General features: G+C 58.1%; 96 protein-coding genes and 8 pseudogenes. 50 read left to right on the top strand and 54 right to left on the bottom strand.

From position 1 onward, the window contains the following. The first annotated feature begins 1,395 nt into the window (after positions 1-1,395). The 5 genes and pseudogenes from ACQUQF_RS22550 to ACQUQF_RS22530 all read left to right on the top strand — a co-directional run bounded on the left by ACQUQF_RS22550 (position 1,396) and on the right by ACQUQF_RS22530 (position 4,047). Positions 1,396-1,834 (top strand): annotated as a pseudogene (locus ACQUQF_RS22550) (hypothetical protein). A 431-nt stretch (positions 1,835-2,265) separates the two neighbouring features. After that, positions 2,266-2,778, top strand: coding sequence for a winged helix-turn-helix domain-containing protein (locus ACQUQF_RS22545; RefSeq protein WP_435181505.1), 513 nt, complete (start codon positions 2,266-2,268; stop codon positions 2,776-2,778). Then, positions 2,775-3,227 (top strand): hypothetical protein, encoded by a 453-nt coding sequence (locus tag ACQUQF_RS22540; RefSeq protein ID WP_435181504.1) that lies wholly within the window; start codon positions 2,775-2,777, stop codon positions 3,225-3,227. Before ACQUQF_RS22545 ends, ACQUQF_RS22540 begins: the two co-directional genes overlap by 4 nt. Before the next feature lie 193 nt (positions 3,228-3,420). Further along, positions 3,421-3,744, top strand: a pseudogene (locus tag ACQUQF_RS22535) (SWIM zinc finger family protein); the annotation flags it as partial. Continuing rightward, entirely contained in the window at positions 3,742-4,047 is a 306-nt protein-coding gene (locus ACQUQF_RS22530; protein ID WP_435181518.1) for a MarR family transcriptional regulator, read from the top strand. The pseudogene ACQUQF_RS22535 and the gene ACQUQF_RS22530, both read left to right, overlap by 3 nt. A gap of 507 nt (positions 4,048-4,554) precedes the next feature. Here ACQUQF_RS22530 and ACQUQF_RS22525 read toward each other — a convergent pair. After that, positions 4,555-4,791, bottom strand: a complete 237-nt coding sequence (locus ACQUQF_RS22525) for a hypothetical protein (RefSeq protein WP_435181503.1) — start codon at positions 4,789-4,791, stop codon at positions 4,555-4,557. A gap of 116 nt (positions 4,792-4,907) precedes the next feature. On the opposite strand from ACQUQF_RS22525, the gene ACQUQF_RS22520 reads away from it, so the two are divergent. Then, positions 4,908-5,267, top strand: a complete 360-nt coding sequence (locus tag ACQUQF_RS22520) for a MarR family transcriptional regulator (RefSeq protein WP_435181502.1) — start codon at positions 4,908-4,910, stop codon at positions 5,265-5,267. After that, positions 5,264-5,605, top strand: a complete 342-nt coding sequence (locus tag ACQUQF_RS22515) for a type II toxin-antitoxin system PemK/MazF family toxin (RefSeq protein ID WP_435181501.1) — start codon at positions 5,264-5,266, stop codon at positions 5,603-5,605. Before ACQUQF_RS22520 ends, ACQUQF_RS22515 begins: the two co-directional genes overlap by 4 nt. Positions 5,606-6,452: 847 nt before the next feature. On the opposite strand, the gene ACQUQF_RS22510 is transcribed toward ACQUQF_RS22515, so the two are convergent. The 4 genes and pseudogenes from ACQUQF_RS22510 to ACQUQF_RS22495 all read right to left on the bottom strand — a co-directional run bounded on the left by ACQUQF_RS22510 (position 6,453) and on the right by ACQUQF_RS22495 (position 8,093). Then, positions 6,453-6,773 carry a winged-helix domain-containing protein gene (locus ACQUQF_RS22510; RefSeq protein ID WP_435181500.1) on the bottom strand — a complete coding sequence of 107 codons (321 nt, stop codon included), beginning with the start codon at positions 6,771-6,773 and terminating at the stop codon, positions 6,453-6,455. Between the two features lie 365 nt (positions 6,774-7,138). Further along, positions 7,139-7,231, bottom strand: a complete 93-nt coding sequence (locus ACQUQF_RS22505; RefSeq protein ID WP_435181517.1) for a helix-turn-helix domain-containing protein — start codon at positions 7,229-7,231, stop codon at positions 7,139-7,141. 194 nt (positions 7,232-7,425) lie between these two features. Then, positions 7,426-7,833: pseudogene (locus ACQUQF_RS22500) on the bottom strand (bacterio-opsin activator domain-containing protein); the annotation flags it as partial. Positions 7,834-7,946: 113 nt separating this feature from the next. Then, positions 7,947-8,093, bottom strand: a complete 147-nt coding sequence (locus tag ACQUQF_RS22495) for a DUF7563 family protein (RefSeq protein WP_435181498.1) — start codon at positions 8,091-8,093, stop codon at positions 7,947-7,949. 717 nt (positions 8,094-8,810) lie between these two features. Here ACQUQF_RS22495 and ACQUQF_RS22490 point away from each other — a divergent pair. The 6 genes and pseudogenes from ACQUQF_RS22490 to ACQUQF_RS22465 all read left to right on the top strand — a co-directional run bounded on the left by ACQUQF_RS22490 (position 8,811) and on the right by ACQUQF_RS22465 (position 14,621). Further along, positions 8,811-9,077: a hypothetical protein gene (locus ACQUQF_RS22490; RefSeq protein ID WP_435181496.1), complete on the top strand. Its 267-nt coding sequence runs from the start codon at positions 8,811-8,813 to the stop codon at positions 9,075-9,077. Between the two features lie 294 nt (positions 9,078-9,371). Further along, positions 9,372-9,818 carry a hypothetical protein gene (locus tag ACQUQF_RS22485; RefSeq protein WP_435181494.1) on the top strand — a complete coding sequence of 149 codons (447 nt, stop codon included), beginning with the start codon at positions 9,372-9,374 and terminating at the stop codon, positions 9,816-9,818. Between the two features lies 1 nt (position 9,819). Then, positions 9,820-10,788, top strand: coding sequence for an alpha/beta fold hydrolase (locus ACQUQF_RS22480; RefSeq protein WP_435181493.1), 969 nt, complete (start codon positions 9,820-9,822; stop codon positions 10,786-10,788). A 336-nt stretch (positions 10,789-11,124) separates the two neighbouring features. Further along, entirely contained in the window at positions 11,125-12,150 is a 1,026-nt protein-coding gene (gene cobT / locus ACQUQF_RS22475; protein ID WP_435181491.1) for a nicotinate-nucleotide--dimethylbenzimidazole phosphoribosyltransferase, read from the top strand. Between the two features lie 238 nt (positions 12,151-12,388). After that, a pseudogene (gene thiC / locus ACQUQF_RS22470) lies at positions 12,389-13,832 on the top strand (phosphomethylpyrimidine synthase ThiC). Positions 13,833-14,180: 348 nt separating this feature from the next. Then, on the top strand, positions 14,181-14,621 hold the full coding sequence (locus ACQUQF_RS22465) for an ester cyclase (protein ID WP_435181490.1): 441 nt from the start codon (positions 14,181-14,183) through the stop codon (positions 14,619-14,621). Positions 14,622-14,681: 60 nt separating this feature from the next. On the opposite strand, the gene ACQUQF_RS22460 is transcribed toward ACQUQF_RS22465, so the two are convergent. The 5 genes from ACQUQF_RS22460 to ACQUQF_RS22440 all read right to left on the bottom strand — a co-directional run bounded on the left by ACQUQF_RS22460 (position 14,682) and on the right by ACQUQF_RS22440 (position 18,559). Next, positions 14,682-15,422, bottom strand: a complete 741-nt coding sequence (locus ACQUQF_RS22460) for a DUF7345 domain-containing protein (protein WP_435181489.1) — start codon at positions 15,420-15,422, stop codon at positions 14,682-14,684. Between the two features lie 6 nt (positions 15,423-15,428). Then, on the bottom strand, positions 15,429-16,307 hold the full coding sequence (locus tag ACQUQF_RS22455; protein WP_435181488.1) for a DUF7096 domain-containing protein: 879 nt from the start codon (positions 16,305-16,307) through the stop codon (positions 15,429-15,431). A 154-nt stretch (positions 16,308-16,461) separates the two neighbouring features. Continuing rightward, positions 16,462-17,709 carry a helix-turn-helix transcriptional regulator gene (locus ACQUQF_RS22450; protein ID WP_435181486.1) on the bottom strand — a complete coding sequence of 416 codons (1,248 nt, stop codon included), beginning with the start codon at positions 17,707-17,709 and terminating at the stop codon, positions 16,462-16,464. Positions 17,710-17,926: 217 nt separating this feature from the next. Next, complete coding sequence (locus ACQUQF_RS22445; RefSeq protein WP_435181484.1) at positions 17,927-18,082, bottom strand: DUF7563 family protein; 156 nt, start codon at positions 18,080-18,082, stop codon at positions 17,927-17,929. Between the two features lie 192 nt (positions 18,083-18,274). Continuing rightward, the gene (locus ACQUQF_RS22440; protein WP_435181482.1) at positions 18,275-18,559 is read right to left on the bottom strand and encodes a HalOD1 output domain-containing protein; all 285 of its coding nucleotides are present in this window, start codon (positions 18,557-18,559) and stop codon (positions 18,275-18,277) included. Between the two features lie 299 nt (positions 18,560-18,858). Between ACQUQF_RS22440 and ACQUQF_RS22435 the strand changes: the two genes are divergently transcribed. Together ACQUQF_RS22435 and ACQUQF_RS22430 are read left to right on the top strand one after the other, a co-directional pair. After that, positions 18,859-19,788: a transcription initiation factor IIB gene (locus tag ACQUQF_RS22435; RefSeq protein ID WP_435181480.1), complete on the top strand. Its 930-nt coding sequence runs from the start codon at positions 18,859-18,861 to the stop codon at positions 19,786-19,788. Positions 19,789-19,915: 127 nt separating this feature from the next. Beyond that, positions 19,916-20,158, top strand: coding sequence for an antitoxin VapB family protein (locus ACQUQF_RS22430; RefSeq protein ID WP_435181478.1), 243 nt, complete (start codon positions 19,916-19,918; stop codon positions 20,156-20,158). Positions 20,159-20,758: 600 nt separating this feature from the next. Here ACQUQF_RS22430 and ACQUQF_RS22425 read toward each other — a convergent pair. From ACQUQF_RS22425 to ACQUQF_RS22410, 4 genes are all read right to left on the bottom strand, one after another. After that, on the bottom strand, positions 20,759-21,019 hold the full coding sequence (locus ACQUQF_RS22425; protein WP_435181477.1) for a HalOD1 output domain-containing protein: 261 nt from the start codon (positions 21,017-21,019) through the stop codon (positions 20,759-20,761). Then, complete coding sequence (locus tag ACQUQF_RS22420) at positions 21,006-21,401, bottom strand: DUF7344 domain-containing protein (protein WP_435181475.1); 396 nt, start codon at positions 21,399-21,401, stop codon at positions 21,006-21,008. Before ACQUQF_RS22420 ends, ACQUQF_RS22425 begins: the two co-directional genes overlap by 14 nt. A gap of 404 nt (positions 21,402-21,805) precedes the next feature. Continuing rightward, positions 21,806-22,138 (bottom strand): HalOD1 output domain-containing protein, encoded by a 333-nt coding sequence (locus ACQUQF_RS22415; protein WP_435181474.1) that lies wholly within the window; start codon positions 22,136-22,138, stop codon positions 21,806-21,808. A gap of 90 nt (positions 22,139-22,228) precedes the next feature. Continuing rightward, on the bottom strand, positions 22,229-22,876 hold the full coding sequence (locus ACQUQF_RS22410) for a helix-turn-helix domain-containing protein (RefSeq protein ID WP_435181472.1): 648 nt from the start codon (positions 22,874-22,876) through the stop codon (positions 22,229-22,231). Between the two features lie 1,961 nt (positions 22,877-24,837). On the opposite strand from ACQUQF_RS22410, the gene ACQUQF_RS22405 reads away from it, so the two are divergent. Continuing rightward, the gene (locus ACQUQF_RS22405; RefSeq protein ID WP_435181470.1) at positions 24,838-26,094 is read left to right on the top strand and encodes a hypothetical protein; all 1,257 of its coding nucleotides are present in this window, start codon (positions 24,838-24,840) and stop codon (positions 26,092-26,094) included. Positions 26,095-26,520: 426 nt separating this feature from the next. Here the strand turns inward: ACQUQF_RS22405 and ACQUQF_RS22400 are convergent, their stop codons facing one another. Together ACQUQF_RS22400 and ACQUQF_RS22395 are read right to left on the bottom strand one after the other, a co-directional pair. Further along, positions 26,521-26,967 carry a type II toxin-antitoxin system VapC family toxin gene (locus ACQUQF_RS22400; RefSeq protein ID WP_435181468.1) on the bottom strand — a complete coding sequence of 149 codons (447 nt, stop codon included), beginning with the start codon at positions 26,965-26,967 and terminating at the stop codon, positions 26,521-26,523. Beyond that, positions 26,967-27,332 (bottom strand): ArsR family transcriptional regulator, encoded by a 366-nt coding sequence (locus ACQUQF_RS22395; protein WP_435181466.1) that lies wholly within the window; start codon positions 27,330-27,332, stop codon positions 26,967-26,969. Before ACQUQF_RS22395 ends, ACQUQF_RS22400 begins: the two co-directional genes overlap by 1 nt. 1,082 nt (positions 27,333-28,414) lie before the next feature. Here ACQUQF_RS22395 and ACQUQF_RS22390 point away from each other — a divergent pair. The 9 genes from ACQUQF_RS22390 to ACQUQF_RS22350 all read left to right on the top strand — a co-directional run bounded on the left by ACQUQF_RS22390 (position 28,415) and on the right by ACQUQF_RS22350 (position 35,364). After that, entirely contained in the window at positions 28,415-28,987 is a 573-nt protein-coding gene (locus tag ACQUQF_RS22390; RefSeq protein ID WP_435181465.1) for a hypothetical protein, read from the top strand. A 231-nt stretch (positions 28,988-29,218) separates the two neighbouring features. Beyond that, positions 29,219-29,623 (top strand): hypothetical protein, encoded by a 405-nt coding sequence (locus tag ACQUQF_RS22385; protein ID WP_435181463.1) that lies wholly within the window; start codon positions 29,219-29,221, stop codon positions 29,621-29,623. Between the two features lie 222 nt (positions 29,624-29,845). Beyond that, on the top strand, positions 29,846-30,331 hold the full coding sequence (locus ACQUQF_RS22380) for a hypothetical protein (protein ID WP_435181461.1): 486 nt from the start codon (positions 29,846-29,848) through the stop codon (positions 30,329-30,331). Between the two features lie 158 nt (positions 30,332-30,489). Further along, positions 30,490-30,753 (top strand): type II toxin-antitoxin system HicB family antitoxin, encoded by a 264-nt coding sequence (locus ACQUQF_RS22375; protein ID WP_435181459.1) that lies wholly within the window; start codon positions 30,490-30,492, stop codon positions 30,751-30,753. A 9-nt stretch (positions 30,754-30,762) separates the two neighbouring features. Next, positions 30,763-31,011 carry a type II toxin-antitoxin system HicA family toxin gene (locus tag ACQUQF_RS22370; RefSeq protein WP_435181457.1) on the top strand — a complete coding sequence of 83 codons (249 nt, stop codon included), beginning with the start codon at positions 30,763-30,765 and terminating at the stop codon, positions 31,009-31,011. A 1,026-nt stretch (positions 31,012-32,037) separates the two neighbouring features. After that, entirely contained in the window at positions 32,038-32,982 is a 945-nt protein-coding gene (locus ACQUQF_RS22365; protein ID WP_435181455.1) for a replication factor A, read from the top strand. After that, positions 32,979-33,638: an RPA family protein gene (locus ACQUQF_RS22360; protein WP_435181454.1), complete on the top strand. Its 660-nt coding sequence runs from the start codon at positions 32,979-32,981 to the stop codon at positions 33,636-33,638. The genes ACQUQF_RS22365 and ACQUQF_RS22360 overlap by 4 nt, the downstream gene beginning before the upstream one ends. A gap of 74 nt (positions 33,639-33,712) precedes the next feature. Next, positions 33,713-34,168 (top strand): hypothetical protein, encoded by a 456-nt coding sequence (locus ACQUQF_RS22355; RefSeq protein WP_435181452.1) that lies wholly within the window; start codon positions 33,713-33,715, stop codon positions 34,166-34,168. A 632-nt stretch (positions 34,169-34,800) separates the two neighbouring features. After that, positions 34,801-35,364, top strand: a complete 564-nt coding sequence (locus tag ACQUQF_RS22350) for a magnesium transporter (RefSeq protein WP_435181450.1) — start codon at positions 34,801-34,803, stop codon at positions 35,362-35,364. A 13-nt stretch (positions 35,365-35,377) separates the two neighbouring features. Here ACQUQF_RS22350 and ACQUQF_RS22345 read toward each other — a convergent pair whose 3' ends face one another. Continuing rightward, the gene (locus ACQUQF_RS22345; RefSeq protein ID WP_435181448.1) at positions 35,378-35,947 is read right to left on the bottom strand and encodes a magnesium transporter; all 570 of its coding nucleotides are present in this window, start codon (positions 35,945-35,947) and stop codon (positions 35,378-35,380) included. 203 nt (positions 35,948-36,150) lie between these two features. On the opposite strand from ACQUQF_RS22345, the gene ACQUQF_RS22340 reads away from it, so the two are divergent. Next, positions 36,151-36,978 (top strand): DUF2391 family protein, encoded by an 828-nt coding sequence (locus ACQUQF_RS22340; RefSeq protein ID WP_435181447.1) that lies wholly within the window; start codon positions 36,151-36,153, stop codon positions 36,976-36,978. 1,291 nt (positions 36,979-38,269) lie between these two features. Here ACQUQF_RS22340 and ACQUQF_RS22335 read toward each other — a convergent pair. Next, a complete protein-coding gene (locus tag ACQUQF_RS22335) occupies positions 38,270-39,514 on the bottom strand; it encodes a cation:proton antiporter (protein WP_435181446.1) in 1,245 nt (414 codons plus the stop codon). A 217-nt stretch (positions 39,515-39,731) separates the two neighbouring features. On the opposite strand from ACQUQF_RS22335, the gene ACQUQF_RS22330 reads away from it, so the two are divergent. Continuing rightward, entirely contained in the window at positions 39,732-40,850 is a 1,119-nt protein-coding gene (locus tag ACQUQF_RS22330) for a copper transporter (protein ID WP_435181445.1), read from the top strand. Positions 40,851-41,419: 569 nt separating this feature from the next. Beyond that, positions 41,420-41,806: pseudogene (locus tag ACQUQF_RS22325) on the top strand (zinc ribbon domain-containing protein); the annotation flags it as partial. A gap of 358 nt (positions 41,807-42,164) precedes the next feature. Here ACQUQF_RS22325 and ACQUQF_RS22320 read toward each other — a convergent pair. The 3 genes from ACQUQF_RS22320 to ACQUQF_RS22310 all read right to left on the bottom strand — a co-directional run bounded on the left by ACQUQF_RS22320 (position 42,165) and on the right by ACQUQF_RS22310 (position 43,087). Continuing rightward, the gene (locus ACQUQF_RS22320; RefSeq protein ID WP_435181444.1) at positions 42,165-42,485 is read right to left on the bottom strand and encodes a hypothetical protein; all 321 of its coding nucleotides are present in this window, start codon (positions 42,483-42,485) and stop codon (positions 42,165-42,167) included. A 102-nt stretch (positions 42,486-42,587) separates the two neighbouring features. Continuing rightward, the gene (locus ACQUQF_RS22315) at positions 42,588-42,878 is read right to left on the bottom strand and encodes a DUF5615 family PIN-like protein (RefSeq protein ID WP_435181516.1); all 291 of its coding nucleotides are present in this window, start codon (positions 42,876-42,878) and stop codon (positions 42,588-42,590) included. A 29-nt stretch (positions 42,879-42,907) separates the two neighbouring features. Continuing rightward, positions 42,908-43,087 (bottom strand): DUF433 domain-containing protein, encoded by a 180-nt coding sequence (locus tag ACQUQF_RS22310; protein WP_435181515.1) that lies wholly within the window; start codon positions 43,085-43,087, stop codon positions 42,908-42,910. A gap of 434 nt (positions 43,088-43,521) precedes the next feature. Here ACQUQF_RS22310 and ACQUQF_RS22305 point away from each other — a divergent pair, with 434 nt between their 5' ends. From ACQUQF_RS22305 to ACQUQF_RS22285, 5 genes and pseudogenes are all read left to right on the top strand, one after another. Continuing rightward, positions 43,522-46,056, top strand: a complete 2,535-nt coding sequence (locus ACQUQF_RS22305) for a DNA cytosine methyltransferase (protein ID WP_435181443.1) — start codon at positions 43,522-43,524, stop codon at positions 46,054-46,056. A 12-nt stretch (positions 46,057-46,068) separates the two neighbouring features. Then, positions 46,069-46,293, top strand: a pseudogene (locus ACQUQF_RS22300) (DNA cytosine methyltransferase); the annotation flags it as partial. An 80-nt stretch (positions 46,294-46,373) separates the two neighbouring features. After that, positions 46,374-46,907 carry a DUF7342 family protein gene (locus tag ACQUQF_RS22295; protein ID WP_435181442.1) on the top strand — a complete coding sequence of 178 codons (534 nt, stop codon included), beginning with the start codon at positions 46,374-46,376 and terminating at the stop codon, positions 46,905-46,907. 9 nt (positions 46,908-46,916) lie between these two features. After that, positions 46,917-47,351 carry a hypothetical protein gene (locus tag ACQUQF_RS22290; RefSeq protein ID WP_435181441.1) on the top strand — a complete coding sequence of 145 codons (435 nt, stop codon included), beginning with the start codon at positions 46,917-46,919 and terminating at the stop codon, positions 47,349-47,351. A gap of 230 nt (positions 47,352-47,581) precedes the next feature. Continuing rightward, positions 47,582-48,607: a Cdc6/Cdc18 family protein gene (locus tag ACQUQF_RS22285; RefSeq protein ID WP_435181440.1), complete on the top strand. Its 1,026-nt coding sequence runs from the start codon at positions 47,582-47,584 to the stop codon at positions 48,605-48,607. 75 nt (positions 48,608-48,682) lie between these two features. Here ACQUQF_RS22285 and ACQUQF_RS22280 read toward each other — a convergent pair whose 3' ends face one another. After that, positions 48,683-49,873: a hypothetical protein gene (locus ACQUQF_RS22280; protein ID WP_435181439.1), complete on the bottom strand. Its 1,191-nt coding sequence runs from the start codon at positions 49,871-49,873 to the stop codon at positions 48,683-48,685. Between the two features lie 231 nt (positions 49,874-50,104). Between ACQUQF_RS22280 and ACQUQF_RS22275 the strand changes: the two genes are divergently transcribed. Then, positions 50,105-50,797, top strand: a complete 693-nt coding sequence (locus ACQUQF_RS22275) for an SOS response-associated peptidase (RefSeq protein WP_435181438.1) — start codon at positions 50,105-50,107, stop codon at positions 50,795-50,797. 39 nt (positions 50,798-50,836) lie between these two features. Here ACQUQF_RS22275 and ACQUQF_RS22270 read toward each other — a convergent pair whose 3' ends face one another. After that, the gene (locus tag ACQUQF_RS22270; RefSeq protein ID WP_435181437.1) at positions 50,837-51,025 is read right to left on the bottom strand and encodes a hypothetical protein; all 189 of its coding nucleotides are present in this window, start codon (positions 51,023-51,025) and stop codon (positions 50,837-50,839) included. 741 nt (positions 51,026-51,766) lie between these two features. On the opposite strand from ACQUQF_RS22270, the gene ACQUQF_RS22265 reads away from it, so the two are divergent. From ACQUQF_RS22265 to ACQUQF_RS22245, 5 genes are all read left to right on the top strand, one after another. Next, a complete protein-coding gene (locus ACQUQF_RS22265; protein WP_435181436.1) occupies positions 51,767-52,480 on the top strand; it encodes a hypothetical protein in 714 nt (237 codons plus the stop codon). Next, positions 52,467-52,757 (top strand): hypothetical protein, encoded by a 291-nt coding sequence (locus ACQUQF_RS22260; RefSeq protein WP_435181435.1) that lies wholly within the window; start codon positions 52,467-52,469, stop codon positions 52,755-52,757. Before ACQUQF_RS22265 ends, ACQUQF_RS22260 begins: the two co-directional genes overlap by 14 nt. Positions 52,758-52,764: 7 nt before the next feature. After that, positions 52,765-54,873: a type B DNA-directed DNA polymerase gene (locus ACQUQF_RS22255; protein WP_435181434.1), complete on the top strand. Its 2,109-nt coding sequence runs from the start codon at positions 52,765-52,767 to the stop codon at positions 54,871-54,873. Positions 54,874-55,073: 200 nt separating this feature from the next. Next, the gene (locus ACQUQF_RS22250) at positions 55,074-55,352 is read left to right on the top strand and encodes a HalOD1 output domain-containing protein (protein WP_435181433.1); all 279 of its coding nucleotides are present in this window, start codon (positions 55,074-55,076) and stop codon (positions 55,350-55,352) included. A gap of 227 nt (positions 55,353-55,579) precedes the next feature. Continuing rightward, positions 55,580-55,918, top strand: coding sequence for a DUF7344 domain-containing protein (locus ACQUQF_RS22245; RefSeq protein WP_435181432.1), 339 nt, complete (start codon positions 55,580-55,582; stop codon positions 55,916-55,918). A 47-nt stretch (positions 55,919-55,965) separates the two neighbouring features. On the opposite strand, the gene ACQUQF_RS22240 is transcribed toward ACQUQF_RS22245, so the two are convergent. The 5 genes from ACQUQF_RS22240 to ACQUQF_RS22220 all read right to left on the bottom strand — a co-directional run bounded on the left by ACQUQF_RS22240 (position 55,966) and on the right by ACQUQF_RS22220 (position 60,766). Beyond that, a complete protein-coding gene (locus ACQUQF_RS22240) occupies positions 55,966-56,184 on the bottom strand; it encodes a hypothetical protein (RefSeq protein ID WP_435181514.1) in 219 nt (72 codons plus the stop codon). A gap of 197 nt (positions 56,185-56,381) precedes the next feature. Then, complete coding sequence (locus tag ACQUQF_RS22235) at positions 56,382-57,434, bottom strand: dipeptide epimerase (RefSeq protein ID WP_435181431.1); 1,053 nt, start codon at positions 57,432-57,434, stop codon at positions 56,382-56,384. Next, entirely contained in the window at positions 57,431-58,519 is a 1,089-nt protein-coding gene (locus ACQUQF_RS22230; RefSeq protein ID WP_435181513.1) for a DUF1611 domain-containing protein, read from the bottom strand. Before ACQUQF_RS22230 ends, ACQUQF_RS22235 begins: the two co-directional genes overlap by 4 nt. 191 nt (positions 58,520-58,710) lie before the next feature. Then, on the bottom strand, positions 58,711-59,943 hold the full coding sequence (locus tag ACQUQF_RS22225) for a YkvI family membrane protein (protein WP_435181429.1): 1,233 nt from the start codon (positions 59,941-59,943) through the stop codon (positions 58,711-58,713). Positions 59,944-60,040: 97 nt separating this feature from the next. Next, positions 60,041-60,766 (bottom strand): helix-turn-helix domain-containing protein, encoded by a 726-nt coding sequence (locus tag ACQUQF_RS22220; RefSeq protein WP_435181427.1) that lies wholly within the window; start codon positions 60,764-60,766, stop codon positions 60,041-60,043. Positions 60,767-60,919: 153 nt separating this feature from the next. Here ACQUQF_RS22220 and ACQUQF_RS22215 point away from each other — a divergent pair. Both ACQUQF_RS22215 and ACQUQF_RS22210 read left to right on the top strand, forming a co-directional pair. Beyond that, a pseudogene (locus tag ACQUQF_RS22215) lies at positions 60,920-61,498 on the top strand (transposase); the annotation flags it as partial. After that, the gene (locus ACQUQF_RS22210) at positions 61,498-62,685 is read left to right on the top strand and encodes an FAD-dependent oxidoreductase (RefSeq protein WP_435181426.1); all 1,188 of its coding nucleotides are present in this window, start codon (positions 61,498-61,500) and stop codon (positions 62,683-62,685) included. The pseudogene ACQUQF_RS22215 and the gene ACQUQF_RS22210, both read left to right, overlap by 1 nt. A 463-nt stretch (positions 62,686-63,148) precedes the next feature. On the opposite strand, the gene ACQUQF_RS22205 is transcribed toward ACQUQF_RS22210, so the two are convergent. Further along, a complete protein-coding gene (locus ACQUQF_RS22205) occupies positions 63,149-63,394 on the bottom strand; it encodes a hypothetical protein (protein WP_435181424.1) in 246 nt (81 codons plus the stop codon). 1,075 nt (positions 63,395-64,469) lie between these two features. On the opposite strand from ACQUQF_RS22205, the gene ACQUQF_RS22200 reads away from it, so the two are divergent. After that, positions 64,470-65,999 (top strand): hypothetical protein, encoded by a 1,530-nt coding sequence (locus tag ACQUQF_RS22200; RefSeq protein ID WP_435181422.1) that lies wholly within the window; start codon positions 64,470-64,472, stop codon positions 65,997-65,999. Between the two features lie 379 nt (positions 66,000-66,378). Here the strand turns inward: ACQUQF_RS22200 and ACQUQF_RS22195 are convergent, their stop codons facing one another. The 3 genes from ACQUQF_RS22195 to ACQUQF_RS22185 all read right to left on the bottom strand — a co-directional run bounded on the left by ACQUQF_RS22195 (position 66,379) and on the right by ACQUQF_RS22185 (position 68,795). Next, entirely contained in the window at positions 66,379-66,636 is a 258-nt protein-coding gene (locus ACQUQF_RS22195; protein ID WP_435181420.1) for a HalOD1 output domain-containing protein, read from the bottom strand. A 450-nt stretch (positions 66,637-67,086) separates the two neighbouring features. Next, entirely contained in the window at positions 67,087-67,404 is a 318-nt protein-coding gene (locus tag ACQUQF_RS22190; protein ID WP_435181419.1) for a DUF7344 domain-containing protein, read from the bottom strand. Between the two features lie 263 nt (positions 67,405-67,667). Next, positions 67,668-68,795 (bottom strand): ATP-binding protein, encoded by a 1,128-nt coding sequence (locus ACQUQF_RS22185; RefSeq protein WP_435181418.1) that lies wholly within the window; start codon positions 68,793-68,795, stop codon positions 67,668-67,670. Between the two features lie 139 nt (positions 68,796-68,934). Between ACQUQF_RS22185 and ACQUQF_RS22180 the strand changes: the two genes are divergently transcribed. Further along, a complete protein-coding gene (locus tag ACQUQF_RS22180) occupies positions 68,935-69,366 on the top strand; it encodes a hypothetical protein (protein WP_435181417.1) in 432 nt (143 codons plus the stop codon). A gap of 1,362 nt (positions 69,367-70,728) precedes the next feature. Beyond that, positions 70,729-71,385, top strand: coding sequence for an MEDS domain-containing protein (locus ACQUQF_RS22175; RefSeq protein ID WP_435181415.1), 657 nt, complete (start codon positions 70,729-70,731; stop codon positions 71,383-71,385). Positions 71,386-71,565: 180 nt separating this feature from the next. Here the strand turns inward: ACQUQF_RS22175 and ACQUQF_RS22170 are convergent, their stop codons facing one another. Genes ACQUQF_RS22170 through ACQUQF_RS22160 form a run of 3 tightly spaced genes read right to left on the bottom strand, consistent with a single transcriptional unit; the run spans position 71,566 to position 73,843 of the window. After that, positions 71,566-72,081, bottom strand: coding sequence for a winged helix-turn-helix transcriptional regulator (locus tag ACQUQF_RS22170; RefSeq protein ID WP_435181413.1), 516 nt, complete (start codon positions 72,079-72,081; stop codon positions 71,566-71,568). Next, positions 72,074-72,415: a DUF7471 family protein gene (locus ACQUQF_RS22165; protein ID WP_435181412.1), complete on the bottom strand. Its 342-nt coding sequence runs from the start codon at positions 72,413-72,415 to the stop codon at positions 72,074-72,076. Before ACQUQF_RS22165 ends, ACQUQF_RS22170 begins: the two co-directional genes overlap by 8 nt. 48 nt (positions 72,416-72,463) lie before the next feature. Next, a complete protein-coding gene (locus tag ACQUQF_RS22160; RefSeq protein WP_435181411.1) occupies positions 72,464-73,843 on the bottom strand; it encodes a hypothetical protein in 1,380 nt (459 codons plus the stop codon). A gap of 101 nt (positions 73,844-73,944) precedes the next feature. Here ACQUQF_RS22160 and ACQUQF_RS22155 point away from each other — a divergent pair, with 101 nt between their 5' ends. Then, positions 73,945-75,198, top strand: a complete 1,254-nt coding sequence (locus ACQUQF_RS22155) for a PQQ-binding-like beta-propeller repeat protein (protein ID WP_435181409.1) — start codon at positions 73,945-73,947, stop codon at positions 75,196-75,198. 58 nt (positions 75,199-75,256) lie between these two features. Here the strand turns inward: ACQUQF_RS22155 and ACQUQF_RS22150 are convergent, their stop codons facing one another. From ACQUQF_RS22150 to ACQUQF_RS22115, 8 genes are all read right to left on the bottom strand, one after another. After that, complete coding sequence (locus tag ACQUQF_RS22150; RefSeq protein WP_435181407.1) at positions 75,257-76,318, bottom strand: hypothetical protein; 1,062 nt, start codon at positions 76,316-76,318, stop codon at positions 75,257-75,259. 417 nt (positions 76,319-76,735) lie between these two features. Further along, entirely contained in the window at positions 76,736-77,971 is a 1,236-nt protein-coding gene (locus tag ACQUQF_RS22145; protein WP_435181405.1) for a PQQ-binding-like beta-propeller repeat protein, read from the bottom strand. 132 nt (positions 77,972-78,103) lie between these two features. Then, positions 78,104-79,165: an iron transporter gene (locus ACQUQF_RS22140; protein ID WP_435181404.1), complete on the bottom strand. Its 1,062-nt coding sequence runs from the start codon at positions 79,163-79,165 to the stop codon at positions 78,104-78,106. A gap of 192 nt (positions 79,166-79,357) precedes the next feature. Further along, positions 79,358-79,993, bottom strand: a complete 636-nt coding sequence (locus tag ACQUQF_RS22135) for a hypothetical protein (RefSeq protein ID WP_435181402.1) — start codon at positions 79,991-79,993, stop codon at positions 79,358-79,360. Positions 79,994-80,133: 140 nt separating this feature from the next. Next, positions 80,134-81,477 (bottom strand): LVIVD repeat-containing protein, encoded by a 1,344-nt coding sequence (locus ACQUQF_RS22130; protein ID WP_435181400.1) that lies wholly within the window; start codon positions 81,475-81,477, stop codon positions 80,134-80,136. Between the two features lie 154 nt (positions 81,478-81,631). Beyond that, positions 81,632-81,763, bottom strand: coding sequence for a hypothetical protein (locus ACQUQF_RS22125; protein WP_435181398.1), 132 nt, complete (start codon positions 81,761-81,763; stop codon positions 81,632-81,634). Between the two features lie 82 nt (positions 81,764-81,845). Beyond that, complete coding sequence (locus ACQUQF_RS22120) at positions 81,846-82,232, bottom strand: DUF7471 family protein (protein ID WP_435181397.1); 387 nt, start codon at positions 82,230-82,232, stop codon at positions 81,846-81,848. 329 nt (positions 82,233-82,561) lie between these two features. Continuing rightward, positions 82,562-83,059, bottom strand: coding sequence for a cupredoxin domain-containing protein (locus ACQUQF_RS22115; RefSeq protein ID WP_435181396.1), 498 nt, complete (start codon positions 83,057-83,059; stop codon positions 82,562-82,564). Between the two features lie 328 nt (positions 83,060-83,387). On the opposite strand from ACQUQF_RS22115, the gene ACQUQF_RS22110 reads away from it, so the two are divergent. Beyond that, a complete protein-coding gene (locus ACQUQF_RS22110) occupies positions 83,388-84,044 on the top strand; it encodes a twin-arginine translocation signal domain-containing protein (RefSeq protein WP_435181395.1) in 657 nt (218 codons plus the stop codon). Here the strand turns inward: ACQUQF_RS22110 and ACQUQF_RS22105 are convergent. Then, complete coding sequence (locus ACQUQF_RS22105) at positions 84,017-84,730, bottom strand: cupredoxin domain-containing protein (protein WP_435181394.1); 714 nt, start codon at positions 84,728-84,730, stop codon at positions 84,017-84,019. The genes ACQUQF_RS22110 and ACQUQF_RS22105 overlap by 28 nt on opposite strands. Before the next feature lie 1,139 nt (positions 84,731-85,869). Here ACQUQF_RS22105 and ACQUQF_RS22100 point away from each other — a divergent pair. Further along, positions 85,870-87,096 (top strand): CaiB/BaiF CoA transferase family protein, encoded by a 1,227-nt coding sequence (locus ACQUQF_RS22100; RefSeq protein WP_435181392.1) that lies wholly within the window; start codon positions 85,870-85,872, stop codon positions 87,094-87,096. 49 nt (positions 87,097-87,145) lie between these two features. On the opposite strand, the gene ACQUQF_RS22095 is transcribed toward ACQUQF_RS22100, so the two are convergent. From ACQUQF_RS22095 to ACQUQF_RS22085, 3 genes are read right to left on the bottom strand one after another with little or no spacing between them, the layout of a single operon-like run. Further along, the gene (locus tag ACQUQF_RS22095) at positions 87,146-87,901 is read right to left on the bottom strand and encodes a CoA-transferase (protein ID WP_435181391.1); all 756 of its coding nucleotides are present in this window, start codon (positions 87,899-87,901) and stop codon (positions 87,146-87,148) included. Continuing rightward, a complete protein-coding gene (locus ACQUQF_RS22090; protein WP_435181390.1) occupies positions 87,898-88,776 on the bottom strand; it encodes a CoA transferase subunit A in 879 nt (292 codons plus the stop codon). Before ACQUQF_RS22090 ends, ACQUQF_RS22095 begins: the two co-directional genes overlap by 4 nt. Continuing rightward, on the bottom strand, positions 88,776-89,438 hold the full coding sequence (locus tag ACQUQF_RS22085; RefSeq protein ID WP_435181389.1) for a hypothetical protein: 663 nt from the start codon (positions 89,436-89,438) through the stop codon (positions 88,776-88,778). The genes ACQUQF_RS22090 and ACQUQF_RS22085 overlap by 1 nt, the downstream gene beginning before the upstream one ends. Positions 89,439-90,740: 1,302 nt before the next feature. On the opposite strand from ACQUQF_RS22085, the gene ACQUQF_RS22080 reads away from it, so the two are divergent. Beyond that, positions 90,741-91,205, top strand: a complete 465-nt coding sequence (locus ACQUQF_RS22080) for a hypothetical protein (RefSeq protein ID WP_435181388.1) — start codon at positions 90,741-90,743, stop codon at positions 91,203-91,205. 1,647 nt (positions 91,206-92,852) lie between these two features. Here ACQUQF_RS22080 and ACQUQF_RS22075 read toward each other — a convergent pair. Together ACQUQF_RS22075 and ACQUQF_RS22070 are read right to left on the bottom strand one after the other, a co-directional pair. After that, positions 92,853-93,116: a hypothetical protein gene (locus ACQUQF_RS22075; protein WP_435181387.1), complete on the bottom strand. Its 264-nt coding sequence runs from the start codon at positions 93,114-93,116 to the stop codon at positions 92,853-92,855. Positions 93,117-93,969: 853 nt separating this feature from the next. After that, positions 93,970-94,692, bottom strand: coding sequence for a DUF7282 domain-containing protein (locus ACQUQF_RS22070; protein ID WP_435181385.1), 723 nt, complete (start codon positions 94,690-94,692; stop codon positions 93,970-93,972). A 623-nt stretch (positions 94,693-95,315) separates the two neighbouring features. Between ACQUQF_RS22070 and ACQUQF_RS22065 the strand changes: the two genes are divergently transcribed. Then, positions 95,316-95,456: a hypothetical protein gene (locus ACQUQF_RS22065; protein WP_435181384.1), complete on the top strand. Its 141-nt coding sequence runs from the start codon at positions 95,316-95,318 to the stop codon at positions 95,454-95,456. 66 nt (positions 95,457-95,522) lie between these two features. On the opposite strand, the gene ACQUQF_RS22060 is transcribed toward ACQUQF_RS22065, so the two are convergent. The 5 genes and pseudogenes from ACQUQF_RS22060 to ACQUQF_RS22040 form a co-directional block, all read right to left on the bottom strand. Continuing rightward, positions 95,523-96,308 (bottom strand): SDR family NAD(P)-dependent oxidoreductase, encoded by a 786-nt coding sequence (locus ACQUQF_RS22060; protein WP_435181383.1) that lies wholly within the window; start codon positions 96,306-96,308, stop codon positions 95,523-95,525. 266 nt (positions 96,309-96,574) lie between these two features. Then, a pseudogene (locus ACQUQF_RS22055) lies at positions 96,575-97,151 on the bottom strand (PdxA family dehydrogenase); the annotation flags it as partial. A 316-nt stretch (positions 97,152-97,467) separates the two neighbouring features. Then, positions 97,468-98,703: an MFS transporter gene (locus tag ACQUQF_RS22050; protein WP_435181512.1), complete on the bottom strand. Its 1,236-nt coding sequence runs from the start codon at positions 98,701-98,703 to the stop codon at positions 97,468-97,470. A gap of 126 nt (positions 98,704-98,829) precedes the next feature. Beyond that, entirely contained in the window at positions 98,830-99,816 is a 987-nt protein-coding gene (locus ACQUQF_RS22045; protein ID WP_435181382.1) for an alpha/beta fold hydrolase, read from the bottom strand. A 227-nt stretch (positions 99,817-100,043) separates the two neighbouring features. Continuing rightward, entirely contained in the window at positions 100,044-101,387 is a 1,344-nt protein-coding gene (locus ACQUQF_RS22040) for an NAD(P)H-dependent oxidoreductase (RefSeq protein ID WP_435181381.1), read from the bottom strand. A 500-nt stretch (positions 101,388-101,887) separates the two neighbouring features. Here ACQUQF_RS22040 and ACQUQF_RS22035 point away from each other — a divergent pair, with 500 nt between their 5' ends. Then, complete coding sequence (locus tag ACQUQF_RS22035; RefSeq protein ID WP_435181380.1) at positions 101,888-102,868, top strand: 3-hydroxyacyl-CoA dehydrogenase family protein; 981 nt, start codon at positions 101,888-101,890, stop codon at positions 102,866-102,868. Positions 102,869-103,207 lie beyond the last annotated feature (339 nt).

The following is a 103,207-nucleotide window of genomic DNA, read 5'->3' as shown; positions in this document are numbered from 1 at the left end:
AGACGGTGTTCCCGGAGGTCAGTTGGATGAGCGAAGCGTGGAAGAACAGCGAGCGCGTCGAGCGGCGGCCGGTCGAATAGCCGGAACGAGGGCTCTTTTTTTGGTGTGGAGTACCGCCCTTGGGCACCTCCTCCCGCCCACCTCCACGTTCCGGGCGGCCCACGGGCCGCCGGGCTTTCGCCACCGCACCCGCTTCGCTTCGCTCGCTCCGCGACAGCACGGCACCTGGGAGTGGCGTCGACGAGCGCCCGCCGGCTCCTATCGGCCAGCTGGTCGCGACCGCGCCTGGGAGTTGTGTCACCGAGCGCCCGCTTCGCTCGCTTGGCGGTCGCGCCCATCGCGCCGCCGGGGCAGTCACCTCGACCGTCGTCGCCGATGCGCCATGGCGTCGGCGTCGGTCGACGGACCGTTCCTCTTCTCTCCGGACCACATCGATTGCCATCCCGGAACCGGGTCGTTCGGAAGTAAAACTTGCCCTCTCCTCCCTCCGGTCGTCGAGGCTCCCTCCCTGCGGTCGGTCGCCGCCCTTCGGGCGGTCAAGTAATACAACCGAACGACCCGAGACCGGGAGATATGGCAATCGAGTGGACCTACGAACCAGAGGACGGTTGCGACGAACACTCCGCCTCGCCTGTGAGCGCATCGGGCTCGACTCCCTGCGAGGTTGACTGCCTGGCGTGCGGCGCGTCGGGGATCGCGACCTGAGCTCGCTCGGCTCTCTTTTTCTATGGAGCGCACCGTCTCCGCACCGCGACCGCCCTCGGGCACCTCCTCCCGCCCGCCTCCACGTTCCGGGCGGCCCACGGGCCGCCGGGCTTTCGCCACTCCAGCGCACCGAACCAGGCCAGCTTCGGGCCGGAGTCGTCCTGGAGGTTCAGAGTAGCGGGAGTGCCCGAGGGTGTTGGGGGGCTGGGCGTGCCCTGTGTTTATTGTCCGCGGTTCGCTGTTCGGTGACGTAAACGGCCTCTCGGTCGCTCTTTCCGAGTCACTCGGCGATGGTGCGCCGTATCTCCGAGAGCGGGCGGTCCTCCGTTCGCGTGCCCACGCCCGTGCCTCCGGCAGCTCGGGCTTCTGTTTTCGATTCGATCTCGGTCGCGGCTCATACGTCGGCCTCGATGATACGACCGCCCGGCCCGCTGCCGAAAATCTGCCCGACGGGGCTCTTCCGCAAATTGAGTCCGTTATTTCGCCTTGCATATCGCGATTTTCGTCCAAAGAAAGAGGCGATATGCAATGTGCGAAGACCACCGCCTCTCTCAGGCCGAGGGGCCATCACAGGGGTAGTGGAATCACGGAAGTATTAGATTTATAGCGTAATTTGAGTGGGTACGTTTCGGTGGTGTCTGTCGCCCTCGCGTAGGGGTGGTGTGGCCCATGAAGTGCCCCCGATAGACGATGGTTTCGAAACGACGCAGCGAAACACGGACAGCGCATCACGCAGGAACTACCCCCGACGGTGCGGCGCCGTGGGCGGACCTTGAGGGACGGTCCTGTCCGACCGGGATCAAACGTCGGTCGTCGCGCTCGTGGAGTGTGCGCTCGTCGAGCTCCCGCACAAGGCCGTGAGCGGTGTTTTCGTCTCCCGGCAGGTCGGGCGGTTGACGCAGATGCAGTACGGCACCGGCGACGACGTCGGCAAGCAGCTCCAAAAGCGACACTTTGACGACCGGCTGTGCTGGCACGAGACCACCGTCCCTCGACGAACCGTTCGAGACGAACTCATTACCCAACTCACGCGGTCGCCCTCGACGCTGGCAGAATGTGCAGGTGAGGGAGCAGCCAGCGAGCCAGACACCTTCGTGTGAAGCCAGTTGGAGAGCCCCAGACGCCATAGCGGCTAGACTTAACCAACATTCTCGACCAGTCCCGCCACGGTGTTGGTTAACGCTAGGGCTGGATCCACTCCCTCGCCCCCACTCACCGCCCTCCCCCTTAAGTGAGTGAATCCTGGCGGCCAGTCGGCTCGAATGGCCGTCTCGACAGGTTTTATCTAACTGCTACCCGTCGAGAGCGAGTATGGTTGTCGTCGAAGAGGTCACCAAACTGAGCGAGCACTGCACCCAAACCTCATCCGAGGCGTTGCGAAGAGGGCTGATGGGTGACGCAAAGTGCCGTTGCCGAGTTCAGGGACGTCCCGCCCATCACGGTTCGGACGCATCACGAGACGGTAGAGGAGCAGGTAGCCTGACAACGTTCGCCTACAAGCACTGTCGTTAGATATTTTTCCCAGGAAATTATTTGTTCCTTGAGCGCGTAGCACCCAGTATGACCGAGACGTGGGATGACGTCAACGAGCAGGTCAAGGCAGACTGGAAAGACGACACCACGCCGTTCGAGCGAGTGTACGAAATCGTCGAACAGACCCACGACGGGCAGTCGGCTGCCGAGATTGCCGACCGTGCCCTCGTGAGCGAGCCGACGGCACGTCGACACTGCAAGACGCTCGTGAACACGGGCTTTGCCGAGACGGAACAGGATGGCCAAACAACGCTGTACAAGCGAAACAGTGACCGGGTCTTGATGTCCCGGATCCGCGAGCTGCGTGAGGAAGTCAATCGGCCGGAGTTGCTCGACAGTATCAAGGAGATGAAAGCCGAGATCCGGCGCTACGAGGACCGCTACGATGTGGTGTCACCTGAAGAACTCGCCCAGCAGCTCGACGCCGGCAAGACGGAGGGCTGGGACGACCTTACCGCGTGGCGAACGACGCGGCAGAATCTCGCCGTCGCCCAAGCAGCACTCGCGTACGATGAGGCCAGCCACCAGCTCGCTGTATGAGCAACGACGACCGTGCCGGCGAGTTCGGGCCGATCTATCTCCCGGCGCTTCAGCGGATTCGTGACCTCTGGCTCGAACTCGAGCCGCTCGTCGACGCAACGGCGTACGATGACGTCGTCGCCCCCACTGAACTGCAGATCAGTCTCAGCGATGGGCTCGGCGACGCCGAGAGCGCTCGGCTCGATATCCAATGGAGCGAATTCGGGATGTACTCGTTTCACTATGTCGATAGCGACGACGTCAACTGGCGCTTCGACCGGCACCCGAACACACACTCTCCCGAGGTTCATTTCCACCCTCCGCCCGAGGCCGCGACAACGGACGCCGAACCGTCGTGTATCGACGTGACCGAGGTCTCACTCGTAACTCGTGCCGTCCATGCAATGTGGCGAGCAGCGTACGAAGATGACGACGTCGACCAGCTGAATAGTGCGTCAAACCCGCCGTGAGGATGACTACTGCGTGAGTCTGGAAGAGATCTCCACTTTGAGATACGTCAATATCCCGGTGCGCCCGTAGTGGTGTTGGTACGGTACTGCGACAGTATTGTGGGTTCTCGCAGAGCGAGAGCGTTCCGATTCGGAGCGAAAGCGAGAGCGACGTATCGGTTTTCCCGCTTGCGCTGGAAGACTATCCATGCACATGGACATAACCGAGAACGCGGTTCGGGAAATCTGCACGGATGCAGTCTTCGACCGCGGCGAACGATACCGTGCTGAGGGCTGTATCCGCAAGATTCACCGCGTCGACACCACCGTAACTGCGGTCGTGAGCGGCAGCCGTCAGTACGATGTCCGTGTTGACCTCGCTACCGACGGGTTTGCTCCGAGGTGCGACTGTCCGTATGACGGGCCAGGAACGTGCAAGCACGTCGTCGCCGTGTTGCTTCGATGTGTTGACGACCCACCTCCAGACGAAGACTATCGACTTGACGCCGCACTCGATGGCGCCGACGGCGACAAAATTGAGGAACGGAATGACACCGAGCAGATCGTACTGTGCCTCGACGAGCATGACGACCGAGCATGGAAGGCGGCAATGATCGCCGAACGACTCGGGTTGGAGACGGACGCTGTGAGCGCGATCCTCTCGCGATTGAAGGAACGCGGGGTGGTCCGGCACAAGCGCCCGTACTGGGCAATCACGGACGACAAGGAACGACTCCAATCGGCCTACCGGCTCCACCGCCACCACAAAACAGCAGACGAACAGTACGGTGAGGAGCGTCTTGAGGACCTCCAGACCGACGAGATGGAAGAGGTACAGTGACTGCGTTCGAAGAACTAAAACGTGGCAAGCAGGCCGATGCCGCCCTCGCAGCGGTGGCTACCCAGTATCTACACGCAGAGCGGGGAGCGCGGCTGGTTTAGCAATCAGTATCCGCTCGAAGACGGCTACTCTCGCAATGGTCTGTCACGAGGTTTACTGAGGGTCTCCTATCCGCTCTGCCATGGGGAGGTGCTTGCTTGGGTCATCGACGACATTGAGAACCACTCCGAGTAAGAATTGGCCCCGTAGTGAGCGAAGCCACGGCGCCGGTATCAAGACGATGTCCTTGAGGAGAGAACCGATGGAGTCGACGACAACTTCGAAAGCCCCTCGCCGCGGGCGCGGTCGCTCAGCGTGATATCGGCGCAACCCACCCGCCGATAGGGCCACGCTGAGGCGACCAAGCGATGCGCGCCGCGACGAGCCTCTTTCAGTCCCACCCGGCTAGTTAGACGGTCCAAGCCATTCGCCCGAGGGTAGGTCTCCTCAGCCGAGGAACGTCAGCTCTCACCAATCTCGTGGTGGAATCCGCAACTCTTCGTTGACCTCGTATAAATACCCCTTCAGGAGCAGTTGCTCGATATGCGCTCGCGCGTCGGGACGTTCGACGCCCTGTTTCAAGAGATGTGCGACAGCGTCTTCTCGTGTAAGACTTTCTTTCTCCTCGTCCGCATCAATATACTGCTCGAGGTAGTTGAGCGCGGCTTTCTCACCGGATTCAATCGGCGTCCGCGAACTCTCCATTACGTGTAGATTGGGTGTCCCCGAATTAGTTGGTTGGGGTGGATACCGGGAGATTATTGGTACGGTGCTAGAAATACGTCGATACATCTAATACAACCTACGACATACAAATACACATGCCCATCGACATCGACACCTTCGAATCATCACCATCGGATCGACTCCAGAACTCGGGGGAGACAAACGCTGACCGCGTCATGCGGTTCCTCGCTGCACACCCTGACAAGGCATTCACGCAGAGCGAAATCCGCGATGCGACCGACGTCAAAGCCGGGAGCATTAGCGTCGTCCTCTCGCGGCTCGAGGATCGTGGACTCGTTCGCCACAAAGGCAACTACTGGGCTCTCGGCGAGGAGGACAACGTTGCAGCCTACACTAGTATGCTCGAAAGTACCCGGGCTGCCAACGACCGCTTCGGTGAAGAGGACATGGACGAGTGGTTGGAACACGCCGTCGACGACGAGGATACTGAATGAGCTATCAGCGAGGAGATGTCGTCTGGGGTCCGGACCCCTTCAAATCAGGTGAGAATCCACGGCCGTGGCTGATTCTGAACAACGACAGCCATCCGTTCGGTGACGAGGAGTACATGACGGTCACGTTGACGACAACACCCCATGACGAGGGAATTCCGATCGACGAGTCTGACTGGGTTGAGGGCGGCATGCCCCGGGAAAGTTACGCGTCACCGTGGGCTGTTGCATCGCCGAAGCACACCGCGATTGTCCGACGGCAGGGCCGACTTGAGGAATCCTTCGTCCAGACTGTCGTCGACGCTCTACAAACCTATCTCGAATCACCGACACAGGAATGACTGATTCCGCGGCTGTGTGCAATAACAGGAAACGACTATAATAATCTTGGACAGATGTTGGTTGCGGCCAACGAGGACGAGCACAGGCTCACACAGGAGTCGGTCGCAGAGGCAGCAAACGTTTCACGGGCGACCGTCCGAACTCATCGCGACACGCTGGACGAACTCGAACCTGCTTGAACTCGACACAACGTTTTCATAAGAGGTCGAGGTAGAAGCCCGCGACTTCAGTCGTTGGTGACTAACTTGGCAGCTACTGAGATATTCAGTGGAGCCAAATAGAACCATAAAGATTCTACCATACAATCCGACGACTGTGTTTCCTCGAAATCTATCGAAAGCCCTGACTGGACTCACGGTCACTCGCCGACATATCGGCGCAACGTACGCGCATAGGCCGGTGGGCGCTCTTGGCAGTTTTGCCTCCCCCGGATAGAGTAAGCGGAGGCTTTGTTGAAATATTCAGAGTTTGATAGAACTGCCGCGTTGAATACAGCGCCTTAATTAAGTAAACTGCCGAACCAGCTACGGGCTACAGACTGGGAAAAGAAACCGTACTACCAACTACTACTAGAACACGGAAATACGAGAACTACTGATAAACTGTGTCCCGTGTATCAATCTCTAGCACTCTGAGCTCGTCCTGATTTTTTATCCAATCAATTATCGCTCGACGCTTCCCCATCCGAAGCGAATACTCGGGTCGCCCTTTCAATGACTTTAGATGCCGACCGGGATTCGCTCCTGCTTCTTCCAGTTTCGACCGAATCCGATTTTCGATATCATCAGGAAGTGATTGCAACTTCTTCTTGACGTCAGGGTGCAACAGAACCGTCGCCATAGGTCACTACAGCTCTGTCCACTCATCCGTATCTTTACGACTATCAACAATTTCGGCAGTCGCCTCAGTTAGCTCAGGAGCGACCTCAGCCCACCATCCGACTGCCCTAGCACCGAATTTCTTCCGGCTTACTAAGTCCTTTTCAGCCATCTGATTAAGACGATTCCGCGTCCCTTCACGAGTTATCTGTTTTCCAAATCGACGCAGTCCCTCAGCAACTTCAGAGGCAGTAAGAACGGGATCATCCTCGTAATCAAACACCTTGAGAATATCCTGTTCAGTCACGGTTTCCTCGTACCGCCCTGCATCATCACGTCCCTGGCTCATATTTGAGTACTAGGTGGCCGAACCGCCATAACCGTTTGGTTCGTGCAAAACGGCCTATTCTTCCTAAACAAGAGTTGGTGGCTCGGTTCTTTATTCAGAGTTATCGGTGTAGCCGTCGTCCAATATTGAGTGTGTATTAGTCTCTTTAGGTACTGAACACATGTCTAGAGGGGGAGTCTTATTTACGGATTGTCGGTGTGGATATTAGTCCTTTACTGCTGACAAGATACGATTCGGACGATGGCTACGGAAGCCACGTTTACGGTTCCGTCTGACCAGTTCCTCTTATAAATCGTGTTTGAACAATTCTGTTCGCCCCTCAAACCGACAGGTGCTGCGAGCGTTTCCGTACTCAGCGCGTGGCGCTACACGGTAAAGAGCAACGCTAGGAGTTTCTGTTGGGCGATGCGAAGATGTTGAGTGAACGTGGGTGCGGAGATATCGAGTTCCTCGGCCAGCTCCTCCGCTGACTTTTCGCGGGGCCACTTGAAATACCCGCCAAAAAGGCCGCCATCAGCACTTGATACTGCCGGCAGGTCAACGCCTCTTTCAACACACTCTGGAAGTCACTGTGATTAAAGACAGGTATCTCGTGGTCTTTCTGGCGGCGTGCCACCACCTCCATGGCAGGATGAGCGGTACAGACGTGGTCAATCACCGCCGAGGCATCGTACTGAGCGGGAACGTCCGCCACAATGGTGGCCACGCCATCGGTACTCGTCAATTCCCGCGGGATGGCGCCGGCGTCAGTCAGTGTCACCACGAAAAACTGCTTTTCATTCGTGATGCGGATCTCGTACAGTGCGTCGTCAGTCCCTTCACTCAACAGCGTTGCCTCGAGATTGGCGCACTCGTCGGCCATCGCCAAAATCTCCTCCGGTGGGACGCCTGCAATCCGGTAGAAGACGATGTACCCGCCGTCGCCTTGGGGGAGGAGATGTTCAAGTTCGGCCGTACAGTCGAGTTGTTCAGAGACGTTGACGACGGGGTAGTCTGGATTCGTATTCTCGAATTCGACTTCAACCACGCCGTCAGACTGACCGTTTCCTGTCGCTCCCATCCTTATCCTCACAACTTACCCTAACAATTTAGGCGCTTTGAACGGCGACCGTCTCGACTTTAGTGCGTCTTGTGTTCATACGCCAGTCTGAGCTGAGTACCACACCAGCCGATTCAGGTCCGTTTCTCACGAACGTCCGATCCACTCCGGGTTTTATCCTCACAGTTAGGACAGGCCCGTGGCTGGTCAACCTCAATCGGCGTGAATTCACGGACATATTGCTGAGTCACAAACGACTCGAAATTCTGTCGGGTCGGCATATGACAGACTGCCACCAACCGCACGCGTAGATCTTCTGAAATCGGGCCATCTCGTTCAGATACCCGCTATGGTTGTCCAACACCGACATGCGACACATACTAATCCACGCACAAATGGTGAGTAGAGTGGTGGCTGGTATGTGAGGTATTGCGACCTACTGATAGTCATCGACGGATGACCGTGAACGCCGCCTCGTAGCGCGATTGCCTTGACATAGAGGCTCAACATGCTGGCGCTGTCGGCACCAAGATACACGGCGTCCGTGGTGCCGGAGTCGCCCGTCGATGCTTACGTGATAGTCGCTGACGATGGTGTCCTTGCGCCTACTTGGAGGTTGAGGCCACGATGGATGGTATCCTCGAGAGAATACACGTCGGTATTCACGCCGTGAATTTTGTTGTGAATGCTGCTCACTGTGACTGCACTCTCCCGTCTGGACCATTTTAACTTTGACGCCCGTCTCAGCCAGTTTTAGGGTCTTTCAGCGTTCACTGAGGTACTACAACGTCGATGTGTAGGGCGTGACCACCTGACCACGCACCAGGCCTATTGTTGAGTGGTGTTCCAACAGTCCAAACCGTTGCAGCAGTGCCGTATGTACTTGTTGACGCCTCGAACGGTTCGGAACGGCCGCGCAGCCTATTCGTACAGAACAGCAACATCCAATGGATTCCGTGAGTTGAGGCGGCATCACACACACTACGGATGTGCAATCCATGACCGATTCAGTATCCATATCCAAGAATGGCCGTGAGGTCCGGGTCGAAGTAACTGAACGACCGTACAAGCAGTATATGGATGCCCCTGTTGTCGAAGTGACGAGATGGCATTCGCTTACTAACAGTCAAACCCTTGTATTCGTGGAGACTGATGTCGCCCACCAGCAACTTGAATCAGCAGGTACACTCCTCGGGACTTTGCCGACAGACGTCGTGGAAGCCCTTGCAGAACACGGGTACGACGTTGTGAGTGACTGCGCTTGATAATTGCTGTCGGTCAGTATTCGGGGTAGGGATTTTATAGAAAATGCGAGACGAAACCCACTGCTTAGGGTGGGTAGCTCATGCTGTCTGCAATTGTTGCTGTCTGTAAGTGAATTCCAGTACAGACGCCAGCATATATACTTTTTGATTGAATTAAAATAAGAGATGCAGAGCAAAAGAATATATGGGATTATTTCGTCATTTTTGTTCTCTCTATGGTGTTGTGCAACTGATGAATAATCTTTTATTATCATCCATGGTAGTGTGATGCCCCCACACGGGGGAGAACTACCAATGAGTGAAACAGACTCCAGTCCCTCAGAATTTGCCAGTCACGACTGGTGGGACCACTACCAAGAGACGGTGAACACCGACGAGGAAATGCAGGTGCGCGGTCACGATAAGTTCAACGAGAACTTCTACGTCGAAATCGGCGACGACCGGTTCCTGATCAAGATGGACGGTGGCAAAGTTGACGACGTGGTGGCCAACCCTGGCATGAACGAAGAATGGTCATTTGGCGTGGAAGGCGACCGCACTGCCTGGGAAGAATTCGTCCAAGAAACACCTCCTGCCTTCAACCACGAAATTATCGCTTCGCACTATCGATCGGCCGTGCAGAACGAGGACGGTCATCTCCAACTGACCGGCAACAACAAAAAGATCTTCCAGAATCTACGCGCGTTCCAGCGCGCACTCGACCTGATGCGCAAAACCAACAACAACGGAGGTGGCCTCTAACATGAGTACAACCGACAACGACCAAATCGAACCGATTTCGGGTAAGTACGTTCACACGGAGATCGACGGGGTCGATCACCGCATCTACTTCGAAGAAAACGGTCCTGAAAACGGGATTCCCCTGCTCTGTCAACACACCGCTGGCTGTAACAACCAGGAATGGCGTCACGTTCTCACCGATGACGACATCACCGAAGACTTCCGGGTCATCGCGTACGATCTTCCGTTCCACGGTAAGTCGGTCCCGCCGAAGGGCGAAGACTGGTGGGAAGAAGACTACACGCTGAATGCAGACCAATTTACTGAGACGATTGTCAGTATTGCGGATGCACTCGACCTCGAGGACCCCGTGTACATGGGGTCGAGCATGGGCGGCAACATCACGCTAGAACTCGCTGACTGGTATCCCGAACGGTTCCAAGCACTCATCGGACTTGAATGTGGAGCATACAGTCCGGGCTTCTACATCGACTGGCTGGATCACCCCCAAGTGAATACGACTGAAGTCAACGCCTACTCGTGTTGGGGACTGATGGCAAAACAGAGTCCCGAAGAAGCACGCCGCGAGACGATGTACCTGTACGAACAAGGTGCCACCGGTGTGTTCAAGGGTGATCTCTACTATTACTCGGTCGATCACGACTACCGCGACAAGCTCGACCAGGTCAACGCCGAAGAATGCCCGCTGTACGTGGTTAACGGCGAGTACGACTACCTGACCACGCCCGAAGACGGTCGCGAGACGGCTGCGGGTGTCGGTGAGGGCGCAACGGCTGTTGAGATGGCCGAAATCGGCCACTTCCCGATGAGTGAGAACCCGGAGCTGTTCAACGCGTATCTCAAGGAGATTCTGGCGGATATACAGCAGGAGCGAGATGAGGATCTCCCGGATGTCCTGACGCCTGAAGACGTGGGCGTGGACCTGCAGGCTGCGACTGCGCAAGCGGCGGACACGCCTGACGACACGTAACTAACGCCGTTTCTTTTTGTGCAAATCCCGTCTTTCGCGACAGATCCCGTCCTCAGTGGAAGGAACTCGCACCACGGCTATCCAACAATTTGCCAAAATATCGCGTGTGTAATTAGGGATGGGTGGTAGAGGAGGACTCCCGATTCCGTCCAGTCAGCTAACTGGACGACCAACCTATGTCTACTCGTTCCCTGCCATCCGGGGAGACAGTTCTCAACGCAAAGATCGCTGAGAGTGACCTAACCAGTGGACGCATCTACGCCCTTCACAAGTAAGATTGTACAATAACAAGTATAGGTGGAAACTCTTACTTCCTGGCTGTGTACAGAGGAGAGCATGAATGTGAATATCCCGCCGATAGACGGGAGCGCAAGAGACGAAGCCGAAACACATCAGCAACACTTGACAAAGCCACCGGGAAGCCTTGGTCGCTTGGAGAATCTCTCGGTTAGAATTGCCGGTATAACTGGTGACCCACAACCAGCACTTGACTCAGCGGTTGTGGTGACGATGGCAGGCGATCATGGGGTTGTCACAGAGGGTGTAAGTGCTTTCCCTCAAGAGGTAACCCAGCAGATGATCGAGAATTTCGCGGCGGGTGGTGCTGGAGTGAATGTACTAGCCCGTACCATGGATCTCGAGAATCTTATCGTCGATGTCGGCACTGCGACAGACATCAATATAGAGGGGGTCATAGATGCAAAAGTTGGCTACGGAACTGCCAACATTGCGGAGGAACCCGCCATGACCCGCAAGGAGGCTGTTACTGCGATTGAGGCGGGTCGTGAAGTGGTAGCGGTGCATGCTTTCAACGCGGATATTCTCGGACTTGGGGATATGGGAATCGGGAACACAACACCGAGTGCAGCAGTAACAACTACATTCACTAGCGAATCCATTAGAGACATCACCGGACGAGGGACGGGGATTGATGATGACAGCTACGAGCAAAAGATTGCTGTCATCAAGAAGGCGTTGAATCTGCACAACCCGAACCCAGTCGATCCAATCGACGTCCTCGCCACAGTCGGTGGATACGAAATTGGTGGACTTGCAGGCGTCGTTCTTGAGGGTGCATCCCGGCGTATTCCAATCGTTGTTGATGGGTTCATCACGGGAGCAGCTGCCCTTGTTGCTGTCGAAATTGAGCCAGGAGTTGCCGAGTACCTTCTTCCGTCACACTCTTCGGTCGAGTCGGGCCACGCCATACAACTCGATGCACTCGGATTAGATCCCTTGTTTGACTTTGAGATGCGCCTTGGTGAGGGAACTGGAGCGGCAATCGGTATTTCGGTCGCTCGCGGTGCTTGCAGTACTCACAGAGAAATGGCGACATTCGAAGAAGCTGGCGTCTCGAAGTAATTGACCTCTATACAGGACGAACTCATAATAGGGTAGGTATCGGCATAGTCTCCGTTACTGGCCTCAGTATCTTTTTGGAATTACCGTCTGTGCCATACCATTAATTTTCTAGGTCCTAATAATTAACTTGTGAGAGGGATAGATTGATGGAAAAGCATTGAGTGGGCTACTGACATGCAACAGGCGGACTATACGGGTACCCAACCGCTATATGACCGGTAGTAAAACTGGGTTATCGATGGCAGAAACGCAGCTCCAACGAGCCAAAGCTGGAGAGATCACACCTGTAATGAAGCGCGTCGCCGAGCGTGAAAACCGCGACCCAGAGTTCATCCGAAACCAAGTTGCAGACGTACAGGCAGTTATTCCCGCTCATTCGTACATGGGTCACTTGATCCGATGATTATCGGCCGGGAATTCGCCACCAAGGTCAACGCCAACATCGGGAATAGCGACACAACCAGTATCTGGAGGGCGAACTCGAGAAACTCCATACTGGGGTTCACTACGGTGTGGATACAGTGATGGACCTTTCGACGGGTGACAACCTCGACACCATTCGGGAAGCGAATATCGAACACTCACCCATTCCAATTGGCACCGTTCCGATTTACGAGGCTGTCAAGCGCGCTGAAAGTCCAGAAGACATTACGCACGACCTCCTCCTTGACATCATCGAGAAGCAAACCACACAGGGTGTCGACTACATGACGATCCATGCCGGGGTCCTCATGGAACATCTACCACTCATCGACGGGCGCAAAACAGGCATCGTCTCCCGGGGTGGCTCAATCCTAGCCCAATGGATCGAGGAAAATGGGATGCAAAACCCACTCTATGCGAAATTTGACGAGATTTGTGAGATTTTCGCAGAACATGACGTAACGGTCTCACTTGGTGACGGCCTCCGGCCGGGCAGTTTAGCCGATGCGAGCGACGACGCCCAGTTTGCTGAACTCGCGACGCTTGGTGAACTCACCCAGACGGCATGGGATCACGGCGTGCAGGTTATGGTCGAAGGCCCCGGCCATGTTCCACTGGATGACATCGCCATCAACGTCGAACGGCAATAGAAGGTGTGGGATGGGGCACCATTCTACGTCCTCGGGCCACTCGTCACCGACGTAGCACCGGGCTACGACCATATTACGAGCGCAATCGGGGCAACTGAGGCTGCACGTGCAGGGGCAGCGATGCTCTGTCACGTGACGCCCAAAGAACACCTCGGACTTCCCGAAGAAGACGATGTCCGGGACGGCCTCGCCGCCTATCGGATTGCAACCCATGCTGCTGATGTTGCGACTGAGCAATCTGGTGCACGTGACTGGGACGTTGCATTGTCGGAAGCATGCTATGCGTTCGACTGGCAACGCCAGTTTGATCTGGCACCTGACCCCGAACGGGCACAGGCGTATCATGACCAGACGTTGCCGGGCGACAACTACAAGGACGCCCGCTTTTGCTTGATGTGCGGGGCAGAGTTCTGTTTGATGCGCATCGACCAAGACGCGCGTGATGCCGATGGGGAGATGACAGCCATCGACGACGACACGGATTTAGATCACTGGGCTGCGGCCGAGGTCAATCGCCCACCGGTTGGCACCCACGATACCAGTCGTGTGCCTGAAGAAATCGAGATTAACGGCGTCACATTCACGCCAGAATCACACGCAGACGACTGAGTTAACGCGCGACTCTGCGAATGCAGGATTTAGTTGACAGCGCGGACACTCAGCCGAATTCGTAGCACGTCCAATCGTCGGTGTGTGGCCTCAAAGCCACCACATCGTGGACATAGACTTGCTATGGAAGTTGACGACCTTCGCCAGATTGTATTCGCCCAAAACAGTGTGAACAGCAGGATGCCACGCTGTAGTGGACTATCTTGGCAAGCGCTCCTCGAATACCTTACACGACTGACTGATGCAATCTTGGTGTCTGTGATCCGTCTGGCTTGTTCCCGAAGAACCGTGTCATTGGTTCCCAAACCACTATGTCAACGGGGAGCGTACCCAGACTGGGAGTTCACCATGGCCTCTGACACTCAAACCCAAGAGACCGTGCAGCGGTTTTACGAAGCGACCGGCGAGACGTTCACAAATCTCCTCCACGAGGTTCTCATTGACGACGTTGTACTGCATGACCCCCACTTGGAGGACATTCAGGGACATGATCGCGTCGAACACTACTACGCGTCATTCCACAACGCGTTCCCCAACATCACGTTTACCGTTGATGATATGTTCATGGCGGATGATCTGATTGCTGTCCGGTGGACGGCTGAAGGGACGCACGAGGCGGCCTTCTGGGGGATTGACTCGACTGGCAATGAAATGCATCTATCAGGAATTGATATTGTCCAAGTTACGGATGGCCAGATCAGCGAAGTCTGGACGGTGTACGACTCGGCAACCCTCCTTCAACAACTTGGCATCGAACTACCAGTTACCCCTCTGAATGGGGACGCATAGTCAGCCGTGTCTCTGTCCGAGTTCGCTTTAACTTGATGAATTAGGGGGTGGAGAGCCCTTCTACTGCTGCCGCAGGGCCAGGAGCCCGGCCGCAGTCAACGATACCATCGCTATCGCGATCCCAAATCCGGGAACCTCACTTATTGCGCTCGACGCTTGCTTGTCCGTTTCGCGTTGGCCTGCTTGCTCTTCTGTCGACTGACTAGTCGTTGCCTCCTCGGAGGCGGAACTGAACACGACTTCGAATCCATCTAAACTCGTTCCTTGCTTCCACGTAAGCTGTCCGTCAGAGGTGGTTCCCGGTTCAGGACTTGCACCCGTCCGTTCGTATCCATCAGGTGCGATGAGCGTCACCTTCCGATCAGCCGTGAATCCGCTCGCGAACGGTTCGGTCACGACGATTCTATCGCCGTCTACGGCCGCTAATCCGTGCCAAGTAACTTGGAGTCTCACGACGCCTGTCTTGCCGTCCTCCGAGACGTACACCTTCACAGTCGCGTTGTCCACGCTCATTGCGCGACCGGTCGTGTTCTCTGCTCTGTCGGCAACGCTCGCCATCCGGTCGCGGAATCTATCACGGACCTGTTTCTGGGCGTCGCTGTCGTTCTCCAGCGTTTTGAAGGCGTCTCGTTCGTTTTCGGAGGTCAGGTCATACGTCAATGTCAGTGTCACTTCGGCGTCGCCATCTTCGGCTACCGAAACTACCAACGACGGCTCGGCCTCCGTTCCCGCAGCGGCGGGCGTGGCGCTCACGGCGACTACTATAACTGCGACGATAGCACGTACGAATGTCTCGTGCATTGGTGCTTACTGACTGGATCCACCAGTATCTCGCCCGCTGCCGGCCGCGTCGGAACCACTATTGTTTGACCCGGATCCGTCAGTGGTCTCGTCTCCACTGGTCGTCGTTTCATCACCAGTGGTTGTTTGGTTACCACCGGGAGTCGACGTCTCATTGCCAGTCGTTTGGTTTCCACTGGAAGCCGACGCGTTCCCTTTGTGCTGAGTCTGGGAGTCGCCGCGTTTGTTCCGGCCGCGGTCGTCGGGGCGGTGGTCTTCTGCAATCTCACGCCCGACGTCTGGACCCGCGATAGAGCGGGCAATTTCCGCGACTTCCGGTCCGGTGAGATTCGCGGCGTCCGACCGCAGCGTCTGAATCGCGGTAACGTTGATACCCTTTTCCGCGAGCACATCCTCGGGAAGGGTACCAGACGCGTTGGCCGTTGCGTTCGCCAGTCGTTTGGCCGTCTCAGTTTCGGCAGCGAGCTCCGCTATCTCCGCACGGTACTCAGCGTCGGAGATACTACCGTTCTGATGGGCTGCTTGGAGCTGCTGTCTGCGTTCGCGGAGATCCGAGACTTTCTGGCGGAGGTCAGCGACCGTTTCGTTGACGACCGCAGCCTTCGACTCGTTCGAGTTTGCGCGTGCAATCTTCAGTCCGAACCCACGTTGCGCGATTTCACCGTCCAGCTCCGACTGCTGGACGCCAATCACGCCCATGAACTGGCCGCCAGGCGTCACGTTAGTGCTGGCGTTCGTAGACGCGTTTGCGGGATCCGCCGCGTCGGCAACGGGGTTCGAATTCACTTGCGTGTCGGGACTCTGGGTCGCTGCCCCAGTGAAGGGGACCATCGCGACCGCGCTGATGACCAGCACGATCGCCATCGTAGTTGCTGTTCTGCGCATCTCGTTCGCTCATTGAGCCCAGGAGGGTATATATACTAACGTCGCTGACGCCGAATTACACCGATTTACACCATCTCTCAGCGAACTCCAAGGCGTTCACGTCCGGCGATTTTCAAACAACTCGTTCTCAAACGGTGTTGAACGGTAGAAACACTTAAGTCCCACCCTCATCGGGCAGCGTAACCACGTTCTCGCGGCCCAGACGGAACACCTCTACCTTCTCGTCGTCTTTGAGACGGTTGACGACGCGACTCGCTTTCGCTCCGGTCCAATCCAACTCCTCCACGATCGTCTGTTGTTTCACGCGTCCACCGCGCTCCTCGAGGAGGGTGAGGACGCGTTCCTCGTTGCTCATGAGTTCGTCTGCGGGGTCCGCAGTCGTGTTGGGTTCCTCGTTCGTTATGGGAGTCTCTGGAACTGTCGCTTTCCCGCGTCCACGAACGGCGAAGACAGCACCCCCGAGAACGAATACCAGTAGGAGCACCCCCGCTATGAATGGCATTGGGAGTCCGGTCCCGTTGGACTCTCTTCCGCTTGCAGTCGTTGTCTCACCGGTGGTCGACGGCGAGGATTGTGACGTCGTTACCTCCGTGGGAGAGAGGACAAGATTCGGTTCGCCCGAGCCGAAGTCGAGCGGTCCCGTCCAGACGATTGTCCGTTCGCGCGTCTCACTTGGGTCCGGCGACGCCGTCGTTGACGTATATCCAGACGGCCAGGATATGAGAAGAGTCGTTTCACTGTCCAAGAACAGTCCTGCCAACGCATCGCCGGCTCTGATTGAGCTCTCGGTCGTCTCGGCGAACCCGTCCCACTGGAACGTATAGACGATGATACCGTATTCCTGTGGGAGTTGCCGCCGGTCGGTGGTAACGGTGAAGCGCCGAGCAGTCATTTCTCTGCCAGTTGTATTTTCGGCGGTCCGTACCGTGTTTCGCATCCGCGTCGCAAACCGCTCGCGGTACGTTGATTCGTTCGCTTTGATATCCGCCTCTAACTGCTTGAACGCGTCCGTAACGTTCTCGTCGTCCAGCTGAACCCGATACTCAACACGCCAGTTTGCCGTTCCGTTTTCCTGTAGATTTACCCGTAAGAGGACGTCATCGACATCAATATCGGGATGCAAGTCCGAGCTGGCAGATTCCGGCGTTTCCGACGCGCTCGCGGTGGTGAGTGCGGGTATCCCGAGAGAGGCGAGAACGAGACAGACAACGAGGAGCTTTGTCCGCAAAGTCATCGAAGGGCTGGTTTTTACCCCGGGTAGAAAATCCTTTTCAAAGGGCTCGTGGGAAATTTCGGCCGCTGGTGGGATGTTTGTGTTTCCCTCCCTCTCCATGGAATCGCGCTGAGACCGATCCTTGAACGCCGTAGAAATTGAGTCTGCAAAGTTCGAACAGAGGGTCATCCCACATAGAACTCACCTCGTCGGAAGCAGTGATATCGGGATGTTACCCAGTTATGTCTCCGACTAACCGAAACCAGCGAGTCAGTGACTACACCTTTTTGGCGCTTTCACCGTAACACTCCGACACTATGTCAATCCGATTGATAGATATATAGGTTTAGTTTTTACGACACGGACCTAAGTCGTCGTACCGATATCAAGTCCGGTAAAGTTGAGTTCAGTTTCGAGGAGATCGTGTTTCACGAACATCCGCACCATCTCGGATTCTGTCTGGACAATTCGGACAGACTCGCGGTTGTTCCACATCGGTCGGTGTAAAGACGCGAACATATTGTCGGGTAACAAATGAATCACAGTTCTGGCAGGTCGGCATACCGGAGACAGCCAACTAAGGCATCATATTTCTTCCGGCAGATGGAGATAACAGTGGTGAACGCTATCAGGAGTTAGTGACAGAGGTTCGTTATTCGAAACCCTCCATGTAACCGTCGCTCAACGTAGAGTGTATACTCAGTGTCTTTACCCGACATGAGCTAAAGGCTGCACCAAAGCCAAGGTCCTGATTTCAGTCCGCAGTCATCGGCTGGTCTTCAACCTGCTGGGTGGTGGTTATAGCGTCGCTATTGACCGTTATCTCGTAGTCTAAATACGTGAACGTTACTTCTCCAAAATCCCGACCATGGAACAGATTGTTGAGGGCCTCTGGATTAATCGCCTCATGTAGTGGTGGTAGGGTTTCGGGCTCACGGCCGTCTACCTTTGAGACACATTCAAGGACTGTGAGACTGAGTGGTCTCTCTCCGTCAATTGGACACCGGCACGTCTCGCGATACTCTCTCCCACAACTCATACCAATACCGTATGGAGCAAACGGACATAAATCTCGACTAATTTTTGCATGTTAGAGGGTATCACTATACCAATTTAGCCACGATTTAACAGGATAGATCACCGGATAGTAAGCGATAGATCCTCCCCCTGTTTTACAAATCTTCTAGTAACTGATTCGGTTAGGATCTCACTAGATTTTCCTATATGCTGTTTAAATAAAGCCCTTCAAAACGGTCCGTGAAGAACTGAGTTTTATTTGCCCCTTCCTGGGTGAGGGGTCTTCAGAAAGCGCGGAACGCGCGGCCCTTCGTGAGTACAATGGCAGGTAGTGAAATCTACGAAACGTCGTTCGACGAAGACGCACAGACGATCCCTGGATCAAGCCCGTGCCCCGAGTGTAATGGTCGAGTCAGGACAAATGAGATTGAAACCGTCTGTAAGAACTGCGGGCTCATTATCGACGAACAGCGAATCGATCACGGCCCGGAGTGGTCCATGTACGATGATGGCGGGCGAAAACGCACCGGAGCGCCCCTCACTGTCGCACGACACGATAGAGGGCTGTCGACCAGGATCGGTCGCGGGACCGACGCGAATGGGAAGCAACTCTCCGGGCGGAAGCGTCTCCAACTCGGTCGATTGCGACGGGAGCATTCCCGCGGACGGTTCCAGTCGAAAGCCGACCGGAACCTCGCTCACGGCCTCGGTGAGATTCGTCGAATCAGTAGTTCGCTCAGTCTGGCCAAGACGGTCCGGAACCAGGCGTGCCAGCTCTTTCGGACTGCCCAGAACGAGGACCTTCTGAAGGGACGCTCGATCGAAGCGATGGCCGGGGCAAGTGTTTATGCAGCCTGTCGGTGCGACGGCTATTCTCGAACTCTCGAGGATATCGCAAAGGTAGCACGCGTCGAGCAATCACGAGTATCGACGTCATACAAAACGCTCAACACGGAACTCGGGCTCCCGACGCAACCGGTAACACCGAGCGAGTTCATCCCACGGGTAGCGTCGGAACTCGGCGTTTCTAATCAGATTCGCTTTCGGGCGCAGCAGCTGGCGGAGAAGGCGGAATCAGTGGGAGTCACGACGGGGGTGCGTCCATCGGGTTTCGCTGCAGCCTGTCTCTATAAAACGGCCAACAAGGACGATCACAGGCTCACACAGGAGACGGTCGCAGACGCAGCAAACGTTTCACGGGCGACCGTCCGAACTCATCGCGACACGCTGGACGAACTCGACCCTGTTTGAACTCAGCACCACGTTTCCATAAGAGGTCGAGGTGGAAGCCCGCGACTTCAGTCGTTGGCAACGTTTAGCCACCGATAGCTGTCCACCCTGATCCATTACATAACTGCATACACCACTGTGTATTGAAATGGCGACGAAAACGATCTCTCTCGATGAGGAAGCCTACGAACGCCTCAAGGCTCACAAGCGTGAAGGGGAATCATTCTCGGAGGTCGTCAAGCGGATAGTGGGCGAACGTTCGTGGACAGAGGTGGCTGGCATTCTCTCTGACGAAGAAGCCGAGCAGCTCGAAGGGATTATTGAGGAGGGACGGGAACGCTCCCATGATTGCCGGGAGCGCCTTGATTCGGAATTGCGGAGCGACGAATGATCGAGGATACGTCATTCATCATCGACATCCTGCAGGATGACCCTGACGCTCTCACGTATCTTGACCTCATTGAGAAGGAAACCACCCCGAAAAAGTCGCTTCAATCACCGTCCTCGAACTCTACGAGGCTGTCCCGCAGTTAGACGCTCCCGAGGAACGCAAGCAGAAGATACTCGATGTACTCGATACTCGGCACACTATCGCTGCCGACGATACGGTGATGCGGAAAGCGGGGAAAATCTCGGGTGAACTCATCTCTCGGGGTGAAGAGATCGATAGAGAGGACTGTATCATCGGAGCGACTGCGTTACTCAACGACGAGCCGGTCGTCACTCGCAACAGTGACCACTTCGATCGAATCGAGGGTCTTGACGTCGAAACCTATTGATTGAGTTTATCGACGCTGCTCGTCGAATCGTCGTTGACGGTCTTGTACGATACCCCTCTGTTGAATATAGAGCGTGCACTACTCAATACAGAGAAGGACGATAATAGATCAGTAAGAGGACATCAACAAACTGTCTAAATAAGTGGAGACAATACGGGAACCGGCGGTCAGCCTGACTGGACTTATTCGTTTAGACCAGAGTTTTCCCACATTCAACGGTCGGTCCACTCCCTGGTCGATACCTCTGAGAATTGCAAGGTGCCATCTACGAAGATTTGACCGTCGTGGGTCAGAGTAATCTGATGGTCAGAATATTGGAACGTAAATCGCCATTCGCCTCTCTTCTGCTCATATAATTTGTTTAGTATTCCCGGGTCAATGTACTCGTAAAGGGAATCGAGGTCCGTTGTGTCCACCCCATCCACAGCGGCCACCGCTTCAACAATACTGGTGACGATTTCAGACTGGCTCATCGTCTACCATTTCCTGAATAATCTTACAGTTGGCGACCAAGGACTCGGGAATCTCGTCCGCTGACTCTAACACGTTCTCGATGATGAATGCCGGTTCCGCGAAGTTGGGGCCACGTTGGACACAGCAGTTCTCGCGGTCCCAGCGAACGTACCCCCCTTCAGCCAGCTTGGGGAGGTGGTGATGGCGTAATTCAATCACCAATGTCTCGGAGTCCATCGATTGGTTGGGAGACTCTGCAGCCTCTGGTAACGGGAGCCGTCGCTCTTGTGGTACATCCAGTAGCGACTTAATAATCTCTCGCCGCGGCTCGGCGGAGATCGCGTCGAACAACTGATCCCACCGTTCGGCCCATTCCCAGTCGTCAGTTGGGCTGATAGACATACATGCACTACAGTGCCAGTCTTACTTCAGCGTTGAGTTTGCCACATCCTCAGCCAATCCAGTACACCGGCTCAATGAACCGTTCTATCTATTAGAGCAGCAACAGCTCACGTTGGCTGTGATGAAGTTGTTAGGCCGACTCTGCCTCGATCTGCCAATACACGTACTTTTCCAGTAATGGTGTGAGATTATCGTATCCGCACTCTGGACAGTCCAGCCCCGCGGTTTCCTCAACCCCGATTGGCAGGACGTAACCACAATCATTGTAACAAGAGACCTTCTCGTATCGGTCACGCAGTTCGGCTTGTATGGCCAAGGGATGGTTGTCTTGAAAGTGGGATTTGGCCTCTGTTTTTAGCGGTTCAACCGCCTCTGCCTCAACTGTTCTATGACAGAAATCACAGTCAATCCGATACATTATCCACTGGAGAGTTCTCTGATATTATCACACTGCCGTCACTCGAAACCCGGATGTGGTTACCTGCGTACTTGAACGCCACAACGCCGTCCGTTAGCCGTGAGTGGCCGTTTACATCCGACGAAAAGAGAGTGTTCAGTGCATCAGTTTCGATTATTGAGTACAGCGGTGCTAATCCGGTTTGATCAGATTGTGTGACAGAGCAGACACCCCGGACAACAGCTTCCGTCACTGATTCATCCTCTTGAATGTAATATGTCGATTTTTTACCCTCCTGTACATCGATTTGCGACCTGTCCTCTGAGTTTGAAGCAGTCATCTCAACCGTGTCCGCCCTGTTGTAGGGGCGGAGTTCGGTTGGACACTCAACCTGCTTATGCTGGTCATTTAAAAAGGGGCGTTAGATTCACTATCGGTGGACTAACGTCTCCTTGATGAGGTTCTTGTATCCCCGCCGAAGGCGGTCAGTAAACGATTGGCGTGCAATACCGAGTTCTTCAGATAGCGCCGCGAGATTCGTCTCTGGGGGCGATTCATAATACCCGTTGTTGTACGCGACCAGTAAGGCTTCACGTTGTTCTGGGGTAAGACTGTACTGTCCCCCTCCGTTTTTGTGCTCCCCAACAGAGTGCAGGCGACTTAGCTCAATTCCAATATCGTGTTCCGCACAGTACTGTTGGAACGCCGCAATCTTGTCCGTGTCCTCAGCTCGGAACTCGAAGACCCATTCCTCCTGCGTGCCCGTCGCAGACAACAACGTGAGCTCTGTCTCAACGATACCGGTAAGAACTCTCTCCACGTCCGGATTCCAGTCGGCACGAAACAACCCTTGCATTCCGAGATCATCGACTAAGGTAATCGATGTGAGCGCGCCTTGTGCCTCCAGGGTTTCCTGTACTTGTTCAACAGGCACATTTCGCACCCAGAAATATGGAAGAATCGCGTGGTTCGTAGGAACAACCCGTTCGATTTCGATGATTACGTCCGGGAGGGTTTCAAAGAGGTGTCCCAAGGGGAACTCGTCGGCAGGAACAGCAAACTCGGCGATTGTGGCCATGAGGACTGAAGGAATGCTACTTAAATAACGATGACGCCCAACTGGCAGAGGGAGTGAATTTGACCAGCAGGTACGAAGTCCAGTCTTGGTTTACCCAAACTCTGGATGGAAATAGACTGCCAGCACGTTACAATGGAGTACTATCGTCGCGAGTTTCTGAGTTCTTGCAAGATTTACACCACAGACTTACCGAACCCGCGCCCTCAGTTTCATAAATCAGTCTCCATAAGGTATAACGTGCTATCAACTAATAAACAGCTTCTAGTTCGTCGAGGATCTACTCGAGTAATTCTGTCCTCGAAGATAGCACTATTAGCGGAGGTAGGGACGACTTCGAAAGCCCTCACCGGGCTCGCGGTCGCTCAGCGGGATATTCGCGCCTCTCCGCACTGACCGGCGCGAATAGGGCCACGCTGATGCGACCACGCAGTGCGCGAGCCCGTCTCGCCCTTTCATCCACCAGGCCGCCAGCTGGCTGGCCCTCGCGATCTCGCGGACAGTCGGATGAACGCCGGCGTGGGTCACTGGGCCGAGCGGGGCCCACGTCACCGCGACGAACGCCTCGGGGTGGACCACCAGGCCGTGCGCTCGGATTGGTCACGCGCCGGCGCGCGAGTACCGTCGACGCAACTGGTCGACTGTCGGCCGTGCACTCGGACCGCCGTGTACAGTTGGCGTGGAGACAACGGTGGGTCATCTCGATTAAGCTTTCGCTAGGAAAGGTCCGGTCGATTCGCGCGCGACCGCCCGCTACACTCCGTCACACGGTTTCCCTGGGCCGGGAGGAACCTTCTAAATAAGGGGGTTCACCGCTGGCTTGCTTACGCCCCTGCGACGCCCCACGATTCGGCCGACCGAGAGCCGTGCTCGCTACACTGCGCCGGCTCTCGGTTGGCCGAATCGGACGTCGCAGCGCCGACGCGGCGGAGGTCTGGCGACCTCTTCACCCCCTTATTAGACACTCCTCCAGTCGGCCCGAGGGACCGTGTGACTCCGTGTCGCTCGCGCGCGAACGCCTTACCCGTCTCCGACCGACACCGCACCGCACCCTCGTTTGCCTCGCGCCTCTCCGCACCGCCCGGCGCGAGTTGGCCGCTTCACTTCTCCACTTACTTACGACGCTGGACCGGATCACGATTCGGCCGACCGAGAGCCGTGCTCGCTTCGCTGCGCCGGCTCACGCTGGCCGAATCGACCGGTCCACCGCCGACGTTGCGGTCGCCGACCCGGCGGTCGGGGAGTGGGGGCCAAGCCCCCCGACTCTCCGCGACCGACCACAGTTCTCACTTACGACGCTGAGACGGACCGCGATCTCGGGCCGCTCGCGACACCACCGCCGTCGCGAGCGACCCGACATCGGCCGTCTCACCGCCGACGCTCCGCTCCTGAACAATTTTTGCAGACCTTAACCCCCCCCGGTACGAGTTTGCCCACTGAAACGGCCCACGATTTCTCTTGCTCGCTGCGCTCTCTGCGGAAATCGGCCGTTTCAGGGTTGCCCTCGAACCACCGGACTGCGCGCTTGTTATCGCGCGCAGTCCGGTCTTACGACCCTGAGCCGGCCCGCGATCTCGACCGACCCTACCCGCTCGTCGTCCCTCCTCGCGGGTCCCTTCCATCGAAATCGGCCGGCTCAGCGCCGACGACGGAGGGATTAAGGTCTGCCAGTCGTGCGAGTCTTGCTTACGGCCCTGAAACGGATCATGATTCGGCTGAGCTCGCTGCGCTCGCTTGCCGAATCGACCGTTTCAGGCCCGACGCGGGCGATTCTGGCTCCCTAAAAATCATAGAACGGCAGTGACCCCCAGCGGGGGTGAGCGCGAGCCCCCGAGGGTGGTCGAAGAAGCGTTGCGGTGATTTTCTTGCCCCCAGTCGGGGGTAGCGGGGCTACAAAGAAGTAGCTCCAGTCGATGCGGAAAGCGGGCGCGGTGATGACGCGCCCACAAAGGAGCTGAACTCCAATGAAAGGTAACAACGACAGCGGTAAGAAGGTTTCGCACAGTAACAGTGACCACATCGCGGCGACGGAGACGGGCGCCCAGGCGCGGCGCGAAGAGCAGGACATCAACGGGCTCTACCAGACGCCCGACCTAGAGCGGACGCCGGTTGCGTCCCAAATCGACAACGCGGGTGCGCTGATTCTCGAGACGACCCGGACCGAGCAGGGCGACGAGATGAACGCCTACTGGAAGACGGCGGCGGCGGTCAGTGACGAGATGCGCGAGATTCCGGGCCCGGACGAGGACGTCTACGAGGGCAAGACGCTCGCGACCGAGGAGCGGATGCGGGGCGAGCAGAAGGAGCGCGAGCGGCAGCGCGAGAAGGCGATTGCGGCGGCCGAGGCGGGCATCGACCGGGCGGCTCGGTGCCGGAACGAGGTCGAGGCAGATGCGGCGGTCGCTCACGCGGACTTCGAGGCGCGGGCGGCGTCGGCGGGCCAGGGCGCGGACCCCGCGGAACCGGACGTGCGCGAGCGCCTCGATGCGGAGGACCTGGCGGCGGTGAACGCGCAGGCGCGGAAACTCGAGCAGAAGGTGGCGAACGCGCCCAAGCGGTCGGCGATTAGCCGGATGCTCGCAGAGAAGGTCGATGCGGGCAAGGGGATGATGGCGGCCGTCATCGAGACGAAGGAGGAGCTCCAGGAAGAGAGCGGATGCCCGCAGCCCATCGAGACGCTCGAGCCGTGGATGGCCGAGTACGAACTCAGCGTGACGGTTCAGGGCGAAGTGACGACGCTGTGGGAGCCGGCGTCGGTCAACCAGCAGCAGGTCGGTATCATCGAGGACGAGCACGGTGGCACCATCAAGCTCACCATCTGGGAGAACTCGATGCAGACGACGGTGCTGCACGAGGGCGACACGGTGCGGCTGACGGCGGCGAAGGTCGGCTGGTACAACGGGCGCCCGACGGTGGCAGCGGACAGCGAGACGAACATTCAGATTCTCGAACGCGGAGACGGGCCGGCGCCCATCCACGGTCTCCAGTACCAGGTCGAGTTCGACACGGACGGGGCGAGCGGGAGCATCGACGAAGAGGAGGACGAAGAGGTGACGCGGCTGCCGAACAAGCGCTACCGTCGCGTCTCCAAGGATGAGGACCTCGACGTCGTGATGGAGAAGGAGTTCTGGGTGAACACCAAGACGGTGTTCCCGGAGGTCAGTTGGATGAGCGAAGCGTGGAAGAACAGCGAGCGCGTCGAGCGGCGGCCGGTCGAATAGCCGGCACGGGCCCTCTTTTTTGGTGTGTAGCGCCGCCCTTGGGCACCTCCTCCCGCCCACCTCCACGTTCCGGACTGCTCGCTGTGCTGCGCGGTCGGGCTTTCGCCACCGCACCGCTCCGCGTCAGCTGACGGCCCCTGAATACGCTGGGAGGCTAAGACAGCTATGGCGCGGATAGTTTCTAACCCCGCCCGGCAGTGGGGCGATTTGACCCTCGTCCTAGGGAGAAGAACCGATGCACCAAGTCCTGCTTCCGAAGAATCGAACTGCGCCGTACCGTGCGATTGTGAACGCGCCCCGAGGCTGGGTCGACCGTCGAGGGATGGAGATTCCTCGGTTGAGACGATTCTGGTGAAAATGATACAGTAACGAAAACCTGTGTGGATGACAACCGCCCTTCGGAAGGTCGAAAATTATTGAATCGGCTTATGGTTCCTCTATGTCCTCGGGGACAAGCGTGAATCCGAGCGTCCGAAAATCGCCATCGAACGCAAACACGTGGTCGATGTCCCGACTCTCTGCGAGGACACTATTTGTGTGGTCAACGAATGAAATCTGTTGGTCGTCATACTGGACAAACTCGTCGCACGCGGCAGTGAACGCTGGTTTGTCCACGGGGAGGATGTTGAAGCTCTCTGAGTACCGAATCTTGTTGAGTGTCTCCACGGCTTCGGCGTGGCCGACTTTTCGCTGCATCAACGTGGCGAGCTCCGAGAGTACCGACCGACTCGTATAGAGCGGGCGATACGGGAGGTCACCCGCCTGAATTGCGTCGAACACTGCGCGGGCACGGTCGTGGTGTTCGGCACGTTCGTAGCCCCTCGCGAAAAACGCGCCTGTATCGATGAATAGCGGGCGTGCCGCCTGCGCCATTACGATTCAACCTCGCCGTAGAGGATGTCATCGATGTCGTCTTCGCCGAGAGGTTCATCCCCAGCGTGCGGCTCTGCGTTCCAGAATGGGTCGTCCGGATTGATGCTTCCGTCCGCATCACTTTCAGGAATCCACCATACACGGCCGCTCCCGACCTTCTTCGACCGGAGCTTCCCCTCATCGGTGAGGGAATCAAGTTTACGGAGCGCTGTTCGGCGTGACCAGCCAAGTTCATCTGCGACTTCGCCCGCGTCAAGCGGTTCAGAGGCGTCTGTTCGACCCTTGAAGACGTCCAAGACGGTCTGAGGGTCAAGGGCATCATCAAATTGTCCTTGATCGTTGCGTTCGCGGTCGGTGCCAGCCATATCTGATACCAGTGCGCGCAGGCTGAAAAATCCTTGGCCTTTACCTTGTCTTATACTCGACCTGGTTTTCCGGAAGCGTCCTGTGTCGGTGATAGAGACCTGTATCACCTTGGCAGTCATAGGTCAAAGTGTAGAAAGACGGGCCCCTCGGAGCGTCACGATGCGCAAAGGAATGCCCCATCGTGCTGGAATACGGCGGAACCGGGTTTCACGGAAGGAGAGCAAGCCCATGTCAACGACTACAACGCGTGCACTTGATTCGCACGCAAGCGACGGTCTCGACCTCGGCGGTGTGGCCACGCCCCGCGCCACGTAGGAGGCCATTCCCGTCGCTGGCTGACGAGCGGCCCGTCAACGTGCGCAACGAGAGCAAGGCCGAGCCGTCGGTCTACACCGTGATCGTTGGGGACGGCGTTCCCGCCGTGCTGCGCCGGCGTACGACCGCGCACCCACGCACCCATCTTGACGCGATTCGGCCTGTTCGGTTACCGGGACATGACACACTCCGTTTTTCGCCGCGTGAGGGGTATAGGGTTGGGACATCGAGACCACCGTTCCCCCCAACGCCGTCGTTTGAAAAGACAGCGGAAACGAGGGATTGGCGTGGCCGTCGTGAACGTATTAGTCTCGTGAGGCCACGGACGCTGAGCGAGTCAGGCGACCGCCGACCCAACTCCACTCGGACTGACGAGGGACAGGCCAACGACCAAGCCATCCACTGATATCGGTTACCAGTATCTGATTTCGTTACCGACGGTCCACGTAAGACACTACCCAGCGTGAGGAAGACCACTGAATGCACCGCCGAGTTTTATTACCCCCAGTCGGGGTGAGGGGGCGTGAAGCAGAGACGTCCCAGAAGGAGAGACAGATGAGTCAAACTCCAGACGACATCGCAGACAGCGTCACGGCGCAGCTCCAGCAGCAGCGTCGTGAGGCGGACGCGGCGCGCTCCGATGCAGGGTCGGAATCGTCGCAGGCGTAAAGAAGCGAAAAGCAACCGCAGTTTTGTTACCCCCGAGAGGGGGTGGAGGGGTCGCGTTGAAGACAGCGTGACCCAGAAACCAAATTCGGAGACTAACATGAGTGACAGCACTGAAGTTCTGGTCGAGATGTTCGGACACTACAAGAACGAAGAGACGCGGATGACCACCGAGGACGGCGAGACCATCCCCCTGAAGGAAATCGCACGGGCGATGTTCCAGAAGGCGGGCGTCGGCCTCGAGACCATCGACGTCATCCACACGGGGATGGACGCGGAGGTCACCGAGGCGCTGGAGGAGCTGGCGGAGGAGAGCGAGTTCGACGTCGAGGTGGAGGTGTTCTACCCGAACGTGAAGGACTGGATCGCGAACTCGGACGACCTCACCGAAGACGATTACGGGAAGGCATGGGGCGAGGCGTTCTCGTGGCGGAACCGGTGCCTGATGCTCGAGAGCAAGGAGAAGTACGACGACGCGGACTTCACCATCGTCGGGATGGACTCGTCGCGGTCGGGCGAGGGACTCACGCGCGATGCTCGGAAGTACGGCAACGTCGTCATCCAGGCTCCCCTCAAGGAGTACGTTGACTGGGACGCCGTGTTCGACGACGAGGAGGAAGAGTCGGGCAGCAAGAGCGAGGCAGCGAGCGCGGACGCGGCGACGGCGGATTGATCGGGCCCACCCAGGGCCTTTTTTATTTGACACAGTCCACCAGCCCCGCCCACCTCCACGTTCCGGGCGGCTCAGGAGCCGCCGGGCTTTCGCCACCGCACCCGCTCGGGTGTGCCGGACCGCCCTAGACGGCGGACGGTCCCTAGCAGTTGGTCGAGCCGCCGTGACCACCTCCGAGATTAGATACGGCGGAGGGTGATTTGTTTTCCCCACTGGGAGTGAGGGATTCAGATGAGTGTCATCGCGCCAGCAGTCGACCACGACAGCAGCTATCAAGCCTACGCGAGCGTGCCGAGCCACGACTGGATCGAGGGCGTTAGCCACCAGTTCATCGAACTGGCTCAGGACAACCGCCATCTGGAGGTGCTCGTCCTGTACAACTACGGGCCCCACGAGGAGTCGACGCCTGGATTCCAGCTCCGGACGAACAAGGTCGACCGTGGCGGCGTTTCGGTCCCCGGCCAGGGTGGTCGCAGCGTCGAAACGAAGGTGCTGTCGGGGTTCAGTGGGCTGATGGAGCCTGACGCTGAGGCGTTCGTCGACCAGATGGTCGAACAGGTCTGCGTGTCGCGCTGGCGGCTCCGCGAGGTCATCGAGGACGTCAAGGAGTTCTCACCGGAGTCAGGGAAATCGTAAGAAAGGCCAGCGTCCTTATACCGCGAAGAAAACGACTTGATAATATGTGTGAGTACAATAGTAATTGTGGCCTCAAGCCGGTCATCATCAACTCGATCGGGCCAGAAACAGGCCGGGTCTCATGCTGCGGAGCAGTCTGCCCGGCCCCCATCAGCGCGTAGAACAGCAGCGACCAAGCGAGACGACGTTTTTCGACCTCTCCAGAAGTGGGAGGTATCAATCATGATTGATTGGAAGTACAATCAGGCGATGGTGCCGAACAGCGATGCAATTTACAGCGACGAAGCAGAGCAGCTTGTCGAAGAGATTGACCGGGGGATGTCCGAGATCAAGACTGAGCCGTTCGCCGTGCTCACCATTACTCGGACTGCCGACGCGCTGCCGGACAGCTTCATCCTGGCGTCGAGCGACACACGCGGGCACTTCCGGTTCGTCCGGACGCGCGGTTCGCTCGAGGACATCCGAGTGCCGAACGAGCAGCCCCGGCGCGAGGTCCTCCAAAAAATCATCGACGAGTACTCGCGAGCACTCGGCGAGTTCGACGTCGAGATCGTCGACCGGAGCGCATTCGAGAACGTCCATCAGGTGTTCGAGAATACCCAGGTCGCGGAGTACCGGCGGAAACTCGCGCTGTCGAAGCGCCATTCGACACCAGACTTCATCCACACGTCGGACAGCTGGACGACGGCACCAACTGGACGAGCGTAGCGACGGGGTAGGAGACAACGTTGAGGAGAGATTTTTTGGCCTCCACCGTGAGTGAGGAGGCTGCTGTCGGTGGGCGGCGAGCAGTCCCGTACGACAATCCAACAGTGAATTTTGACCGGCCAAACCCTTATCAGCACGTTCAACATAGACGACAGTAGATGGCGAGCACACCACGCGATGACCGCAATGGGACGGACGGCGTCCGGTTCGTCCACGAGGACGACGGCTCGATTACCGCGGTCGACGAGGAGACCGGCATCGCCTCCTACGGCGACTCGAAGGCCGAGGCCCTCCGCATGCTCGCCGAGGCCATCGAACTCCACGAGGGTAGTGGCGAATCCGTCACCGACGAAGACCTTGAGGAGTTCGGCCTTGACCCCGACGACGTCGGCGATGAGGAACTCCCGGAGTTCATGCAGTAGCTCGCTGCGATGGTCCGCACTTCTTTCTCGGGACGCGACGTCGCCAGCGTCCTCATTGACCATGGCTTCGTCCCGATGGACCGGACGGGGAGCCACCTCAAACTCAGGTGGGAGAGCTCCGACACTGATGAGGTTCGAGTCGTGACGGTCCCGATGAAGTCGACGAACATTCCAATTGGGACGCTGCAGTCGATTGCCGAACAGTCCGGAGCCGAGGATTTCCACGCATGGTGCGAGTGGATTGACGAGAATCGGTGATCGACACGACCACACATTAACATCTTTACGGGGCTTCAGCCGCAGGAGGTTGTCAAGAGCGACCAATGGGCCTGTCTGCTCAAGTTCACTTGGCCGGTTGTGTCTTCTATAACCTCTCCCTCCCCAGCCTCCTGCGGTCCTCGCGCCAAGGGACTGGCGCTGCGGTCCTCGTCCCTCGCGCGAAGCGCGCGCCGGGTTCCACAACCGGCTGGCCACTCGCCATCCTGCAACACCGTCGACGGAGAGAAATCCCGACCGTGGCGAGCCAGGGCCACTTCGCCCGGTATTTCTCTCCCCCGTTTGGGTGAAGGGTTCTCCTCTTCTAAGCACTCGAAAATAGCCAAGCTCCGCATTCACCAATCCAATCACTGTCAGGCACTGGGGCGTTCTCCGGTTCATCTCTCTTCGCCTGCGCGACAGTCTCTGATCTCCACGAGCGGATGCTGGCTGGATCGCGTCGAGGTTGGAGGATTCCCTCGTGACGCATCGACTCATCGCCCTACCGTTGTCGCTCGGGACTGTTGTTCTGGGCTGCGGCGCGGGCCGCCGGCCCGCCCGCCGAGGGGCCGCCCACCCGCCACCCTGCCCCTCGATTATCTCTACCTTCGCAGAAGTGTTACCGTACCACAAACTACCACATACCATGGCGCGAAACTACGGCAACATTCCCTCCAACGAACTACGACCCCTATTTGGGAGCGCGCCACCAGCCGAAAGACGACCGGGGGAATGGGAGCGCCACCGCACCGCGACCGCAACAGCACCGCGACCGCACAGCTCGGCCGGGGGATCGAGGTGTCGACCAACCAGGCGGGGAGCCACCCTCGACTTCTGCGGTGCGTGCGCTCGGTTGGCTTCCCCGCTGCGGAGCGGACACACCGTCCTCCCACCCGCCGCCCCTCGACTCCACCCCCTTCGACGGTCAACCCCGCGATAAATTCTAAACAAATTCAAAGTTGTTAATCGCTGCTGGTTGTTTATTTCCCCCTTCGGAGGTGAAGGGGTCATTCCCGGAGGTTCAACAACATGCCTGATTTGACAAGCAAGGCCGAAGAAGTCCAGCAGAAGCTCGCTGACCAAGCAGATATCGACGCCGAAGTCGACGGTATCGAAGTAGCCCTCGAGAAGCTCACGGTCGAGTACCGGGTTCCGGTCGACGAGGCCGCCCGGAGCGTCATCAACCGAGAACTGAAGGCCGCCGGCGTCGAGAGCGAGTCCTTCTACCAGGGCGACGTCGACCCGGTCGAGCTCGCGAGCATCGACACGGACGAGGAGTGGGTGGACGTCGTCGCAGAGGTCATCGACCTCTGGGAGCCCCGCAGCGACAGTATCAGCCAGGTCGGCCTGCTCGGTGACGAGTCGGGCACGCTCAAGTTCGTCTCCTGGGAGACGTCCGACCTGCCGGACCTCGAGGAAGGCGAGGGCTACCAGCTGGAGTCCGTCGTGACCGACGAGTACCAGGGCAACTACTCGGTGAAGCTCAACAGTGCGACCGATATCACCCACTGCGAGGACGCCGAGATCGACGTCGGCGACGGTGGAAGCGTGTTCGAGGGAGCGCTGGTCGACATCCAGAGCGGCAGCGGCCTCATCAAGCGGTGTCCCGAAGAGGACTGCACGCGAGTTCTGGAGAACAACCGGTGTTCGGAGCACGGCGAGGTCGACGGCGAGTTCGACCTCCGAATCAAGGCTGTCCTCGACAATGGCCAGATCACGCAGAAGGTCATCTTCAACGACGAAGCGACCGAGGCGGTGGGTGGCATGTCGAAGGAGGAAGCGATCGAACTCGCGATGGACAAGCTCGACACGACGGTCGTAGCCCAGCGGCTCCGCGAGAAGCTTCTCGGGCGGTACTTCGAGGTGACGGGCCCGGAGATGGGTCGATACCTTCTCGTCGACGAGTTCGACCAGCAGGCGGGTCCGGCGCAGAACGACCATGAATCGGTTCTCATCAAAGGGAGGTCCCTATGACTGACAACAATAGCGGACGGCCGAGTCGCACGGTTTCCCGGCGCGTGTTCGCCGGCGAGCTCAACGACAGCAGTCACACGTTCACGGAGTCGGACGACGAGCGAGCACCGAACTTCCTGCTGCTTCCGACGGGCGAACGGGCGAACCGTGTGTTCGTCGTCGGAACGCTGACCGAGACCGAGGACGTCGGCGATGGAAGTGAGTACTGGCAGGGTCGAGTGGTCGACCCGGCTGGCGACACGTTCTTCGTGTACGCGGGGCAGTATCAGGCCGATGCAGCGGCTACACTGCGAACGCTCGAGCCGCCGGCGTACGTCGCAGTTGTCGGGAAGACGAGGACGTACGAGAAGGACGACGGCGACATCAACGTCTCGCTCCGCCCGGAGTCAATTAGCGTCGTCGACGCAGGGATGCGAGACCGCTGGGTGGTCGAGACGGCGTCGGAGACGTTCAGCCGAATCTCGGCGTTCGAGGACAACGAGTCGAAGTACGCATCAATGGCCGAAGAGCACCATGGAAGCGACCTCAGCGAGTACCGCGAGGCAGCGATCGAAGCACTGGAAGCGATCGAGGACGGCGTCGGCGCTGCTGGTGACGCGGAGGCGGCCACAGAGCCGGACGCGGACGCCGGCCACGAGACCGACGCGACTGCCTGACTCCCTCGCTGCCCCGGTGTGGCAAGACCCTCTCGACAGAAACAATCTTGTGGTTAGAGTGAGACGCTAACGTTATGGTGAACACTGTAAAAAGGCCCAGCGAAGGGCTCGCCCTCCAAGTGACAGAACCTGCGCGGAAAGCCGGGCTCGTCGAGGAAAACAGCGAGGGGGAAACCACTCGTCGGGCGGACGTCCGGGTGTACTCGTTTGAGGGGCTCCTGATGGTCGTCGACCGCGAGAGGATGGACGAAGCTCACATCGTCGAGCTGCTGAAAGCGGCTGCCGGTGATACGAAGACCGCCCGGCAAGCAATAGACGCGACGATCCAGACAGCAGGGCATGGCTATCAGGTTCCACTGCCGCCAGCGCGCGATGCTGGGTTCCGGAAAGGCGATCCGGCACCCTGTCATCCCGCGCCGAATATGCTGGTGATATCGAAGAACTCGATGTGGAACGAAGAACACGGCGAGGACAAGCCCGGCCGTGTTGCGGCGAGTCTGCTCACCATCCGCCGCGACCAAGTAGAGTAGACAATCTTGTAGAATAACTCGGAACTGTCCCAGAGGAATTGATAAGTATGGAGTGCAAATTGACCATCCGAGAGAGTCAACAAGGCTAGATAACTACTTGTAAATTGGCGTATTGTCTGTCAAATCTTGACTCATCCACTACATATCGTCATGTTCAATGAGAAGCAGAAAGAGAACCCTCTGTATGCCGGATACCGCAGGAGCGGCCATCATGGTACTGTCTATTGTAGGTGCGTGGATATTCACGCTTACAGCACTAAGGGCATGGGATACGCTGGTTATTCAATTCTGGGCCGCAGTCGTCTTCCTCGTCGTTGCAGGAAGCCTCTGGTTTGAAACTACCCTCGACTCAGACTCACGATAACCAAGACTCATCAACCGGAACCACAAACCCAGCCACAGCCAGCGGTGTATTCCGACGGATATACAGTGCGTTACCAGCGTGAGAACCGCCGTAACTGTGCAAACCAGCCTTGTGCGATACGAAATGCATCGTGAAGACAACGCCATCATCAATCCAGAGTATACCGACGACAGCAGTGATGTGACAGCAAGGACGTAATCAAATAGGCAGAGTGAGTTCGCGATATCGGACAGATTATTTGGCTCGACACTGATTGTCAGCACACGTAATGACCTCGTGGAGCATCTGTGGCATCACTCGCGCTCTGCTCCCCCTCCTTCTCGCGCTCTCACTACTCGAAATCGTTGGCAGTGGTCTCGTCCTTGCGCAGTTCGAGGCCGCCCTCTTGCAGTATCCCTCGTTGCTCGTCCTAGTCCCAGTGATGATCGGCACCGCTGGCAATCTCGGCAGTATCCTCGCCGCCCGCACGTCGACCGCGTTTCACCTTGGGACATTATCGCTCAATGTATACGATGACCACCTCCGTGGGAACAGTCTTCTCACACTCGTCCTCGCGGTCAGTGTCTTTCCGCTCGTTGGTGCTGGTGGCTGGCTTCTGACGGGGATACTCGGCCAGACAACACTGAGTCCAGTGACCGTTATCACCATCGCCACTATCAGTGGGGTTCTCCTTGCTGTCCTTGCTATTATCGTCACGTTCGTCGCGACGTACGTCGCGTACCAGATGCAGCTTGACCCGGACGATATCGTCATCCCGGTCGTGACCAATGTCTGTGACGTCCTTGGCGTGTTAGTGTTGTTCATCGTTACACAACTGCTCGTGCCTGTCTGAACGAATCAGACGGTCATCTAACCACCAAGACGAGTTCGGTCGCAAGATACAGCGAAAGCATCCCAAAAATATCACCAGCGGTCGTGAGTGCAGGTCCGATGAGATTATCGGGATTAAACCCACGCTGGTAGCCGGTAAACACGACGACGAGGATCACACTCGTCAGGGCGACCGCTGAAAGGAGTCCGGCTATAAGCCCGATTGCGAGCAGCGTGACCAACGACGCGACCGGTTGCCCGAGCACGGTGAGGATGGTGTACGCGGCAGTGGCAGCAAACAATGTCGCAAGGAGCCCATTTAGGACGGCTGCACTCACGGCGGCAACAAGCCGGTTGTCACGGGCGATCCGGGGTTCGAGAATCCCTTGATGAAGGGCGCTCGAGAGTCGTGACCCGAGTGAGCCATACACACTGCCCCGGATGGCGAGGAAGGCAGGGACCATGACCAAGAGACCCTGCACTGCTTTGAGTTGGGCGTCCATGCCACCGAGGATCACGCCAGCGAGGAGGCCGCCAGCCGCACTCACGAGGATCGTCGGAAACGTACCCCGGTATCCCTCGGTAACGATCTGAGTGACACCCATCAGAGAGGCGTACGGAGAAGAAGGGAAAAAGGACTCCGATACGGTGGTCGAACGGAGGTACAGCCATCGGATTCCCCGTTGGAAAGAATATTTGGCGCAGTAACGGTCCAGTCTCCACGTATTGCGTATCCGTCTCAGGCAGTCAGTCAGTCAGTCTTCGTGGCCCAAACGAGTTTGCCCCAACAGGCCATTAATTGGCTTCTATGAACTCTACCGGTCTCGTTCACGCGTTGCGTGATTGGGGACGAGGAGTCATTGCCGGGTTCCTCGTGATTGCACTCACGTTCTTCTACACCATGGAGACGTGGTGGCTCGGCTGGACACTTCCACTTCATCACCTCCTCATCTACCTTCTCGGGGGCTTGCTCGTTGTCCTCCTCATCGCTCGAAACATCGGCTTCAAAGAAGAGCATCAACACTGGTCGACAATTCCCGGCCCTGATCTTGCAATCGAGTACATGGAACTGGTCGCGCAGGGGTTTGTCGCCTCCATCGGTCTCCTGTTCCTCCTCGGGATCATCGAATGGGGCGATTCACCGCTCGTTGTGGTACGACTTGCGATGCTCGAAGTCGTCCCGTTCGGCTTTGGTGCTGCACTCGCGAATCGCCTCTTCACCGAAGCCGACAAATCTGGCGAGAAAGAGGTGCAGTTCCCCAAAAACATCGCGATTTTCTCGCTTGGAGCGATCTTCCTCGCAGCGACAGTCTCACCGACGGCAGAGATGGAACTGATTGCCGCACACCTGACGTGGACGCGAGAGGCGATACTGGTTCTCGCCACGCTTGTTGTCGTCTACCTCGCTCTCTACGAATTGGGATTCAAAGGTCAGGGTGGCCGCGTCTATGCGAATCGGTGGTACGAAGTTGGAGCTGTGTTCCTCGTGTACGGAGTCAGCCTCGTGATTGCGTGGTTGCTTCTCTGGAGCTACGGCCATTTTGTTGAAGCGACGGTCGCGCTCATGATACAGGAGACAATCGTACTGTCATTCCCAGGCGCAGTGAGCGGGGCTGGCGCACAGGTGGTCCTCTAATAATGAGCGATTCTGACTCGTCTCCGTCCTCGGATTCATCCGGTGGGGACACGTCGAAGACGAAAGGGGACACGCCCGCCGCAGATCAATCGCCCGGACTGGTCCAGAAAGTCTTGATGGTCGCTGGCGGGGTCCTCACGATGCTAGTACTCGTGTACCTCGGGTGGCAACTGATGACGGTGCAACCAGCAACGCCACCACGAGCGACCGTGGTCGAGACAGACCAGCTCTCCGACGGCCGTGTTGCCGTGACCGTCAAACTGCACGTCCCCGAAGACACAGGTCTCATCACAGCGACAGTGTCGTCAAATTGTACGTCACCTCCAGCCACAACCATGTTTTCAAATCTGCCGGAGGATTCGACGTGGACCGGAACGTTACTTTGTCCGGCGAACACGACCAATCCAACCGTTTCAGTCAGTAGTTGGGTGGAGGCATAATCCATGCGGACCCGTTCAGATGGTGGTCACGAGGAGGGACAACAAACGGGTGACCACGGTGGGTCAGAGGACGGCGGGGGGACAGGGGTTGCCGGGATTGTCCTCGCGGGTGCGAGTGCTGTATTTACCATACTTGTTGTGGCGTACGTGGGCTGGCATCTCGTGATGGGACCCGAGCCGCCATCTGAGCCTGAGGCAACGGTCGTCGGGACCCAGACACTCCCAGATGGTGCGGTGGCGGTAACGGTTGAATTACGCAATCCGTACGATAGGGGGTTGGCGCGGGCGACGGTCGAATCAGCGTGTACGACACCGCCAGCGGAGGTGTCGTTCTCGATGGTGCCTGCGGATTCGACGGTGACAGGCACACTTGTTTGTCCGCCAGGAACGACAACCCCACGGGTATCGGTCGCAGGATGGGTCAAGGAGTAGACGTACAGAGAGGTACGGTGGCGGACGACCCGAGTTAAATTACTGCGACCGCAGTCCACGAAGCGCCGCCGGATAACTGGTCTTCGTTCGTCAAGTGCAACAGTGGGTTGAGAGTTGTCACGAGAGTAGTAGCCGCGTTTCCCTCCGATGGTGTTACTACTTTCAATTCAGATTCCCGTGTATATTGTCTGCGATGTCGGATTCGACCCGACCTGCAGGAGAATGGCAAACCCGGATAGTGAGAACGCCACCAACGAAAGTACGCTGAACGCGAGTTGCACGTCTACCATATCCCCTTTATCGCCAGAACAACAATCGGTCTGGTGGGCAATCGTCACTCTCTATTGCTTAATGTACGTTCTGCAATGCTCAACCCGAGGTGCGCGTTACCCATTGTCCAAATTGCCTACTGTACGGTGTCACGTTTCTGGTGACTGCTCTGCCGTTGGCTTTGTCGTCCCGGTTACACGCAACACGTACGGTGTTGACTGACCTTGGACAACCGTACTGAGAATGGCGATGCCGAACACCACCGTCCGAAGCAAGTCGTAAAACCGAATACTCGGTTGCACGCTCAACACCAATGCAATGGGGAGGATGGTGTGCAGACTCCCCCACACGATAACGTGTTGGTAGTGCAGCGGAATCGTGTCGTCGAACACCCAGTTACCGACTGTGATGACTGGATAGAGGATCATTGCACGAGCGGCGAGGACGAGTCCAAACGCGACCACGATGAAGAATGCGTGGTCAACCCACTGCGCCACCCGAACTTTCGTCCCAATCAGAATATAGAGGGTGGTGTTAACCACGAACGCGACCGTACTCCACGCTTCAAGTAGAAATTCCGGGTCGCCGTCGTCCTCCCCGATAATAAGGCCGTACTCGCCAGTCAATTCGCGTTGGAGGAGGCCCGCAGTGACGGTCGCTAGAATCCCGCTACCGCCGAGTTGGTGAGCGAGCAAAAAGCTTCCATATGCAAGGACGACCGTCAACAGAAATGTTGCCATGCGTTCGGAGATATAAGGTACTACGTATCGCATCACGCCCCCAGTAACAAGGCCGACAAGAATGCCCCCGCCAGCAAGAACGACGAACTTCCTGACGAGAATTGGGAGAAGCGACGGTTGTGACGGTGTCATTCCGACGACGATCGACAGTGTCGAGAACAGGACGATGGCTGAGGCATCGTTCAGGAGGGTCTCACCCTCGATGATGGCCTCCAGCTGGTCTGGGGCATTAAGTTCCTCAAAGAGTGATATAGCGGATACCGGGTCGGTTGGAAAGATAATCGCGCCGAACAGGAGTCCAATCATGAGCGGGACGGGGAGGACGGTCGAAACGAACCAGCCAACAACGACCACCGAGAGTGGGAGAACGATGACAACGAGCGTGAGAATCCACGGCCAATGGGTCTCCAACTCAGTAAGGCTAACTTCGAGCGTCTCCTGAAAGAGCAGCGTGGGCAATAGGACGAGCAGGATGACGTCGTGGGTGATCGGAATCTGGAGCGTGAACCCAGACACCGATACAGCAACCCCGATGAGGACGAGGATGACTGTGTAGGAGACTTCGACAATGTGGGCCGCAAGGATGCGTGCCCCAGTGGCGATTCCGAATAAGATGAGGACGTCCAGCAGTGTGGATTCGATTGATGCTGGCATACGCTGGCTGGTACCAGCATAAGGTAGTCGCTATCGAATAGGTGGTGGCCAGGAATGCAGTACACGCTTTGTATGAGTCAGTACATACTCTAATCGTTTCAGACACGTTCGAGTGTAGTTCCAACTATCCCCAACCGTTACTCGTCTTCTGGAATTCTGGCGCACTGAACTCTCGTCATCACACTCGTTAAATACCTGCCACCATACACTGGTGGTAATGGGACCGGGATGGGATCATCAGAGCCTCGTAAGCAGTACTCGGATGTTCTATCTTTTCGGAACCATCTACATTCTCGCAGCCATCGGACGCGCATTCTACGTCGTCACCAGCAGTGAGGCGCTCCTGACAGGGATCATTGATTTCTTGTTCGTCGGCGGCCCTGGGTTCGTCCTCCTTTATGGTGGCTACCGACTGCCACAAACAGATATCCACCCAAAGACATACTCACGGATTAGTCTCTGGTGTCTCGGCGGATTCGGTGTGACACTTGTCCTCGTCGAACTACTGCGATTAGAACCGGGAGTCATCTTTCGCTATCCACGCTGGGCGTTGACGCTCTCGACGTCACTCGGCACCGCCAGTGGGTTCCTCATTGGGGTATACGATGCTCGGGGTATCACACGAGCGGCGCAACTCCGCAATCAGCGCCAGCAACTCCAGCAACAGCAACAACAATTGCACCAGCAGAGCCAGAAACTCCAGCGCCAGAATGCCCGCCTGGAGAACTTTGCAAGTCTCCTCGCTCACGAACTCCGGAATCCATTATCAACTGCCAAAATCTATCTCCGCCAAGTAAGCGAAGGCGACCAAACTGCTGTTGAGGAGGTTGATACAGCGCTTACACGTATCGAAGAGATGGTCGAGGTCATTCTCGTCATCGCTCGTGGGGAGGATGCAGATATCGACCGGGAGGAAGTGACACTAGCGTCGGTTGCTGAGGACACGTGGGCCGACCTTGAGGTTCCAACCGCTGATCTCGTCGTCGAAACCGACCAGACACTCCTAGTAGACCCGGTCCACCTCCAGCATCTACTCGAGAACTTGTTCACGAACGCAGTCGAACATGCCGATGGAAGTGTGACCATTCGGATCGGGGACCTCCCGTCCGGATTCTACGTGGAAGATACCGGCCCCGGCATCCCTGAAGAAGATCGTGACCGGATCTTCGATGCAGGATACACTACAGGCGGCATTGGCTTTGGACTGATGTTCGTCGCTGAACTCGCGGAGGCATATGGTTGGAACTACATGGTCTCAGAGAGTGCAGACGGTGGGGCCCGCTTCGAGTTTACGGATATTGACTCGACCAACCCGAAGAAAACGCATATGCACTAGCCAGGTGTGTCTCAGGGCTCTACGCTGACGGACAAGTAGAAAGTACTGTATTTTGCCCTGTATTTATATTTAATAATGTACTAGTTCTGAATGAAAAGGAAGGCTACGACCTACTATTATAGTGAGTGGGGGAAAAGGGGTTGATGTACGTCACGACGTATTTTGAGGAGAGAACGCACCATCACAATCGGGCCAAGCATCTCGTATTTGTCCTCGCAAATGCCGAATCGCATGACCTCACTCGCATCCCGCCTGAACCGTACTTCTGTGAACGCGGCGTGGAACTGACTCCCGAAAAATTCGATGCAGGAGATGAGGACAAAGCCTCGTGGCCGAACTGCAAGTCGTGGCGATACGGTGGGCGGAAGCGGTGCCCAGAGTGCAGTGAGTACCCATCAATCAGTCGAGAACAACACATCCGGGCACGCGGGTATCGCCCCACACCAAAGAGCGAGATCCAACAAGTGACGTCCAAAAAGCGAGAAGAGGCAATGGAGAAAACCAAAGGGTACTGTCTCGTCTGCGGGGAAGGAGCATCATACGTTGTTCGGATGGTCCCTCCTCGGTACGGCGGCTCGCGGAACTGGGGTCAGTCGGGGAACAAGAAACTCCACGGATGGGAGTTCGACCGATTCGCTCGTCTCCTCGAATATAAGGCTGAGGAACACGGCATCCTCGTTGACCGCGTAGACGAGGAGAACACGAGCAAGACGTGTTCGTGTTGTGGGCAGATTCGAGATGCGAACCGTGTGGAGCGCGGTTTGTACGTCTGTTCGTCGTGCGAGACGACGATGAACGCAGACATGAACGGTGCGGTGAACATTCGCAGAAAGATGACTCAGAGTCCCCCGACGGGGGATATGAGTAACGGCTGGTTGGCACAGCCCGGAGTCTTCCTGTTCGACCGTGAGAGCGGGTCGTTCAAAACGAGAGAGCAGGGAGTCTGCAAACCCTAATATCCCAACGTTCGGGATTCCTCCGGCTTTAGCCGGAGGAGGATGTCAGGCGAGCATCACTATGATGATTTTGGGCATATGTTTACGGACATCTTCGTCCCTGCGGAGTGGAACAAGATTCACGGTGTAGCTTGGCGAGCGCTCGCGACCGACTTGAGGGATCAGTTTGATGAGATGGGTATGGAGACAATGGTGGGTGAGATGAACGATGTCTTGGACGCTGACGAAGATCGTGACTGGGGAACCCGTTTCTGTATTAATAGTTGGCATCACTGTTTCTTTATATACTTATGAATATGCAAATAATCCCGCGTTTTCGCTCAATGCGTGGTGCGTACTGCTAGGTTAGCGAGTACTGTCAATTACCGACCTGAATGCGGCGTTGTTTCTTCTCGGTTTGGTAGCCAATAAGGCAGGCCCCGACGAGCATCGTGAGAATCCCAAGAAGGATGATTCCCAATGCAAATTGGGCGATGGCCGACGGTGTGGTCAGGAGAAGTTCACCAAGAATGATCGCCCCGGCAACCAGAAACAGTCCCATCCCGGCGGTCGTTATCGGAACTGCCAAATGTGTGTATGCGATTTCAGATTCGACCACCATCTGCAGGAGTATGGCGAACGCGGGTAATGCGAGTGCTACCAACTGAAGCACGCTGAACGCGAGTTGCGTATTCACCATATCCTCCCCATTACCGGAACAACAATCGGTCTGGTGGGCAATCGTCACCCTGTACTTATCAGGCGACCGACTTTCAGTTCAGACAGTTTCAATTGAACAGGTTCAGAGGTAGTCAATGCCGCGGTTGTCCTCGTCCCGGTTCTCCAGATGGGCGTCAACGGCTTTTACCACATTGCCGATTTTCCGCCCATCTTGCTGCACGTAAATTAAGCCCGCGTGTTCCAGTCCTTCACCTTCGACGAGCGAGAAAAAATCGTCATCGAATGTGAGTAGTAGCCAGTCGTTCTCACGAGCATACTCTAACTGGTCACGGTCTCCATCGCCGAGAGTCCCTTCATCCCTCGCAGTTCGGACCTGCCATCCCCGGCGTTCTAGACCGTCATCGACAGGAATTCAGATACTATCGTCGCAGTACAGTGGCCTCATGCCGATGCCGATTCAGCAGACCGGAAGTCGTTGATGTGGTCGTAGTAGTACGCCAACGCTCGGTGGACATCGGCGAGCGAAAGGTCCGGGTAGAGCTGTATAATCTCGTCTGGATCGTAACCACTGTGCTCGTAAGCCGCTGCGATGTCCTTGACACGGATTCCGGTTCCCTCAATAGTGGGGGCTCCGTCGCTGTGCTAATCGTCCCGGACGATGCTCATAGTCTATGTTTGGGGCTGCAATGTTTTGAAATGACAGGATTAGAATACTGCCGAGTGAGAGTGCAGTAGGAACGATAGGCTCAGAAACCGTTCCTACCGCTAATAGCTGCTTTCAGGGACATCTTATGAATTTTCTGAAAACGAGAGCTGAAGCATCATTTTCGCTCAACTCTTTGAATACCAGTAGATAGTATGGAGTAACAGGTACTCAACGGAAATACAGGAAGGTTCCCACCGCACCGTCGATGGAAGTTGACAGACTCACAGACCATTACTTCGTGGTTCCCGATTATGCCGTAGCCGTCCGGCGACTTTTTCTTCTCCCTCCGAACTGGAGAGATGAGTACTACAATTCGTACCCTTCAGACAGTCTGGTCGGAGGTCTCGCCATGAGAAGAGAGCGCTCGCGTGACGTAATCCGAGCGGTCGACCTGTTCTGCGGCGCCGGCGGCCTCAGCTGGGGGCTGGTCGAGGCGCTCAAGAGCATCGCCATCGAGACCGACCAGCCGACCGAGGCCGTCCTGGAGGACTCCATCGACCTCGTCGGGGTGAACCACTGGGAGCAGGCTATCGCGACCCACAAGGAGAACCATCCGTGGGCCCGCCACTTTCACGACGACATCCAGACCATCAACCCCCGCGACGTCTTCGACGAGCGCGACCCGGACGTCAAGATCCTCTCGGGCGGCATTGAGTGTACCCACTGGTCGACCGCGAGAGGGGGTAAGCCAGTCGACGATCAGAAGCGGATGCCTGCCTGGGACTTCCTGACCTGGATTCAGAAGCTCCGCCCCGAGAACGTCCTTGTCGAGAACGTGAAAGAGTTCTGTTTCGCCGCAGACTCGATGGTACTGACGGAAGACGGTCCTATCCCGATTCAGGATGTCGAGGTCGGGACGAGGGTGTTGACGCACAAGGGACGATGGAAGGAAGTTACCAACACCTCTGAGCGCACGGATAGAACGATCAAGGTAAGCGGACGTTCGAACCGGCTCGTCGAGTGTACGCCTGATCATCACTTCTATGCCCGCGAAATTAACGCAGAATGCTGGGGCGGCAAGCGGGGACGCCACACGAAGAAATTCGGAGACCCTGACTGGGTACCCGCTGACAATTTGGTGCCTGAACACGAGACGAAGTACCAAGAGTTGTACGATGGTCACTACTGGAGTACTCCGCAGTCTTTCGATACAGACGCTCTGGAGGTGCCTGAGAACCCAGACCGGATCAAAGAAACTGACGAGGCGTTCGGGCGAATGATTGGGTTATGGCTCGGCGATGGATGGTTCCGCAAACGGGATCGACCCCAACCGCCGCACGGCCTTCGCATCGCCGGACAGGACCCCAAATTACAGAGCCAGTTAGAGGATGTGGATTACCTTAGCTGGAACAAGCAGATTCGGAAAGGAACTAACACGTACGTCTACGAAACAACGGCGAAGGGTCTGGCCCACTGGATAAAGGAACACTTTGGGGAGTACGCTGATGGAAAGACGATTCCCTCGTGGGTCTTAGCTCTCTCGGAGGACCACCGCAAAGCCCTCGTAGAGGGCTACCAGCAGGCCGACGGTTCAGTTGACTCATACGGGCGGGCGAGCGCGAAAACTGCGTCGAAGCAACTGGTGGTTGGTATTAAACACGTTCTTGAATCACTAGGCGTGGCAGCCGGTCTACCGGCTCCCATTGAGCCAAATGAGGAGAACCGCCAGACGATGTACACTGTGACTTGGGATTGGGATCTTTCTGTCGACGACAATGACCAGACCTTCAAAGAGGGTGATTATAGGTGGACCAGAGTTGTTGACACAGAACCAGCTAGCGAGTCAACGACAGTCTACGACTTGACTGTCGCCGACGATCACAGTTTTATCGTGGACGGCGTTGTCGCTCATAACTCGTCTTGGGGTCCTATCGAAAGCGATGGAACCCCGACGCGGAACGGCGAGACATTCGAGGCGTGGATCGACAGCTTCCACTCGCTGGGCTACAGCATCGACTGGAAGGTACTGAACGCCGCGAACTATGGCGACGCCACGTCTCGTGAGCGACTGTTCATTCTGGCACGTCGTGAGAACCGGCCGGAGTGGCCGGAGCCGACCCACACCGAAGACGGCGAGGGAGACACCCAGGAGTGGCGGACCGCCGCCGACATCATCGACTGGAGCGAGCCTGGCGGGTCGATCTGGACGCGAGACCTCCACGAAGCTCGGAAGCGTCCGCTGAAGAACTCCACGATGCAGCGAATCGCCGAGGGAGTTCGCCGTCACTGCCGCGACCGGCTGGAGCCACTCGCAGACGCACTCGCCGAGCTCGGTCGCGAAGACGTGAAGCAGCTCCGGCAGTCGGTCGTCCCGTTCGAGTACGCCGAGACCGCGGCGGAAGTCCTCGACGAGCCCTTCCTCGTGGAGCAACCAGCAGGTGCAGCGCCGGCGCTCGCGGCGCCGTATCTCCTCCGCCAGCAATCGGGCGGGCAACCCCCCTCGATTGAAGACGAGCCGGTGCCGACGATCTCGTCAGCGGGCTCCATCGCGAAGGTCGAACCGCGGCCGCTCATCATGCCTCGGAACGGAGCGATGGGTGGCCTCCACAGCAACTCGCTGTATCGACCTGAAGACCGGCCACTCCACACGGTGACCGCACGGAACACCGACGGCTACCTCGTGACGCCATACCTCTGCCCGATGTACAACGGCCGCGAAGGCCAGCGACCGCGAACCCGCAGGGTCGACCGTCCCCTGATGACGATTCCGGCGTCGAAGAGTCCAGCAGGCGTCGCGACACCCTTCCTGGTCGACTACCACGGCAACTCCGACGTGTCGCCCTGCGACATCCCGCTCGGTGCAGTCGAGGCGCGTGACCGATACGCGCTCTGCGTTCCCGAGGAGTTCCCGTGGGGGATCGACGTCCGCTACCGGATGCTGTAGCCACACGAGCTCCAACGGGCCCAGGGCTTCCCGGACGACTACGAGATTCTCGGCAACAAGCGCGATACGACGCGCCAAATCGGGAACGCGGTACCCGTGAATCTCGCCCAGCGGCTGGTCGAAAGCCTGCTCGAGAGTAGCACGCCGTCGCTGACCGACTACCTCGACACCGACTCACCTGCTGCCGAGTTTGGAGATAGACCGACGCTTCAAACTGTTGTTGCCAGCGGTGAATAGACCGTGCGTATCGGCAATCGACGAGTCAGGAAATAATTCCCCGAAGCAAGAATTATATTCATGCCCCTCTAAGTTCCAGTATGTCCGATACAGAGCCTTCAGATGATCCTCCCTCCTTTGACGATGCGTTTCACGGTGATGACGTCGAACAACGCATCTACGGGACGATCCTCCAGACTCGCGACCCGACAACAGCGAGTACCATCGCCAACCAGGCCGACTGCGATCCAAAAACTTCCCGTAAGTATTTAGATTGGTTCACCGACCTCGGCATCGTCACACGCCACGACGGTCACCCAGCTACGTACGAGCGCAATGGCGCCTACTTTGAGTGGCGGCGAATCAACCAGCTCGCGGCCGAACACTCCGTTGAGGAGCTCCAGCAGCGCGTCCGAGAACTGACTTCGCGGATCGACGAATACGAAGACACGTACGACGCCCCCACGCCGGCGGCCGTCGACGCTGTCGCCGCTGCGGAGGCGAGCGACGGTCGAACTATCGATGCCGTGTACGGTGACCTCGGTGATTGGGCCACCGCTCGGGATGAACGCGAGCGCTACGAACGCGCCCGCCAGCAACGCGCCGGCGCCGAGGGCGAACAGGCCTCCGGGTAACCCCCAATAATGGCACCGCCTACAGGGGATGGTCGTAGCCCCGCGCCTATCGACCGTCCGATTCTCGAATTTCTCCAGACACGTCTCCAAGCAACGGCTCAGGTTTCACAGGCGACAATCACTGATGCAAATGGGCATCTTGAGCTCGCCGTCACGCTCGCTTCATCGTATTATCCAGAAACTGTCGACGAGGCAAATCTGAGTGTTCGCTGGTACACGAACGACGACTTCAAAATCCACTATCGAGAGGTGCATCTAGAGATTGCTTGGGAGTGTCGTTGGGATCGACATCCAAATCCACATAATACGCGAGATCATTTCCATCCGCCACCTACTGCCCGAACACCCGGAGAAGACGCCTCGTGGCCAGCTGATCATCGCGATGTTCTCCGACTTGTCCTCGACGAAATCGAAGAACGAATTGGCGAGTTGTGGACTGAATAACTAGCTGAGAATGCTTGTTTTTGCATTAGAGTAGCCGAGGAGGGTTCAATTCGGTTCAATATTGGAACCGTTAGGTTCAGCATCTTCTGACTTAGATTCGGTGCAGAATTGCTCGTTCGGGCGTAGAACACCGGCGGCCGGACCTAACCACCTGACGTGTTAGAACATCTTCTGGAAATTCCGGAAACGAGCCCGCTAAGTTAAGTACCATCGTCCTGATACGGCTATCTGTGATAACTGATGCTCGCGTCCTCCGGACAGGGTTCGTCCCCCGCGAAGTCGAGCATCGCGACGCCGAAGTCACCCATCTAACCGAAATTCTCGCCCCGCTCACCAACGGCGAGCCCGCCGACACCACCCTCCTGCTCGGCCCCTCAGGCGTCGGGAAAACCTGCTTGGCGAAGTACACTGCCGAACAGCTTCGCCAGGAGGTCCTCGACGTCGAGTACCAGTACGTCAACTGCTGGCAGAACTTCTCCGAGTTCCGCACCATCTACCGAATCCTCGAGGGCCTCGGCAAGACCGTCGACATCCACCGCCAATCGACGCCCCGCGACGAACTGTTCGAGCGGCTCCGCCAGTACGACGGCTCGCCCTGCGTCGTCATCCTCGACGAAGTCGACCAGTTGGAGGACAAACGTCTACTCTACCATCTTCACGAGCTCTCCCATTTCTCGATGCTGCTGATCGCCAACCGCGAGCGCGACCTGTTCGCGACCGCCGGCGAACGCCTCACCAGCCGGCTCACCGGCAGCGAGCGCGTCCGGTTCGACCGGTACAGCGCCGGTGAACTCATCTCTATCCTAAATGCGCGTGCCAAGTGGGGGCTTGAAGAGGGCGTGATTTCCGACAGCCAACTCGAGACGATTGCCGACGCCGCCGGCGGAGATGCCCGGGTTGCGCTCAGTATCCTTCGAACCGCCGCTCGGCAAGCACAACGGCAGAACCTCACCGAGATTACGGACGAGGTTGTCGAAGCCGCGATTCCAGAAGCTCGTGTGGAACGCCACGAGAAGGACCTCGAGACGCTTACCCACCACCAGCGGACCCTCTACCAGATCATCGAAGAGCACGAGGCGATCTCGCCGAGCGACCTCTACGAGAAGTATGAACAACGCGTCGACGACCCAAAGACCAACCGGACGGTCCGCAACTATCTCTCCAAGATGGACCAATATGACGTCATCGAAGCAGCAGGGACGAGCCGTGACCGGACGTATCGGTCCGTCTCAGAGTCGTTCGAGCATATCGAGTAAGCAACAGTGCTGACGTTCTCTCTTACGCGAGGTGTGCAGCGACGATTCTGAACAAAGCATCTATGCAATCAACTACTATGTGATGTCGTACCAACCGCCGTTCCGCGACTCTGCGATCTCACCTTTCCCTTTCAATTCACCGAGAATCACCAACACTTCACGTTTCGACAGCCCCTTCTCGGCGCCTTTCTCGATAATCGCATCCTCATCAATTGCATCTCCTGGCTCTCGGCGTGAAAACATCTGTCGGACCCGACGCTTCTTTTTCGTTTCTTCCGATACATACCCTTGAATAGCGGTGTCGATTTGCTCGTCCGACAAGTTCTTTGGCTCGTTGTCGATGCCGTACATGACTTCGTACGGCCGACGGTACATTTGGATGGCGCGGTCGGCATCCACAGGTAGCACATCGTCATCATGCCGGATACGCGCACACGCCTCGGAAAGCCTATGTAGTGTGTCTTTTCCCTGTTGTGGTACGGAATCCTCACCGAGCGATTCGACGTGAATCTCCACCAACGCTTCAAATAGCTGGCTTTCAACGGCTTGCTCGATGACGGGCGTGTACTGTTGTGCGTCCGTGATATACTCTCGTGCCGTGTCTGGTTCGATCGGTTCGGCGGTAACCGGTTCTTGGAGGCCATCCACGTCAGCGTAGATGAGATCGAGTGTGGATGCCAAGGACTGAGGAACGGTTTCTGCTTGCTCTTTTAGCCAGCCATACTCATCCCATTCACCAGACGTTGGGGTATCAATCAGTAGTACGGACGCCGTCATATCCACTGTGTCGTGGAATCCTTTCTTACTGATACTGATGCCGCCCGAGCCAATTCCTTCGATGAGTGAGTTTGTGGTTCTGTCGTCGAGATCGTGTGGATGTTGGATCGCGAGATAGCTAGTGGATGAGTCTGTAAGGGCTCCGTTGTCGAGAAACCAGCCGGCGTTCGGACCTTTACTCCGGACGGTACCGACGAGTCCGGTGTAGGTTGCGTTTGAGGCGTTCGCGCGTTTTCCGTTTGGATGAAGCTCAGTGAGGTGGTTGACAAGTCCAGGGATATTGACGTCCTCCCCAGCAGTGTAGGCGATGTGGAGATCGCCGCGGACGGGTTGACCACCACGCCGTTTTTCCGTACCTCCGAAAAGCTGGGCGAGAAGGACGCTGGCACCAGTCCGAGAGATGCCGTGTTGAGTGAGGGTGGCGAGGAACCGTTTGTAGACCTCGTCATCGTCTCTTAGGGCCTGTGCACCGGTGTTCTCAGTTGCCATATTCGCAGAGATGGTTGGATGCAAGATAAAGGTAGGAAGTGTGTTCCGGTTGCTAACACTGTCATGAACGGGAATACAGTTACACTGCTTTTGTGCCTGGAATCTTCTCTCTATTTAGATAATGGCGTAACGGCAATCTTTGCAAGATTATATTGGCGGTAATTCGACCGTCACTCCGGTCTACTATAAACCGAGCAAGATACTATTAAGGGCCAGTTCGTAGAGCGAGCTATGTGTGGCCGGACCTCGCTATTCGTCCCCCAGTCGATCCTCGAGGACCGCTTTGACGCGACTGCGGTCGAACCCATCACACCTCGGTACAACATCGCACCAAGCGACACTCTCGCGACCATCACCAACGACGCCAGCGACGAAATCACGCAGTTCGAGTGGGGCCTGCTCCCCTCGTGGGTCGACGACCCCGAGGACTCACCGACTCCGATCAACGCCCGCGCCGAGACCGTCGCCGACAAGCCGATGTTTCGCGACGCCTTCGAGAAGCGACGGTGTCTGATACTCGCCGACGGCTTCTACGAGTGGAAAGGCCAACACGGATCGAAACAACCCTACCGGATCACTCGCGTCGACGACCAACCGTTCGCGTTCGCCGGGCTTTGGGAGACCTGGGGAGAATCTCAAGAAGACGTCCGGGAGACCGTGACCATCATCACGACCGACGCCAATGACGTCGTCGAACCCATCCACGACCGGATGCCCGTGATGCTCGAACGTAGCGACGAAGAGACATGGTTGACGGCCGACGACCCCGACGAGCTCCAAAGCGTCCTTGACCCGTACACACCGGACACACTCCGAGCGTATCCCGTCTCGAAACGAGTGAACAACCCTGCTAACGAATCCGCAGAGGTCATCGAGGAAATCGATATCGGCAAGCAGGTCGGCTTCGACGAATTTGCCACCTAACAGGAGTTAGCAGCACGGTGCCTGAAACGGACTGTGCAATCACTTTGGCTGCCGGTACGTGATAACTCGGTCCGAATGTTCTTTCCGGACGAGCCTGCCACTCTCAGCTAACTGCTTGAGCGTTTTATTGACCGTCGGCTGGGATTCCTCAACCATGTCGGCAAGTTCAATCGCAGTATAGGGCTCCCCCGGATTCATTTTGTTCAACAGCTTCTCTTCCAGACTCATTCGGTGGTGGTCAACGCGAGAATCAAAAAGTGCTGTCGTACTAAGTTGCCCTGAAACGTACTTAGAACGTCAGAAAGCTTGTTACTCGTTCGCGTCGTCTCACGGAGGATGGACTCGAAATACTACGAGTGCGACTGCGGGTGCGAGACCTGGTACGTTCACCCGGGACTGTTTCGCCCGACTGCGTTGGAATGCACCGAGTGCGGAGACGTGATAGAGGTACCGTCACGGTCTCGCGATTCTTGATTGCGCTGGTTGATGGGACGAGTATCACGTAATTGGCGCCACATACTAATCGTCTCGGGCTTCTGACTTGATGAAACGAGCTCCGTTTGAAGGCACCGGGAAACGCCTAACACCCCGGTCGTAGAACCCCCGCTATGAGGGTCTGGGTTACGTGGGAACGCCAACAGACGGCTCACATCTTCCACGACTGTCCCGAGCTCCGAGACGTCTCGGACGAGGACGTGGAGCATGTAGAGTTCTCCGACATCCAGCGCGCGGTGTGCTCGCAGTGTTGGGATCGGTCGTTCCGAGAGAAGCCGTCGAATTAGGGGCCCACCAATCAGATTGAGTTTCAGGTTCAGAAATCAGACTAGACACCTTCTGGAGAGTTCTGGAAATCCCACTGTTGTCTGAAGAGCCACCCTCAAACCGCTACATTCCGGTAATCACCCTAGTTCTGGAACTTCTGGAAACGCCGCGCCGACGCTTATGCGATTCGTCCGAGTAGTACCGAGTATGAAACAGAGAGGCCAGACCGGTGGGGTAACCAACACCGAGCAGATGCCGGAACTCCCCGAACTAGCATCCGGTATCCAACTTCTCGACACGGAAGACGACGAACGAGCGACCGGCCCGCTGCACTCGCTCGTTCTCGATCACCTCCTGATGAACGACGGCAACGCCGTCTGGGTCGACGCCGGCGGCCACGCAGTCTCGCAGTCGCTCGCATCGCTCGCGCCGAGCCCCCGCACGCTCGACCGTGTCCAAGTCGCCCGCGGGTTCACCGCCCACCAGCACTACACCCTCGTTCGCTCCCTGCCCGAGCACGTCGACAAAGACACCTCCCTCGTCGTCTGTCCGGGGTTCGACCGCTTCTACCGCGACACCGAAACGTACGCCGACGAAGGCGAAGACCTCATGCTCCGAGCGCTCGCGACCATCGCGACTGTCACCCAAGAACACGACGTCTCGGTCCTCGTTACGCGCTCGCGGCGAGACTCGTTCTCGGAACCACTGGCGGCGGCCGCCGAGGAGACGATCCGGTGCGAACAGACCAAGTTCGGCCCTCGGTTCGTTGGCGACGACTTCGAGACCCTGGTCTACCCGCTGGAGGATGGGACTGTCCAGACGACGATTGCGTTCTGGCGGCGCGTGCTGGAAGCCCGCGTCACCGCGAGCGAAACGACCGCAACCCCCGCGCCGGAGGTGACCATCGATGGGGCGTACTAACCCGACCTACCGGGACGTCCTCCGGTCGCTCGAGGACAGCTGGCAGGACTACCGGCGAGCGCTGCGCCGGCCTGACCAGCATCGGTTCGACCGGCTCTGGGAGGACGCCCGCCAGTACGCCGACGCCGGCGGCTACCTCAACCACCAGAACCCGATGGTAGTCGTCCTCTTCTCGATGATCCTCGCACACGAACAGCGCATCGAAGACCTTGAAGCAGAGTTGGAGGGAACGCAAGCCGACAGCTCCGACAGCGACAGCAGTGCAGGGCCGAAGTAGGAGGAGGATGCCCTACAAGATCGATTTCATCGACGGCGAAGTCGTCGAGTGGACGCTGACCGCCGACGGCGCCGCGAGCGAGCGCGTGTTCGACTACACGCCATCGCTCTACGTCGGCCGTCGCGAGGGCGACGAAGCGTCGGTGACCGACGCGCAAGAAGTCCTCGAACAGTTCCCGACAGTCGCTCGGACCGCAATTGAGGAGTGGCGGCCAGGGTTTCGCTACGACGCCGAGGAGATGCTTCGGGTCGACTGTACAAGCATCGACGAGGTGACCCAGATCGCGCGATGGATACGGGAGTGGGGCGACCCCGGCGAGTACCAATGTTTCAACGTCGACTTCTCGCGGGAGTTCCGGTACTGCCTCGAACAGGATTGCTCGCCGGCGCCCGAACGCGAGGTGACCACGCTCGCCGTCAGCGGGCCCGCACACGAGTTCGACGGACTCGACGTGCCCGAACTCCAGGTTGGCGGAGAAACCGTAGGGCGGTCACCAGAGCGTACCGTGCGCCGCGTCGAGGAGCACGTCCAGCGCGAGGACCCCGACGTGTTGGTCGTCGACTCTGCGGCCCTGCTCGCGGAGCTCCACGGGCTCGCAGATCGCTTGGACTACGACCTCCAACTCGGCCGGCGGCCCGGGTTCCAGCAACTCGCCAGCGCGTCGACGTACACGAGCTACGGGCGAGTCGGCCACTCGCCCGCCCGATACAACGTTCCAGGGCGGGTGCTGCTCGACCGGTCGAACACGTTCTTCTACCGGGAGACGAACCTCGAGGGCTGTATCGACCTCGTCCGGCGGTCGGGCAAGCCCCTGCAGGAGCTCTCGTGGGCATCGATCGGGAACGTCCTGACCGCCATCCAGATACAGGAAGCTCTCTCACGGGGAGTCCTGGTGCCGTGGCAGGCGTGGCGCCCCGAGCAGTTCAAGACGATGCGCCAGCTGAACGACGCCGACCGCGGCGGGTTCACGTTCGCGCCCGACGTCGGCGTTCACGAAGACGTCCACGAACTCGACTTCTCGTCGCTCTACCCAAACATCATTTGCCAGTACAACATCTCGCCGGAGAAGATTCGGTGCGACTGCCACAGCGACCGGGAAGACGTGCCGGGCCTGGGGTACTCGATTTGTGACGACCGCGGGTATCTGCCGGACGTCCTGCAGCCGCTCATCGACGCCCGTGACGACATCAAGGCCGAGATCCGCAAGACGGACGACCCCGAGCGACTCGCCGAACTGGAAGGCCAGTCGGGAGCGATCAAGTGGATTCTCGTCTCGTGTTTCGGCTACCAGGGGTTCTCGAACGCGAAGTTCGGGCGTATCGAATGCCACGAGGCAATCAACGCCTTCGCCCGCGAGCTCCTACTTGACGCAAAGATAGCACTGGAAGACGGGGGTTGGCGAGTGGTTCACGGCATCGTCGATAGTATCTGGGTGACGCCCCGGGACGGCGTCAAGCAGACGCCGCTTGATGAACTCGCGGACCAGATCACGGAGGACGCGGGGATTCGGTTAGAGTATGAAGCTAACTACGACTGGGTGGCGTTCGTGCCGATGCGGAACTCGGACGCCGGCGCGCTCACCAAGTACTTCGGATCGATCGCCGGCAAGGACGAGTACAAGTTCCGCGGCATCGAGAGCCGGCAGCGGAGTACCCCGCCGTTCATCGCCGACGCCCAAGAATCCCTCATCGAGACGTTCGACGAGTACCGGACCCCGGAGGCAGTGTGCGACCGGCTGGACCACTACCTCGGCCAGCTCCGGGACGGCGCCGTGTCGCCCGTGGAATTGGCGATTGAGCAGCGAACGTCGAAGACACCCGAGGAGTACGCGCACGCGACGCGGACGGTCGCGGCGCTAGAGCGCGCCGAAGACATGGGTCGGGGCCTCCATCCAGGGCAGAACGTCGAGTACGTGGTCGTCGACGATACGAAGCGGTCCCGGGACCAGGTTCGGCTGGTGGAGGAGGCCCACCGCTACGACGTGGAGTTCTACTGCGACCAACTGATTCGAGCAGCAGAAAGCGTGCTCTCACCGTTGGGTTGGCGAGAGAACGATATCCGGAGGTATCTTGCGGACCGGACGGACACAGGGCTGGCAGCATATACCGAGTCATGAGGCAGAATTGCGTCGCTATCGGGAATGGATATCCGTCGAGAAGTCCTTCGTATCTATTCATTGTCGCCAGAAGCACTTAAATCGAGACGGAAGTCACGAGTTCCACGGTACTCGTTCGTGGTGCAAATCCCTCACCGAGTAGGCAGTACTGTCGAAGGCGTTGGACAATGACTTTCTGATTGGGACTCTACCACTGTCCCATGGGGGAGAAACAGAATGCGGATCAAGGGAGTCTTGTCCACCGGGAGTTAGACACCGACCGAAACGAACCACTGAGCGAAGTGGCGGAGATCATCGCCGACCTCAACGACACCGATGTAAATGACCTCCCCCCAATATACGACACCATCGACCATCTCCTGACTCAGTTGTTCGATAATCCGCCGTCTCCGGACTCCCAAGTCGAGGTTCAGTTCCACTATGCCGGATACCAAATTACTGTCCATCACCAAGGAGACGCTCTGTTTCTGAAGGTGTAATTTCTAGCTTCTGGTTAAATGTCACACCGACTTTTCTGCTAGTAGATACGAACACGGTGATAGATTCACGCTCTGATTGCTTGGTGCATGGTGCGAATGTTTCATTTCATAAGGTACAGGTATGTAGTTGGATTCTCGATGGAATCAAATCCATCGAGTAACCTGTTTTCCAGGGTGTGCTTTATTGGGACGAAATCGCTATCGTGGTTTAGAGCAAAAACAGAAGAATGGCATCGTTAGACGAGGTATTTGACCTCCTCAGCAAGGAACGACGGCGGTACGCATTGTACTATCTGGAAAAAGAAGAGGGGCCAGTATCGGTGGAGGAGGTCGCAAAGCAAGTTGCCGAGTGGGAAACCAACGGCGCAACGGGAACCATTCCGGCGGACAAATACGAGCGAATCGAAGTCGAACTCCATCATAATGCGTTACCGAAAGCGGCTGAAATCGAGTTCATTGAGTACGACCCTGCGGCGGAGGTAGTTGAAGCCACCGGGACGCCCCCTGAGGTCGATGCAATTATCTCCGTCGCCAAAGTCATTGAGCGGCCAGAACGAAATCCGTAATAGCGACTCGGGAACTCGGCCTCTGCTGGTACGTTCAGAGCGAGTACTCAGCACCATCGGTCTTCGACGTTCGCGACGGCGTTACGAACGCCCTTCCCGCGGAAGCGGTCATCCCCGTCGCGTACTTCGACAGTTTCGTGTGAGCCCGTCGAACGACCCGCGGGGACGTCGGCTCGTCCGATCGTTCCGTCGGCAGTCGTGACCTGAACGCGGAGCGTGGGTTTGAGCTGACAGACGAGTATCTCGCTCGCCGTGACTGTTCGAATCTCGTACGGCTTTACTGGACTGGGGTTCGGTGACCAGTTTCATAGTTATTGGGAGGCGTAAATCCCTCGGCTTCAGCTGTGGGAGGAGGTCAATGTAGTAATGACCTTTGGAGTTCCAGGCTGGCATCAGCAGCTCCGACTGCTATTGATAAAAGACGCGACGACGGTAATTGGAGGAAAGAGCCGATTAGAGAAGGTCACTCGATGGGAATCACGCCGTGACCCGGACCCGAAATCCGGTGAATCGGTCCGCTGGCGTCGATGACGTCCTCGGCGAGGAGACGGTTTCCGTCAAGGTCGACGTGGGAGAACGCTCCGATTCCGGCGACGATGTGAGCGCTGGTATGAATCCCGACTGCACTCTCTAACATACAGCCAATCATCAAATCCAAGTGGGAACTTTCCGCGATAGCCGCGATGTCGGCAACCGCCAGCGGGCCCGATTTGCCGAGTTTGGCGTTGATGATGTCCGCGGCCTCCTCGCGGACGACCCGAATTGCATCCTGCGGTGTGAACACCGACTCGTCCGCGGCGATCGGGACGTCGACGATGTCGCGAGTCGCCGCGAGGCCGGCGATGTCGGACGCTGGAACTGGCTGTTCGATTAGGTCGAGATCAATTCCGCGAGTACGCAGTTCCTCAGCGAACCGGGCGGTTTCTTTCGGCGACCAACCCTGATTCGCGTCAACCTTTAGGGCAGCGTCGGGGGCCACGTCCGCCACTGCCGCGACCCGTTCGACGTCCGTCGTCACGTCGCCGCCCGTCTTGATCTTCAGTTGCTCGTAGCCCGCTTCGGCTGCACACACCGCCCGGTCGGCAGCAACCTCGGATTCGAGAATCGGAATCGTCAAATCGGTTTCGACGCGGCCGGGCGTTCCGCCGAACAGTTCCGACAGGGGTAGCTCGCGTTCTCGGCAGTAGGCGTCGAGAATTGCGGTTTCGACCGCGAAGAGGGCCGAGGCCATTCCCGGAAACGCCGACCGGAGTTCGTCGACCAGTTCCCGGTAGTTACCGACCTCTCGTCCCTCGATTAGGTCGGCGGTGGCTCGGGCGGTCTCGATCGCTGCCGCCTGGGTCTCCCCAGTCACTGGCGGAATCGGCGACCCCTCACCGTATCCCGTCACGCCAGACTCGGTTTCAAGCGTCACGAGGAGGTTCGACGCCTCGTGCTGCGTCCCCAGCGAGATCTCGAACGGCTCCTTCAGCGGGAGATCGAACGGTCGAATCGACACAGAGGCGATCTCGCTCATCTGTCGCCCACATCCTGTCTGCCGGCGGTTGCAGGGGCGCTACCGAGTCCCTCTCGCACTTCTGTGAGGAGTTCTGTCGAACCACCCTCGTCGTAGACGTTCGCGACGGGGAGGTCGTGGCGCTCACGTTCGACCGCGGGGTCACCCCAGGTTGAGACGGCGACCACGTTCGCGTCCGAGAGGTCCTCGATCAGTCGGGCCTCCTTCTCGACGCCGTCGACGCGGAACGACTCGAAGTGGGTACGCCCGGTGCGGTCGGGGTCGTCGGCGAGGACGACCGCGTCCGGCCAGGCCCCGTGCAGAATTGAGAGCGTGACGCCGGAGTACGCTCGGTGCGTCAGTGACGCCTGTCCCTCAACGAACACGAGGTCGTGGTCGGCTCCGACCGCGGCCACCATGTCCTCGACGACGCCCGCGGTGAAGTCGGCCGGGACGCGGTCCACGACGACGCCCTCGTGGGCCCCGACCATGATGCCCGTCTGGCCGGTGGCGACCCAGCTAGCGTCAAGGCCCGCGTCGCGCGCGGTGCGGTAGAGCTCGAAGGTCGTCGTTCGCTTGCCGACCGCGCAGTCAGTCCCGAGCGTGAGCACCACGTCCGCGTCCACCTCGTCGACCGATCCGTCGCCCACCCGGAGGTCGTCATCTGCGGGCGGCTTTCGGACGTCGAACAACCGGACGCCATGCTCATCGGCGAGGTCCCGCCAGCGGTCCTGCTCCGAGAGGAACACGTGGAGTCCCGAGACGACGTCGCAGCCCGCGCGGATGGCGTCCTCGATGTCCGATACCCAGGCGTCGGGCAAATCGCCGCCTGCGGGGGCGACGCCGATGACGAGCGCCTCAGCCTCGGGCGCCTCGTCGAGGGCCTGCTCGACGGACGCGACAATCGGAATGTCCGGTGCGTCGGGCTTGTCCAAGACATCTGCCGGGGTGCGTCCGGCGGTTTCGGTGTCGACCACCGCCCGGGCGTCGAACACCTCGCTGTGCATGACCACGCCGTTAGCGGTCTTGCCTCCCGTCTCGCCGAACTCGCCTTCGGCAAGGACGATGGTCGGCACGGGAACGTCGAACTGTTCGCGGAGGTTCATCGTGTACGGAGGTTCGGATACCGCCTCCCTAAACTCACCCCCTCCCATGGAAGGGTCCCCAGGACGGGGACCATCTCCCCTTCCCGCTAAGAATTGCGACATGACCCTTAGCGGGACCGAATCGGAAATTGCCGTCGAGAGTCGCGGACAAAACAGATTGCTACTACGTTGTTCCCGAAAGCCAAGCCGGCTTAATCGTCGGGCCGTATCCCACCGGCAACCGTCTCGTCGGTTCCGAAAAAGTCTTCGCCCCAGTCGGGGTTACGAATGCGGAGCACCCCCACGGTGAGCAGCGGGACGGCGAACAGCGCGATGAAGAGGTACGCCATCATCGTGTAACCCTGGGCGACCAGCGCGATGATGCCCACCCGCGAGAGGAGCAGCGCGCCGACGAGCACGCCGACCGCCAGCAGCCCGCTCTGGAGCGACGAGAGACCGGTCTGGCCTTCGAGCGGGCCGACTGCGACGTCGTCGATGTTCTCGTCGAGGCGGTCGATGAGCGCGTGGATGAGCCCGACGCTGGTCTCTATGAGCGTCCAGCCCATGACAAGCCCATAGAACGCGATGATGGCGGGCCCGCCGACGCTCTCGAGTACTGGGAGCCACGGCACGGACGCGCCCATGACGCTCTCGGCGGGGTAGAACCCCATGAACGCCACGTACGTCAGCGCGAACGGTAACGTCATCAGCGTCCCCGCGAGAACGCCGGAGACGACCGACTCTCGCCGATTCTGCTGGCGTTCCAATGCGAAGAACACCGCGGGAAAGACGACGAGATTGTACCCGACATAGAGGATTCCGGATTTCACCACCGCGCCGACGCCGGCGCTGTCGACGTAGGACGTGTTCCCTGACGCGAAGACAGCGGTGACGTCGCCCCACGTCTGGGAGAGCACGAGTACGCCGAAGACGAGGTAGGCCACGTACAGGAAAGCGGTGCCGCCGGTCTTGAACCGCTCGATGAGCGTCTCGCCGGCGTAGCTGAGGACGCCGACGACGGCAATGACCGCCCCCACGCCGACGAAGTAGGGGATTCCCACGGTCTGCTCCATGATGTTCCCTGCCGCCGAGGCCATGATAGCGATGACGAGCACGGCCATCACGAGGAACAGCAAGTCGAACGCCGGCCACAGCCGGCCGATGAGCTGTTTGATGAAGTTCTTGTAATCGTAGACCTCGAAGGTCCGGGCGAGCTCGAACGTGAGTACGGCCATCACGGTGAACCCGAGCCAGATACCGACGACGGCGAGCCAGCCCGCGGCACCGTACTTCGCCCCGTAGGCGACGATCTCCCGTCCGGTCGCGTATCCGCCGCCGATGAGCACTGACTGGAGGATGATTGCCGGGAGAACGATCTTGCCGAACGGACCCCGAGCAAGCCGTTCGAACAGTGTCTCGTCCCCGTCTGTGGTAGCATTTGACATAGTACATGTGTGTGGAACTAATATACCGGTATATAGGTACGGCCTATCATGGAAGGGTATCCGTCCCGCCCATCTCCTCCATCCACAGAATCGCCAGTCAAAACTCCGGATCAAGGAGCTTCGCTTCGGCTTTCCGGAGGTGTTCAAGCAGGGTGGGCTTGGTGATGTCGAGCTCCTCGGCGAGTTCCGTGGCGGAGGTCTCTCGCGGCCAAGAGTAGTAGCCGCGGCGCCGGGCGAGCTCGAAGATTTCCCGTTGGCGCTCGGAGAGGCGGTCTCTCGTCTTGGATACGGCCGACTCCGTCGCGGGCGATTTCATCCCCTGGACGGTGATTTCGGCGTCCATCTTCCGGCGAACCTCGTCGAGACGATCCTGAATCGTCTGCCTAGACGCCGTCACGATGACAGTCCAGTACTCGTAGCCGTCCGAGATGCGAATCTCCTCGTCCGGGATGAATCCGCGGGAGAGGAACGCGTCATGGATACTGTTCGCGGGTTCGTACCTGACCAGCAATTCCTCGGTGACGTTGCCCGCCGCCTCCGTCCCGAGGTTGGGATTGAAGTAGTTGTGCACTCGCTCGACGCGCTCCGTCAGTTCGGACTCGGCGATCTCCGTGACGAGCGCGTCGATGTGGTCGTGCTCGTCGGCGTAGGCGGTCACCCGGGCGTTGACCATGTCGTCGATTTCGTGGACGCTGTGGGCGATCAACCCTGCGTCGACCGCTGCGGTCGTCTCCAACGTCCAGCAGTTTGGATGCCAGATCTTGAGCGTCAGCTGCGTCGCCCGTTCAGAATCACCGACCGCCTGTTCGCTGACCCCGCCCATGACCGTGATACAAGTGAGCTAGCAATTAAGGATTGTGTTGGTGACGGCGACTGGTCCTTCAACACGTCGCAGTTCGTCGTCCAAATCGCCGCGACTGACCAGGAGGATCGCTACAAAAGCAATGACCTGTTCGTTTCGGCCCGACGTCATACCCTCCTCAAGGTTCGGAAGAATACGACGTACCGGATGCTTCTTGACAGACTCATCGTGATGCCCCAAATTCGGAGAGCCATTGATCATGAGGAACTCCCCTCTCCTTCGACGTTGTGTAAAGAGTTCAACCAGCTCGATATGGCTGTTTGGCGGGTTCTTCGTTCTTCTTAATCTCTCAGTCACACTTCTCCCGACCAACGGTGTCGTTGGGATTGACGTCTCTGGGTTCAACCGTAGTCACGCCTCGAAGCACTACACGAAACGAAGGAAGATGACGAGTCAGCAGTTGACAGTCACACTGTTCGTGGACACGAGAGCGAATACAATCCTTGAATTCCACGTAACGACGACCAGAAAACACGACTCGAAAATCGTGCTGTCACTCATCAAGCGGAACACTGGTGAGGTGGCGATTCTCCTCGGTGACAAGAGCTATGACGACCAGAAGGTTCGGGCGTTAGCTCGTGAGGAGAATCTTCGTCCGCTTATCAAACATCGAGAGTCTCGTCACTTCACAAGGCGGGGAATGAGCGCCAGAACGGCAGAGTTTTTCAACAGACTACTTATCAACTAAGCGTATGAGGACTACTGACACCGATAACCCAGATGTCACAGTAGTAGGAGGAGGCGTTATTGGAATTACAGCAGTACTCTGTTTAGAACTAGGGGGATATGACACGAGACTTTACACGGCTCACGTACCCTTCGAAGACAACCAACAGCCGTCAGTGGCGACCCCATACGCTGCTGCGTCGATTCAGCCCGCCTCGGTAACAATGGATGACTTAGAAGATGTATTCGCCACCTCTCAGGAATTTTTTGGTATTCTCTCCGAGGCTGGAACTATGGGTGTGCGTCGACAACCTCATTTCGTGCTTTATGAAGAGGATCGCCCTGATCCCGACTACAGAGATAGTGTCGATGAATTTCACCGAGTAACTGATCTCGATGAATATCCCCATCGGCCGGATGCTCCTGAAGTCTCCGGCTGGCGATTCAATGCCTATTTCGCTGAAATGCCTATCTTCATCGAACGCTGTTACTCCCTCTACCGGAGTCTTGGCGGTGACATTCGAAAGCGAGAACTCACTCGTGCCGAGTTTCTCGAACTCCCTGGTGATGTTCTACTCAATTGCGCTGGGCTCGGTGCGTGGGAGCTCTGTGACGATCCTCGGCCGTGTGAGATTCAAGTCGGTCATCAGGTCATCGTCCGAGGGCATCAACTAGTAAGAAATTCCAGCAGCCAACTCTTTTCATATAAGTACACGCCCGATCCAGAAGCCATTGATTCGGATCTTGCTGGGGAGGTGTACGCCTATCCGCGGATGGATGGGCTCGTGCTTGGAGGGAGCCGAATTCCGTTCGATTTCGACTCAGGGACCGAGTGGGATGGGGAAATTGAGGGAGCAACGCATACGATCGATGGGGTTTCCGTGCCGGCCCGAATCATCGACACCAATACGGAACTTCTGACTGAGTACACGGAAGTCGATTTACAAACGACCGACGTGACTGCACGCTACGGCTACCGGCCCGTCCGTGACCCGGGCGGTGAAGGGGTCCGACTCGAACGTGAAAGGATTGATGACCGTCCGGTGATTCACAACTATGGTCATGGGGGTGCGGGTGTCACGCTATCGTGGGGATCGGCTGTCAAAGCATTTTCACTGGTTCGCGAGATAATCGAGCCCGATCCCGACTCGATTGAGGCACCTGGAGAATTTGCCGTCGCCCGGCATTTAGCGTCCCTCGTCGGGAGAATATAGAGTGACGACACCGTAACTTGATTAGACACGAATGTAGATGACGCCGAATCGACTACTCGTCGGCGTTCAAGATACGCGCCCTCTATTTAGCACGGCATTTCTACCAGCCATGAGGCAGGTCAATAGCGGGCACGATACATTCACCCTCTGTACTAAACGGTAGATACAGAACCTCCATTAGAATCCGTGCTATTGTCTGCTCAGGAACGAGTAAGGCTATTATTACCGCCCAGTTCGTAGAGCACTAATGCGTAGTCGGACCTCGTTGTTCGTCTCGCAGTCGGTCCTCAAAGAGCGGTTCGACACGACTACGGTCGAACCCATCACGCCGCGGTACAACATTGCGCCTGGCGATGAGCTCGCGACTATCACCACTCAGTACAACATTCGACCGATGGACAGCTGTCACTTCACTCGATCGGAGCCCCATGCGCAGAGCGCGAGAACAAGTAGACGATTACGGTCAGAGTCCGCCCGTCATAAAGGCGCAGACGTGGTCGGGTGACAGCACCGGCAGGTCGTCAGCATTGACCCTCCAATGGTACTCCTCGTCAAGGCCGTCTGCAGGATTGACTTTTTCGGTCACGCGCACGCGCCCGAACGGGTCCTTTTTATTCCAACCTTCCCTCACCACCAGATAGAGCATGGAACCGTCCGGCGACGAACCCTGGAAATCGCAAGCCTGTATCAGCAGCGCTGGCGCTGACATTCAAATATCCGTGTGAGTCCTCCATATGTCGAATCTCTACGTCTTTGTGGATGAGAGCGGCCAGCACCACCGCGGAGAATGCTATACGGTTGCCGCATGCTGGTGTATCTCAGATCGGTCGGATCCGGGGACTATCCTCAAGCCCACGAAGCTCGGGTTGATGGACGCCCTTATGGACGTCCTCCCACATGATAACCGACCGTCTGAGCTCAAGAGTTCGAGTCTCCAACGACCGAGGTCGATCATCTTGTCGAGTCTCTTCGCTCGCAAGTCTACCAAGACAGTACCCTCGTTTCAGGGCCACTACCGTGGAATCATGCCAGTCCACTCCGGGTTTCCTTCCACGACCTCCATCCTGACCTCGGCGTTGAAACGCTGAGTCGCGTCGTCGGAGACCTCCAAGCACCGCAAACGATTCAGTTACTCGCCTTGGCTTCCGTATTGAACCCAGTTTTTGCCAAGGATTTCCTTGAGCAATCGAGATTCGATGAGGTAGAAGTTTGGCTTGATGCTGGAGTATGGAAGCAAACGGCTGACCGGCTTGAAGCCGGTGTCGCAGAACTCGACGCACTCCCTGATGGTCTCAGATGCAATACGGGGGATAGTAAAGCGGTTCCAGGACTCCAGATAGCCGATTTGGCAGCGAATACGTGGTATCGGAACTTGGTCGACGGGGACTGTGAGTCGGCGGCCCAAGTGTTAGAGTCGTTACGGCTGGCTAGTCGATAGATGAGTACCCGGAGAACCGTGGCGACAGAAGGCTCATACCCCTTCAGCGAGGGATCATCGTCTTCTGCGGCACGGTGAGCGGCAACGGGAGGCTCATACCCCTTCAGCGAGGGATCATTGTCTCCCGCGGCACTCTACACTCGCATGTACACGTTGGTAAGTTATTAACGTACCGATTGTACGAACAGTACCAGAATCCTCCGAATCTGAGCCCTGTAGACTACAGGGGCCAATGGTGGTTCTAGGGATCACCATCAGCTGGAACGATTTTTAACCTAAGGGTTTTCTCCAATAATGCACTCCAGATGATCAAGTCACCGTAGTGAGTCCGTTCTCTTGATACTCGATGTCCGAGGACCCGAGTCTCGGCGACCTTCTCGACTCCCGCGACGAGATAGCGGACCTCCGAGAGAAGCTGAAAGCAACCGCTCGCGACGCGCGCGACCGCGGGGAGGACGTCAACGTCGACAATCTCCTTGCGCTCTCCCGGAACAACGACGCCGCCTACGTCATGCCCTCGGACCTGAAGAAGGCCGAGTGGTTCGCCAACATCTGGGAGCAGGAGGGCCGTCCCGAGGTTCACCCGCGCGGCCTCCACTACCAGATACTCGGCGAAGGCTACGAGCTCCGCGACGGGACTAAATACGAGAACACCCAGAAGTGCTGGAACGAACTGAAGGACGCCGCGAAGTGGGCGCAGATCCTCGGGCTCGTCGACCCCGACAGCATCCTCGACGCGAAAAACTGGGACCCTGAACCCACGGCGTTCGATAACCGTGACGACCCGGCGCCAGCGTACGACCAGCCACTCGAAGCTCAAGGGTTCCGAGAGATCGCCGTCGACGACGGCTTCCGCCGGACCCGAATCGCGCTCGACATCACGCCCGCGCGCGTCAACTACGAGAGTCCTGCCGACCTCATCGAGACGCAGGCTCGCCGAATCGTCGAGGCCGCGTTCGACGACGTCTACTATCACGCGACCGCCCGCCAGCAGTACTATATCGAGCTCTGGAGTGAGAAGCAGGGCGTCCTCAAGGAGTCGCTGGCGGCGGAGTACGGTGCGACCATCCGGGAGGCCGGCGGAGGCGAATTCTCGTATTCGATGTGTCGCGATGCCATCCAGATCGCCGAGCAGCGTGACCAGGACCTCGTCGTCGTTATCATCTCGGACTTCGACCCGAAGGGCCTGGACATGCCGAAGTCGGCCGCGCGAAAAATCGAAGTTGAGGCCGCGTTCCACGACGTAGAGGCCCGCGTCCACCATGCCGCCCTTACGAAAGAACAGGTGGAGGAGTACGTGGTCCCGGCGACACCGGCGAAGGAACCCCGGGGACTCATCGACCGAAACCCCGGCGCGCTCGCCTACGAACGGCAGAAGGACTACTTCGCGGACTACGCGAAGGGCGACCCTGTGGAAATCAACTCGTTCGAGGCGCGCTACCCCGACGAGTACGAGCAGGCGATTCGCGACATCCTTGACCCCTACTACGACGACGACCTCGGCGACCGGATCGAGGCTGCCATCGCGGAGGAGCGGGAGGAGACACTTCAACGGCTCCGCGAGGCGTTCCGTGACCACGCCGACGACATCGCTGACGCCATCGACGAGTTGAAAGCGGCCATCGACGAGTATGAACTTCGACTGGAACCGGACTTCGAGGATGTCCGCGCCCAGTTGGAGGAGTTGAAACGCCAGGAGCAACTCATCCGGCGCGAGCTCTCGATCGATGAGAAGCGCGAGGCACTTCGGACGCTCGTCGACGAGGTTGACCACGAACAGGTACTCGCGGAGGCCGACGTTGACATCCCGTCCCCAGGGTTGACGGTCGCGATGATGCTCTTCTCGACACTGAGCGAGGGTTCCAAGAGCAATTGACCCACTACAAGGACTTCGACGTCCGGTACCAGCGAATCGACGACGGGAGTCGGAAGAGTAGCTGGGATAGCAACAGTCGGGAGCTGAGGAGAGCCAGGTAGGGCTGGAAGCTGGCGTCGCTATTGGAACTTCCCCACCTGCAGTAGCTACTGGACTGACTCGACCGAAGGTAGCTGCGTTAGCTGCTGGAGCTATTCTGCCTATTCTGCAGTAGGTACCTGCTGTCGGTGACTATTGTGGTGTGGGCCTCTCTGTTGGGTAGACGGGATGGACGCCTCCGCCGAACACCAAGGTGTTCGACTGATGGTCGGATGTCTTCATAGGGAATCTGACTCTATCCTATAAGCCGTAGGAGGGCGGGGACGTCGGCGGACAAAAGCTACTCGGGGGTTGCTGTAACCACGACTTCGCCATCGTAGGCGACCGATACATGGTGGCCATGATAGGAGAAGTTGATTTCTCCGAACACTGGCTCCCCGTCGTCGGGAGTGAACAGGTGGTCTATGGCGGCGGGGTCAATACGTTCAGAGAGTGGTGGGAGGTCAAGCGGGTCAGTATCGGATTGCTCGGCAATTAGTTTAATGATGCGCTCACTGGCCGAACACGACTCCTTCGGGCGAAATGAGCAGGTAGTCATTGTCGGAGTTTTAGGGCGGTTCTTTAAAATTACCACGGTTAAGTGTTTAGGAAATATTTTTCATTTAACGGGTTCCGTCACTGTGGTCGTGTAATAGATACACCCTCTACATTGATTGATAAAAATTCGTTACCTATATTCTGCCTTTTATTTACCGAGGTGTCCGTTGTCTATGGCACTCTGCCTTACCGGAATTGGCCACGGGAACGAGGCAGTCTTTCGCCTGTCGAGTGTTCTGCGAACCCAGGACTCGAATATGGAGAACATACTTCCTAACCTTGTGACTGTCCCCACTATGGACTGCCAACTCGGAGACGTCGGCTACACTGCCGTGAACCTTCCCATCATCAAGTTCGCCGCGCTTTGGACAGGCCTCCTGCACCGGAGTAATTCCGTCAGTGCTGGCTCAACTGCTCTACGTCGCGTTTCCCTCCGTATATGGCTATTAATCTATAGTGAGGCCAATGAGCGGTCTGTATCGCCCAAGGATAGGCCAGCAGCAACTGACTCCAGAGCCTCCGTCGCAGTCACCGTCCCCTCATCATAGGTTATGACACCAGCATCAGCCAATTTCGGCAGGTGATTATGGTGGAGCGCAATCCGAATCCGCCGTCGCAGTTGCTCATCGCCAGTGTCGTCTTCGGCTTCAAGAGCCGCAACCCGAGTAGTTAGTTGATGGCGCGAAAGTGACTCCTTGTCATTGAGAATCGCAAAGATATGGCGACGCATCGGGCGACTCAACAGGTCGAACGACGTTTCAAGGTTCATAGGTTGTTAAGGTATGCTACAGAACCAACGTGTCCGCGGCGAGTAGTTTGCAATTGCTTTTTTCGTGGTGAATAGGGTAAAACCCCGTGGCCGTTGCGCCGGTTTTGACCGTTCCGATTATACCATATACAAAACCATTCTCGGTAAATCTGCCAGAGAGGATCTTAAACACATTCCGGCAGCGCTATCTCTTCCATTCACGCCCGTGTCGCAGTCAGGGGACTCTCCACACCGACGGATATCGACCGAGCATAACCTCGGAGTCAGTTCCGGTGTACCTCCTCTTCGTCTTCTTGTTCCGGTGCAACTTGGTCGACATCTCGGAACTCGAACCGGGCACCATCCGTAGCACTTTCGGTGATAGTCCACGTCCAGTCGTATGCCTCGGCGAGTTGCGCGGCGAACGTGAGTCCGAGTCCCTGCCCATCCGCTTTGGTGGTGAATCCCACCTTCAGGACGTCCTCGCGAACGTCTTCGGGAATGCCCGGGCCGTCGTCCTCGATGTAAAAGCCCTCTTGGTCGGGCAAGCTAGCGACGCGTACGGTCACGTCCGAGCCACCGTGTTCCAGACTGTTGCGGAACAACTGCCGGAACAGGTACTGGAGATGGGCGGCATCGGCCTGCACCGTCTCTTCCGTCTCGACGACCAGCTCGCCATCGACCGTATCGGTGGTGACCGCTGCCCACGCATCGGTGGCCTGGTCCGCGATTGCGACCGGCTCGACAGCGGTTGTCGCACTTTTTCCCCGTACCGTGATCAAGAGGATGTCGATCATCTCCTCGATGCGGTCATGGGCTGTCGCGACCTCCTCGGCAGCCTGCTCGTTCTGGGGTTGTTCTTGTTGATGGTAGATTTGTGCAATTTGGAGCGGATTCCGGAGTTCGTGTGCCAGCATCCCGGCGAAACTCTCTAATCGCTGGTGTTGCCGTTCGATGCGTGCGTTGGCCTGTTCGAGCGCGTAGCTGTACTGTTCAGCTTCTACCGCCCGGGTCTGGGCCCGGGCATCGTGGAGGCCGATTCCAAGGCCGCCGACGCTGCCGAGTGCCGTCGCGATGAGGAGAGCTCGAACAGGCCGGTCGACACTCCCGCCGGGATTGAGGATAAGGAGCCCCACGACGCCAAGCATCACCCCGAGACCGCCAAGCGACCATTTCACAACGCTGGGATAGACCGTTTCATGGATCTCGGTCCGGGGGAGGCGATAGCCGGTGTACAGCAGGCCGAATCCGGGGCCAGCGATCAGGATGGTATCGATCAGGGTTTCTGCGAGCGGCTGGTCGGTGTGGGCAACCGCGATATGGAGCGCGGTGAGAAGGACAAACGACCCGCCGAGCACCGCAAGAACCCACCCTGCATGGTCCTCAGAGAAGAATTGCGATAAGGAGGCCATTACCTGATTAAAGAGCATTACAGGTAATCATGGTTGGGGTTTGTCTCAGTCCTCCCACCGCTCCTGCTCGGGTTGTAATGCGTTTATCAAAGTTAGCCGTAAATATGATTGAAGTTGCTGGATGCACTAATTGGGAGTAATGTTCGACATCACTAAGAGTCTCGCAGCCGGTGTGGTCGTACTGCTTGCGGCAGGCGGTGTGATTGCAACTGGCGGCCTCGATGGTCCTCCCTTTGATGCCTCGGCTTCTGATACGGTGGCTGGGCCGCACAATGTCGAGGCGTCGGCCAGCCTTGAATCGGGGAATGTGACTGTGCAGGTCGTGGATCAGCACCAGCATGGCGTGGCCAACGTCAGCGTAGTCGTTGACGGGAATACTATGGGAACGACTGATGAGGATGGGAGGATGGCCTTCAACCTGACCACGGCGACGGATGGTGACGATCTCACCATCACGCTTGAAGGCACGGACTTCACGGCGAGTCTCGATTATCATGTCACAGAGGACGGGACCCTCGTACTCCTTGAAGAATCGTACGAGTACTCCCGCCACCTTGAGGACGACGACTGAGTACTTGGCGTGACCGAGGATTAAGTTCCGTGTGACGTCACCTCGGCTGAACATGCGCCCTGTATTCAGCACACTTGTGACTGTCTACGAAGTCGGTCAAGAATTCTGAACGAGTCCAGTAGCGAGAACGAGGCAGTTCTGATAACGTTGAGTACGGCGAGCACCAGAATTATTCGCCCGAGGACCGCCGAATGTTGTCGTAAACCCACATCAGGCTGGCGAATTAGCTCACGCCGAGAAAGCCGTAACCATCGACTGGGATTGTCCCCTACCAGCCTTCCCGCAACGGAGTTCGGCTAAGGCTGATAACCGATATCATCACCTCTGCCATACTATACCCGTAGTATGGGAAGGTAACGATTCGACCGATAGTCCGGGTCTACGGTCGGAAGTGTCCCTCCTCGGTAGGGCCAATAGCAATTCGCCGGAGTGCAGCCACTCACTGGCTCTCCGAAGGTATTCCCCCCGGAAGCAGTGAGGGAGCGCATGAATATTCCGAAAGACGAACTTGACCAACACGACGACGAGCGAACGCTCATTGAGTAGATTGGACAACGTCGAGAGTACTTCGACCGAGCGTAAGCCCAGGCCAGTAATCGACCCTCTTCTTTCTACTATTCAATCAGTAGTTATACATAAATGTGGTGAGCAATGCGTGGTGCGGACTTTACAACCCGTCTCTTGGAGGCTGACGTTGTTCTGAATACTGACATTCTGAAGGGTTTCGGGCCGCAGATGTGACAGAACAGCTTGTGCGAACCGAATCTCACGTTGCCGAAGTGCCGACCTACCCTTTCTTCGACCAGGAGGATGCACTTCGCACAATGCCCACGGAACTTCCTTGGACGCTATCGGCAAGGAAACTCCTGAAGATAGATGCTTTGGGCCGTGGGGCTCGGTTTCTTTTAAGGGTAGAGGTCGCACGCGATCGGGTAGTCGAGGCCGGTCGTGATGATGTACCCGAATACCATGTGGCGTTTGCCAGCGATTTGGACACCGTAATCACCGTACGCGAGAATCTGGCTATTGGTGATTCACAGCCACTGAGATGTGGTGCAGGGATGGAACGTTGGCCTCGGCACAGCAGACAACCTGGTTAGTGTTGGCGGAAAACAAGTGTCAAGGTAGATTCTACCCGGATTATTATGATCGAGGCGATGATTTTCAGGTAACCGTGAGTTTTTAGCTTTCCCGTACCTCGATACAGTCACTAATGATTGGGAGCTGGGCGGTTGACAATATGACGACATTGATTTCTAGGACTGTCCTTGCTACGGGTGATTTCCGCGACTCTCTCCCCAGGCAAAAAGACGGTGTCGTCGTAAAACCAGGACTTCGATGCATACACCTGGAGGGGTGTTCATGAGCGAGCGCGTTGGACAACCTGCCGACCAGTCGTCGGCCACCCCCGATACAGGATTCGAAGTCCTGCAATCAACCGTCGAGTTCCGCGGCCCGGTCGAACCACTCCACGGACACGAACAGAACGACCATTTTGCACTTATCTACGATGAACAGGCCGAGCAGTTCGCAACCGTCATCCCGTACATCAAGCAGGGCCTGGAGCGCGGTGAACGATGTCTGTACATCGTCGACGAGGGCGTGATTGCCGACAGCCAGCTCGAGACGATTGCTGACGCCGCCGGCGGAGATGCTCGGGTTGCGCTCAGTATCCTTCGAACTGCCGCTCGGCAGGCGCAACGCCAGAACCTCACCGAGATTACGGACAGGGTCGTCGAAATCGCGGTTCCAGAAGCCCGCGTGGAACGCCACGAAAAAGACATCGAGACGCTCACCCACCACCAACGGACGCTCTACCAGATCATCGAGGAACACGAGGCGATCTCGCCGAGCGACCTCTACGAGAAGTACGAACAGCACGTCGACGACCCGAAGACCAACCGGACAGTCCGCAACTATCTCTCGAAGATGGACCAATACGACGTCATCGAAGCGGCGGGAACCAGTCGCGACCGGACGTATCGGTCTGTCTCGGAGACGTTCGACCATATCGAGTAGGCGACCGGCTTTGCTGCTCTCCGCCACATCTGCTTGTAATTACTATTTCCAATATGCGGATTAATCGAAGCGTAGACCGGCGGAGGCGGTTACTGCATCGGCTACTAAGTACGCGATGACGAACGACGCTGAAGTAGAGGGAAGCCTACTGTGCCATAGGAATGCTTCAGATGGAGGCGGTTACTCACCGAGTAACTGGTCGACGAGGCGTTCGAACCGATCGACGAGCCGCGCTGGTAGTGACGGTTCGATAGTGTTCAACAGTTCAACTGTCTGCTCTGGCTCGGTGAGTTCGAGTGTCACGCGGTTGCGGTGGTCCCGCTGCTTGTGGACGATGTTCTGTTCGACGAGGTGGTCAAGATGCCATTCGAGGGTGCTTCGAGCAATTCCAACTCTCTCGGCCACTTCGCTCGGACTACATGGGCTGTGTTCTAAGAGATCGAACATCACATCGCGCGCCGTCTCCCGCCGAGCGAGCGCAAGGACACCTCGTTCCCACTCGCCGATTTCCGGCGGATAGTAGTGGGTCTTCCCGTAGTATTCCGCTTGCACGACGGCGTCCTCGGTGCAGAGCCGTTGGATGTGATACTGCACTTGTCCCGGCGCTAAGTCGAGATCGCGGACCAGCGCGTTGAAATGCTGGCCGGGATGGGTCTCGATGTGTGATTGAAGCCGGGTTCGAGTCGGATTACTCATGCGATATACCCTCCGTCGTCCCGCCACGAGTGATACTCCGCGCGTAGTACACTGCCCCGATTACGAGCGCCGCCATCGTGACATCGAGCCCATGTTCGAGCAGATGATGCGTCGCATCCCCGAACACCCCTGTCATCGAGGCGACCGCCACGATCGTCCGGGCGAATAGCGCGACCAGTGCCAGCGCAATCAGGAAGTACGACCGCGACTGACGGCGCGTCACCGTCGCGAGCGCGAGTCCGACGAGCACCGCCGTGACGATGCCTGCAGCCGTGAGTACTACGATCAACCACGGATCGGCAAGCGCACTCGCCACCTCATGTTTTCCTCCCATGTGCTTTCTGGAAAGTAGGAACTCGAGAGACGTGAATCTGGTGAGCGGTCATCCGGAGACGACCGGCCGTGAGATAATCCACAACGACAGTACAGTGTAGCCGATCATGACCACGACTAACGGCAGGTGGGCCCGGCGAGCGCGGGCAAGGGGTTCATACCGGTGGACGGCAACTTCGTGAGCGGCGACCACGGCCACGACGTGGCCGACGACGATGAGGAGCACTTGCGTCCCCCAGAAGACGGGGAGCGATAACCAGCCGAGCAAGCTTACGGTGGCTTGGTCCTGCCCAACTGCGTGAAGTCCGAGTTCGAGAGCTTGCGCAAGGTTACGAAGCACGAATGGGTAGTTGTGTGCGAGTTCGTAGGCGACCGCAATCGGAACCACAGTCGGCGCGAATGCCCGCGCAGTTGCGATGGCCGACCGTTCAGTGACATTTCCGAGTCGTTCGACAGCCGCCGCAGCACCAACGAAGCTGAGCACGAACCCCACGAAGCCAATGATATACAAGATCACCCCGGTTAGCGCCCCTGTGGTGAGCACATCGCGGACTGCGAACAGGAGTTGTTGGTACTCGGGTGTATTCGTGAAGCCGTCAAAACTCACCGTGTATACCATCGCGACGATGAAAGCGAGTATACCTGGTTCTGCGACTGACGACGAACACTCCTCCCAGGGAAAGCGCGTTTCCAAGACATACTCGTCGTTCCGCGCACGGACGTGAACCGGCGCGACGCGTCCGAACTGCCTATATAGTACCTCGAACACGTCGGCATGTCGGAACCACGCCCGCCCGAAGAGAGTACCACCGAGGACCATCACAACTGCATAGAGCGCGACGAATCCCACCGTGAGACGGGGCGATCGCGGAATGACAGTGAGGTTCTCAATGACACCCACGACAACAACGAAGCCGACAACAGCAGGCCAGACGCCCAGTGGCTCCGGATACACACGGAGTCTGACGCGACTCCCTTCGAAGAACTCAAGAACCGCATGGGCGCCCCGGCACGGCGAGAGCGCTCGCCACGGACTTCCGACGAGAATCGAAACGAGCCCGAGCCCTTTCAGCCAGAGTGGCCAGACGAAGACAGTTGCGACGTTTTCCGCGGCGACCTGCCGTCCGACGAGCCCCCGAATGACCGCAAAGACGACGACGGCAGTGAATCCAAACCGCCTGACGAGCCGTATCCCCTGTATCGTCTCGGCAGATAGCCGACCGACCGTACGAGTCTCGGTCGGCACAAGGTCCTCGCTTCGACCCAACCATGCCGCTGTAAGGCCAACCGTTGCACCAGCGCCGAGAAAAAGGACCGTGAGCGGGAGAGGCGAATCGAACCGGGTCCCGCCAATATCATGGGCGGCAACGACGTCCACCGCTGCGACGACGAACGCGACGCTGAGACCGATTCGGCGCGCCCAACTCATACGTAAATACCGAGTCGTCGCATGGAAGTAGTTGGTGGTCTGCACATCGAATCCGTCCGTTGTATCGCTACTCTTTATCCGCCCGACTTCCAACTCCGGATATGCGCCTGCGGACAGTCGTGGTCATTCTCGGAGTCCTCGTTGGCCTACTCGGAGTGGTGGCGTTCGGTCTCGGCGCCTTCGGCGGGGAGACCGTGACCCTCACGACGGAGTGGGTGAGCGAGACGGGTCGAGAGGTGACCGCGAACCATCACGCAGTTGCCGCAGGGCGACCACAAGACCAGGGAATGGTATACGCGCCCGTAAGCGGACGGTCCGACACCACCCAGTGTGCGCTCTATGGCCTTTACGCTGTGAACGGGACGACCGCATGGCAGTATCAAGTACCAGCGGCCAACTGTACGATTCACTCCGTCGCGGATCCGACGCTGGCGGATTACGATAGCGACGGCACTGTCGAAGTGCTGGCTGGCACGACCGAGCAGGCGGTGATCGCGTTCCACCCCACGACCGGTGCGGTCGAGTTTCGCCACAACCTGAGTTCGTACGGCTACACGAAGCCGGTCGTGGCGGACTTCGTCGGTGACGACGCGAAAGAAATCATCGTCGTGGACGCTCACGGCTCGGTGTACGTGCTCCGGCCGAACGGCTCGGTGGTCTGGTCGAAGCAACTCGGGCGGTACACGTGGGGCCAACCGGCCGTCGCGGACTTCGACGGCGACGGCGAATCGGAACTCGCGGTCGGTATCGGTGGAGAGGGCGACCTCTATCTCTTCGAGCAGAACGGGACGATCGCGTGGCGTCGAACCGACCCCTTCGGCGGGTCGATTACATGGATGACGACGGGGCAGGCCGACGAGGACACGGCGAAAGAGATTGTCACTGCAACGCCCGCGGGCGGCGTGACGATGTTCGACGGTAAACGGGGAACCGTCGAATGGGAGCACGATTTCGGACGGTTTGCTGCCGTCCATGCGTTCGGCGATGGTGACGGAGATGGCTCACCGGAAGTGTACGCGGTGGCCCGTGATGGGAAACTCCGGAGCATCGCGGCCGGGAGTGGGGAGATCGAATGGACGACCACGCTAACGACGGCAGACGTACAGATGATGCCCCCACCATCACTCGCCGACGTGGACGGCGACGACTCCCCGGAGCTGGTTGCCGTCACGAACGACGGAACCGCCGCCGTCGTGAATCCGACCACTGGGGACGTGCTGGCGCACTACGAACGCGACGTGCCTATCTTCACCCATCCGATTCTTGCAGATGTGGACCGTGACGGTCGTGCAGAGGCGTTCGTCATGTACGGTGACGGTCGAGTCGTGGCGCTTTCGGCCTCACAGAACAACTGACTTCGGAAAATGCGAAATATCGGGAACACTACGTTAGCGTGTTGACTGAGTGGCGGTTTTAGGACGAGGTGGCCGGAACCTCGCAGTTGACTCGCGTACCGCGGCTCCCTGTTGCCCGCAGGAGACTTCCCGTCAGCAACAGAACGCTTGCTGCAAAAAAGAGTCCGCCAACTGGTGACGACGGGTCCATAAACGCCCAGTAGACAGGGGTAGCAGCTGCGCCGAAGATCGCGCTGGTGATTCCGTACATCGCGGGGGCACAGCAGCAACACGCCGTCGCGCCGGTAGTCGTGAGCGTGCCGGCCAGCGCACGAGTCGACGCGGTGTCGTCTGCTCCGTCCCACTGTACGGCCACCACGGCTGCATTCAATCCGATCAGGCCACCGAGAAGCCCGAACAGGAGAAGCGTCCCGAGCGAGACCATCCCGGCCAGTGGTATCGACGGCAGGTAGAACTCGACGGCCGGCCAGTAGACGAGCGGCCCTGAAACCGGCAAAGTCGTCACGAATCCCTCAGTACGCATTCCAGCACTGGTGTCCGGATTGATGGACAGAGTGCCCGCGGAGAAGGCAAAAAAGACGCTGAACAGCACAGCCGAGATCATGCCGACGGCTCGTGGAAATCGCTGCGATACGACTGTCCGAAGGACACCGCGTGCATCGTGCCAGAGTATGTACCCAATCGAGAGGGGAATCGCCGGGACGAGCAGGTACCCGAGTGGGTGCAATACCCCTTGGTTCGGAAGCAGCGCCGGATACATGATCCACACGCCAAGGAGTATGCCGAGGCCGAGGTACCGCGGTTTGCGCGGCCAATATATCATCCCCAACACCTGACTTCCGAGCATGACCATCGACCCCACGACGAGACTCGCAATGGGATACCACTCGGTTAATTGCGGGCCAGTCGCTGCGACCACCTGTATTTCGACGAGGCCGATTCCACCGAACCCTCCGATTCCAAATCCGGCAAATGCCCCCAGAATCCCCAATCGACCACTGATAAGCCGGCGACGGACTGCGACTCCGCTTCCGATCACGATGCCAAGTCCAAGGACGACGAACAGAAGGAGAATCGAGTGTGGTGTCCCGGCGTGGGTCGTCCCTTCGTGAGCTGCCACCGGACGAGCGACCGAGGTACTACTGATAACCGCCACAGAGAGGGTCATTAGCCGTCCCCATAAAGAGCGAGTTAGCGACTGCTCACCGGATGTCAGCGAGAACGTCCGCATGAGTTCATACATGGAGAATCGACGCATCGCTCCGTCGAAGCTAGTCTTCTCATGCACAAGTTGTGACGTAGCTCTCCGACATGCAAAGTGGCTTTGGTACATACGTCGAAAGAGGAAGGCAATCGGCTCAAGACCGGCAGCGGATAGCTGATTCTTCTTCGTAGAATCCGGTTATAGCCAGAAAGAGGGATAGCCCGATTGCGGAGTGAAGCGACCGTAAATTACTCGGAGGGAAAAGCGCTAATCGTTGAAACTCAGGGATTTATCCGGGAAGTTCGAGGAAGTCCGATTCCGTTCCCGAGTTCATTAACCGACGGTGAGGACGGCGACACTCCCATCGCCGTAGATGACGATGATTTCGTCCGCGGGGTCGGCGTCGAGGTTCTTCAGACGGGGGTACTTGTTAATCGGGACTTCTCGCTTGTACGTCGACTGAATTTCCCCCGTTTTCGGATCGACGACGGAGACGACGCCCGCGTTACTGACCGCGACGAGTTCGGACGCCTCGTCGCCGTCGATGTCACCGAGCGTCGGCGGCGGCCCGACAATCGACTCCTCCGTGGTGAGTGTGGTCGCCCACTCGACCGTCCCGTTGCTCGCATCGAGGCTGCGAACAACTCCATCGCGGGCAGCTACGTACACTTCTGCCTGCCCATCGCCGTCTCCGTCGCCCAATGAATGGACGGTCGCGCCGGTCGCGTCGAAATCGCGGCGCCACTGGACCGCGCCGTGTGCCCCGTCGAGGGCAATCACTGTCCCGCTGAACGTCGTGAGCACTATCTCCTTCGGTGAGTCCTCGTCTGCCTGGCCGGTCGTCATCCATTTGGCGGAGGTCACGTCGCTCAGATTGGCTCGCCATGCGGTGCTCCCGTTATTTTCGAGGAGGACAACCGTGCCTTCTATTTGACCGATCACCAGTTCCGGGGCGCCGTCAGCGTCGAAGTCGGCGATAGCTGGCTGCCGGACCCGGGCGTCGGGAAAGTTCCGACGCCAAATCTCGGTGCCGTTCGCATTCAGTGCGAACACGCCCCCGAGAAGGTCTGCGACGATGGTTTCTGGTGCCTGTGTGCCAGTGAAGTTCGTGACGATGGGCTTCGAGTAGCCGAGCGACGTAAGCTGGTGCACCAACTCCTTCTCTCCAGTCCGGAGGTCATACCCGACGAGTGTTTTCTGACTCGTCGCGGCGATGATTTCGAGGCGTCCATCTTGGTCATAGTCGGCGATCGTCGGATCGGAGATGGAGTGAACGGTACAACTTGATTCCGGAAGATCCGCGTGCCACCGCTCGGTCCCGTTCCCGTCCAAAACACGTAACCGACAGTGTTCCGCCTGTCGACTGTTGAGCGGGACCGCAACGAACGTCTCGCCGTCGACAGTCACGCCGGTCGGCGAGTGGTGGTTCGATTCGAGACTCCACTGTGGGGTACTCACCCACTGTGCGGTCAGTTGCTGTTGGGTGTCCTCTCGGAGCACGCTGTAACCAATGACCGAACCTAATAGGAGAACGATGATGAGGAGACTCGCCCCCATCCGGAGACGCATACCGTCTGTACAATAATGTAGTCGAAAACTCTTGTGCCCCCTGGCATGTCACACATCGTGATTCCCCTACATTGTGTGGTGTAGTCCCTTCAGGTGGTCACGGATTGTCCATCGTGGACAACTGCTAAGTGATTATCTTACTGATATCTGAATATTAGACATCTGGATAAATGCTGTTTCATAACCTTCGTGACGCGCAACCTGCGGCGGTGCTTCGACTGATATAACGAGATCGTCGCCCGATTCGACGCCCTCGACGCCAGCCCCGTAGTGGTACCCGATTTCGGTGTCGAGCACAGGTTGCAGGTCACCATTGAACACTGTCTTTCCGTCTCGGATTAACTTCCCCGACAACCCCATGAACGGGAGTGGGTAGCGGTTGTACGGCGTTCGGGGTGAGACGGCGAGATACGATTTACTATTAGAGACAAAATGGGGTGTCTGATTCGTGGTAACTGCAACAAACGTGGCGTCACCGCTCGTTCCCTCACCGAGATTCGTCCCCGGAAGGTCGTTCGGCTTCGGAACCTGCGAGACCGGCATCATCTGCATCTCCATAGGTTTCACAGCGCCCTTCGTCCCCTGCTTGTCGTTGAGTTGTTTGAACATGATGTCGTTCTTCGTCGACGCACTGTACTCGATTTCCACATCTATAGATGTCCGCTCACTAAAAGCACTTTGGAGCGTTCCCATCCGGCGAGCCTGCATTTGGCCGATGTCAAGTTTTGCAGTGTACGTACCGTCACCGTCGAGCGACATGTTATCACCGAAGTGATACCCCATGTTCTGAGAGAGCATCGGCCACAACGACCGAGAGTCAACCTCTTTCCCGTCTTTCTCGATTGTTGCCGAGACGTTCGCGGTTGGGAGGACTGTTTTTGTTTCTGAATCCCAGAGACTCACCATGAGGTGGACATCGTCGTCATTTTGGATGGTGACCTTGTTCGTGTTCGTACCGGTTATGGTCCAAAACCGGTGGGGATAGCTGTACATCACGCCGGCTTTGTACCGACCAGACCCACCCATCCCAGCCATTTCCATCCCTTCAATATGCGTTGGGAAGTAGACTGCATCCGGTCGATTTTCAACGACAGGTGGCGGTGACATCGCTGATCTTGTCTCAAAGATACCGATACATCCTGCAAGTCCAGCAATACCGACCGTTCCTGCACGAAGGAGATCTCGTCGCTGCATTAGAAAGGAGTAGAGACCATAGTTCAATACGGATTCTGGTACGTCCCTCGAAATTACTGGTCGATTCAAAGCCGTCTCATGGACTCATCGATTGCTTCCACACCGTTTTCTCGGACATCGGCCAGATTACGGCTGAATCACTATCGATTGGCTCTCATCAAAGAAAAATAACTAAGGAGAGGGTCTGCTCCATTAGCCGGACGTAGTGAGTGCAGTGATTAGCCGCCGAAATAATTCGAACAGTTCTCTCTCGGACGCCTCGCTTTCGGCGTCTCTCGTGGCCGTCCCGGTCCCGTAGATTCTGACGGAATCGACACCAGCGTATCCGTGTTCGCCGGATTCATCGCGTTCCCAGTACAACCACGCTGTTTCCTCTCCGCCGTCGAGTCCCGTTTTGGCGACCGGGAACGTCAACACGAGCGCGTCGTGGCCGTCGCCATTCTCACCCTCCACCGTCATGACCTCGCCATCACCAACTGGGCGAGCACCCTCTCCATCGTCGAGTGCGAACCGCGAGCCGAAGCGATACCGCACGGCTTCGGCTGTCGGATCGAACGTCTCGCGTTCTCCGTCTGAGTTGAGGAACTCGGTCGGATGCACAGCGACGGCTACGGATTTGTGTTCGTCTAAATCAATAAAGTTGGCCTCGTTTTTGGGCTGAATGTCGATATCGAGTCGAACGGGAAAGTGTGCCGCCGCGACGCCGCTCGCTGCGGCGATCACAGTCACTGAAGCCGCGGTCCCGAGCGTCCCTCGAAGGAACCGTCGCCGAGTCTGAGACTTGAATATCGCTTTACTGTCTCGTGCTGCCGGTTTCGTTTCTCCCATGCTCCCAGATAGAGCTACCGTCGGTACGCTATTCGTGATTCTGGTTCATTTCTCGTAACGGTCGGCGGCGGTCTCACGATAACGCTCACCTCAAATGAACAGCGTCGGAGATAATCGTATAGCCCGTATCCATTATCGAGTCAATACGTCGTACTTGAGGTCGTCAAACCGGGCGGATTTTGCTGTTGTCCCCGTCGATTCGGGAAGAGGTAGACGCCGCCTTTCCCATCGTTCTGCTGGCCCATACTACTGGCGAGGAACGTCTCCTCGGTTGCGAACTTTGCGGTCCAGAACGCCGTCTCCTGTGGGTTGCGCCACCACGCTAACTGTTCGGGGTTGCTCGGGTCACTGATGTCGTGAATCTTCACCCCGCCTTGATACCACGAACTGAACAGTCGGTCGCCGACGATGTCGAAGTTGTGAGACGTCGTCCACACGCCCTCGGTCCCGCGATGGCCGCATTTGTGACAGCCTCGGTGGGCGTAGCCCATGCCGTACGCCAGCGTCCGGATCTGCTTGCGGGTCGGATTCGGTGTCGAGGGTGGCTGAATCGTCGAGAGCTGGCGTGGCGCTTGTGGCTCGGAGATATCCCAGAGTTCAATGCCGCTGGGACCGCCACCCTCGGTCTCCGAAACGTCCCACGATTCGATGCCGACCCCGAGCAGCGACGCATCGTCGTTCACCGTCACGTAGTGGTGGTTGCCCGGCGGTTCGGTCACCTCCGTGTTCACGTCCCCTTGGGGAACGCTGGCTAGTTCCTCCAACGGTCGATTCCCAAAGTGGTTCACGTATTCGGGATTTTTGGGATCGCTTACATCGACCAGCCAGGTTCCGGCGTCCCACTGCGCCAGATACGCGCGGCCGTCCTGGACCCATACGTCGTGAAGCCAGCGCAGCCAGGGATCGGCGTCCGCCCACGCGTTGTTCACGTCGAGGATTGACCACCGGCCGACCTCTTCCGGCTGGTCCCCGTGGACATCTACAATGACCAGCGGATTTTCACCCAAGTTATTGCCGGTCAGATACACGAGCCCATCGCGGACGAAGCAGTTATGAATGGAAAAGTCGGTCTCATAAAACGCGAGTTGCTCTGGGTCCGTCTGGTCGCTGACGTCGTATAAGAGAAACCCATTGAGTTCGTGACCGGGGTTGGCTGGTCCGGCGACGACGAGGCGGTCCCCCTCCACTTTCAAATCCCAGATCTCCTGTAGTGGACCGTTTTCTCGGTCCGCGAGGAGCGAACTCCGCTCGGCCATGACCGTCGGATTGGTGGGCGTGCTGATGTCCAACGTTGCGAAGCCTGTAGTCGTTGCGACGAAGCCTGTCTTGCCATTGTTCCCGACGACTCCTTCCTTTGCATTTGTGATTGAGACGCTCCCGAGTGGTTCGTAAGACGCCGATTGCCCGGCGGTGGCAGTTCTTGAGTGAAGTGCCGGAAACGAAAGGGCAGCGGCAGTGGCCGTGAGCATCTCCCGTCGATTCATGCTACTCAGTAATGGTTGGTACGGTAAAGCGAATTCTGGTTCGGGCTTCGAACTCGATTAGGAAGACCGCACCAGGCCAACTGAGAGACCACCCGACCTCGCGTGCGTTGCTCGCACACGCCCCAAATTAAGACGTGCAGCATTTGAGGGGGAGTCACTCGCCGAGTAACTGATCGACGAGCCGTTCGAATCGATCAACGTGTGTCTTGCCGTAGTACCCCGCTTGGACGACGGCGTCTTCCTTACGGAGCCGCCGGAGGTGATACTGGACCTGCCCCGGTGCCAAATCGAGTTCCCGGACGAGCGCGTTAAAATGGTGGGCTGGGGGGTTTCGACGTACGACCGCAGTTTCGTCCGCGTGTCGGTGGTCATGGAGACGTTCGTTCCGTGGTACCGCGTACGATTTCCCGAGCGTAGTAGACCGCCGCGATGACGAGCGTCGACATCGCAACGTCGAGCCCGTGTTCGAGCAGGTGGTGAGCCGAATGGCCGAGCGCACCCATCATCGACGCGATTGCGACGACCGTCCGAACGAACAGCGCGAACAATGCCAGCGCGACTAAGAAGTACGACCGCGAGCGACGGCGCGCCAACGATGCGAGTGCGAGACCCGCAGGCACAGCGGTGATGAGTCCGGCAAGCGCGAGCATTGCGAGTAACCACGGGTCTACAAGCACGGTCGTTACCTCGTGGGTTCCTCCCGTGTGAATCTCCTCGACGCTACGTCCTCGACTGCCGTTAGTCGTTCGACCCATCGATACGTCGCTAGAAACGACTAGTCGAGAGATAATCTACAACTACAACTAGAGACTGTCCGTCGTGTCTGTCGAAATTCGAAACGCGCTCACAGTTACAGAGATTTCCGTTGTCTGTCGTTTTCGGAAAGTATGCTATCTATCGTTTTCGTAATTCTACTGCAATCCAAACGGCGATGAAGAGGTATTCGTGAGGTGCAGTAATGGCCGAGTTCTGCCTCTTCAGTCGCTGAAAACGATGGTTTAATACGTTTCAGCGAGGAGTTCGCCAACGAGAAGTTTAGTTGGGTTGAGTGGCGTTCGACGATTCAAGCGTGCCTCAAATGGTTTTATACGAGAAGTATCTCACCCCGCATCCGCTTCGGGTGGTACTCGCACTTGTAGCGTGCCATCTTCTGGCTGGCCGTGAACGTCATGGTTCGGGTTGCGCCCGGTTTCGTAGCCGACTCGGTGGCTGTAATGATGTTCCCGTCGGCGTCGAGGATGAGCAACTCGTGTTCCGCTCCGTCCATGTTGATCCACGTGAGTTCGTACGTCGTCCCCGACGTCAACGTCAACGTCGGGTTCTCCTCACCCTCAATCGCATTGGGCACCAACCCGTACCAGCCGTCCACCTCGCCGCCGAGGATGATCGGTTGCGCATCCCCGGTGGCGGTGTTGGTCTCCTGACCGCCCGTCTCCCCGCCGGTCGTCGTCTCGCTGCCCGCAGTCGTGGTCTGGTCCTGCGCACCGGCCAGCGTGCCGAAACTAGCGAGCGCCCCCGTCACACCTGCTACTTTGAGCACGTCCCGTCGCCGTGTCTTTTCCGAAGAGTCGTCTTGAGCCATTGGAACCCCCGTTAGACCGCCAAGAAGAAGTGGAAAAAGAGTTCTGGCTCGGACCTCGAAATCCCTGTCCGCCGTTGGTTTAGGGCAACGACCACATCAGAACTCATTGAATCCTTCTTAACGACAGCACCGTGAACAACATGCCATACGTTATCTTCTCCAGTTCTACTCGGTAAGAAGCGCTGAGTTCCGGTTTGCTGGTAACGGAAGTCTGCTGATACGCAAATGCTTCTGATGCGCAGTGTCTGTATAGTGTGTCGGCCATTTTCGAGGATTGAGCCAACTGTCTTTTCCGTAATTGGATTGTCGGTGACTAACGGGGGTTTCAATGACACAGCAAACGTCCCGCCGTCGCTTCCTGAAAGCGACGGCTGCAACGGGCGCGCTGGCTGGATTAAACGCTACAGTACTGGCCCAAGGCCAGAACGAAGAGGTCATCCTGCTCGGTGGAAAAGTAGCCGGCTGGCAGGGCTACCGCTTGCCGGGTGAGGCGACCGCGACTGGATCGGCGAATCCGACGTTGCCTCTCAACGCGGGGACGACCTACACGTTGATGTGGCAGAACTTGGACGGTATTGCGCACACGTTTGCCATCCAGGATGCGGAGGGCAACAACCTCAAAGTCCTTGAACCGCTGTCGGTCCAGCCCGACGTTTTTCAGCAGATTAACGAGACCACCGAGAACCAAACCGTCTCGCTCGATATTAGCGACGGGAATGTAACCGGCGTGACGACGGGGAATCAGACCGGCGGCAATATGACCGGTGGCAATGCAACGGGCGGCCAAGAGACGACGCTCGAATCGCTCGTTGCCGTGACCCAAACCGTGTCTGAGCAGGGGGCCGTGCAAGGCGTCCGGTTCACCGCCGAGGAGAAGATGGCTCAGTACATCTGTACGATTCATCCGAACACGATGGTCGGTGATATCACGATGGAGACCGGGGGAGCCGCTGGCAATCAAACTGGTAACAACAGCTCGATGTAAGCCCCGGCCTGTCGCTGGCCGACCTCGTTCTTTTCACCGAAGCAGTCCATCACCCTGTGCATTATCTCGTAGCGGCTATCTCGGCCCCATCCGCAGATATTACCGCGCCGACTGGGCAGTCCTTCCTCAGAAGAAGAGTCATGCGGGTTTATTGGTCGGTGTTGAACGGGAACACCGGCTTCTAGGTGAAGTGCGGGTCGCCCTCGGTGTATGGGGCCATATTCAGGTTCGGGTTTTTGATGGGCGGGCGTTCGAGCGGCGAGTGCTTCAGCATCGCCTGCACTCGCTTTTTGAATATCTTCTTCTGCTTCGTGGTGTTCGGGAAGACGACACCTACCCCGGACAGCGAAATGGTGTTGTTCATGTTGTACAGCGAGTACCAGTAGGAGTCCCCCGTCGCGTCCTGCCATGTATAGGCGGGTAGCCGCCTGGGTGGTCTGGCCGCTCCCGCCGAGTGCGATCTGCCCGTGCATCGAGTTGGGGTGGACCTGGCAGAGGTACTCGTCCATCTTCTCAGTGGCCGTGAACGTCAGCGTCTGAGTCGCTCCCCGCTCGGAGACGATTTCGGTTTTCTTCAGTACGGTACCGTCTTGGCTGAGGATGGCGAAGTTATGCGGTGCGCCGTCGAGATTCTTCCACGTAATTTCGTACCGCTTGCCCGGTTGCAGGTTCAGCGTCGGGTTCACCGCGCCCTCGATCTTGGGCGGCGCTCGTCCCTGCCAGCCACTGACTTTGCCGCCGAGTTTGTAACTCGTCGCTACGTCCTGTTTCCCTCGCTTGGCCGTTTTGTCTCATCCGGCAGCGAGTCCACTGACACTGCTGACCGCTCCGGTCAGCGCGGCAGTGTGCATGGATCGTCGTCTCGTGGTCCTTTCGTCGCTTCCCGTTCGGCTTGCTTCGTTGTTTGTCACTGTTTCAAAACCCCCATTGGTCGTATCGGCGTCCCACTGATAAACGGCAAGCAGGTGTGAAAACTCTCCACACGACCGCAGCGGAGTGCGGTCAGATAAGACCATCCGAGGGTTCGCACTCATTTTTGGTGAGAGCATCCGAACCCAACAGTCGTGGTTTCAGTCGCCCTACCGTCGATTCTCGGAGAGCAGACGACCACAACAGCAACGCGGACGACCGAGACACCGGCACGTTCGAGACGACACGTAACGAGGGCAGGCGTGACTATCCTCGGTGCTGGCCAATCGCGCAAGCGGCACCCCGACTCCATTCTGCGTCCACTGAAGGACGCCTGTCGGTGTCATCGGGGGTCGGTGATGGTCGCCAGTGGTTTGCAATATGCTCTATACCTTAGGCTCTCTTTTTCGATGATTGGGCCAGAACCACTTTTGGAGCTACTGTGTCAGATTCGGAGATGGGTGATTAGGGATGCATAACAGACGGGTACGTGTCTTGAGTATCATCTGTCTCTTGGTCGTGGGCTTGACGGGACCGCCAATCCAGTCCGCTGCTACACCGATACCGGATCAAGGTGAACTAACCGAGCTCTGGGTGCAAGGGTCGGACCAAAATCTCGCGTTGAACCATCACACGCCCGACACCACGTACTTCCGGGGCGAGTCGTACGTCGCCGTCCCGATTAACAGTCGCCACGGCAACGTCTGCACACTCATGCTACTCGACCGAGAGGGGAATATCCGCTGGCGGCACAGTCTCCGACCAGACCTCTGTAATATCCACTCGTTCTCCGACCCGTTGATCGCTGACGATGATGCTCGAAGAAGCGATGATATATCGGAACTAGACGGTGACCCTGAGCTTTATCAGTAATTCAGCGTATTGTTATCACGATGCACGCTACCTGGGGGAGACCATGACTGGCGAAGCGCGCGACCCTGACGGTGATGAAGGGCCGCTCTCAGGACTCACCGTACTGGATGCTTCACGGGTACTTGCAGGACCGTTCTGTGGTATGCAGCTCGGTGACCTTGGCGCGGATGTCATCAAGGTCGAACGCCCAGACGGAGGCGATCAGACCCGTGGATGGACGCCGCCCACCTATCGCGATTCCGACGAGGCTGCCTATTATCTGAGTATCAATCGGAACAAGCGCTCGGTGACCCTCAACCTCACCACCGATGCCGGTCGAGAAGCCTTCCGCACGCTCGCAGCCGATGCCGACGTGCTTCTCCACAACTACAGAGTTGGCAAGATGGCTGAGTGGGAGCTTAGCTACGACGATCTACGTGACCGCAACCCGGGGCTCGTGTACTGCCACATCACTGGCTACGGCGAGTGGGGTCCGGACCGAGATCGGCCAGCCTACGATCTTATCATGCAGGGTGAGGGTGGCATGATGAGCATCACCGGTGAGGAGGATGGGCCGCCCGTCCGCGTCGGTGTGGCTATCACCGACCTTGCGACGGGCTACTACGCTACGCAAGCGATCCTGGCTGCGTTGTTCAAGCGAGAGTTCGGCGATGGAACGGGACAGAAGCTCGATCTGAGCCTGCTTGACTCCGCGGCGGCGCTCAACACCTACGCCGCGATGTTCTACTTCGCCACCGGCGACCCGCCCGGCCGCCGGGGAGGCAAGATCAAGAACATCGTTCCCTATCAGGTGTTCCCGACACAGGATGACCACGCCGTCATCGCCGTCCCTTCTGAGAACCTGTGGGCGAACTTCTGCGAGGCGTTAGGCCGGGAGGATCTGGTCAACGATGAGCGGTTTGCGACCAACGACGATCGCGTGCGGAACCGAGATGTTCTCGAACCGTTGCTAGAGGACGAGATCTCTGACTACACGACTGAGGAGATCGTCAAGCGGATGCGAGCTCACGATGTCCCTGCGACGCCGATCCATGACATGGAGGACGTCTATGACCATCCGCAGATCCGCGCCCGTGGGATGCGGGCCTCGGTCGACCATCCCACCGCTGGAGAGGTCGAGATGCCGGGCGTCCCGATGCATTTCTCCCAGACGCCTGCCAGCGTCCGTACTCACCCGCCGCTCTTGGGCGAACACACCGATGAGGTGCTCGAAGAATACGGCTACGATGCCAACGATCTCGATCACCTGAAGCAGAACGACGCCATCTGAGTTGGCTCTGAGGAAGAGTTCCGATCGTCATCCATCTTGACCAGCGTATCTACCTTTCGAGTGGCTCGAGATCGGCGAACCCTGACCGTCGAACCCGGTCCGGATCGACGTGCTCCATCAGCGCCAGTTCCGATTCATCCGGTGGGACCGTCCGCCCAGGGTCGTCGAAGGTCACTTCCCAACCGGTACGCTCACGGACTGTCTCACGTGAGATACCGGGATGGAGCGAGACGACGCGCAGCTCCCCGTCACGGCGTGCGAACTCGCAGAGCGGCGTCACCAAGTACGTGAGGTTCCCTTGTGCCGTGGTGAAGTCGACGTCCGCAGGAAGCGAGCGTGCGCGGTGTTCCGTACGCCAGGCCCACGCCTCGTCTACGAGCGAGAGCAGCGATCCGCTCCCACCGCCCCCACCGAACTTCACCTTCGGTTCGTCCCAGGAGCCAGCGACGGTGTTGTTCAGCCGACCAAGCCGGTCGACCTGCGCACCACCGACGAACATCACGTCTACACCGCCCCGGGCAGCGAGATCGAATGCCTCCGGCGAGGTGAAGTGAGCCGTTGCACCCTCGAGCAGGTGCGCGCTCTCGGTCGAAACTGGCGCTGCCTGGGGCCGGCCGTTCACTGCCCCCGACGCACTCAGATGGGTGACGTCGTCGCGCTCGGAAGCCATGCGAAGTGCAACTGTGGGGAGGGGTGACGCGAATCCCTGGAATACGGTCTGCTTTGTGGCGAGTCGACGAGCTATCGCCGCCGTCATCACCTCGGCAACTGTAACGTCGGCGTCCGGGGACGGGTCACTGCTCATAGGTCGACCTCCAGGGTTGCCGCTGGGTCGCTACTCCACTCGATGGTCTCGGCAGCAGGCACTGCACGTTCACGGTAACGCTGCTCATCGTCGCCGAGATACTCTGCGAGGTAGTCCTCGAGGTCGCCCTCCCGCGACCGTTCGAGGTACGTCCGGAGATGAGCGGCATCGTAGTCGTAGGTTCCTGGACAGCTCGTGGGATGAGCCCCGTAGGGCACCTCGGCGACACCGTCGACAAGGAACCCCGGGATATCCGTCTCGCTGGGGGTATCAGCGAATGCCTTGGTCTCGACGATCTGCTCGGTCGTGACGAACGTCCGGTCGGCCGCCTTCGCCACCAGGTTCTCGGTGAGATCGGCACCGTCGAAACGTGCGTTACCGTCGCTGTCAGCCTCCGTGGTGTGAACGACTGCGATGTCGGGTTCGACCGCTCGAACTGCTGTGATCGCCTCGCCGGTGAACGGATCGTCGACCGAGTGGAAGGCGTCGTTCACCTCGAGCAGATCGCTCCCTGTGAGCCCTGCGACAGGCAGGAAGGGGACGCCCTGTACAGCACCACGGAACATCGTCGCCACGGTGTAGCAGGTGCCTTCTCGGGCGTCGACCGCTCCGTCTTCGACGCACTGCCGGAAGTTCGGTGCGAGTCCGAGTCCCTCGAACCCGACGTAGCCGTAGTGCACCGCCGTGGCATGGCCGGTTCCAGTTGGTAGGTCGACGTCCATCGAGTTCGCCAGGCCCATCAATGTCACGTCCGAGACGTCCTGGCGGACGAGTTCCCGAACGAACGCCATCGGCGCCCGGTGGAGCGTCTTGCCCGCGAGAGCGATCGTCGCCCCGTCATCAACACGTGAGACGAGATCGGCGACCCCGGTCATCAGTCATCCACCGAGGGTTCCAACGTCACGTCACACTCGACGTTCGTGTATCCCGATTGGAACCGCTCTATCTCCTTCTCCTCTGGGTTGAACGCGTGGCGCTCGATGCAACCCACGTCGGCGCCGAGGAGATGGACGCTGACGCTCGGTTCTGTCGACGTCGTCGTCACCGAGTGGATATCGTTGTTCGGCGGCACCAACTCGTAGAAATCGCCCCGTTCCATCTGTTCCGTCCGGATCTTCTCGAGTTCGGCATGTTCGTCGTCCGGATGGTAATGGTCGTCGTCGTTCACGCGACGGTAGAAGTCCTCGCGCTGTCTGCCGCCGTAGATACCCACAAGCCCCCATGCAAGGTGATCATGGACGGGAGTCTCTGCACCTTGCGGAAGTACCAATGTGAACAGTGCAAGATCGTGGCCCTCGCGGTAGAGCAGCCACTGGGCGATATCCTCACCCATCTCTCCTTGGTCTTCGTAGTCATCGGGTGGGAGGTTCTGGTACATCTCGGGCAACCAGCTGTCGTCGGTCAGCAACTCCTCGAACGGTTCCTCCAGGTCAGCAAGGAGCGGTTCGACCTGTTCGTGCTCGTCAGCGGTCGTCTTGACCGTTTCGATGAACGAACGGATACGTTCGTTGTCGACGAAGTACTCCTCCTCGGCCATGCTCGGAACATTCACCATGATATATCGTAAAGATTCGGGACAGCACCGATGGCATATACAGCGCTGCTTGTGTGGTGCATCCGAACCCGAGAGTCCATCGATCATCCGATTCGGGGATGTGTCCGACCTCGCTTCCGACCTTGTATGGTTTGTCCACAGGTACTTCACGAGTCTGACGCGCAGTTAGACGTTCCCTCGGAACGCCAGTGGAAGCTACTCGGCACGCTATTGCGGCCACCGATACGGTGATGCGGAAAGCGGGAGAACCTCGGCCGACCTCATCTCTCGGGATCATCGACACGAAGAGGGGACACTCGTTGGCCAAGAGCGGCGAAGATGAACGGCGATACTGGGTCGATTCGTTCGACCGGATCAGAGGATAGGCAGGAGGGGTCGAAAGGTACGGATATCCGGTCCAGGTGACGGACCTACCAGGAGGAGATCGATCGGGCGACCGGAGACCACCTCGAGAGACCGCTCCCAGCTCGGCCACCAGTCGCCTTCCATACGAGGAGGTTCACTGCCGGTTCGTCATCGACCCTGAGAGGTACTTCAGGAGCTGACGGACCGAGCTCCTGCAGGCCCATCACACAGTTCTCGCTGACCGCGCCGCCGGCAGTCACCTCTCTCGCCATCGCCGATACGTCCTCGGTTCCGGGTCGGTCGACAGACCGTCCTCCTCTCTCCGGCCCACATCTATCGCCATCCCGGAACCGGGCCCTCCCGGAAGTAGAACTTGCCCTCTCACCGCGGCCGTTCGAGGCTCCCTCCGGTCGCCGGACAGGCCGGTCAAGTACTACAACCGGGAGGGCCGAGACCGGGAGCATGGCGATAGAGTGGACCTACGAGCCAGAGGACGGTTGCGACGAACACTCCCCTTCACCTGTGAACGCATCGGCATCGGCTCCGTGCGAGGTCGACTGCCTGGTGTGCGGTGCTTCAGGCTTCGATAGCTGACCTCGCTCGGCTCCTTGATCCGTGTGGTGCACCGCCCTCGGGCACCTCCGTCCGCCCTCCTCCACGTTCCGGACCGCTCGCTTCGCTGCGCGGCCGGGCTTTCTCTCTCCATCGCCCTGGGACAGCTTCGGCGTGAATCATCTCGAACCTCTCCCCCAGTAGGCCAGTCTCACCATCGCATCGAAGAGAAGAAGAGATTCGCCAGGTACGAGTCCAGAAGGTACCGCTGGGTAGTTTCACGCGGTCGTGAACGCGGATCCGACGACTGGATCGGGGTCCAAGGCACCGTGGGGCAGCAGTCCGGCGAGAGGCACCTCCTTGTGGTTAGAGTGGGACGCTAACTTCATGGTGAACACCATCAAGAACCCGAGCGACGGGCTCGCCCTCCAGGTGACCGAACCTGCGCGGAAGGCAGGACTGGTCGAGGAGAACGATGGGGAGACGATGCGCCGGGCGGACGCCCGTGTCTACTCGTTCGAGGGACTCCTCCTCGTCGTCGACCGAGAGGAGATAGACGAGGCCCACATCGTCGAGCTGGTGAAGGCGGCTGCCGGTGATACGAAGACGGTCCGCCAGGCGATAGACGGGAAGGTGCAGACCGCTAGGCACGGCTACCAAATCCAGCTCCCGCCCGCACGTGACGCTGGGTTCCGGGAGGGCGACCCAGTACCCTGCCATCCCGCACCGAACATGCTGGTGATCTCGAAGCGCTCCCTCTGGGATGAAGAACACGGCGAGGACGAACCTGGCCGCATCGCAGCGAGTCTTCTCACCATCCGTCGCGACCAGGTCGGGCAGACGACCTTCTAGGACACTTCATGCGCCGAGAAGAACCTCGCCGTTGGATGACCTTTACCTCTCCCCCGTCAATCTGAGAGATGAGCACCACAGATCGTGTCCGCAAGGATTCTGGCCGAATGTCGCAGCACGAGCAGGGGCCGTTCCCGAGATGTGATCCAGGCGGGCGACGTGTTCTTCGGCGCCGATGTTCTCAGTTGGAGCTGGTCGATACGCTGAAGAGCATCTCCATGGAGACCGAGCAGTCGAACGAGGCCGTCCTGGATGACCCCATCGACCTCGTGGGGGTGGACCACTGGGAGTAGGCCATCACGATGCACACGGCGAACCATCTGTAAGCCTGGCAGTTCCACGACGGTATTTAGACCATAGACCCCTGCGAGGTGGTCCACGAGTATGTCCGGTTCGATATCTGCGCGTATCCGGCGCAGGGGAGTTTTTAGGCCGTCTGGTTAGGCTAGATGGTTAGGCTATATTGTAGCTGTCCCTTCATCGTGTGCCTTCCTCGGGAGAGACACTCCACGGTTTGGTTCTGGTCCAGCTCCTGAAATCGGAATCAGAGGGGTGGTCTACGGAGGCACAGTCCGTCCAATCGTCTATACCGAACTCACACAGTTCGTCGTTACTTGTTGTCAAGGGTCTTGCACCAGGAGTTCGAGCCATCGTTCTATCACCTCTCCGGCCCACTTATCTGCAGAACACCTTCCAACAGATGCGTACACTGAGGGATACCGGGGTGAGGAAAGACGGACCCCTACAGAGACAGCGCTAACCAGTGACATCTTCCAGTTCGCGACCTCCAGGATTCCCATCTGTCGGCCTATCCGGGCAGACACGGATACACTTGACCATCCACCTCCAGACCGATCCATGCGTCCGTTCAACGCCGAGGAACTCAACAACTGCTGCTTTCTATTCAAGAAACCCCTCCTCGCACTTATTGAAGCCCCAGTCGCGGTATAATCACTGACTGTGTGTAATGTATCTGATGGTTCTGCTGGATGCCCTGATCGACCGAGTGACGTCGGAGCATACCGCAAACAGCAAGGTCGATACGGTCGACGAACAGGCACTGAGATGTCAGACACGTAGACAAGCAGTAAGGTTTGGTTTGAGATCGTCGACGAGACGGCGGAGTTTCAATCAACGGAGTGGATTGAGACCCAAGCGAAGGTTGACGCGAACACCCTGAAGGGGTCGTCGAAACCGAGGATGAATCATTGAGTCGAAGCAGTGTCAACTGTTGCTACTCGTTCATGAGGACTCAGCGAATTGCCTGCCGTTCTCAGGAAATGGTGGACGTCCTCAGGGCTGTACCTCCTCGCCGAGGAGCGGTATATCGTCGTATGTGTCGACGGTGGACACCCTGAGATCAGGGTTGTCGGCAACCGAACGGGGAGTCGCCCTTCATATCGAGGTGGCATCGGTTCGACTGACTAGGGCTGTATTATCCCTAAAGATTATGAACTTCGGGCCCGATACGCGAACTATACCGAGAGCAGGGCAACAGATGTATACGAATCTTCAAAGAAAGCTGTCCGGTATTGTCGAGAAACGAACTCCACCGGAACCTCGCTGCGAGTGTGGGTTCCAGCCGTTTCGGGGACGGGGATGGCAACGAGAGACCTACAGTAGTTGCTACACCCAACTCTCGGTCGATCATTGCCCGAACTGTGGCGAGGTCGTGCAAAAAGAACGTACTCCGTAAAAACGCGGCAGGTAGACTGTCAGAACATCTCCGACCAAGACCGGACGTTCTTGAGTCGCTATGCCGTTCATGGTTAGCCCCATCCTCAGGTTATCTGGTAATGCGAATACAGCCCCGAAGATTAGGCTTGCATCCGCTGTTGATACATCTACGTACTCCATCAAGAACGTCGGGAAGAACGAGGCAAACGACTGCCACGTGAAGAAGCCGGCCATGGCTACGATTGTCGTAAAAAGGATGTTCGGCCGAGTGAGGAGTGCGACCAGCCGGTGGATATCGAGTTGCTCGTTCAACGACTGATGCTGGTGGGACGGTGACGACGGGGGAACCCGCCACGCGGACAGATTGTGGACTATCGAGACGATGACTGTAGGAACAAGAGGGGGCGGTGCGCCAGCCAAACGCCGTGGCTGCGGAGGCACTTGTGATCGGGGCGATCAATCCGGCCGGTGAGGCCCCGATTTCGTGAATGCTCGGTGCGCGCCCTGTGTTCTCGAATCGCTTCGTGAGGAAGCCCGTTCCCGCAGTAAGGTACATCACTGCGGCTGCACCGAGAGCGACCATGAAACCGCGACCAGCCGAAATGCCGGGGCAAGTACGAGAATGAAGCCCATGACGCCGGTTGCACTCATCGCTAACAGGGTCACCCAACGATTCCCGCGCCGGTCGGCGATAACACCCCTGGAAACTGAAAGAGAGCGTAGGCACCCCATCTCCCAGTAAGAACGATCCCGACTCCGCTCTTTGAGACGTTGAACGCGTTCATGATGGCCGGGATAAGCGGACTCAACACCAGTCGAGCGACCATCGTACGAAGAACACTGCGGTGACCACTCCAAGCAGTTTCCCCCCTCGGCGACGTTCCATGGTGCGTCGGATTCGTCTACCGACTTCCATCTTCTGCTTCCTGTGGTCCTACACAATCGATTGCTACAGGATAGAACGAATTCGGGTAACCCGTCGATAGCGAAGTAGAAACAGGAGATACGCCGGGTGCTCTCTCGGAGTTTGGCCGTTCGGTAGCAACGGTCCGACGTAAAAAGGAGACGTTGAGTCGAGCTGTCCGCGTTACGCTTCGGTCGTTGTTGCGTTCGTGGTGGTCGTGCCGCCGATTCGAACGAATGCAGTATCCATCACCGATCTATTACCGATAGTAAACGGCGTGTCGACCTGTTCGGCGGCTGAGGTTCTGGTGCCTTCTTGAACCGTCGTCATCGTGGTCTGGGTAGCAACGGGATCGAACTGCTGATTCTCGTTCGTATCACGGTATAGGCTCGCAATCAGGACCTGGCTCTCGTTAATCGGCCGATCGAGGCGGATGGTCACGGTGTCGTGTTCCCCTGCTTCGAGATACGTAGAATTGCCGATTCGTTCACCTCTCATCTCGGCAGTGACGTTCTCGGTGTAATTTCCGCTCACGTTCTGGGCGAGGTGGATAGCGATGAATCCATCGTCCGGAAGCAGCGCTCGCTGGACGACGACAGTCGACCCATTTGAGGTCTGGTTCTCGAACCGAACCCTCGGCGTGCCAGTGGCAATTTCCGCGACGGCGGTCGTGGTCACTTGACCGAACACGGTCGTCGTCGTCTCGTTCTCTCCGACTGTCGTCGTTTCGTTCTCTTCTTGCGCAGCGACAACGTCTCCGTTGATTCCGGTCCCGGTGGTATCAGTGACAGTTCCCTCGGACGTTGCTAACACTCCCGACCCACCACCTACGGCTGCGACAACCATCATCATCACTATCATCGACGCTGTTCGTATCTGTGTCATCCGTTTCTCCCCGTGCTCCACGTGTCACATGAACATTGATAAACCATCATGGATGTTTCATCCGATCCATGGCTTAATGTCAGGTTATCTGCCTTCGGTGCTGGCGACTCTCTAAGGAGAGTCCGAGGGTTGAACGTGTACCACATGACGTGTATCCAATAGTGGATTATGTCCTAGAATATGTCCCTGAGAACACTTCGTGTTGCCGAAATCTCCACCCTAAACTTGTCTTTCTTAGAGGATCATCGGTCGTATGTCGTCTCCCCCACCGATTACGAACACCGAAACCACCGAATTTCGTTCGTGGTCGGCTGTTACCGGTAAAACGCTTTTCGGTAGAAAGTCACTCGTCGCATGGTGATGATAACGTGTCCCCGGAGGAAGATTTACGGTAATCGCTGGAGGATCTCAAGCAAGGCAGATCTCAGAGTCACCGTCGGTAGAGGCCCGGTCACGGTCTCTTGGACCGGAGAAAACCACGACACTCAGACGGCAATTGTGGACGCACTACCGCTTGAGGCCGATGCAAATCGCTAGGGCGACGAGCTTTACTTCTCGGTGCCGGTGGATGTCCCGCCGGAACACGCCCAAGAAGAGGTGCCAGGGGGACAGTCGCTTACTGGCCGCAGGGGAATGCACTTTGTTTGTTCTGGGGGCCGACACTGGCGAGTACTGACGACGAACCAAGAGCCGCCTCTCCGGTCACTGTCGTCGCGAGAATCGAGGATATCGAACCGCTCAAATCGGTGGTGGGTGAAGGTCGCGTTAAAATCGAACCCGCTTGAACCCAGCCATCTCATACCGTCTTGCGTAAGAGCTGTCGTTTGGGGAGCGATCTCCCCAGTGAAATCTCAGTAGATGCTCCACCCGCCGTCGAGACGAAGATGCTCGCCCGTTACGTACCGCGCGGCATCACTCGCGAGAAAGAGAGCACCGGGTGCGATGTCATCTGGTTGGGCGGGGGACCCGAGAGGAATCGGTTTGACCAGATCGCCGCTGTCGGATAGTTCCTCGGCGTTTTCCGTCGTGGACGCGAGTCCAGTCACTGTCCTACCGGGTTCGATGGCGTTTACGCGGATGTCGTGGTCAGCCAACTCCAGCGCTGCCGATAGCGTTATCATCTTGACCGCCCCTTTCGTCGCATTGTACAATATCTGACCGTCAAGGGCGGTATCCGTCCGTATCGAAGCCGTATTGATTATCGTTCCCTTGACCCCCCGGTCTATCATATCATTTGCTGCCGCCTGACATCCGAACAGGACACCCTTGGCGTTCACGTTCGACATGTGATCGAACTGGTCTGACGATACCTCCCGGACTGAACCCATCACCTGCGTTCCGGCGTTGTTAACCATGACGTCAACCCCACCGAACTCGCGGGCCGCCTCCACTACCGATTCGATGTCCGCCGGATTCGAGACGTCTGTCTTAACGTACTCTGCTTCGCCACCAGCCTCGGTAATCGCCTCGTGCGTGGGGAGTTCCTCCGCGTCTCCTCTGGGGTCCGGGCGCAGATCCGCGTTTATCACCGTCGCGCCGCTGTCACCGAACTGCCGGGCGATGGCTCGCCCGATGCCGGAACTGCCGCCGGTCACGATTACGGTCTGATCGCTGAAGTCGAAACGAACGTTCTCCATAGCATCTCCTGACACTGAGATAGTACAAAAAGAGGAGGGTGAATACTCGGCCGCCTTACCAATGGACTCCCGCTGTCGCCCACAACCGGAGAACACCGTATTCGAGTTATGTTATATAGGAGACAGTCCATGAAAGCCCAGCGATCGAACCGCAGATTGTCTCGCAATCGCCTGTCTTCATGTATCGTAGTGAAGGCCACGGCAGGCGGGGTTCAACCACTGGAACTGACTCTGACGAAACCCATCTTGAAAGGACGATAGGGAAGTCACGCCCTGTTCTCGGCAATACGGACTGCAACTTCGACGGCGTCGATCACACTTTGCTCGGATGCGGTTCCTTCACCGGCGATATCGAACGCGGTGCCGTGGTCGACGCTGGTTCGTATAATTGGCAGTCCGACGGTCACGTTCACTCCGCCGACGCTCCCATCTCCGCGGAAACTGGCCAGTTTGATCGGAAGATACCCTTGGTCGTGATACATGGAGGCGACACAGTCGTACTTGCCGCGCAAAGCATCGACGTACACCGTATCTGGCGGTTGTGGGCCGACAGCGTTGATGCCCTCGTTGCAGGCTGCTCCTACGGCTGGCGGGATTTCGTCACTATCCTCGTCTCCGAGTACGACTTCGTCGCCGGCAGGGGGATTCAATCCGGCTACACCGATGATGGAATCCGCAATGCCGAGGTCCGCTAAACCGTCGTGCATCACTCGGATAGTATCCAAGACGTGCGTCTCGGTGACTTAAATTACACGCGTCACCAAACGGGACGCGGGTCGAGACGTGAGTGACGCGAAAATCAGCCTCGACCAGCATCATCGAGTACGTTTCTATCCCCGTCCAAGATTAGATTCAAAGCCGGCTCGAGATACCCTGAACTCGCTTGGCGGTAGGTAGACACCGGGGACGAGCCCCGATTCGGCGCGCCCGGTCTCGCGTCTGGCACGCCGTCCTCCTGAGGCATTTTCAGCCGTACTTTGGTCTCCGTCGTACTCTTCTCGTGGCGACGTCGTGCCCGCCACCACCGTGTCGGAATCGGCGCGACAGAGTTCACCGATTGAGGCTCTAACGACCTCGGCTCTGCGGCCAGAAAGTCCGAAAGCATATCGATCCGTCGCGGCGATTACGCCCTGAACACCTAAACACTACCCGTAAAATGCTACGACTCTCGCAGAGTGGAGCCGACAGCAGTGGATTCGGGTGCGTTCCACGCGAGTACGAGGCCGAACGCGCTTAGCAGTATCATGTACGCGAACGCAGTGGTGAACGAGTCGGTCCGCTCGATCAGGACGCCCGCGATAACCGGTGACAGGAATGCCCCAGTGAGGGAAGCGGACGTGAGAAGTGCCAGCGCAGTCCCGCTGACGTTCTCGGCGACCGCGTCACGAACGTACGAGTAGAAGATTCCGATCGAAAGCTGGACGGCGAACCCGGCGATGAGTAACAGGACGAGCAAAGGCAGTACGATATGGACGAACCCGATGACGACGACAATCGGAAAACTGACGACAAAAGAGAGCCGAATCACCGGAAGCCGTCGCCCGTCCAGAAGACGGTCGGAGATGATTCCGCCGCCGGCCCGCGACACGAGCCCCATAGCGGGGAACAACGCCGTGAAGATACCGCTCTTGGCGACCGACAGTCCGATGTGATTAGAGAGATACGTCGGCATCCAGCTGTTGAAGAACAGGAATAGAGAGTAGGCTATGAACCCCATCGTACAACCGTATAGAACTGACCGATGAGTAAGGACGGTACCGAGTTCGCGTAGCTGCGGTGAGCTTCCACTCCGTCCCTGAAACACCGCTCGTCGATATCCGAGGAGGAAGACGGCGAGCCCAGGTACATTGAGGAGAGAAAAGATTGCGAAGTCAGCTGGCCACCCCCACTGATTCGCCAGAACCGGGCCGAAGAACTGACCGGCGGCCAACCCGGCAGGTGCACTCGCTGTGAACAGTCCGAGCGAGATGCCTTGTTGGTCCGAGGGGAACGTACGTCCGACGAGGTTGGCGCCGGTCGTCCAGATGGCCCCGATTACAACGCCGCTCACGGCACGTGAAGCGAGAAGTGACGTGAAGTCACCACGTCGTGCCGCTGTCCATCCCCAAATGCCAGCGCCGACGAGAAGGAATGTGGCTCCGACTGCTACCGTGACGTCGCTCGTCCAGTCGATGATGACGCCGACGAGGACGTTCGATGCAGCGTATGTAGCGTACGCGACGCTGACGACCCAGACGACGGTCGCCGGACCGACCGTCAAGTCGGTCATCATTCGCGGGATGATGCTCGCAGGGAACAGGAGAGCGGCATTCGCAAAGAAGCTCAGACACCAGATGCCGACCAAGCAACCCCACTGTCCACGCCGACTGTTCGAACTCGCCTGAGCCGATACCATGGGACACTCAATCACCCGGACGAACATTAACGTACCTCACTCGTGAGGTGGAGCAAAAGTCAGCAAGCCACCAAACCTTGAAAGCCAGTCCGCTTTACAAATCTCTTCACGTGACGAGCGACTACTTCACTGGAGGTCAGAGAAAAACGACGTGAGAGCGTCATTTGCTCGGTCAGGACGTTCGTACTGGACGAAATGACCGGCGCCAGGGACCGTCTCTAATTGGTAGTCAGCGAAGTACTCGCCGAGCCGGTCCGCCCACTCCGATTTGACGATCGGGTCCGATTCGCCCCACAAGATGCGTGTCGGCACCTCGATCGGCTCCATAGTGGGAGCTCCCTCGCGCATCAACTGTTTCCGAGCCTCCTCGGCGGCGATGTACCAATTGAATCCGCCTTGGAGATTGCCGGGCTCGGAGAAGGTGTCGACCCACGCTTCGCGATCTGCTTCGTCGAACGCGTCGGGATCGCCCGCCCAGTGGGTGAGAAAATGATCGATGTACATCCGGCACGTCTCGCGGCTGGCACCAACGAGATCTGCTGCCCAGGGCTGCTGGTTGAACGACTGGTACCAGATCTCGCTGATGTGGTCCGGATCTCGCCACCGGTCGCCGATTCCGGGGTACGGACAGTCGAAGAAGAACAACCCGCGAACGTGCTCCGGGTGTTCACGGGCGATTGACTGTCCGACGTACGCACCGAGATCGTGGCTGACGAAGCCGAATTCCTCGACGTCCAGGGCCTCCGCGAGTCCCATCAGGTCAGTAACGTGATCGTCAACCCCGTATCCGTCGGCAGTTGGAACGTCAGGGTTCTCCGATTCTCCGAACCCCGCCAAGTCCGGAACGATCACGTCGAACGAATCCGCGAGAACGGGGATGTTCTTCCGCCACGTTCGCCAGTACTCCGGCCAGCCGTGAACCAAGAGCAGTGGAAATCCGGATCCCTCGCGAACGTAGTGGAGTTCGATGCCGTTGACCTGCACTGACCTGTGCTTCCAGGACATCGTACGTTCTTCGACGACACCGTACGTATAGCTTCGTCCGGCAGCGCGAAAATCCGGGTAGCCGACGGTTTCACGGCTATCGCCGATTTCGAGTGCAGGCGGAATCAAGGAATCGTCTCGGACAACGCTGCTGATTCGTTGGTCGAGCCGCCTATCGGAGGGGGATGGTTCCGTGCTTCACGAGCAGCAGTTACCACCTTGAGTGAGTCCGTATTCGAGGTCAGCGACTGTCCTGGAACAGTTGTCTACTTCGGCGGAACAACAAACTCGATACGTGGTCGAGGCGAAGATATCGGTGACAGCGAGGCTGACAGACGACACCGGGATGGATGCGTTTAGGAGACATCCTGAAGCCGCCGGAGTCGATAGATGAACGAATCCTCGTTCAGTTCCACGTCGTCGTAAGTCAGGATCTCGTCCCGAGCGACGTCGGTGATGACTTCGGCGCCATCGAGGAGTTCGAAGGGGACGTGACCCTCCTCCTTGGCCGTGTCGGCGTCCTCGAGGAGGCCATAGACGGTGTAGCCGCCACCTCCATCGATTTCATCGCCGGGGGAGAGTTCGCGTTTCGCGCTACCGACGACCTCTGCGACGCGGTCTATCGGCGCTCCGGTCGGCTCGTTCCGGAGGGCGGCGTTCGCAACACTCACGCCCGTTTCGACACCCGGAAGGTGGTACGGCCGGTAGAAGGCCTGATACTTCCCGTCGTTGGCGACGTAGAACCCGGACCCGCTGTTCTGGGCGATGTACTCCTGCACTTGGCGATTGGGCGTCGTAGTGACGATCCAGACGCCGAAACTGATGTCCCGGTCGATCTCCGTCCCGTCCGGCCGAAGTGAGCTCACGGTGTCGACCACGCCCGTCCCTTCGAGCACACCGCCGTCTTCCTTCGGTCGTATCTTCTCGGGAATCTCCTCGATAGATGCATCGGGTAGATGCATGCCCTGAACGTCGGGGGTCAGACCGGTCGCGTTGGCAACGGCACACATTTCCACCGCCACCTTCGTCCCATCGAGGAAGGAGTTGTACATCCGGGGATTGAGGTCGTGTTCCTCGACGAACTCCGGGCTGAATCCGAACTTGTCGAAGACGTTGTCAGGGGTCCCGTATCGGTACTCCTCGACGAACTGGTTCCCCTTCCCAGCCGCCACAACGTCCAGTCCGACGGTCTGGGCCCAGTCGTACAACTCGGCGATGAGAGCGGGTTGATCGCCGTAGGCCATAGAGTAAGTGACGCCGGCCCGGTCGGCGAGTTTGGCGAGTGTGGGCCCGACGACCGTGTCAGCCTCGACAGTCACCATCACGACGTGCGTCCCCTCCATGATGGCCGTGTAGGCGTGGTGGGCACCTACTTCGGGGATTCCAGTTGCCTCGACGACGACGTCGACATCACTCTGTGCGATGGCGAGACCGTCGGCGACGAGCGCCCGGCCGCCGCTCTCGATGCTGGCATTTAGGTCCGAGACGGTTTCGACCGCAGTTACGTCGTTTGCAGCGACATCCGCCTCCTCGTACGTATCCATCGCTTTCTCAGTATCGATGTCTGCGATGGCGACGGTCCGCATGCTGGGAGTCCGTTCGAGCTGGTCGACGAGTTTCGTCCCGAAAAGGCCTGCGCCGATGACGCCAACCTGGATGGGTTCGTCACGGTCGCGCAACTGTGAGGGGATGTTCAACACGTTAGTTCACTCCTTTGCCCAACAAAAGGGGAAATCCCCTGTATCGAGGGCCATGTCGATATCCGATTCCTGTCAATAACGAGTGATTTCACCTCGAGAAGGGCGGTTCTCGATAGTAGTCGTGTTAGCGTCGCAGGCATACGTAGAACAAATGGAAGGTAGCGTAATCAAGGTACCGGGGGGCCAAATGGGTCGCCGAGGATTGCAAAAACGGGAACCGAGTAGCGAAAGCTAACTTGTTTCGGCTGGTTCTGTCCGGCCGTCGAGACTGAAGCCTTGTTTTCCGCACCGAGGGCGTTCCGTCCGGGACCGAGGGAACGCGACGCTCGGAGAGTCCACGACTGGCTGAGCGAACCGAGGCATGAGCGTACAACCGACCGGGAGTCGACGCTTCGGAGCCCGGGAGTTCAGCAAGAGGGGGTTGAATCACTGTCGTTCCCGACGTAGAGACGGGAGGGGACCAGCCATTCCATACGGATTACTCGCTCGAGACCATATTTATGTATCTCGTGACCGAGCAATGGACCATGCCACCGAGTCAGGTCTCGGTAATCGGTGCTGGCGTGATGGGACATGGACTCGTCGTCCAGTTCGCACGACACGGGAAAGACGTGACGCTCATCGATCACCGACAGGCCAATCTCGAGGAGGCCCGCGAACGCATCGGCGAGGCAGTGATGTTTCTCAACGAGGAAGGTCTCGCGACGCTCGACACGGCAGACGTCCTCGATTCGGTGACGTTCACGCTCGATACCGCTGCCGGAGTGGGCGACGCCGACATCGTCATCGAAACGGCCTCGGAGGACCTCGACACTAAGCATACCATCTTCGAAAACGTCGCAGCCGCCGCCCCGGACGACGCCATACTCGCTAGTAACACGTCCGGATTCCTTCCGTCGCGGCTGGCCGAAGCCGTTCCCGACGCTGCTGACCGAATCGCGGTTTGCCACTGGTGGAATCCCCCGTACCTCATGCCCCTGGTCGAGGTCGTGCCGAGCGAGGACACCGGCGAGCGGACGGTCGCAGAACTGGTTGATTTCGTCGAGGCGGTCGATCGCGACCCCATCGTCCTCGAACGGGAAGTTCCGGGGTTCGTCTGGAACCGAATCCAGTTCGCCGTCGTCCGAGAGTGTATGCATCTGCTCGAGGAAGGGGTCGCGTCGCTCGAAGATATCGACGCCGCGGTCCGTGACGGCTATGCGCTCCGGACCGCAGTCGTGGGGCCGTTCGAGACGATGGACCTGGCGAACCTCGAACTGTTCCAGACTATCGCCGGGAACCTGTACCCGAAGCTCAGCGATGCAGACGAGCCGAGTGCGGTCTTCGAGGACTATCTTTCAGAGGAACGGACCGGCGTCCAGAACGGCGCCGGGTTCTACGAGTACGATGAATCACCGGAGCAGGTTGTGTCGCGGCGCAACCGCCGGATTGCAGCGCTCAGGCGCGCACTCAGCCACGACGACGGCTCGTCCGATTCATGACTCACCCGAGGTGGTTACGGGTGGTCGACTAGAACCGCTGTGCATGCTTCCCTGGATGCGCTCGGCAGTGGTACATCCGTGCCGAAATGCTGGCCGCCCTCGGTAAACGGGGAACTGCAACCGAGTCGTAGTCGGCCAGCGCGGTCGCTGGTAGAGGATAGTATCAACACCGCGGCCAGCCGTCAAGGGAAGAAGGGCGTTCGTCGACGAGGCGGTCCCCCTTTCACTCCATAGGAGACCGTGCATCTCCGGTCCGATAGACCGGCCTAGCCGATTCGACTCCTGAAAACGAACACCGGAACCTGTTGGTCCGGAAGCGCGGGACTAGTGTTATTACTC

The organism is Halorussus sp. AFM4, assembly GCF_051194995.1.
Taxonomy (GTDB): domain Archaea; phylum Halobacteriota; class Halobacteria; order Halobacteriales; family Haladaptataceae; genus Halorussus.
Note: the sequence above shows the minus strand (reverse complement) of the source record. Positions and strands in the feature narration are given on the sequence as shown.

Excerpts from the sequence above, each read along its gene's own strand:
- ACQUQF_RS22545 (WP_435181505.1), top strand. The coding sequence starts at position 2,266 with ATGACCGAGACGTGGGATGACGTCAACGAGCAGGTCAAGGCAGACTGG.
- ACQUQF_RS22540 (WP_435181504.1), top strand. The coding sequence starts at position 2,775 with ATGAGCAACGACGACCGTGCCGGCGAGTTCGGGCCGATCTATCTCCCG.
- ACQUQF_RS22525 (WP_435181503.1), bottom strand. The coding sequence starts at position 4,791 with ATGGAGAGTTCGCGGACGCCGATTGAATCCGGTGAGAAAGCCGCGCTC.
- ACQUQF_RS22520 (WP_435181502.1), top strand. The coding sequence starts at position 4,908 with ATGCCCATCGACATCGACACCTTCGAATCATCACCATCGGATCGACTC.
- ACQUQF_RS22515 (WP_435181501.1), top strand. The coding sequence starts at position 5,264 with ATGAGCTATCAGCGAGGAGATGTCGTCTGGGGTCCGGACCCCTTCAAA.
- ACQUQF_RS22510 (WP_435181500.1), bottom strand. The coding sequence starts at position 6,773 with ATGAGCCAGGGACGTGATGATGCAGGGCGGTACGAGGAAACCGTGACT.
- ACQUQF_RS22495 (WP_435181498.1), bottom strand. The coding sequence starts at position 8,093 with ATGCCGACCCGACAGAATTTCGAGTCGTTTGTGACTCAGCAATATGTC.
- ACQUQF_RS22490 (WP_435181496.1), top strand. The coding sequence starts at position 8,811 with ATGACCGATTCAGTATCCATATCCAAGAATGGCCGTGAGGTCCGGGTC.
- ACQUQF_RS22485 (WP_435181494.1), top strand. The coding sequence starts at position 9,372 with ATGAGTGAAACAGACTCCAGTCCCTCAGAATTTGCCAGTCACGACTGG.
- ACQUQF_RS22480 (WP_435181493.1), top strand. The coding sequence starts at position 9,820 with ATGAGTACAACCGACAACGACCAAATCGAACCGATTTCGGGTAAGTAC.
- cobT (WP_435181491.1), top strand. The coding sequence starts at position 11,125 with ATGAATGTGAATATCCCGCCGATAGACGGGAGCGCAAGAGACGAAGCC.
- ACQUQF_RS22465 (WP_435181490.1), top strand. The coding sequence starts at position 14,181 with ATGGCCTCTGACACTCAAACCCAAGAGACCGTGCAGCGGTTTTACGAA.
- ACQUQF_RS22460 (WP_435181489.1), bottom strand. The coding sequence starts at position 15,422 with ATGCACGAGACATTCGTACGTGCTATCGTCGCAGTTATAGTAGTCGCC.
- ACQUQF_RS22455 (WP_435181488.1), bottom strand. The coding sequence starts at position 16,307 with ATGCGCAGAACAGCAACTACGATGGCGATCGTGCTGGTCATCAGCGCG.
- ACQUQF_RS22450 (WP_435181486.1), bottom strand. The coding sequence starts at position 17,709 with ATGACCCTCTGTTCGAACTTTGCAGACTCAATTTCTACGGCGTTCAAG.
- ACQUQF_RS22445 (WP_435181484.1), bottom strand. The coding sequence starts at position 18,082 with ATGCCGACCTGCCAGAACTGTGATTCATTTGTTACCCGACAATATGTT.
- ACQUQF_RS22440 (WP_435181482.1), bottom strand. The coding sequence starts at position 18,559 with ATGAGTTGTGGGAGAGAGTATCGCGAGACGTGCCGGTGTCCAATTGAC.
- ACQUQF_RS22435 (WP_435181480.1), top strand. The coding sequence starts at position 18,859 with ATGGCAGGTAGTGAAATCTACGAAACGTCGTTCGACGAAGACGCACAG.
- ACQUQF_RS22430 (WP_435181478.1), top strand. The coding sequence starts at position 19,916 with ATGGCGACGAAAACGATCTCTCTCGATGAGGAAGCCTACGAACGCCTC.
- ACQUQF_RS22425 (WP_435181477.1), bottom strand. The coding sequence starts at position 21,019 with ATGAGCCAGTCTGAAATCGTCACCAGTATTGTTGAAGCGGTGGCCGCT.
- ACQUQF_RS22420 (WP_435181475.1), bottom strand. The coding sequence starts at position 21,401 with ATGTCTATCAGCCCAACTGACGACTGGGAATGGGCCGAACGGTGGGAT.
- ACQUQF_RS22415 (WP_435181474.1), bottom strand. The coding sequence starts at position 22,138 with ATGACTGCTTCAAACTCAGAGGACAGGTCGCAAATCGATGTACAGGAG.
- ACQUQF_RS22410 (WP_435181472.1), bottom strand. The coding sequence starts at position 22,876 with ATGGCCACAATCGCCGAGTTTGCTGTTCCTGCCGACGAGTTCCCCTTG.
- ACQUQF_RS22405 (WP_435181470.1), top strand. The coding sequence starts at position 24,838 with ATGAAAGGTAACAACGACAGCGGTAAGAAGGTTTCGCACAGTAACAGT.
- ACQUQF_RS22400 (WP_435181468.1), bottom strand. The coding sequence starts at position 26,967 with ATGGCGCAGGCGGCACGCCCGCTATTCATCGATACAGGCGCGTTTTTC.
- ACQUQF_RS22395 (WP_435181466.1), bottom strand. The coding sequence starts at position 27,332 with ATGGCTGGCACCGACCGCGAACGCAACGATCAAGGACAATTTGATGAT.
- ACQUQF_RS22390 (WP_435181465.1), top strand. The coding sequence starts at position 28,415 with ATGAGTGACAGCACTGAAGTTCTGGTCGAGATGTTCGGACACTACAAG.
- ACQUQF_RS22385 (WP_435181463.1), top strand. The coding sequence starts at position 29,219 with ATGAGTGTCATCGCGCCAGCAGTCGACCACGACAGCAGCTATCAAGCC.
- ACQUQF_RS22380 (WP_435181461.1), top strand. The coding sequence starts at position 29,846 with ATGATTGATTGGAAGTACAATCAGGCGATGGTGCCGAACAGCGATGCA.
- ACQUQF_RS22375 (WP_435181459.1), top strand. The coding sequence starts at position 30,490 with ATGGCGAGCACACCACGCGATGACCGCAATGGGACGGACGGCGTCCGG.
- ACQUQF_RS22370 (WP_435181457.1), top strand. The coding sequence starts at position 30,763 with ATGGTCCGCACTTCTTTCTCGGGACGCGACGTCGCCAGCGTCCTCATT.
- ACQUQF_RS22365 (WP_435181455.1), top strand. The coding sequence starts at position 32,038 with ATGCCTGATTTGACAAGCAAGGCCGAAGAAGTCCAGCAGAAGCTCGCT.
- ACQUQF_RS22360 (WP_435181454.1), top strand. The coding sequence starts at position 32,979 with ATGACTGACAACAATAGCGGACGGCCGAGTCGCACGGTTTCCCGGCGC.
- ACQUQF_RS22355 (WP_435181452.1), top strand. The coding sequence starts at position 33,713 with ATGGTGAACACTGTAAAAAGGCCCAGCGAAGGGCTCGCCCTCCAAGTG.
- ACQUQF_RS22350 (WP_435181450.1), top strand. The coding sequence starts at position 34,801 with ATGACCTCGTGGAGCATCTGTGGCATCACTCGCGCTCTGCTCCCCCTC.
- ACQUQF_RS22345 (WP_435181448.1), bottom strand. The coding sequence starts at position 35,947 with ATGGGTGTCACTCAGATCGTTACCGAGGGATACCGGGGTACGTTTCCG.
- ACQUQF_RS22340 (WP_435181447.1), top strand. The coding sequence starts at position 36,151 with ATGAACTCTACCGGTCTCGTTCACGCGTTGCGTGATTGGGGACGAGGA.
- ACQUQF_RS22335 (WP_435181446.1), bottom strand. The coding sequence starts at position 39,514 with ATGCCAGCATCAATCGAATCCACACTGCTGGACGTCCTCATCTTATTC.
- ACQUQF_RS22330 (WP_435181445.1), top strand. The coding sequence starts at position 39,732 with ATGGGACCGGGATGGGATCATCAGAGCCTCGTAAGCAGTACTCGGATG.
- ACQUQF_RS22320 (WP_435181444.1), bottom strand. The coding sequence starts at position 42,485 with ATGGTGAATACGCAACTCGCGTTCAGCGTGCTTCAGTTGGTAGCACTC.
- ACQUQF_RS22305 (WP_435181443.1), top strand. The coding sequence starts at position 43,522 with ATGAGAAGAGAGCGCTCGCGTGACGTAATCCGAGCGGTCGACCTGTTC.
- ACQUQF_RS22295 (WP_435181442.1), top strand. The coding sequence starts at position 46,374 with ATGTCCGATACAGAGCCTTCAGATGATCCTCCCTCCTTTGACGATGCG.
- ACQUQF_RS22290 (WP_435181441.1), top strand. The coding sequence starts at position 46,917 with ATGGCACCGCCTACAGGGGATGGTCGTAGCCCCGCGCCTATCGACCGT.
- ACQUQF_RS22280 (WP_435181439.1), bottom strand. The coding sequence starts at position 49,873 with ATGGCAACTGAGAACACCGGTGCACAGGCCCTAAGAGACGATGACGAG.
- ACQUQF_RS22275 (WP_435181438.1), top strand. The coding sequence starts at position 50,105 with ATGTGTGGCCGGACCTCGCTATTCGTCCCCCAGTCGATCCTCGAGGAC.
- ACQUQF_RS22270 (WP_435181437.1), bottom strand. The coding sequence starts at position 51,025 with ATGAGTCTGGAAGAGAAGCTGTTGAACAAAATGAATCCGGGGGAGCCC.
- ACQUQF_RS22265 (WP_435181436.1), top strand. The coding sequence starts at position 51,767 with ATGAAACAGAGAGGCCAGACCGGTGGGGTAACCAACACCGAGCAGATG.
- ACQUQF_RS22260 (WP_435181435.1), top strand. The coding sequence starts at position 52,467 with ATGGGGCGTACTAACCCGACCTACCGGGACGTCCTCCGGTCGCTCGAG.
- ACQUQF_RS22255 (WP_435181434.1), top strand. The coding sequence starts at position 52,765 with ATGCCCTACAAGATCGATTTCATCGACGGCGAAGTCGTCGAGTGGACG.
- ACQUQF_RS22250 (WP_435181433.1), top strand. The coding sequence starts at position 55,074 with ATGGGGGAGAAACAGAATGCGGATCAAGGGAGTCTTGTCCACCGGGAG.
- ACQUQF_RS22245 (WP_435181432.1), top strand. The coding sequence starts at position 55,580 with ATGGCATCGTTAGACGAGGTATTTGACCTCCTCAGCAAGGAACGACGG.
- ACQUQF_RS22235 (WP_435181431.1), bottom strand. The coding sequence starts at position 57,434 with ATGAGCGAGATCGCCTCTGTGTCGATTCGACCGTTCGATCTCCCGCTG.
- ACQUQF_RS22230 (WP_435181513.1), bottom strand. The coding sequence starts at position 58,519 with ATGAACCTCCGCGAACAGTTCGACGTTCCCGTGCCGACCATCGTCCTT.
- ACQUQF_RS22225 (WP_435181429.1), bottom strand. The coding sequence starts at position 59,943 with ATGTCAAATGCTACCACAGACGGGGACGAGACACTGTTCGAACGGCTT.
- ACQUQF_RS22220 (WP_435181427.1), bottom strand. The coding sequence starts at position 60,766 with ATGGGCGGGGTCAGCGAACAGGCGGTCGGTGATTCTGAACGGGCGACG.
- ACQUQF_RS22210 (WP_435181426.1), top strand. The coding sequence starts at position 61,498 with ATGAGGACTACTGACACCGATAACCCAGATGTCACAGTAGTAGGAGGA.
- ACQUQF_RS22205 (WP_435181424.1), bottom strand. The coding sequence starts at position 63,394 with ATGTCAGCGCCAGCGCTGCTGATACAGGCTTGCGATTTCCAGGGTTCG.
- ACQUQF_RS22200 (WP_435181422.1), top strand. The coding sequence starts at position 64,470 with ATGTCCGAGGACCCGAGTCTCGGCGACCTTCTCGACTCCCGCGACGAG.
- ACQUQF_RS22195 (WP_435181420.1), bottom strand. The coding sequence starts at position 66,636 with ATGACTACCTGCTCATTTCGCCCGAAGGAGTCGTGTTCGGCCAGTGAG.
- ACQUQF_RS22190 (WP_435181419.1), bottom strand. The coding sequence starts at position 67,404 with ATGAACCTTGAAACGTCGTTCGACCTGTTGAGTCGCCCGATGCGTCGC.
- ACQUQF_RS22185 (WP_435181418.1), bottom strand. The coding sequence starts at position 68,795 with ATGGCCTCCTTATCGCAATTCTTCTCTGAGGACCATGCAGGGTGGGTT.
- ACQUQF_RS22180 (WP_435181417.1), top strand. The coding sequence starts at position 68,935 with ATGTTCGACATCACTAAGAGTCTCGCAGCCGGTGTGGTCGTACTGCTT.
- ACQUQF_RS22175 (WP_435181415.1), top strand. The coding sequence starts at position 70,729 with ATGAGCGAGCGCGTTGGACAACCTGCCGACCAGTCGTCGGCCACCCCC.
- ACQUQF_RS22170 (WP_435181413.1), bottom strand. The coding sequence starts at position 72,081 with ATGAGTAATCCGACTCGAACCCGGCTTCAATCACACATCGAGACCCAT.
- ACQUQF_RS22165 (WP_435181412.1), bottom strand. The coding sequence starts at position 72,415 with ATGGGAGGAAAACATGAGGTGGCGAGTGCGCTTGCCGATCCGTGGTTG.
- ACQUQF_RS22160 (WP_435181411.1), bottom strand. The coding sequence starts at position 73,843 with ATGAGTTGGGCGCGCCGAATCGGTCTCAGCGTCGCGTTCGTCGTCGCA.
- ACQUQF_RS22155 (WP_435181409.1), top strand. The coding sequence starts at position 73,945 with ATGCGCCTGCGGACAGTCGTGGTCATTCTCGGAGTCCTCGTTGGCCTA.
- ACQUQF_RS22145 (WP_435181405.1), bottom strand. The coding sequence starts at position 77,971 with ATGCGTCTCCGGATGGGGGCGAGTCTCCTCATCATCGTTCTCCTATTA.
- ACQUQF_RS22140 (WP_435181404.1), bottom strand. The coding sequence starts at position 79,165 with ATGCAGCGACGAGATCTCCTTCGTGCAGGAACGGTCGGTATTGCTGGA.
- ACQUQF_RS22135 (WP_435181402.1), bottom strand. The coding sequence starts at position 79,993 with ATGGGAGAAACGAAACCGGCAGCACGAGACAGTAAAGCGATATTCAAG.
- ACQUQF_RS22130 (WP_435181400.1), bottom strand. The coding sequence starts at position 81,477 with ATGAATCGACGGGAGATGCTCACGGCCACTGCCGCTGCCCTTTCGTTT.
- ACQUQF_RS22120 (WP_435181397.1), bottom strand. The coding sequence starts at position 82,232 with ATGGGTCGAACGACTAACGGCAGTCGAGGACGTAGCGTCGAGGAGATT.
- ACQUQF_RS22115 (WP_435181396.1), bottom strand. The coding sequence starts at position 83,059 with ATGGCTCAAGACGACTCTTCGGAAAAGACACGGCGACGGGACGTGCTC.
- ACQUQF_RS22110 (WP_435181395.1), top strand. The coding sequence starts at position 83,388 with ATGACACAGCAAACGTCCCGCCGTCGCTTCCTGAAAGCGACGGCTGCA.
- ACQUQF_RS22100 (WP_435181392.1), top strand. The coding sequence starts at position 85,870 with ATGACTGGCGAAGCGCGCGACCCTGACGGTGATGAAGGGCCGCTCTCA.
- ACQUQF_RS22095 (WP_435181391.1), bottom strand. The coding sequence starts at position 87,901 with ATGAGCAGTGACCCGTCCCCGGACGCCGACGTTACAGTTGCCGAGGTG.
- ACQUQF_RS22090 (WP_435181390.1), bottom strand. The coding sequence starts at position 88,776 with ATGACCGGGGTCGCCGATCTCGTCTCACGTGTTGATGACGGGGCGACG.
- ACQUQF_RS22085 (WP_435181389.1), bottom strand. The coding sequence starts at position 89,438 with ATGGCCGAGGAGGAGTACTTCGTCGACAACGAACGTATCCGTTCGTTC.
- ACQUQF_RS22080 (WP_435181388.1), top strand. The coding sequence starts at position 90,741 with ATGGTGAACACCATCAAGAACCCGAGCGACGGGCTCGCCCTCCAGGTG.
- ACQUQF_RS22075 (WP_435181387.1), bottom strand. The coding sequence starts at position 93,116 with ATGGCCGGCTTCTTCACGTGGCAGTCGTTTGCCTCGTTCTTCCCGACG.
- ACQUQF_RS22060 (WP_435181383.1), bottom strand. The coding sequence starts at position 96,308 with ATGGAGAACGTTCGTTTCGACTTCAGCGATCAGACCGTAATCGTGACC.
- ACQUQF_RS22050 (WP_435181512.1), bottom strand. The coding sequence starts at position 98,703 with ATGGTATCGGCTCAGGCGAGTTCGAACAGTCGGCGTGGACAGTGGGGT.
- ACQUQF_RS22035 (WP_435181380.1), top strand. The coding sequence starts at position 101,888 with ATGTATCTCGTGACCGAGCAATGGACCATGCCACCGAGTCAGGTCTCG.